The 106,298-nt window shown below is 73.6% G+C and carries 111 protein-coding genes, 1 tRNA gene, 1 other RNA gene, 2 pseudogenes and 1 riboswitch (1 of these 116 only partly in view); of the genes and pseudogenes, 57 read left to right on the top strand and 58 right to left on the bottom strand.

Annotated elements, in window-relative coordinates:
- From NUM_RS32065 to purB, 3 genes are all read left to right on the top strand, one after another.
- Positions 1-491 (top strand): hypothetical protein (locus tag NUM_RS32065; protein ID WP_207128657.1); only part of this gene is annotated, 491 nt, incomplete at its 5' end.
- A 197-nt stretch (positions 492-688) separates the two neighbouring features.
- A complete protein-coding gene (locus NUM_RS32060) occupies positions 689-1,561 on the top strand; it encodes a gamma-glutamyl-gamma-aminobutyrate hydrolase family protein (protein ID WP_225918989.1) in 873 nt (290 codons plus the stop codon).
- 44 nt (positions 1,562-1,605) lie between these two features.
- Positions 1,606-3,042, top strand: a complete 1,437-nt coding sequence (gene purB, locus NUM_RS32055; RefSeq protein WP_207128655.1) for an adenylosuccinate lyase — start codon at positions 1,606-1,608, stop codon at positions 3,040-3,042.
- Between the two features lie 43 nt (positions 3,043-3,085).
- Here the strand turns inward: purB and NUM_RS32050 are convergent, their stop codons facing one another.
- The 4 genes from NUM_RS32050 to NUM_RS32035 are packed head-to-tail and all read right to left on the bottom strand — an operon-like array spanning position 3,086 to position 5,259.
- A complete protein-coding gene (locus NUM_RS32050; RefSeq protein WP_207128654.1) occupies positions 3,086-3,571 on the bottom strand; it encodes an SRPBCC family protein in 486 nt (161 codons plus the stop codon).
- The gene (locus tag NUM_RS32045) at positions 3,568-3,912 is read right to left on the bottom strand and encodes an ArsR/SmtB family transcription factor (RefSeq protein ID WP_207128653.1); all 345 of its coding nucleotides are present in this window, start codon (positions 3,910-3,912) and stop codon (positions 3,568-3,570) included. The genes NUM_RS32050 and NUM_RS32045 overlap by 4 nt, the downstream gene beginning before the upstream one ends.
- Before the next feature lie 58 nt (positions 3,913-3,970).
- Positions 3,971-4,711, bottom strand: coding sequence for a helix-turn-helix domain-containing protein (locus NUM_RS32040; RefSeq protein WP_207128652.1), 741 nt, complete (start codon positions 4,709-4,711; stop codon positions 3,971-3,973).
- Positions 4,708-5,259 (bottom strand): hypothetical protein, encoded by a 552-nt coding sequence (locus tag NUM_RS32035; RefSeq protein WP_207128651.1) that lies wholly within the window; start codon positions 5,257-5,259, stop codon positions 4,708-4,710. The genes NUM_RS32040 and NUM_RS32035 overlap by 4 nt, the downstream gene beginning before the upstream one ends.
- Before the next feature lie 586 nt (positions 5,260-5,845).
- On the opposite strand from NUM_RS32035, the pseudogene purS reads away from it, so the two are divergent.
- The 4 genes and pseudogenes from purS to NUM_RS32015 form a co-directional block, all read left to right on the top strand.
- A pseudogene (purS, locus tag NUM_RS32030) lies at positions 5,846-6,079 on the top strand (phosphoribosylformylglycinamidine synthase subunit PurS); the annotation flags it as partial.
- Positions 6,080-6,306: 227 nt separating this feature from the next.
- Positions 6,307-7,008 carry a phosphoribosylformylglycinamidine synthase subunit PurQ gene (gene purQ, locus NUM_RS32025; protein ID WP_207128650.1) on the top strand — a complete coding sequence of 234 codons (702 nt, stop codon included), beginning with the start codon at positions 6,307-6,309 and terminating at the stop codon, positions 7,006-7,008.
- Positions 7,009-7,015: 7 nt separating this feature from the next.
- Positions 7,016-9,352, top strand: coding sequence for a phosphoribosylformylglycinamidine synthase subunit PurL (gene purL / locus NUM_RS32020; protein WP_207128649.1), 2,337 nt, complete (start codon positions 7,016-7,018; stop codon positions 9,350-9,352).
- Between the two features lie 727 nt (positions 9,353-10,079).
- Complete coding sequence (locus NUM_RS32015; RefSeq protein ID WP_207128648.1) at positions 10,080-10,847, top strand: 2-phosphosulfolactate phosphatase; 768 nt, start codon at positions 10,080-10,082, stop codon at positions 10,845-10,847.
- Between the two features lie 42 nt (positions 10,848-10,889).
- Here the strand turns inward: NUM_RS32015 and NUM_RS32010 are convergent, their stop codons facing one another.
- The 3 genes from NUM_RS32010 to NUM_RS32000 are packed head-to-tail and all read right to left on the bottom strand — an operon-like array spanning position 10,890 to position 13,367.
- Positions 10,890-11,687: an ABC transporter permease gene (locus NUM_RS32010; protein ID WP_207128647.1), complete on the bottom strand. Its 798-nt coding sequence runs from the start codon at positions 11,685-11,687 to the stop codon at positions 10,890-10,892.
- Positions 11,674-12,405, bottom strand: coding sequence for an ABC transporter ATP-binding protein (locus NUM_RS32005; RefSeq protein WP_207128646.1), 732 nt, complete (start codon positions 12,403-12,405; stop codon positions 11,674-11,676). The genes NUM_RS32010 and NUM_RS32005 overlap by 14 nt, the downstream gene beginning before the upstream one ends.
- Complete coding sequence (locus tag NUM_RS32000; protein WP_207128645.1) at positions 12,402-13,367, bottom strand: hypothetical protein; 966 nt, start codon at positions 13,365-13,367, stop codon at positions 12,402-12,404. The genes NUM_RS32005 and NUM_RS32000 overlap by 4 nt, the downstream gene beginning before the upstream one ends.
- Positions 13,368-13,448: 81 nt before the next feature.
- Between NUM_RS32000 and NUM_RS31995 the strand changes: the two genes are divergently transcribed.
- Complete coding sequence (locus tag NUM_RS31995) at positions 13,449-13,760, top strand: PadR family transcriptional regulator (RefSeq protein WP_207128644.1); 312 nt, start codon at positions 13,449-13,451, stop codon at positions 13,758-13,760.
- Complete coding sequence (locus NUM_RS31990) at positions 13,757-14,530, top strand: hypothetical protein (RefSeq protein WP_207128643.1); 774 nt, start codon at positions 13,757-13,759, stop codon at positions 14,528-14,530. The genes NUM_RS31995 and NUM_RS31990 overlap by 4 nt, the downstream gene beginning before the upstream one ends.
- A gap of 470 nt (positions 14,531-15,000) precedes the next feature.
- Here the strand turns inward: NUM_RS31990 and NUM_RS31985 are convergent, their stop codons facing one another.
- A complete protein-coding gene (locus tag NUM_RS31985; RefSeq protein ID WP_207128642.1) occupies positions 15,001-16,992 on the bottom strand; it encodes a carboxypeptidase-like regulatory domain-containing protein in 1,992 nt (663 codons plus the stop codon).
- A gap of 138 nt (positions 16,993-17,130) precedes the next feature.
- On the opposite strand from NUM_RS31985, the gene NUM_RS31980 reads away from it, so the two are divergent.
- From NUM_RS31980 to purM, 3 genes are all read left to right on the top strand, one after another.
- A complete protein-coding gene (locus NUM_RS31980; protein ID WP_207128641.1) occupies positions 17,131-17,502 on the top strand; it encodes a sterol carrier family protein in 372 nt (123 codons plus the stop codon).
- A 190-nt stretch (positions 17,503-17,692) separates the two neighbouring features.
- Positions 17,693-19,285 carry an amidophosphoribosyltransferase gene (purF, locus tag NUM_RS31975; RefSeq protein ID WP_207128640.1) on the top strand — a complete coding sequence of 531 codons (1,593 nt, stop codon included), beginning with the start codon at positions 17,693-17,695 and terminating at the stop codon, positions 19,283-19,285.
- A gap of 41 nt (positions 19,286-19,326) precedes the next feature.
- A complete protein-coding gene (gene purM / locus NUM_RS31970) occupies positions 19,327-20,487 on the top strand; it encodes a phosphoribosylformylglycinamidine cyclo-ligase (protein WP_370467098.1) in 1,161 nt (386 codons plus the stop codon).
- Positions 20,488-21,050: 563 nt separating this feature from the next.
- Here the strand turns inward: purM and NUM_RS31965 are convergent.
- Together NUM_RS31965 and NUM_RS31960 are read right to left on the bottom strand one after the other, a co-directional pair.
- Positions 21,051-22,073, bottom strand: a complete 1,023-nt coding sequence (locus tag NUM_RS31965; RefSeq protein ID WP_207128639.1) for an MvdC/MvdD family ATP grasp protein — start codon at positions 22,071-22,073, stop codon at positions 21,051-21,053.
- The gene (locus tag NUM_RS31960) at positions 22,070-22,333 is read right to left on the bottom strand and encodes a hypothetical protein (RefSeq protein ID WP_207128638.1); all 264 of its coding nucleotides are present in this window, start codon (positions 22,331-22,333) and stop codon (positions 22,070-22,072) included. Before NUM_RS31960 ends, NUM_RS31965 begins: the two co-directional genes overlap by 4 nt.
- Before the next feature lie 281 nt (positions 22,334-22,614).
- Here NUM_RS31960 and NUM_RS31955 point away from each other — a divergent pair, with 281 nt between their 5' ends.
- Entirely contained in the window at positions 22,615-23,562 is a 948-nt protein-coding gene (locus NUM_RS31955; RefSeq protein WP_207128637.1) for a ferritin-like domain-containing protein, read from the top strand.
- 251 nt (positions 23,563-23,813) lie between these two features.
- Here NUM_RS31955 and NUM_RS31950 read toward each other — a convergent pair whose 3' ends face one another.
- Together NUM_RS31950 and NUM_RS31945 are read right to left on the bottom strand one after the other, a co-directional pair.
- Positions 23,814-24,020: a DUF3073 domain-containing protein gene (locus NUM_RS31950; protein WP_030448414.1), complete on the bottom strand. Its 207-nt coding sequence runs from the start codon at positions 24,018-24,020 to the stop codon at positions 23,814-23,816.
- A 266-nt stretch (positions 24,021-24,286) separates the two neighbouring features.
- Positions 24,287-25,360 carry a Glu/Leu/Phe/Val family dehydrogenase gene (locus tag NUM_RS31945; RefSeq protein ID WP_207128636.1) on the bottom strand — a complete coding sequence of 358 codons (1,074 nt, stop codon included), beginning with the start codon at positions 25,358-25,360 and terminating at the stop codon, positions 24,287-24,289.
- Positions 25,361-25,545: 185 nt separating this feature from the next.
- Between NUM_RS31945 and NUM_RS31940 the strand changes: the two genes are divergently transcribed.
- Together NUM_RS31940 and NUM_RS31935 are read left to right on the top strand one after the other, a co-directional pair.
- The gene (locus NUM_RS31940; RefSeq protein ID WP_207128635.1) at positions 25,546-26,415 is read left to right on the top strand and encodes a hypothetical protein; all 870 of its coding nucleotides are present in this window, start codon (positions 25,546-25,548) and stop codon (positions 26,413-26,415) included.
- A 164-nt stretch (positions 26,416-26,579) separates the two neighbouring features.
- Positions 26,580-26,789: a BldC family transcriptional regulator gene (locus tag NUM_RS31935; protein ID WP_030448411.1), complete on the top strand. Its 210-nt coding sequence runs from the start codon at positions 26,580-26,582 to the stop codon at positions 26,787-26,789.
- 167 nt (positions 26,790-26,956) lie between these two features.
- On the opposite strand, the gene NUM_RS31930 is transcribed toward NUM_RS31935, so the two are convergent.
- Positions 26,957-27,565: a nitroreductase family protein gene (locus NUM_RS31930; protein WP_207128634.1), complete on the bottom strand. Its 609-nt coding sequence runs from the start codon at positions 27,563-27,565 to the stop codon at positions 26,957-26,959.
- Between the two features lie 276 nt (positions 27,566-27,841).
- Here NUM_RS31930 and NUM_RS31925 point away from each other — a divergent pair, with 276 nt between their 5' ends.
- The 7 genes from NUM_RS31925 to NUM_RS31895 all read left to right on the top strand — a co-directional run bounded on the left by NUM_RS31925 (position 27,842) and on the right by NUM_RS31895 (position 34,573).
- On the top strand, positions 27,842-28,378 hold the full coding sequence (locus tag NUM_RS31925) for a hypothetical protein (protein ID WP_207128633.1): 537 nt from the start codon (positions 27,842-27,844) through the stop codon (positions 28,376-28,378).
- Entirely contained in the window at positions 28,375-29,934 is a 1,560-nt protein-coding gene (locus tag NUM_RS31920; protein WP_207128632.1) for a PrsW family intramembrane metalloprotease, read from the top strand. The genes NUM_RS31925 and NUM_RS31920 overlap by 4 nt, the downstream gene beginning before the upstream one ends.
- A gap of 269 nt (positions 29,935-30,203) precedes the next feature.
- Positions 30,204-31,070, top strand: a complete 867-nt coding sequence (locus NUM_RS31915; RefSeq protein ID WP_207128631.1) for a 3-hydroxyacyl-CoA dehydrogenase family protein — start codon at positions 30,204-30,206, stop codon at positions 31,068-31,070.
- A gap of 104 nt (positions 31,071-31,174) precedes the next feature.
- Complete coding sequence (locus tag NUM_RS31910) at positions 31,175-31,915, top strand: enoyl-CoA hydratase/isomerase family protein (protein WP_207128630.1); 741 nt, start codon at positions 31,175-31,177, stop codon at positions 31,913-31,915.
- Positions 31,912-32,685 (top strand): class I SAM-dependent methyltransferase, encoded by a 774-nt coding sequence (locus tag NUM_RS31905; protein ID WP_207128629.1) that lies wholly within the window; start codon positions 31,912-31,914, stop codon positions 32,683-32,685. Before NUM_RS31910 ends, NUM_RS31905 begins: the two co-directional genes overlap by 4 nt.
- Before the next feature lie 286 nt (positions 32,686-32,971).
- Positions 32,972-33,478, top strand: a complete 507-nt coding sequence (locus NUM_RS31900) for a PaaI family thioesterase (RefSeq protein WP_225918988.1) — start codon at positions 32,972-32,974, stop codon at positions 33,476-33,478.
- Between the two features lie 417 nt (positions 33,479-33,895).
- Positions 33,896-34,573, top strand: coding sequence for a FadR/GntR family transcriptional regulator (locus NUM_RS31895; protein WP_207128628.1), 678 nt, complete (start codon positions 33,896-33,898; stop codon positions 34,571-34,573).
- Between the two features lie 180 nt (positions 34,574-34,753).
- On the opposite strand, the gene NUM_RS31890 is transcribed toward NUM_RS31895, so the two are convergent.
- Positions 34,754-35,221, bottom strand: coding sequence for a Dps family protein (locus tag NUM_RS31890; protein WP_207128627.1), 468 nt, complete (start codon positions 35,219-35,221; stop codon positions 34,754-34,756).
- 155 nt (positions 35,222-35,376) lie between these two features.
- Here NUM_RS31890 and NUM_RS31885 point away from each other — a divergent pair, with 155 nt between their 5' ends.
- Entirely contained in the window at positions 35,377-36,987 is a 1,611-nt protein-coding gene (locus NUM_RS31885) for a helix-turn-helix domain-containing protein (RefSeq protein ID WP_207128626.1), read from the top strand.
- A 222-nt stretch (positions 36,988-37,209) separates the two neighbouring features.
- A complete protein-coding gene (gene ald / locus NUM_RS31880) occupies positions 37,210-38,325 on the top strand; it encodes an alanine dehydrogenase (RefSeq protein ID WP_207128625.1) in 1,116 nt (371 codons plus the stop codon).
- Between the two features lie 129 nt (positions 38,326-38,454).
- Here ald and NUM_RS31875 read toward each other — a convergent pair whose 3' ends face one another.
- Positions 38,455-39,051 carry a TetR/AcrR family transcriptional regulator gene (locus NUM_RS31875; RefSeq protein ID WP_207128624.1) on the bottom strand — a complete coding sequence of 199 codons (597 nt, stop codon included), beginning with the start codon at positions 39,049-39,051 and terminating at the stop codon, positions 38,455-38,457.
- A gap of 137 nt (positions 39,052-39,188) precedes the next feature.
- Between NUM_RS31875 and NUM_RS31870 the strand changes: the two genes are divergently transcribed.
- Positions 39,189-39,920 (top strand): ZIP family metal transporter, encoded by a 732-nt coding sequence (locus tag NUM_RS31870; RefSeq protein ID WP_207128623.1) that lies wholly within the window; start codon positions 39,189-39,191, stop codon positions 39,918-39,920.
- Positions 39,921-39,938: 18 nt separating this feature from the next.
- Here NUM_RS31870 and NUM_RS31865 read toward each other — a convergent pair whose 3' ends face one another.
- Positions 39,939-40,712: a maleylpyruvate isomerase family mycothiol-dependent enzyme gene (locus NUM_RS31865; protein WP_207128622.1), complete on the bottom strand. Its 774-nt coding sequence runs from the start codon at positions 40,710-40,712 to the stop codon at positions 39,939-39,941.
- Positions 40,713-41,037: 325 nt separating this feature from the next.
- Here NUM_RS31865 and NUM_RS31860 point away from each other — a divergent pair, with 325 nt between their 5' ends.
- The 10 genes from NUM_RS31860 (at position 41,038) to NUM_RS31815 (ending at position 50,462) form a co-directional block, all read left to right on the top strand.
- Positions 41,038-41,208 carry a hypothetical protein gene (locus NUM_RS31860; RefSeq protein ID WP_207128621.1) on the top strand — a complete coding sequence of 57 codons (171 nt, stop codon included), beginning with the start codon at positions 41,038-41,040 and terminating at the stop codon, positions 41,206-41,208.
- Positions 41,209-41,345: 137 nt separating this feature from the next.
- Entirely contained in the window at positions 41,346-42,158 is an 813-nt protein-coding gene (locus tag NUM_RS31855) for a helix-turn-helix domain-containing protein (RefSeq protein WP_207128620.1), read from the top strand.
- A gap of 54 nt (positions 42,159-42,212) precedes the next feature.
- A complete protein-coding gene (locus NUM_RS31850; protein WP_207128619.1) occupies positions 42,213-42,575 on the top strand; it encodes a VOC family protein in 363 nt (120 codons plus the stop codon).
- 536 nt (positions 42,576-43,111) lie between these two features.
- Complete coding sequence (locus tag NUM_RS31845) at positions 43,112-44,113, top strand: PIG-L family deacetylase (RefSeq protein ID WP_207128618.1); 1,002 nt, start codon at positions 43,112-43,114, stop codon at positions 44,111-44,113.
- A 108-nt stretch (positions 44,114-44,221) separates the two neighbouring features.
- Positions 44,222-45,220, top strand: a complete 999-nt coding sequence (locus NUM_RS31840) for an LLM class flavin-dependent oxidoreductase (protein ID WP_225918987.1) — start codon at positions 44,222-44,224, stop codon at positions 45,218-45,220.
- Between the two features lie 52 nt (positions 45,221-45,272).
- Positions 45,273-46,040 carry a response regulator transcription factor gene (locus NUM_RS31835; protein WP_207128616.1) on the top strand — a complete coding sequence of 256 codons (768 nt, stop codon included), beginning with the start codon at positions 45,273-45,275 and terminating at the stop codon, positions 46,038-46,040.
- Complete coding sequence (locus tag NUM_RS31830; RefSeq protein ID WP_207128615.1) at positions 46,037-47,254, top strand: sensor histidine kinase; 1,218 nt, start codon at positions 46,037-46,039, stop codon at positions 47,252-47,254. The genes NUM_RS31835 and NUM_RS31830 overlap by 4 nt, the downstream gene beginning before the upstream one ends.
- Before the next feature lie 159 nt (positions 47,255-47,413).
- A complete protein-coding gene (locus tag NUM_RS31825) occupies positions 47,414-47,806 on the top strand; it encodes a hypothetical protein (protein ID WP_207128614.1) in 393 nt (130 codons plus the stop codon).
- A complete protein-coding gene (locus tag NUM_RS31820) occupies positions 47,806-48,693 on the top strand; it encodes an ABC transporter ATP-binding protein (RefSeq protein WP_207128613.1) in 888 nt (295 codons plus the stop codon). Before NUM_RS31825 ends, NUM_RS31820 begins: the two co-directional genes overlap by 1 nt.
- Positions 48,694-48,743: 50 nt before the next feature.
- Positions 48,744-50,462 carry an ABC transporter permease gene (locus tag NUM_RS31815; RefSeq protein WP_207128612.1) on the top strand — a complete coding sequence of 573 codons (1,719 nt, stop codon included), beginning with the start codon at positions 48,744-48,746 and terminating at the stop codon, positions 50,460-50,462.
- A 33-nt stretch (positions 50,463-50,495) separates the two neighbouring features.
- On the opposite strand, the gene NUM_RS31810 is transcribed toward NUM_RS31815, so the two are convergent.
- From NUM_RS31810 to NUM_RS31795, 4 genes are all read right to left on the bottom strand, one after another.
- Entirely contained in the window at positions 50,496-51,320 is an 825-nt protein-coding gene (locus NUM_RS31810) for a DUF1206 domain-containing protein (RefSeq protein WP_207128611.1), read from the bottom strand.
- Positions 51,317-52,267 (bottom strand): diacylglycerol/lipid kinase family protein, encoded by a 951-nt coding sequence (locus NUM_RS31805; RefSeq protein WP_207128610.1) that lies wholly within the window; start codon positions 52,265-52,267, stop codon positions 51,317-51,319. The genes NUM_RS31810 and NUM_RS31805 overlap by 4 nt, the downstream gene beginning before the upstream one ends.
- Positions 52,268-52,372: 105 nt before the next feature.
- The gene (locus NUM_RS31800; protein ID WP_157035057.1) at positions 52,373-52,537 is read right to left on the bottom strand and encodes a hypothetical protein; all 165 of its coding nucleotides are present in this window, start codon (positions 52,535-52,537) and stop codon (positions 52,373-52,375) included.
- 153 nt (positions 52,538-52,690) lie between these two features.
- On the bottom strand, positions 52,691-53,707 hold the full coding sequence (locus NUM_RS31795; protein WP_207128609.1) for a DNA polymerase IV: 1,017 nt from the start codon (positions 53,705-53,707) through the stop codon (positions 52,691-52,693).
- Positions 53,708-53,755: 48 nt separating this feature from the next.
- Here NUM_RS31795 and NUM_RS31790 point away from each other — a divergent pair, with 48 nt between their 5' ends.
- The gene (locus NUM_RS31790; protein ID WP_207128608.1) at positions 53,756-54,106 is read left to right on the top strand and encodes an MmcQ/YjbR family DNA-binding protein; all 351 of its coding nucleotides are present in this window, start codon (positions 53,756-53,758) and stop codon (positions 54,104-54,106) included.
- A gap of 29 nt (positions 54,107-54,135) precedes the next feature.
- Here NUM_RS31790 and NUM_RS31785 read toward each other — a convergent pair whose 3' ends face one another.
- Together NUM_RS31785 and NUM_RS31780 are read right to left on the bottom strand one after the other, a co-directional pair.
- Positions 54,136-54,807, bottom strand: a complete 672-nt coding sequence (locus NUM_RS31785) for a GNAT family N-acetyltransferase (protein ID WP_207128607.1) — start codon at positions 54,805-54,807, stop codon at positions 54,136-54,138.
- A 12-nt stretch (positions 54,808-54,819) separates the two neighbouring features.
- A riboswitch (SAM riboswitch) is annotated at positions 54,820-54,937 on the bottom strand.
- A 326-nt stretch (positions 54,938-55,263) separates the two neighbouring features.
- Positions 55,264-55,348, bottom strand: a tRNA-Ser gene (locus tag NUM_RS31780).
- Between the two features lie 100 nt (positions 55,349-55,448).
- On the opposite strand from NUM_RS31780, the gene ffs reads away from it, so the two are divergent.
- From ffs to NUM_RS31755, 5 genes are all read left to right on the top strand, one after another.
- Positions 55,449-55,543: signal recognition particle sRNA small type (gene ffs, locus NUM_RS31775), an RNA gene on the top strand.
- Between the two features lie 152 nt (positions 55,544-55,695).
- Entirely contained in the window at positions 55,696-58,260 is a 2,565-nt protein-coding gene (locus NUM_RS31770; RefSeq protein WP_225918986.1) for a DNA polymerase III subunit gamma and tau, read from the top strand.
- A 323-nt stretch (positions 58,261-58,583) separates the two neighbouring features.
- Positions 58,584-58,928 (top strand): YbaB/EbfC family nucleoid-associated protein, encoded by a 345-nt coding sequence (locus NUM_RS31765; RefSeq protein ID WP_207128671.1) that lies wholly within the window; start codon positions 58,584-58,586, stop codon positions 58,926-58,928.
- Positions 58,929-58,937: 9 nt separating this feature from the next.
- Positions 58,938-59,537 (top strand): recombination mediator RecR, encoded by a 600-nt coding sequence (gene recR, locus NUM_RS31760; protein WP_207128606.1) that lies wholly within the window; start codon positions 58,938-58,940, stop codon positions 59,535-59,537.
- A 33-nt stretch (positions 59,538-59,570) separates the two neighbouring features.
- The gene (locus tag NUM_RS31755; RefSeq protein WP_207128605.1) at positions 59,571-60,584 is read left to right on the top strand and encodes an NADP-dependent oxidoreductase; all 1,014 of its coding nucleotides are present in this window, start codon (positions 59,571-59,573) and stop codon (positions 60,582-60,584) included.
- 153 nt (positions 60,585-60,737) lie between these two features.
- Here NUM_RS31755 and NUM_RS31750 read toward each other — a convergent pair whose 3' ends face one another.
- From NUM_RS31750 to NUM_RS31740, 3 genes are read right to left on the bottom strand one after another with little or no spacing between them, the layout of a single operon-like run.
- Positions 60,738-61,097: a MerR family transcriptional regulator gene (locus tag NUM_RS31750; protein WP_207128604.1), complete on the bottom strand. Its 360-nt coding sequence runs from the start codon at positions 61,095-61,097 to the stop codon at positions 60,738-60,740.
- Between the two features lie 58 nt (positions 61,098-61,155).
- On the bottom strand, positions 61,156-62,007 hold the full coding sequence (locus NUM_RS31745; protein WP_207128603.1) for an SDR family NAD(P)-dependent oxidoreductase: 852 nt from the start codon (positions 62,005-62,007) through the stop codon (positions 61,156-61,158).
- Between the two features lie 34 nt (positions 62,008-62,041).
- Complete coding sequence (locus NUM_RS31740; RefSeq protein WP_207128602.1) at positions 62,042-62,719, bottom strand: flavin reductase family protein; 678 nt, start codon at positions 62,717-62,719, stop codon at positions 62,042-62,044.
- Between the two features lie 267 nt (positions 62,720-62,986).
- Between NUM_RS31740 and NUM_RS31735 the strand changes: the two genes are divergently transcribed.
- Positions 62,987-63,349: a nuclear transport factor 2 family protein gene (locus NUM_RS31735; protein WP_207128601.1), complete on the top strand. Its 363-nt coding sequence runs from the start codon at positions 62,987-62,989 to the stop codon at positions 63,347-63,349.
- A 75-nt stretch (positions 63,350-63,424) separates the two neighbouring features.
- Here NUM_RS31735 and NUM_RS31730 read toward each other — a convergent pair whose 3' ends face one another.
- Genes NUM_RS31730 through NUM_RS31720 form a run of 3 tightly spaced genes read right to left on the bottom strand, consistent with a single transcriptional unit; the run spans position 63,425 to position 66,623 of the window.
- Complete coding sequence (locus NUM_RS31730; RefSeq protein WP_207128600.1) at positions 63,425-64,336, bottom strand: sugar phosphate isomerase/epimerase family protein; 912 nt, start codon at positions 64,334-64,336, stop codon at positions 63,425-63,427.
- Positions 64,336-65,487: a dihydrodipicolinate synthase family protein gene (locus tag NUM_RS31725; protein WP_225918985.1), complete on the bottom strand. Its 1,152-nt coding sequence runs from the start codon at positions 65,485-65,487 to the stop codon at positions 64,336-64,338. Before NUM_RS31725 ends, NUM_RS31730 begins: the two co-directional genes overlap by 1 nt.
- Complete coding sequence (locus tag NUM_RS31720) at positions 65,484-66,623, bottom strand: Gfo/Idh/MocA family protein (protein WP_207128599.1); 1,140 nt, start codon at positions 66,621-66,623, stop codon at positions 65,484-65,486. The genes NUM_RS31725 and NUM_RS31720 overlap by 4 nt, the downstream gene beginning before the upstream one ends.
- A gap of 197 nt (positions 66,624-66,820) precedes the next feature.
- Between NUM_RS31720 and NUM_RS31715 the strand changes: the two genes are divergently transcribed.
- Together NUM_RS31715 and NUM_RS31710 are read left to right on the top strand one after the other, a co-directional pair.
- Positions 66,821-67,936: a LacI family DNA-binding transcriptional regulator gene (locus tag NUM_RS31715; RefSeq protein WP_225918984.1), complete on the top strand. Its 1,116-nt coding sequence runs from the start codon at positions 66,821-66,823 to the stop codon at positions 67,934-67,936.
- 106 nt (positions 67,937-68,042) lie between these two features.
- Positions 68,043-68,915: a sugar phosphate isomerase/epimerase family protein gene (locus NUM_RS31710; RefSeq protein WP_207128597.1), complete on the top strand. Its 873-nt coding sequence runs from the start codon at positions 68,043-68,045 to the stop codon at positions 68,913-68,915.
- On the opposite strand, the gene NUM_RS31705 is transcribed toward NUM_RS31710, so the two are convergent.
- Positions 68,856-69,245 carry a hypothetical protein gene (locus tag NUM_RS31705; protein WP_207128596.1) on the bottom strand — a complete coding sequence of 130 codons (390 nt, stop codon included), beginning with the start codon at positions 69,243-69,245 and terminating at the stop codon, positions 68,856-68,858. The genes NUM_RS31710 and NUM_RS31705 overlap by 60 nt on opposite strands.
- A gap of 89 nt (positions 69,246-69,334) precedes the next feature.
- Between NUM_RS31705 and NUM_RS31700 the strand changes: the two genes are divergently transcribed.
- Positions 69,335-69,922, top strand: a complete 588-nt coding sequence (locus tag NUM_RS31700) for an ArsR/SmtB family transcription factor (RefSeq protein ID WP_207128595.1) — start codon at positions 69,335-69,337, stop codon at positions 69,920-69,922.
- Here NUM_RS31700 and NUM_RS31695 read toward each other — a convergent pair.
- Entirely contained in the window at positions 69,883-70,920 is a 1,038-nt protein-coding gene (locus tag NUM_RS31695; RefSeq protein WP_207128594.1) for a GlxA family transcriptional regulator, read from the bottom strand. The genes NUM_RS31700 and NUM_RS31695 overlap by 40 nt on opposite strands.
- Before the next feature lie 73 nt (positions 70,921-70,993).
- On the opposite strand from NUM_RS31695, the gene NUM_RS31690 reads away from it, so the two are divergent.
- Positions 70,994-71,377, top strand: coding sequence for an avidin/streptavidin family protein (locus NUM_RS31690; protein WP_207128593.1), 384 nt, complete (start codon positions 70,994-70,996; stop codon positions 71,375-71,377).
- A gap of 18 nt (positions 71,378-71,395) precedes the next feature.
- Here NUM_RS31690 and NUM_RS31685 read toward each other — a convergent pair whose 3' ends face one another.
- The 3 genes from NUM_RS31685 to NUM_RS31675 all read right to left on the bottom strand — a co-directional run bounded on the left by NUM_RS31685 (position 71,396) and on the right by NUM_RS31675 (position 73,939).
- The gene (locus NUM_RS31685) at positions 71,396-72,256 is read right to left on the bottom strand and encodes an amino acid ABC transporter permease (RefSeq protein WP_207128592.1); all 861 of its coding nucleotides are present in this window, start codon (positions 72,254-72,256) and stop codon (positions 71,396-71,398) included.
- Between the two features lie 19 nt (positions 72,257-72,275).
- Positions 72,276-72,917, bottom strand: coding sequence for an amino acid ABC transporter permease (locus NUM_RS31680; protein WP_051802722.1), 642 nt, complete (start codon positions 72,915-72,917; stop codon positions 72,276-72,278).
- Between the two features lie 62 nt (positions 72,918-72,979).
- Positions 72,980-73,939, bottom strand: a complete 960-nt coding sequence (locus tag NUM_RS31675; RefSeq protein ID WP_207128591.1) for a glutamate ABC transporter substrate-binding protein — start codon at positions 73,937-73,939, stop codon at positions 72,980-72,982.
- A gap of 281 nt (positions 73,940-74,220) precedes the next feature.
- On the opposite strand from NUM_RS31675, the gene NUM_RS31670 reads away from it, so the two are divergent.
- Complete coding sequence (locus NUM_RS31670; RefSeq protein ID WP_207128590.1) at positions 74,221-75,741, top strand: MFS transporter; 1,521 nt, start codon at positions 74,221-74,223, stop codon at positions 75,739-75,741.
- 106 nt (positions 75,742-75,847) lie between these two features.
- Positions 75,848-76,488 (top strand): annotated as a pseudogene (locus tag NUM_RS31665) (class II aldolase/adducin family protein).
- On the opposite strand, the gene NUM_RS31655 reads toward NUM_RS31665, so the two are convergent.
- From NUM_RS31655 to NUM_RS31635, 5 genes are all read right to left on the bottom strand, one after another.
- Positions 76,489-76,758: a hypothetical protein gene (locus tag NUM_RS31655; protein WP_207128587.1), complete on the bottom strand. Its 270-nt coding sequence runs from the start codon at positions 76,756-76,758 to the stop codon at positions 76,489-76,491.
- An 87-nt stretch (positions 76,759-76,845) separates the two neighbouring features.
- Complete coding sequence (locus NUM_RS31650; RefSeq protein ID WP_207128586.1) at positions 76,846-77,478, bottom strand: HNH endonuclease family protein; 633 nt, start codon at positions 77,476-77,478, stop codon at positions 76,846-76,848.
- A gap of 147 nt (positions 77,479-77,625) precedes the next feature.
- Positions 77,626-78,246: a response regulator gene (locus NUM_RS31645; RefSeq protein WP_207128585.1), complete on the bottom strand. Its 621-nt coding sequence runs from the start codon at positions 78,244-78,246 to the stop codon at positions 77,626-77,628.
- A complete protein-coding gene (locus NUM_RS31640; protein WP_207128584.1) occupies positions 78,243-79,421 on the bottom strand; it encodes a sensor histidine kinase in 1,179 nt (392 codons plus the stop codon). The genes NUM_RS31645 and NUM_RS31640 overlap by 4 nt, the downstream gene beginning before the upstream one ends.
- A gap of 22 nt (positions 79,422-79,443) precedes the next feature.
- The gene (locus tag NUM_RS31635) at positions 79,444-79,893 is read right to left on the bottom strand and encodes a hypothetical protein (protein WP_207128583.1); all 450 of its coding nucleotides are present in this window, start codon (positions 79,891-79,893) and stop codon (positions 79,444-79,446) included.
- A gap of 100 nt (positions 79,894-79,993) precedes the next feature.
- Here NUM_RS31635 and NUM_RS31630 point away from each other — a divergent pair, with 100 nt between their 5' ends.
- Positions 79,994-80,734: a glucose 1-dehydrogenase gene (locus tag NUM_RS31630; protein ID WP_207128582.1), complete on the top strand. Its 741-nt coding sequence runs from the start codon at positions 79,994-79,996 to the stop codon at positions 80,732-80,734.
- A gap of 201 nt (positions 80,735-80,935) precedes the next feature.
- Here the strand turns inward: NUM_RS31630 and leuA are convergent, their stop codons facing one another.
- The 4 genes from leuA to NUM_RS31610 form a co-directional block, all read right to left on the bottom strand.
- Positions 80,936-82,675: a 2-isopropylmalate synthase gene (leuA, locus tag NUM_RS31625; protein WP_207128581.1), complete on the bottom strand. Its 1,740-nt coding sequence runs from the start codon at positions 82,673-82,675 to the stop codon at positions 80,936-80,938.
- A gap of 662 nt (positions 82,676-83,337) precedes the next feature.
- On the bottom strand, positions 83,338-83,910 hold the full coding sequence (locus tag NUM_RS31620) for a hypothetical protein (protein WP_207128580.1): 573 nt from the start codon (positions 83,908-83,910) through the stop codon (positions 83,338-83,340).
- 108 nt (positions 83,911-84,018) lie between these two features.
- Positions 84,019-85,113 (bottom strand): nucleotide disphospho-sugar-binding domain-containing protein, encoded by a 1,095-nt coding sequence (locus NUM_RS31615; protein ID WP_207128579.1) that lies wholly within the window; start codon positions 85,111-85,113, stop codon positions 84,019-84,021.
- A gap of 76 nt (positions 85,114-85,189) precedes the next feature.
- Positions 85,190-86,032, bottom strand: a complete 843-nt coding sequence (locus tag NUM_RS31610) for a helix-turn-helix transcriptional regulator (RefSeq protein WP_207128578.1) — start codon at positions 86,030-86,032, stop codon at positions 85,190-85,192.
- Between the two features lie 69 nt (positions 86,033-86,101).
- Here NUM_RS31610 and NUM_RS31605 point away from each other — a divergent pair, with 69 nt between their 5' ends.
- The 3 genes from NUM_RS31605 to NUM_RS31595 all read left to right on the top strand — a co-directional run bounded on the left by NUM_RS31605 (position 86,102) and on the right by NUM_RS31595 (position 88,972).
- Positions 86,102-87,064 (top strand): aldo/keto reductase, encoded by a 963-nt coding sequence (locus NUM_RS31605; RefSeq protein ID WP_207128577.1) that lies wholly within the window; start codon positions 86,102-86,104, stop codon positions 87,062-87,064.
- Between the two features lie 127 nt (positions 87,065-87,191).
- Positions 87,192-88,010, top strand: a complete 819-nt coding sequence (locus NUM_RS31600; protein ID WP_207128576.1) for an SDR family NAD(P)-dependent oxidoreductase — start codon at positions 87,192-87,194, stop codon at positions 88,008-88,010.
- Positions 88,011-88,069: 59 nt separating this feature from the next.
- Positions 88,070-88,972, top strand: coding sequence for a Gfo/Idh/MocA family protein (locus NUM_RS31595; RefSeq protein WP_207128575.1), 903 nt, complete (start codon positions 88,070-88,072; stop codon positions 88,970-88,972).
- A 31-nt stretch (positions 88,973-89,003) separates the two neighbouring features.
- Here NUM_RS31595 and NUM_RS31590 read toward each other — a convergent pair whose 3' ends face one another.
- From NUM_RS31590 to NUM_RS31555, 8 genes are all read right to left on the bottom strand, one after another.
- Complete coding sequence (locus NUM_RS31590) at positions 89,004-89,306, bottom strand: hypothetical protein (protein WP_207128574.1); 303 nt, start codon at positions 89,304-89,306, stop codon at positions 89,004-89,006.
- 47 nt (positions 89,307-89,353) lie between these two features.
- Complete coding sequence (locus NUM_RS31585) at positions 89,354-90,610, bottom strand: MFS transporter (protein WP_207128573.1); 1,257 nt, start codon at positions 90,608-90,610, stop codon at positions 89,354-89,356.
- Positions 90,601-91,101 (bottom strand): MarR family winged helix-turn-helix transcriptional regulator, encoded by a 501-nt coding sequence (locus NUM_RS31580; RefSeq protein WP_207128572.1) that lies wholly within the window; start codon positions 91,099-91,101, stop codon positions 90,601-90,603. Before NUM_RS31580 ends, NUM_RS31585 begins: the two co-directional genes overlap by 10 nt.
- Before the next feature lie 33 nt (positions 91,102-91,134).
- Positions 91,135-92,418, bottom strand: coding sequence for a chloride channel protein (locus NUM_RS31575; protein ID WP_207128571.1), 1,284 nt, complete (start codon positions 92,416-92,418; stop codon positions 91,135-91,137).
- Between the two features lie 239 nt (positions 92,419-92,657).
- Entirely contained in the window at positions 92,658-93,023 is a 366-nt protein-coding gene (locus NUM_RS31570) for a nuclear transport factor 2 family protein (RefSeq protein ID WP_207128570.1), read from the bottom strand.
- A 108-nt stretch (positions 93,024-93,131) separates the two neighbouring features.
- Positions 93,132-94,277, bottom strand: a complete 1,146-nt coding sequence (locus NUM_RS31565) for an RNA polymerase subunit sigma-70 (RefSeq protein WP_207128569.1) — start codon at positions 94,275-94,277, stop codon at positions 93,132-93,134.
- Between the two features lie 28 nt (positions 94,278-94,305).
- Positions 94,306-95,139, bottom strand: coding sequence for an ABC transporter permease (locus tag NUM_RS31560; RefSeq protein ID WP_207128568.1), 834 nt, complete (start codon positions 95,137-95,139; stop codon positions 94,306-94,308).
- On the bottom strand, positions 95,136-96,113 hold the full coding sequence (locus NUM_RS31555) for an ATP-binding cassette domain-containing protein (protein WP_207128567.1): 978 nt from the start codon (positions 96,111-96,113) through the stop codon (positions 95,136-95,138). The genes NUM_RS31560 and NUM_RS31555 overlap by 4 nt, the downstream gene beginning before the upstream one ends.
- 189 nt (positions 96,114-96,302) lie before the next feature.
- On the opposite strand from NUM_RS31555, the gene NUM_RS31550 reads away from it, so the two are divergent.
- A complete protein-coding gene (locus tag NUM_RS31550) occupies positions 96,303-97,052 on the top strand; it encodes a TetR/AcrR family transcriptional regulator (RefSeq protein WP_207128566.1) in 750 nt (249 codons plus the stop codon).
- Positions 97,053-97,063: 11 nt separating this feature from the next.
- Here NUM_RS31550 and NUM_RS31545 read toward each other — a convergent pair whose 3' ends face one another.
- Positions 97,064-98,659, bottom strand: coding sequence for a multicopper oxidase family protein (locus NUM_RS31545; RefSeq protein WP_207128565.1), 1,596 nt, complete (start codon positions 98,657-98,659; stop codon positions 97,064-97,066).
- Entirely contained in the window at positions 98,652-99,164 is a 513-nt protein-coding gene (locus tag NUM_RS31540) for a hypothetical protein (protein ID WP_207128564.1), read from the bottom strand. The genes NUM_RS31545 and NUM_RS31540 overlap by 8 nt, the downstream gene beginning before the upstream one ends.
- Before the next feature lie 115 nt (positions 99,165-99,279).
- Here NUM_RS31540 and NUM_RS31535 point away from each other — a divergent pair, with 115 nt between their 5' ends.
- On the top strand, positions 99,280-100,185 hold the full coding sequence (locus NUM_RS31535) for a LysR family transcriptional regulator (RefSeq protein WP_207128563.1): 906 nt from the start codon (positions 99,280-99,282) through the stop codon (positions 100,183-100,185).
- 96 nt (positions 100,186-100,281) lie between these two features.
- On the opposite strand, the gene sigJ is transcribed toward NUM_RS31535, so the two are convergent.
- Positions 100,282-101,220, bottom strand: a complete 939-nt coding sequence (gene sigJ, locus NUM_RS31530; RefSeq protein WP_225918983.1) for an RNA polymerase sigma factor SigJ — start codon at positions 101,218-101,220, stop codon at positions 100,282-100,284.
- Positions 101,221-101,452: 232 nt separating this feature from the next.
- Here sigJ and NUM_RS31525 point away from each other — a divergent pair, with 232 nt between their 5' ends.
- Positions 101,453-101,893 (top strand): YybH family protein, encoded by a 441-nt coding sequence (locus tag NUM_RS31525; RefSeq protein WP_207128562.1) that lies wholly within the window; start codon positions 101,453-101,455, stop codon positions 101,891-101,893.
- A 16-nt stretch (positions 101,894-101,909) separates the two neighbouring features.
- Here the strand turns inward: NUM_RS31525 and NUM_RS31520 are convergent, their stop codons facing one another.
- On the bottom strand, positions 101,910-102,425 hold the full coding sequence (locus NUM_RS31520) for a GNAT family N-acetyltransferase (protein WP_370467096.1): 516 nt from the start codon (positions 102,423-102,425) through the stop codon (positions 101,910-101,912).
- Positions 102,426-102,481: 56 nt separating this feature from the next.
- On the opposite strand from NUM_RS31520, the gene NUM_RS31515 reads away from it, so the two are divergent.
- A complete protein-coding gene (locus NUM_RS31515) occupies positions 102,482-102,931 on the top strand; it encodes a MarR family winged helix-turn-helix transcriptional regulator (RefSeq protein ID WP_225918982.1) in 450 nt (149 codons plus the stop codon).
- Between the two features lie 60 nt (positions 102,932-102,991).
- On the opposite strand, the gene NUM_RS31510 is transcribed toward NUM_RS31515, so the two are convergent.
- Positions 102,992-104,035, bottom strand: a complete 1,044-nt coding sequence (locus tag NUM_RS31510; RefSeq protein ID WP_308440604.1) for an NAD(P)-dependent alcohol dehydrogenase — start codon at positions 104,033-104,035, stop codon at positions 102,992-102,994.
- A 250-nt stretch (positions 104,036-104,285) separates the two neighbouring features.
- Between NUM_RS31510 and NUM_RS31505 the strand changes: the two genes are divergently transcribed.
- Complete coding sequence (locus tag NUM_RS31505; protein WP_225918981.1) at positions 104,286-104,927, top strand: DedA family protein; 642 nt, start codon at positions 104,286-104,288, stop codon at positions 104,925-104,927.
- Positions 104,928-104,956: 29 nt separating this feature from the next.
- On the opposite strand, the gene NUM_RS31500 is transcribed toward NUM_RS31505, so the two are convergent.
- The 3 genes from NUM_RS31500 to NUM_RS31490 all read right to left on the bottom strand — a co-directional run.
- Positions 104,957-105,559 (bottom strand): heme-binding beta-barrel domain-containing protein, encoded by a 603-nt coding sequence (locus tag NUM_RS31500; RefSeq protein ID WP_207128558.1) that lies wholly within the window; start codon positions 105,557-105,559, stop codon positions 104,957-104,959.
- Between the two features lie 167 nt (positions 105,560-105,726).
- Positions 105,727-105,870, bottom strand: coding sequence for a hypothetical protein (locus NUM_RS31495; RefSeq protein WP_207128557.1), 144 nt, complete (start codon positions 105,868-105,870; stop codon positions 105,727-105,729).
- Between the two features lie 56 nt (positions 105,871-105,926).
- Positions 105,927-106,298, bottom strand: the end of a protein-coding gene (locus NUM_RS31490) for an NADH-quinone oxidoreductase subunit N (protein ID WP_225918980.1). Its footprint extends 1,029 nt past the window's final position; 372 of the gene's 1,401 nt are visible here — the last part of the coding sequence; the start codon falls outside the window, past its right edge; its stop codon occupies positions 105,927-105,929.

Below are 106,298 nucleotides of genomic sequence, written 5' to 3'. Positions count from 1 at the left end.
GCGGCGGTACGGCGAGCGCCGAGCGGGCCGCGCTGGACACCGCGGTGCGGGCCGGCCTGCCCGGCGGTGCGGCGCTGCGCGCGTACCGGGACCCGGTGCCGCTGGCGGGGTCGGCGGCCGGGCCGCGCCGGCTGCCGGATTCCCGGGCCGGCGCCGCGGACGCCTGGTACGCCGACTGGACGGTGCCGGGTCAGCCCGGCGCGCCGCGGCTGACGCTGCTGGTCACGTTGCCCGGCGGTGATCGACTCGACCCGCGAGAGGTGTGTGCCGCCGCCGGCGCCACCTCGTACTGTCACGACAAGGACGCGGACGGTGGTCGGCTCGTCGCGTACGAGGTGCCGGTCGGGGACGCGGTCGAGCGGGGCGCGGTGCTGCTGCGCCCGGACGGGTCGCGGGTGCGGCTGACCGAGTCGGTCCTGGCGAGCGTCGACTTCCCGTTCGCCGCGGGCGACCTCGCCGGCGTCGTCGCCGATCCGGCCCTGCAGCTCTGACTCCGCCGCGTCCCTGATCGCGCCGCGTCTCTGATCGCCGCCCCCTGATCGCGCCGCACCCCTGCCTGCCGGTACGTCGAAGGGTCGACCGGATCATGTCTCGCGTGTCACGTCGAGTGACGAGTTGGTGTCCGGAGATTTCCGGTGGTGACCGGGAAGTACCTCGACCTTCCACGTTCTGGTGACGCGTTCCCAGAATGTGGGTGGCGGATCTGCCCAGGCGCGGTATCGTCGCTGGCGCTGCTTTGCTTACCTACAAATCGAACCAGGGTGTCGGAGGTAGTGCCGTGCGACGGCCGGTCGTTGGGGTCACCGGATACAGCGTCGGGGCGCAGAAGTCCCGCGAACTCGGCTTCGGCCCACGTCACCTCGACATCACTCCGGGTACATACCTTGGCTGGGTCCGCGACTGCGGCATGCTGCCGGTCCCGATTCCTGTGCACTCAGAGCAACTGCACGACGACTATCTGTCCATGCTGGACGGTCTGCTGCTGACCGGCGGCGCCGACATCGGCCCGGAACTCTACGGCGCGCCGGCGCACCCGCTGGCCAAGCTGGAACCGCACCGGGACGCGTTCGAGTTCGGGCTGGTCCGCGCCGCGTTCGAGCGCGGCCTGCCGATCCTCGGCATCTGCCGCGGCATGCAGGTACTCAACGTCGCGCTCGGCGGCTCGATGCACCAGCACCTGCCGGAACGGTCCGAGGAGCTGGTGCACTCCAGCGAGTTCCGGGACGGCCGCCGGCACCCCGACGACATGTGGCAGCCGGCGTACCACCAGGTCACGATCACCGACCCGACGCTCACCGCGCTCGCCGGCGCCGACCAGATCAGTACCAACAGCTACCACCACCAGGGTGTCGCCGCGCTCGGCGAGGGGCTGTCCATCGCCGCCCGCGCGTCCGACGGCCTGGTCGAGGCGATCGTCGGCGTCGACCGGCCGCTGCTCGGCGTGCAGTGGCACCCGGAGATGCACACCGCCACCGACCAGGCCGGCATCGCGCCGTTCCGCTGGCTGGCCAACCGCCTGACCACCGGCGTCGCCGCCGACGAGGTCCTCGCCCTCAACTGACGCCCCGCGTCGGCGCGGTGGCTCGGTCGGGGAAGAATGGGGCCGTGACTTCAGCGGCGAAACCCCAGGTCCCGAACGTGCTGGCGGCGCGGTACGCGTCGGCGGAGCTGGTCCGGCTCTGGTCCCCGGCGTACAAGGTGACGCTGGAGCGGCGGCTCTGGCTCGCCGTCCTGAAGGCGCAGCGCGACCTCGGAGTGAGCGTGCCGGACGGCGTCGTCGAGGCGTACGAGAAGGTGCTCGACGACGTCGACCTCGACTCGATCGCCGAGCGGGAGCGGGTCACCCGGCACGACGTCAAGGCGCGGATCGAGGAGTTCTCGGCCCTCGCCGGGTACGAGCAGGTGCACAAGGGGATGACCAGCCGCGACCTGACCGAGAACGTCGAGCAGCTGCAGGTACGCGACTCGCTCGCGCTGGTGCGCGACCGCATCGTCGCCGCGCTGGGGCGGCTCGCCCGCCGGGCCGCCGAGTACCGGACGCTGGTCATGGTCGGCCGCTCGCACAACGTGCCGGCGCAGGCCACCACGCTGGGCAAGCGGTTCGCCAGCGCCGCCGAGGAACTGCTCGGCGCGTACGCGCGGATCGCAGAGCTGCTCGACCGGTACCCGCTGCGCGGCATCAAGGGCCCCGTCGGTACCGGCGCCGATCAGCTCGACCTGCTCGACGGCGACGCGACCCGGCTCGCCGAGCTGGAACGACGGGTCGCCGAACACCTCGGCTTCGCGCACGTGTTCGACTCGGTCGGCCAGGTCTACCCGCGCTCGGTCGACTACGACGCGGTGTCCGCGCTGGTGCACGCCGCGGCGGCACCGTCCTCGCTGGCCACCACGATCCGGCTGATGGCCGGCCAGGAACTCGTCACCGAGGGCTTCAAGGAGGGCCAGGTCGGCTCCTCGGCGATGCCGCACAAGATGAACACCCGCTCCTGCGAGCGGATCAACGGCTTCGCGGTGATCCTCCGCGGGTACGCCTCGATGACCGCGGAACTGGCCGGCGGGCAGTGGAACGAGGGCGACGTGTCCTGCTCGGTGGTGCGCCGGATCGCGCTGCCGGACGCGTTCTTCGCCGCCGACGGCCTGTTCCAGACGCTGCTGACGGTGCTGGACGAGCTCGGCGCGTACCCGGCCGTCGTCGCCCGCGAGCTCGACCGGTACCTGCCGTTCCTGGCGACCACCAAGATCCTCGTCGCCGCGGTACGGCGGGGCGTCGGGCGGGAGCAGGCGCACGAGGTGATCAAGGAACACGCGGTCGCGGTGGCGCTCGCGCTGCGCGGTGAGGCGAGCGGCAACGACCTGTTCGACCGGCTCGCCGCGGACGATCGGATGCCGCTGACCAGGGCCGACATCGACGCGCTGGTCGCCGACCGGGGCGCGTTCACCGGGGCGGCGTCCACCCAGGTCGACGCGGTGTTGGCGCGCATCCGCCCGATCCTCGACGCCCACCCGGAGGCCGCCGCCTACACCCCGGCGCCGATCCTCTGATCGGGCTGGGCCCGCCCGGCCGGTGGTCGGGCGGGCCGGGTGGTCAGCCGGTGGTGCCGAACAGGTTGGCGTAGCGGGCGAGGTAGAGCGGCCAGCCGCGGTCGTCGGCGATGCCCGCGCGGACGCCCTCCCAACCGGGGCCGTGCCGGTCGAGGTGCCGGTGTTCCAGCTCGACCCGGGTCCGGTCCGGCGCCTCGGCGACGAACCGGACCTCGACCTCGCTGCTGTTGTGCTCCGGGTCGCTCTCCACCTGCCAGGTCGGCCCGATGTCCCAGCTGAACACCACCCGGTTCGGCGGGTCGTACGCGAGGATCCGGGCCCAGCGGCATTCGCTGCCGTCGACGCCGCGGTCGACGATGCCGCCGCCGACCCGCGGCTCCAGTGTCGTCTCCGCGATCGGTACCGACAGCAGGTTGTGCTCGGGCGGCTTGAAGTCGCCGAACCGCTGCGTGAACGTGGCGAACGCGCGCTCGGCGTCCACCGGTACGACCACGGAACGGACGACGGTGGTGGTCTCGGTGCTGGTCACGATGACTCCTCGGGTTCGGTTTCCGATGGTTGCCGGTCGGCCGGCAGCAGGTCCTGATAGCCGGCCAGGGCGCGGCGCCAGAACGTGTCGAGCTGGTCCCGGAGCGCGGCGACGCCGGCCGGGTTGAGGCGGTAGACCCGGCGGGTGCCGTGCACCTCGTCGTCGACCAGCCCGGCCGACTTGAGTACCCGCAGGTGCTGCGACACCGCCGGCCGGCTGATCGGCAGTTCGTCGGCGAGCTCGCCGACGGCCCACGGCCGCTCCGCCAGCCTGGTCACGATCGCCCGCCGGGACCGGTCCCCCAGTACGTCCCACGCCTCGCCGGCTTCGTTAGTCTCCACGAACCGTAAGCTACAACTTACCGATCTCGGCGTCAATGGTCCAGCCGGGGCGGGCCGGTCAGGCCCGCAGCCGGTCCGCGAGCGCGCCGGCCCGTTCGAGCTGGGCGGCGTCCAGCCGTCGTGCGTCCCAGATCAGGCCCGCGATGTCCGTCGGTGCCGACGGCGGCGGCCGCTCGACCGTCAGCCCGGTCAGGGCAGCCAGGTCATCGCTGTCGATGTCGATGACCATGGCGAAGTTCGTCGACCGCTGCGGTGCCGGGGTGAGAACGCCGTGACCGATCTTGAGGTACGTCGAGGCCGCAAGACACTGCCCGGTCGTCACCAGGAGCAGCTTCGCCGTCGTCACCGGGCCCGCGTTCCTGTTCTGCATCAGCCGCATCAGCAGTCCACCGGGGCCCGGCGGATAGCGGTGCCGGGACGAGGCCTCCAGGGGTGGGCCGATCCGGGCCGCGGCGGGCAACGCGGCCACCGCCGCGCGCAGCGATTCCCGCTGGCGACGCGACAGCCTCATCGCGCGCTGGACGAGCAGGGCGAGACGCCAGCCGGCGGACGGGTCGGCCGGGGCGACGTCTTCCGGTACGGGTAGGTCGGCGACGGCGAAGAGATCCGCCGGGTGCAGCCGGAGCGCCGTTGCCAGCCGACGCACCAGACCACCGTTCGGTGCCCCGCCGCCGAGTATGGCGGTCAGCTCCGGTGGTGGCACTCCGGCCAGGCCCGCCAGCGCGTCGACTCCGAGCTGTCGGCGCCCGGCCAGGCGCCGTACCGCTGCGCCGAAGTGGCCGGGGGCCGGATGCGTCACTGCTGGATGGACCAGAAGGAGGGGCGATTCGGCTGGGTACCGGTGCGGGCGACGGACAGCACGATCGTGTGGACGATCGCGAGCAGCCCGATGGCCACGACCAGCGCCAGGCCGGCCGACGCATACGGGGTGAGGCTCGGCGTCGGGTCCCCGGTGCCAGGCTTGGTGGCGAGCATGAGCGTGATCAGCGCGGAGAGGCAGGCGATCGTGACGCTCGCCGCCCGGCCCGGTCGCGCCCGCAGGGTGGCCGCGATCAGCAGCCCGACGAGCCCGAACATGAGCATGATGCCGAGCCAGGCCGGCCCCCCGCCCGGGGTGCTGGCCATGTCCCAGAGGGTGCCGTATGTGGCCCTCGTCGTCACAGCGCCCTCGTGCTCGACCACGTCGTCGAACATCGGGCAGAAGCTCAGCGCCACCAGTGCCAGCGCGGCGGGTGCGTAGAACCGGCCGAACCGCGCCGCGGCGCGCTCGCCCGCGCTGCCGGGCGGTGCGGTACCGACTGGGCCGGGCGCGCCGAACCCCGGCGCCAGGTGTGGCGGACCACCCACCCCGGGAGCACCGGGACCGGGCACACCGGGTCCGGCAGCGCCGGGTCCGGCAGCGCCGGGAGCTCCCGGGTCGATCGGGTGGCCTGGTCCGGCCACCGCGGCGTCCGGCGCGGCGGCGGGTCCGCGAGTACCGGTGGGGGCGGGAACCATGGAGCCGGCCGGGCCGGTACCGAGCGGGGCCGGGAGGTCGGGTTCGGGGATGTCCGTGCCGCCGGTCATCGATGCCTCCGAGCGCGTGGGTCGCCGCAGCGGTCTTCTGCGAAGTCTGACAACGCGCCGCAACCTGGCCAGGACCACCGGCGATGCCGGCGGACGCGGGCCGTGGGTCTGTGCTGGGACGGGGGACGGGACGGATCTGCCGGATGCGAGGGCGGTTGCGTCGCAGGCGGCGGGTGGGCGGTTTCGCGTGAAACGCGGTCACCAGGTTGGCGTGACGCCGCCGACGATCCGCCGGCCGGTGCCGGGGATTGCGGCATTGTCGCACCGTATCGGGGGGTTTCCCGGGTTGGCCGGCGGCGGGGCGAGGCGACCCGCGAGATACGCTGAGCGCGCTCGTGCCCGGCAACTATTTCGACAGGAGCGTCGCGTGGCTCGCGTGGTCGTCGACGTCATGCTCAAACCCGAGATTCTCGATCCCGCCGGTCAGGCGGTCGCGGGCGCGTTGCCCCGGCTGGGTGTCACCGACGTCGCCTCGGTGCGGATCGGCAAGCGGGTCGAGATCGAGTTCACCGGTGAGCCGGATCTGGCGAAGGCCCGGCAGCTTGCCGATGCGCTGCTCGCCAACCCGGTGATCGAGGACTTCACCGTACGGGTCGAGGAGGCGGGGCGGGCCGCGCCGGCCGGCGCCATCGACGCGATCTCCGGTGTGGACCCGGTGGAGCCGGACGTGCCGGCGGTGGTCGCGCCGCGCCGGCTCGACCCCGGTACCCCGCTGGTGGCGGCCCGGCCGGTCGAGGCCGCGGCGGTCGCCGAGCCGGCCGACGGCGCCGCGCCGGCGGATGCGGTACCACCGGCCGCCCCGGCCGAGGGCGAGGGCGGGGACGGGCAGTGAGCCGGATCGGGGTCGTCACGTTCCCCGGCTCGCTGGACGATCGGGACGCGCTGCGCGCGATCCGGCTGTCCGGGGCCGAGCCGGTCGCGCTCTGGCACGACGACGCGGACCTGCACGGGGTCGACGCGGTCGTGCTGCCCGGCGGCTTCTCCTACGGGGACTACCTGCGCTGCGGCGCGATCGCCCGGTTCTCCCCGGCGATGCTGTCCATCGTGGACGCCGCGAACGCCGGGCTGCCGGTGCTGGGCATCTGCAACGGTTTCCAGATCCTGTGCGAGGCGCACCTGCTGCCCGGTGCGCTGACCCGCAACGAGCACCTGCACTTCCGCAACCGGGACCAGTGGCTGCGGGTCGAGCAGACCGACACCGCGTGGACCAGCGCGTACCAGCCGGGCGAGGAGATCCTGATCCCGGTGAAGAACGGCGAGGGTTGCTACGTCGCCGATCCCGCCACCCTGGAGATGCTGGAGACCACCGGCCGGGTCGTCTTCCGGTACCTGCGGGGCAATCCGAACGGTTCGCAGCACGACATCGCCGGGGTGCGCAACGCGGCCGGCAACGTGGTCGGCCTGATGCCGCACCCGGAGCACGCCGTCGAGGCGTTGACCGGCCCGTCCACCGACGGTCTCGGCATCTTCACGGCCGTCCTGGCCCACCTTGGCACCGCGGTGCCCGCGGCGAGCCGGGATCGGCGGTAGGAGAACGATGACAGACAGCGAGAAGCCCGTGCTGGACACCGTGCCGCGCGCGGTCGACACGCCGGAGCAGCCCCAGCCGTACGCGGAGCTCGGCCTCGCGGACGACGAGTACCAGCGGATCCGGCAGATCCTCGGCCGCCGGCCGACCCAGTCCGAGCTGGCGATGTACTCGATCATGTGGTCCGAGCACTGCTCGTACAAGAGCAGCAAGGTCCACTTGCGACAGTTCGGTGAGAAGACCCCGCAGCGCACCCGGATGCTCGCCGGCATCGGCGAGAACGCCGGTGTGGTCAGGGTTTCCGACGAGCTGGCGGTCACCTTCAAGGTGGAGAGCCACAACCACCCGAGCTACGTCGAACCGCACCAGGGTGCGGCGACCGGCGTCGGTGGCATCGTCCGGGACATCCTCGCGATGGGCGCGCGCCCGATCGCGGTGATGGACCAGATCCGGTTCGGCGCGGCCGACCACCCGGACACCGCCCGGGTACTGCCGGGCGTCGTCGCCGGCATCTCCACGTACGGGAACTGCCTCGGGCTGCCGAACATCGGCGGCGAGCTGGTCTTCGACTCGTGCTACCAGGGCAACCCGCTCGTCAACGCCCTGTCGGTCGGCGTGCTGCCGGTGGATCGGTTGCAGCGCAAGGAAGCCGAGGGCGAGGGCAACGTCGTCGTCCTGGTCGGCGCGAAGACCGGCCGGGACGGCATCGGCGGCGTCTCGGTGCTCGCCTCCGCCACGTTCGACGAGACCAGCCAGCAGCGTCGCCCGTCGGTACAGGTCGGCGACCCGTTCATGGAGAAGCTGCTGATCGAGTCGTGCCTGGAGCTGTACGACGCGGGCCTGGTCGCCGGCATCCAGGACCTCGGCGGTGCCGGCCTGACCTGCGCGCTGTCCGAGACGGCGGCCGCGGCGAACACCGGCATGCTGATCGACCTCGACCGGGTACCGCTGCGCGAGGCGTCGATGGACCCGCACGAGGTGCTGGCGTCCGAGTCGCAGGAGCGGATGCTGCTCGTCGTCGAGCCGCCGAAGCTCGACGCGGTGCTCGCCGTCTGCGCCAAGTGGGGCGTGCTCGCCACCGCACTGGGCACCGTGACCGGGATCGGCGAGCCGCTGACGATCCGTTGGCACGGCGAGGAAGTCGTGTCCGCGCCGCCGAAGAGCCTCGCCGACGACGGCCCGGTGTACGCGCGACCGCTGCGCGAACCGGCCGACCGGGTGCTGCTGACCGCCGACGTGGCCGAGACGCTGCCCCGACCGTCCACACCGGACGAACTGCGGGACACGTTGCTGCGCATGGTGTCCGCGCCGAACCTGGCCGACAAGACCTGGGTGACCGAGCAGTACGACCGGTACGTGCTGGGCAACACCGTGCTGGCGCAGCCGGAGGACGCCGGCGTGCTGCGGCTGTCCGAGGACTCCCACCTCGGCATCGCGCTCGCCACCGACGGCAACGGCCGGTACGCCCGGCTCGACCCGTACCAGGGGGCACAGCTGGCGCTGGCCGAGGCGTACCGGAACGTCGCGGTGACCGGTGCCGAGCCGATCGCGGTGACCGACTGCCTCAACTTCGGCAGCCCGGAGGACCCGGAGGTGATGTGGCAGTTCGCCGAGGCGGTCCGCGGCATCGCCGACGGCTGCCTGCAGCTCGGCATCCCGGTCACCGGCGGCAACGTCAGCTTCTACAACCAGACCGGCCGCACGCCGATCGACCCGACCCCGGTGCTCGGCGTGCTCGGGCTGCTTCCCGATGTGCGGCAACGGATCCCGATGGGGTTCAAGCCCAGCGCGGACGGCCGCGGCGACCTGCTGATCCTGCTCGGCGAGACGAAGCCGGAGCTGTCCGGCTCGGAGTGGGCGGCCACCGTGCACGGCCACCTCGGCGGTACCCCGCCGACCGTCGACCTGGACCACGAGCGGCGACTGTCCGAACTGCTGCGCGCCGCCGGGTCGCACGGGCTCATCACCGCCGCGCACGACGTGTCCGACGGCGGCCTGGCGATGACGCTCGTCGAGGGCTGCCTGCGGCACGACGTCGGCGTCCAGGTGCTGCTGCCGGACGGGTTCACCGAGGGTACGAACCCGTTCGTGTTCCTGTTCTCCGAGTCGTCCGGCCGGGTGCTCGTCTCGGTACCGCGGGGCATGCAGGCCGCGTTCACCGCGCTCTGCGCCGAGCACCGGATGCCGTGGACCGGCATCGGCATGATCGACCCGGAGAGCCGGGAGCTGGCGGTGGCGCACCAGTTCACCGTGCCGCTGGACGAGCTGCGTACCGCCTGGTCCGGCACGCTCCCCGCCCTGTTCGGCGCTCCCGCCGAGGCAGCCGTACTCGCCACCGACGCCTGACCACCTCTTTGCGCCGAGGTGGCCCCGAGGCGCCGTGTTGCGGCGGCGTGCGCTCTTGCTGGTGGCGCAAAGGCCACCTCTTTGCGCTGCGGTGCGCCCCAAGCGGCGGGGTAAAGGCCACCTCTGCCGCTGAGGTTCGCTCCCGCTGGCGGTGCAAAGACCACCTCTGTTCACGCTTTGACCCCGCGTGGGGGAATGCGAGGAGAGGGCTTCGCCCCCTCCTCGCGCTCCTTCCCCGCCAAGGGGGCCGCCCCCTTGGCCATCCCCGCCCAGCCCCCGGTGACGATGCCCATCGACGCCCAGTGACCGTCGAAGAAGAACGGGGCACGGCCCGGCCTACCCATCACGGCAACGCCCGCTTCGCGTCGTGCACCGCACACGGCGGGGGGTTGTCGTGGCGGGCTGGGCGTTGATCGGCATGCCGCACCGGGCCCCGTAGTTCCGAAGCGAGCCAGGCGGCGTCCTGCCTGAACACCGATTCCCGGGCAGGGGATGTCAAGGGGGCGACTGCCCCCTTGATGGGGAGGGGTGTGGGGAGGGGCGAAGCCCGCTCCCCACGTTCCCCCACAAGGGGTCAAAGCGGCGAACAGAGGTGGCCTTTACCCCACCACCACGAGCACACAAGACGGGACACGAGCGCTTCGGGAGCACCTCAGCGCAAAGAGGTGCGACCCACGGCACTGGAAATCCACGGGCGACTCACCGTCACCCGCGGTAATTTCGCGGCATGACCGAGTCGGTGTTCACCCAGCCCGGTGCGGGCATCCGGTTCGAGTGGGGGCTGGCCGGCGCGGCCGAACTGAGCCGGGTGTGCGCCGCGCTCGTCGTGGTCGACGTGCTGTCGTTCACCACGTCGGTGACCGTCGCGGTCGAGCGTGGCTTCCGGGTGCACCCGTTCCCGTGGAACGACCAGGCCGAGCAGTACGCGCAGCGGATCGGTGCGGCGGTCGCGGTGGGCCGGTCCGCGACGACGCCGAAGCGTCCGTGGTCGCTGTCGCCGTCGGCGCTGCGCTCGGCGCCGGTGGTCCCGGATCTGGTGTTGCCGTCCCCGAACGGCGCGACCATCTGCGCCGCCGCCCAGTCCAGCGGGATCCCGGTGCTGGCCGGCTGCCTGCGCAACGCGAGCGCGGTCGCCGACCTGCTCCGTTCGGACGGGTACGGGACGCCGGACGCCCCGATCGGTGTGATCGCCGCGGGCGAGCGCTGGCCGGACGGCACGCTGCGGCCGAGTGTCGAGGACCTGCTCGGCGCGGCCGCGGTACTGGACGGGCTGACCGGCGGTGAGCTGTCGGTCGAGGCCGCCGCGGCGGTGGCGGTGCTGTACGGGGTGCCGGACGTGCCGGCCGCCATCCGCGGCAGCGCCTCCGGCCGGGAGCTGACCGGCTACGGGTTCGGCGCCGACGTCGAGATCGCGGTCGAGCGCGACGTCAGCGCCGAGGTGCCGGTGCTGCGCTCCGGCGTCTTCACCGGTGGCCGCGTCCCCCGCACCCGCTGAGATCCGACCGGCTCCGGCACGCGCGAACGGCCGGCGCCGAGGTCAGGCCGCCGGGTCGCGGCGGAGCAGGACGAGCAGCGCGATGCCCACCGCGACCACGACCGTGCCGAGCTGGACCAGCACACCAGTACCGAGCTGCGCGGCGCCGATCGGGTCGAACAGCGGCGTCCAGAGCTGCCAGTAGTGCACCGGCAGCACGTCCTGGACGGCGCGCAGCACCGGGGTTCCGTTGAGCATGGTGGCCGCGATCACGAACGCGACCGACGCACCGAGTGCCTCGACGCCGCGGGGCAGCAGGATGCCCAGCGCGAACGCGACCGCGGCGATGCTCAGCATGCAGAGCACGTTGTAACCGCACGCGATCGACACCCGTACCGCCGTCTCGCCGCCGGTGAGGTTGGCGGCGCCGACGACGTGGAACGGGTGCCAGCCGAACAGCACGAGCCCGGTCAGCAACCCGGCCAGCGGTACGCACAGCGTCGCCGCGGCGGTCGCGACGCCGAGCGCGGCGAGCTTGCCGGTGAGCAGCCGGCGCCGGCTGACCGGCGCCACGTACACGTAGCGCAGCGTCCCCCAGTCCCGGTCGGCGGCGCCGATCGCGGTACCCAGCAGCGACACCACGACGGGCAGCAGCAACGGTTCCAGGAACGCGAGGCTGGCGAGCGCGTGGTTGAGCGCGGAGTAGGTGGCCGCGCCGAACAGCCCGACGTTGCCGCCGTTGCGGTGCCCGGCGTTTCCCGCGGTGGACACCCCGGCCGCGACCGGCACGGCGGCGAGGCAGGCCAGCGCGACCAGGGTACGGATCCGCAGCAGTTGGGTGGTCAGTTCAACGCGCAGCACGCTCGTCCTCTTCTCCGGTCATGGTCAGGAACGCCTCTTCCAGCGACCCGGCGGCACCCACCAGGTCGGCCATCGGTCCGGCCGCGACGAGCCGGCCGTGGTGGAGCACCACCACGTGGGTGGCGAGTTGCTGCACCTCGGCGAGCTGGTGGCTGGAGACGAGGACGGCGGCGCCCTCCGTTGCCAGCGCGGCGAGTCGTTCGCGCAGCGCCCGTACCTCGGCCGGGTCCAGGCCGTTGGCCGGTTCGTCCAGGATCAGCACGTCCGGCTGCCGCATCAGCGCCTGCGCCAGCATCAGCCGCTGCCGCATCCCCATCGAGTAGCCGCGTACCTTCCGGTCCAGCGCGTCGCCCAGCCCGGCCAGGTCCAGCGCGGCGTCGAGTCCGGGCGGCGGCCAGGCCCGGCCCGCCGCCGACCACAGCAGCCGCAGGTTCGCCCGGCCGGACAGGTGCGGCACGAACGCCGGCCCGTCGATCAGCACACCGACCCGGCGCAGTACCGGGGCGCCGAGCCCGACCGGTTCGCCGAGCAGCCGGACCCGGCCACCGTCCGGGGTGGACAGCCCGAGCAGCATCCGCATCGTGGAGGTCTTGCCCGCGCCGTTCGGCCCGAGCAGCGCGCAGACCTGGCCGGCCTCGACGGTGAGGCTGAGGTCCCGCACGGCCGGGCGCCGCCCGTACCGCTTGGTCAGGTTCTCGGCGCTGATCATGATGGTCATCCGGTTGCCTTTCCGGTGGATTCCGGCGTACGGAGGAGCAGTGCCGCCGCGGTGAGCACCGCGACGCCGAGCCCGGTCCCGAGCGTGAGCCAGGCCATCGTCGGTACGGAGGTGACCGGTCCCAGCCCGACCGCCGCCCGGGCCGGGTCGCGGAAGGCCACCGCGAGCAGGCTCGTGCTGCCGCCGGTGACCAGCGCGGCCTCGACCGCGCGCCGGACCCGACCCGGTGCCGGCCGCACGACGAACCCGGCGACGGCGTTGCCGACCAGGCAGAACGCGGTCAGGCTCGCCGTCGCGACGACGAAGTACCAGCCGATGAGCAGCGGATCGGTGAGCTGCTCGCCGATGCTCTGGGCGCCGGCCAGCGCCGCGCCGGCCAGGCCGCTCGCCCCGACGAACAGGGCCAGGGCGTGCCGGCGTACCGCGTCGACGGCGGGCGGGCCGGTCCAGCTGCGCGGCAGCGGCGTCCAGCGGCAGGCGAGGGCGGCGTCGCCGAGCCAGTCCCGTCGCCACCGGCGGGCCGCACCGGCCGGTCGGCGGGACCGGACGAGCAACACCGTCGCGACGGCGACCAGCAGCGAGGTCACGCCGAGCCCGACGAGCGGTGCCGGGTGTCGGCCGGCGTCCGTGGCGCCGATCACGGCGGCCCACTCGAACGCCAGCGCAGCACCGACCAGCGCGGTCATCGTGCCGGCGGCGCGCACGGTCTGCTGGGCCCGGTCGGGGCCGCCGGGCGCGCGCCAGACGAACAGCCGGACCACGATCGCCAGCGCGAGCGCCGGGACGACGAGCTCGGCCAGCCCGATCGCCGTGTGGTACGGGTCCGCCCGCCACGGCAACGCCGCTCGGCCGGCCACGTCCTGGTCGGCCAGCACGGTCAGCGCCACGAACACGCCGCCGGCGACCAGGCTGGCGCCGATCGCCGCCCCGGCGGCGCGGCCTCTCCGGTACGAAGCTTCCATGGCGGCCATAGTACGCGTCTCGTAGTACGAGGCAAGTAGTGTCGAGGTTCGTACTATGCTGAGCTGGAGACAGGGAGGGCCATGCACAGCAACGACGCCCAGATGCTCGTGCTCACCGTGTTGGCCGACCGGCCGCTGCACGGGTACGCGATCAACGCCGCGATCGAGCAGCTCACCGGCAGCCGGCTCGGCCCGGGCAGCCTCTACGGCGCGCTGTCCCGGCTGGAGACGCGCGAACTCATCGAGCCGGTCGAGGGCGCCGGCGAGGCCGCCGAGCGGCACCGCACGATGCAGATCACCGCCGCCGGCCGCGACGTGCTGCGGGCCGAACTGCAGCAGATGGCCCGCGTCTCCGCGGCCGGGCTGCGGGCGCTCGGAGCGACGCCGACATGAGCGCCGCGACGCTGCTCGCCCGGCTCTACCCACCGGCCGTCCGGGAGCGCTGGGGCGTCGACATCAGCCGCGAGGTGACCGCAGCGGGCATCCGGTCCTGGCCGGACACGCTGGCCGGCGCGGTCCGGCTCTGGCTGCAGCCGAGCGCCTGGGGCGACAATCGCAGCGGCCAGACCCGGCAGGTACTGACCGTCATGCTCTTCGCGGTCGTCGCGGCGACCGTGCTCGCGCTGCGTACCGTCACGCCGTCCACCGCGCTGACCGCCGACATCGGTCACCCGGCCACCAGCCTGTGGCTCGTGCCGCTGCTCGCCGGTGTCGCGCTCGGCGCACCGCTGCCCCGGCCGCGGCCGGCGTCACTGCGGCGGCTGGCCGTCGTGGCGGCCCGCACCCTGGCCGCCCCCACCGTAGCGGTCGGCCTGCTGCTGGCGGCCGCCTGGAGCGGCATCGCCGAGCACGTCACCGGCCCCGCCGACCTCGCCCTGGTCGGGTACTACTGGGCCACGCTGGCGTTCCTCGCCGTCCGCTGCTGCACCCTCGTCGCCCGGGTCTCCGCCGCCACCGTCCTGCCGAGCACCCGCCGGCTGTCCGTTGCCCTGCCGCTCTTCGGGCTCGGCCTGGCCATGGCGGCCGGCCAGAGCCTGCTCGCCGGCGGCCGTACCGGCCTGCACCCGGGCGGGCTCGCGGTCACCGCGGTGCTCGCGGTGCTCGCCGCCACCACCGTGATCGCCGGCCACGATCTCCGCCGCGGCCAACGCACCGCCGACTGACCAGCGCGCCCACCGACACCCCACGGCCGACCGCGCGTCGACCAAGGGCGCCCCATGCCCGCTTCGCCAGAGCCGCCGCCGTTCACGATCGGTTCGCCGAGCCGCCGCCGTTCTATGCCCGGTTCGCCGAGCCGCCGCCGTTCACGATCGGTTCGCCGAGCCGCCGCCGTTCTATGCCCGGTTCGCCGAGCCGCCGCCGTTCACGATCGGTTCGCCGAGCCGCCGCCGTTCCATGCTCGGTTCGCCGGGCCGTCACCGTTCCATGCGCAGTTCGCTGGAGCCGCCGCCGTTCCATGCTCGGTTCGCCGGGCCGCCGCCGTTTCACGATCGGTTCGCTGGAGCCGCCGCCGTTCCATGCTCGGATCGCCGAGCCGTCACTGTTCCATGCTCGGCGAGCGGGCGCCGCAACGCCGAGGTGGGCGCCGGCACGCCGAGATCGGCTGCGGCGCCGTGGTCGGGGTCGCGGACGCTCAGTCGAGCCAGTCGACGCCGTCGTTGCGGTCCAGCCGGGTCTCGTCGCCGGACGGCGGCGCCGGGCGCTGCTGGCGAGGCTGTTGCTGCTGCTGGCCGGGCTGCCAGACGCCGGTCGGTTCGTTCAGCTCCGGGCGCTGCTGCCCGTACTGCTGGCCACCGGGCTGCCCGTACTGCTGCCCCTGACCCGCGGGCGGCCCGTACTGCTGGCCCTGGCCGTACTGCTGACCGGCGGGCTGGCCGTACTGACCGGCCGGCTGGCCGTAGCCGCCGCCCTGCCCGTACCCGCCGGCCGGCGCGCCACCCGACTGCGGGTACCCCCCGCCGCTCGCCGGGCCCGCGCCGCTGGTCGGCTGCCCGCCCGGGTAGCCGCTGGTCGGCTGCCCACCGGGATACCCGCTGGTCGGTGCCGCGCCGGAACCCGGGTAGCCGCTGGTCGGAGCGCCGCCCGAGCCGGGGTAGCCGCTGGTCGGAGCGCCGGACGCGGGGGCCGCACCGGAGGTCGGCGCGGCGCCGGAACCGCGGCCGTACATGGTGCCCTCGGATCTGCCGCCGACGCCCCGGTCGGACTGCTGCCACGGTTGGGCCGGCCCCTGCGACGCGCCGTACGTGCTGGTCGCGTCGCCGGTGGGCGGGCCGGCCGGTGGCTGCGCCCCGTACATCTGGGTCTCCCCGCCGTACACCTGGGTGGCGCCGCCGGGCGCGTCCGCCCCGTGCGCCTGGGACGGTCCGCCGTACATCTGGGTGGCGGGCGCGTCCGCGCCGTACGCCTGGGTCTGCCCGCCGTACATCTGGGTCTGGCCGTTGTCGGCGCCGTAGGCCTGCGTCTGGCCGGCATTCCCGTACGGCGGGTAGCCGTCGTCGCGGACCAGCGGCCCGTTGTGCACCATCGTCGGTGCGTCGTCGCCGCCCGGTACCGCGTTGATCACCGCGGTCTCGCCGGCGCCGCGCCGCGGGTACCCGGTCGGCTCCGGGCCGTCGTTGAACGGCAGGATCCCGTCGCCGGAACCCGGACCGTCGCCGTCGTCGTCGTCCTTCTTGCGCATCAGCAGCACGATCGCGACGATGCCGCCGACCACCAGCAACCCGCCGAGGATGATCAGCACCCAGACGATGGTGCCGAGGCCGCCGCCGTCGTCCTTCGGCTCCTCGCTCGGCGTCGGCGACGCCGCCTTGGCGTGCGTCTTCGTCGGCTTCGCCTTGGCGATCTTGGTGAGCTTGAACGGGGAGAACGCCAGCGGTTGACCGTTGGTGCCGTTCTGCGTCTGCTTGGCCTGCTTGTACCCGTCGACGTCGACGGTGGCGGTGATCTGCCCCGCCGCGAGCGTCTGGTCGTCGCTCGGCGTCCAGCTGAACTCGCCGTTCGCGTTGGTGGTCGCCTGCCGGTTGGTACCGGCACTGTCGGTCAACGTGACCTTGGCGTCGGAGATCGCCGAGCCGTCCTTGGCCGACAGCACCGAGCCGGAGATCTGACCGACCGACTGGGGCGCGTCGTTGGACAGCGTCATGTTGAACGACGCCGAGCCGGGCTGTGGTGCGCCGGTCGCGCTGACCTGCACCTGGCCGGTACCGCTGCGGCTGTCGCCGGCCGCGATCTGGCTCTGCTGCGGTGCGGCGACCGTGACGTAGATCGCCTTCGCCTTGCCCGGGTCCATGTGCCCGACCGGGCAGTTGAGCTGGTTCTGCCCGGTGGCGACGCAGCTGGCGCCCTGCGAGCCCTTGATCGTCACGCCGGAGTCGGCCAGCGGCACGCTGACCACTGCCGAGACGTTCTCCGCGGGCTCGGAAGTCTGTATGTTGATGCTGATCGTGCGGTTGTCGCCGCCGACCTTGAGGTCCACGGTGTCCGGGCTGGCGCTGACCGACAGGGTGGGTGCGGCGACCGCCGGGGTGGCCGCCACCCCGGCCAGCACGAGGCCGACGGCCAGGCCGACCGCCGTGGCCAGGCTCGCCCGGCGTCGACGCCCGCGGGTGTGCGCTGGCGTTGCCATCTCCACCGCCTCCGGTGTACGTCCGTCCCAACGCCGGAACTATGCCTTGTCCGCCTGTGAGTTGGCGACCCGACCTGTCAACCTAGTTGCGGATGTCTCCCGGTGTTCACGTCGTACCGTGACGGTATCGTCCCGGCCGTGACCGCCCGTACTCGTTCCCGCGGACCGGACCCGGCCGCGGTCGCCGCGGCCACCGCCGAGCTGGATGCCGGGCGCACCCCGCCCGCGGCGGTGCTGCGGGACGCGACCAGGGTGCTGCTGGGCTGGCTGGCCGAGCGGGCGCCGGGCCATTCGGTCGAGGTCCGCGTCCCGCCGTACGGGGCGGTCCAGTGCGTCGCCGGCCCCCGACACACCCGCGGCACCCCGCCGAACGTGATCGAGACCGACCCGCTGACCTGGGTCCGGCTGGCCACCGGGCGCACCGGCTGGGCCGACGCGGTCGCCTCCGGTGCCGTCCGGGCCAGCGGCGTCCGCGCCGACCTCAGCCACGAGCTGCCGGTGTCCCGCTGACGGTGCGGGTGGGCATCGTTCGGGCGATCCGGACCTTCGCCGCACCGGGGCGGCCGGTGGCGCAGGCGACGCGTACGGCCGTCCGACCGGCGATGATGACCAGAAGTGATCAAACGACGCCTCTATGTCATCGCCGTCGGCTCGCGTACACTTGCCGGCGACGGCTTTCCCCGGCTAGCGAGGAGCGGCAGTGCCCCGAGGCGACGGGCTGCTGACCCACGATCTCGACCCGGACGGCCCCGGCCCGCAGGACGCGTGTGGCGTCTTCGGTGTCTGGGCACCGGGCGAAGAGGTCGCCAAACTCACCTATTTCGGTCTCTACGCACTCCAGCACCGCGGCCAGGAAGCGGCCGGCATCGCGGTCAGCGACGGCTCCGGCGTCGTGGTGTACAAGGACCTCGGCCTGGTCTCCCAGGTGTTCGACGAGGCCTCCCTGGCCAGCCTGTACGGGCACATCGCGGTCGGCCACTGCCGCTATTCCACCACCGGCGGCCCCGGCTGGGAGAACGCGCAGCCCACCCTGCGGTCCACCACGGCCGGCACCACGATCGCGCTGGCGCACAACGGCAACCTGGTCAACGCGGTCGAGCTGGCCCACCGGGCCGCCAAGCTCGGCCTGGACGCCGGCGCCACCAACGACACCGCGCTGGTCACCACGCTGCTGGCCAGCCGCCCCGACCTGTCGGTCGAGGCCGCCGCGCTGGAGCTGCTGCCGACCCTGCGCGGCGCGTTCAGCTTCGTGTTCTGCGACGAGGACACGCTCTACGCGGCGCGTGACCCGCAGGGCATCCACCCGCTGGTGCTGGGCCGGCTGGAGCGCGGCTGGGTGGTCGCGTCCGAGACCGCCGCGCTGGACATCGTCGGCGCCTCGGTGGTCCGCGAGGTCGAGCCGGGCGAGCTGCTCGCCATCGACGAGCACGGGCTGCGCAGCGAGCGGTTCGCGAACCCGGAACCCAAGGGCTGCCTGTTCGAGTACGTCTACCTGGCCCGGCCGGACACCACCATCGCCGGCCGCAACGTGTACGCGGCGCGGGTCGAGATCGGCCGCCGGCTCGCCCAGGAGTACCCGGTCGAGGCCGACCTGGTGATCCCGAGCCCGGAGTCGGGCACCCCGGCGGCGATCGGCTACGCCGACGAGTCGGGCACGCCGTACGGCATGGGGCTGGTGAAGAACGCCTACGTCGGTCGCACGTTCATCCAGCCGTCCCAGACGATCCGGCAGCTCGGCATCCGGCTGAAGCTCAACCCGCTGCGCGAGCAGATCCGGGGCAAGCGGGTCGTGGTCGTGGACGACTCGATCGTGCGCGGCAACACCCAGCGCGCCATCGTCCGGATGCTGCGCGAGGCCGGCGCGCTCGAGGTGCACGTCCGGATCGCGTCGCCGCCGGTCAAGTGGCCGTGCTTCTACGGCATCGACTTCGCCACCCGGGCCGAGCTGCTGGCGAACGGGCTGGACACCGAGGGCATCCGCCGGTCGGTCGGTGCCGACTCCCTCGGATACGTGTCGCTGGACAACCTGATCGCGGCGACCGAGCAGCCCCGCAACCGGCTCTGCCGGGCCTGCTTCGACGGGGTCTACCCGGTCGAGCTGCCGGCCGACACGCTGGTCGGCAAGCACGTCCTGGAAGGCATCGGCCGTCGCGCCGACAGTTCGACCGCCACGTCCGGCCCACCGGCCGCCGACGATGGCTCCGGCCGCCCGAGCGAGGCGCGGTCACAGGCAGCGGACGCCAACCCGGTGTCCGCCGGCCCGGGTGGGGCGGACGCCCTCCGGCGTCCGTGAACGACGTGGGTCGCTCGGCGGCCCACCTGAGGGGAGATTCGGTGACCCAGGTGACCGAGCGAGCTGGTACGACCGACGGCACCAACGGCGAGACGGGTCAGCGAGCGGGGACAGTCCCGTGGTCCGGCACCGCCGGCCGTGGCCGCAAGCGCGGCTCCAGCTACGCCGAGGCCGGCGTCAACATCGAGGCCGGTGAGCAGGCCGTCGAGTTGATGAAGAGCAAGGTGCACAAGACCTTCCGGCCCGAGGTGGTCGGCGGCATCGGCGGCTTCGCCGGCCTGTTCGCGCTGGACACCACGAAGTACAGCAAGCCGCTGCTCGCCTCCTCCACCGACGGCGTCGGCACCAAGCTGCTGATCGCGCAGCAGATGGGCATCCACGACACGGTGGGCGTCGACCTGGTCGCGATGGTCGTCGACGACCTGGTCGTGTGCGGCGCCGAGCCGCTGTTCCTGCAGGACTACGTGGCCTGCGGCGAGGTCGTCCCGGAGCGCATCGTCGAGATCGTCGCCGGCATCGCCGACGGCTGCCGGTACGCGGGATGCTCGCTGGTCGGCGGCGAGGTCGCCGAGCACCCCGGCATGCTGCGCCCCGACGAGTACGACATCTCCGGGACCGGCATCGGCGTCGTCGACGCCGACAAGGTGCTCGGCGGCGACCGGGTGCAGCTGGGCGACACGCTGATCGCGCTCGGCTCGTCCGGCCTGCACTCGAACGGGTTCTCGCTGGTCCGGCACGTGCTGCTCGGCGCCGGCCGGATGAAGCTCGACACCGTGGTGGACGACCTCGGCGTGCAGCGCTCGCTGGGCGAGGAGCTGCTCGTACCGACCCGGATCTACGCGCAGGACTGCCTGTCGCTGATCCAGGAGTGCGACGTGCACGCGTTCGCGCACATCACCGGCGGCGGCATCCCCGGCAACCTGGTCCGCTCGCTGCCGGAGGACCTGGACGCGATCGTGGACCGTTCGTCCTGGCGGCCGCAGCCGATCTTCGACCTGATCGCCACCAAGGGGCGCATCGACTCCGACGAGATGGAGCGGACCTTCAACCAGGGCGTCGGCATGGTCGCCATCGTCGGCCCCGCCGACGTCGACCGGGCGATCTCGCTGCTCGCCGCGCACGACGTGAACGCCTGGGTGCTCGGCGAGGTGGTCGAGGGCGAGGGCCGCGTCCAGATGCTCGGCGAACACACCCGCGGCTGACCCCAGCCCCACCCGCCACCCACCCGCGCGGCGCGGCGCACCCCCGCCCGCGCGTGTTGCGGTTACGTTCCGCGCTGCGTTCGCTCGGTGTTGCGGTTACCCCTCGGCACAGCGTGGGTCGTCGGGTCGCGATCCGCTTGCTCCTTCACGGTCCCCGGCTGCCCAGCGCTGGGTGCGAGCGAGAGAAGAGCTCCGCTCCTCTCTCGCGCTCTCTCCACGCTCAAGGGGACACCCCTTGAGAATCCCGCGCCCCGGGGACCGGCCGGGGCCTCTGCCACGCCGCACCGCTCGCCACGGCAGCTCTGCCGTAGCGGCCAGGCGGGGTCCTGTTCGGGCACCGGTCCCCGACGTTCCGAGACGGCCAGGCGGCGTCCGGATCTCGTCTCCGCGTCCCTGGCGGGGGATGGTCAAGGGGGCGAAGGCCCCCTTGACGGGGAGGGGTGTGGGGAGGGGCGAAGCCCCGCCCCACGTTCCCCCACGCGGGGTCGAAGCGTGAACAGAGGTGGCCTTTACACCACCAGCCCCAGCGCACCCGGGCCAGCCCCGAGCGCTTCGGGGTCACCTCAGCGCAGAGAGGTGGTGAGCGCGTCGGCGATGGCAGCGCAGATGGGCAGGCCGGTGTGGTGCTCGATCCAGCCCCACTGCCCGTTGGGGTTGAGATCCAGGAAGTACCAGCGTCCGTCCGGCCGCACCACGAAGTCCATCGCCGCGAACCGCAACCCGAGGTCGGCGAGCATCGCGCGCACCGCCGCGCGAACCGAGCCGGGTACCTCCGCGACGGCGTAGTCGACCGCGTCGTAGTCGGCGCGCCAGTCGACGCGGGCGTCGGCGGAGCGGCCGGTCAGCCGGGCGGCGAAGTACCGGTCACCGACGACCGTCAGCCGCACCTCGTGGTCCTTGTCGATCCACTCCTGGAACTGGTGTGCGGTGTGGGCGACCGAGTCGTCGATCTCGGCGGCGGTGACCGGGCTGGTGTAGATGAACCGGGTGCCGTCGGCGGCGCGCATCGACCCGCGGAACGGCTTGTACACGGCGCGCGCCAGCCCGGCGACGAACTCCCGGGCGGCGTCCGGGTCCGTGGTGATCAGCGTGCGCGGTGTCGCCAGCCCGGCGCGGGCCGCCGCGGCGAGCTGCACCGGCTTGTACTCGGCGTGTTCCATCCGGCCCGGATCGTTGAGCCAGCGCGGCACCGCGGCGAGCAGCCCGCCGAGTCCACCGCGCGCCTCCGCGCTCGCCCACTCGTCGACCCCGCCGGCCCCGGCGCCGCCCGACCTGCCGATCCCGGCCCCACCGGCCCCGGCGGCGTCCGGCCCTCCGTCCCCGACGCCGGTACGGACGGCGAACCGGCCCGGTCGGCGGTAGTAGCCGCCGACGATGCGGTCCAGCTCGACCGATCGGTACGGCGTGCGCAGTGTCCCGGCCCAGCCCGCGCCGTCGAACCGGGCGGACAGCGCGAGCCGGCCGGGGAAGTCCGCCGGGTCGCACCGGAACACCGGTACGCCCCGGCGGTCGAGCTCGGTGATCACCAGGTCGGCGGTGGCGTCCAGCCGGCCGGTGAGCACCAGCACGGTGTCCGGCTGGGTCATGTGAACGACTTGTCGAAGATCTCGTCCTCGCGGGGACTCTCGCCGCTGGTCTGCAGGGTCTGGGCGAGCCGGTGGTCGATCAGCGGCAGCCAGCGGTCGCCGTCGGCGGCGAGGGAGCGCTGGCTGCGTTCGTCGTAGCGGACGTGGTCGAGGTCGAGCTCGACGCCAGCGCGCGGCGTCCGGGCGAAGCGGAGGCCGAACGGCGTGCCGGCCGCGCCCCGGGTGGTCCGATCGTCTTCGGTGACTGCCCTGCTGTCCATACCAGACCCCTTGCTCACTGTGTGCCACCGTCGCGGATGCGGTGGTGCCCTGCGGTCTTCCGGCGTGGTCACAGACGGTTCCGCGGTGCCGGACGAACAATCCGCCCGCCAGTGTCTCTCGCCGGCAAGCCGGGCGTAAACCGCCTCGGTCGTACCGCTCACGCTGCGCAGCGGTGCCGTTCGTGACTTGGCCAATCTCACGGTCGGTTTGCCGGCCATCGGGGAGATTCGGCACGCTCCGCCGCTAGCGATCCGCGCCGGTACAGGATACGAATACCTACGTGGCCTTCGACATCAGCAATTACAAGAACAACTCGGTGCGGGTCAAGTTCGAGGACATCGACTATGACTCGTTCCGGGAGCGGCCGCTCACCCCGGCGGCACTGCGCACTCTGCGTTACATGTCCGACGTAGAGAGCCATACGATCTGTTACCTGCGTGACCTGCTCGTCACCCCCTCGCACAAGGACCCGGAGGTGACCGCGTTCCTCACCCACTGGGCGTACGAGGAGTTCTGGCACGGCGAGGCGCTCGACGAGGTGCTGCGGGTGCACGGCATGCTGGCCGACTACGCGCACATCCGTGAGGTGCGGCTCGCGCAGGGCATCAAGGACCGGCTGGCACCGATCAACCAGGCGCTCGCGGCGAACATCATCGGGGAGGATTTTGTCGCCGTGCACATGTCCTGGGGCGCGATCAACGAGTGGTCGGCGCACTCCGCGTACGCGCGGATGATGCAGCGGGAGGACCACCCGGAGCTGACCAAGCTGCTCAAGCGGGTGCAGAAGCAGGAAACCCGGCACCTGGCCTTCTACGCCTCGCAGGCGAAGGACCGGCTGGAGCGGTCCGCCAAGGCGCGCAAGCTGACCCGGTTCGCGATGAAGGCGTTCTGGGGCCCGGTCGGTTCGACCATCGAACCGAAGCGGGAGACCGCGTTCGTGCTGAACTACCTGATGGGCGGGCCGGAGGGGGCGAAGCACATCGAGCGGATCGACCGCAAGATGGACGAGCTGCCCGGCCTCGGCGGGATGAACCTGGTCCGCAAGGCGATCGCGAAGTTCGGCGTCGGGCCGGGTGTCGCGGAGCGGCAGCAGTCGCTGCTGCACCGGCTGAGCGGGTTGCGTGCGGTCGCCGCGCCGCGGGCCCGGACGGTGGCCGGCGCGCTGACCCGGCCGATCGAGGTCCCGCCGGCGGCGTCGGGTTCGGGCGAGCACACCGCGACCGCCTGACTGGCGGTGCGGGCGCGCCGCGGCGTGTCCGGCGGCAAGCAAACGGGCCACCCGGTCCTCGTCGACCGGGTGGCCCGTTCCGTGCTGTCGATCTCACATCCCCGACGGATGGTGCCAGGGCACGGTGGAGCGCGGTGGCTGCCGCGTCGGAACCGTGCTGCTGGCACGCGGTCGGTCCGCACGGAATGCGTGCGGACCGGCGAGGTGGCCGGAGGACCGGCCCGTGTCGGTGCGGACGAAAGGCGAGGCGATCAGCGGCCGTTGGCGGCGCGCTGCCCCGACTCCTCCTCGTACGAGTCGTACGAGTCGCCGTATTCGTCCACGCTGTTGAGATCGTCCCCGTTGGAAGGACCGCTCCCCAGTTCGCGCTCAAGCGCCCCGAGGTCGGTATCAGGGGTGTGGTACTTCAGCTGCCGGGCCACCTTTGTCTGCTTGGCCTTAGCTCGGCCGCGCCCCATGGCTCGACCCCCTCACGCGGTAATGACGGGGTGCCGGAGGCGACCCCGGTGACTTAGGCATCTCTCGTGGCTAATACGGTACAGCGCCGGTCCGGGATTCGGCACCTCGCCCCACCCTTGAGTGAGCCATCGGTGGCAGACCACACAGCGGCCCCGGCACGATGGTGCGCCGGGGCCGTCGGAGTAATGGGTACGAACGGTCACCGGCCGCTACCGACCGGCGTCGCGGACCGGCCCCCGCTGGGAGCCGGCCGTACGGTTGCTGGTCAGTGGCCGGGCAACAGAATGCCACGCAGCCGGCCGCACTCGGCCATCCGGCGCTCGGCGAGCCGATCCGCGGCGACCGCCGGCGGCACCCCGTCGGTGTCCGACAGCGCCAGGATCTCCTTGGTGGTGTCGAAGATCCTGCTGGCCCGCGACTTGGCCCGGTCGAAGTTGAAGCCGTCGATCTCGTCCGCGACCTGGATCACACCGCCGGCGTTCACCACGTAGTCGGGCGCGTAGAGCACGCCGCGGTCGGCGAGCACCTTCTCCACCCCCGGGTGGGCGAGCTGGTTGTTGGCCGCGCCGCAGACGATCTTGGCGCCGAGCGCACCGACCGTCTCGTCGTTCAGCGCGCCGCCCATGGCGCAGGGCGCGTACACGTCGATGTCGGCGGCGAGCAGCGCTTTCACGTCCGCGACGACGTCGACCTGCGGGTACGTGCTGCGTACCCAGGCGATCGCGGCCTCGTTCGGGTCGGTGACGACGACGTTCGCGCCGTCCTCGGTGAGGTGCTGGAGCAGGTACCGGCCGACCTTGCCGACGCCGGCCACGCCGACCTTGCGGCCACCCAGCGTCGGCTGGCCCCAGGCGTGCTCGGCCGCCGCGCGCATGCCCTGGAACACCCCGTACGCGGTGAGGATGGACGAGTCGCCGGCGCCGCCGTGCTCGACCGACCGCCCGGTCACGTACCGGGTCTCCTTGGCCACGATGTCCATGTCGGCGACGTAGGTGCCGACGTCGCAGGCGGTGATGTAGCGACCCGCCAGCGACTCGACGAACCGGCCGTACGCGCGCAGCAGCGCCTCGGACTTGATCGCGTTCGGGTCGCCCCAGATCACCGCCTTGCCGCCGCCGAGGTCCAGCCCGGCCAGCGCGTTCTTGTACGCCATGCCACGGGACAGTTCGAGCGCGTCGTGGATCGCGTCGTCCTCGTTCTGGTACGGGAAGAAGCGGGTGCCGCCGAGGGACGGGCCGAGGGCGGTGGAGTAGATCGCGATGATCGCCTTCAGCCCGGACGGTTTGTCCTGGCAGAAGACGACCTGTTCATGACCGGTGTCGGCGGTGAATACGCCCATCTTTCGTCACTCCTACTTGTCCTCGGCCGCGTCCTTGTGGGGTGGCGGCACGCCGCCGGCGGGTCTGCCGGTACAACTGAGCGTAGTGCGCGCGCTCGCCCGGTACGGGGCGACAGGTGCGGTGCATCCCAACTCGCGGACACCGCGTCGGCGGCGGCGCGCCCGGACGTGGCACGATCGGCGCCGTGCCGCCCTTCGCGTCGTACCTTCGCGTCTACGAACCGCTGATCGCGTTCGAGCGTGCCCGCCAGCAGCACTGGCGGCGCTACCTGGCGGCCAATCGTGCCGTACCGCAGGCGCTCGGCCCGGCGCGGCAGCGTCGCACGGTGCTGGAGGCGCTGGGCGCCGGCTGGACCAAGCTGCCCGAGCTGCCCGACGAGGCGTACTCGGTGACCGACGGCGAGGTGACCCTGGTCTGCCCGTGGGACCTGCGGGTCCAGGTGGCGCAGGGGGTGCTGTCGGCCCGGCGCGGGGTGCCCGCGGCGCTCGCGGACGCGTTCGTACCGCCGGCGTTGACCGCGGTGGCGGAGCGGGTGGTGGCCGACTGGCGCACCGCCGCCGACCCGCTGGGCGACCTGCGTACCGGCGGCGGCGCCCTGACCGAGCACGACCAGCTGCTGCACGAGCTGGTGTCCGGCTGGGTGGTCCCGGCCCGCTGGTTCGCCTTCGTGGAGTACGACGAGCGCCGTGCCGGGCTGGCCCCGACCGAGCGGCACGTCCGGTACCGGACGTCGATGGCGCGGGCCCGGCGGCGGGCGCACCGGGCGCTCGCGGTGATGCGGCGGACCGTCGGCGAGCACGCGCCGATGACGCTGGCGGTGGAGAACGACGCGCGCTGGTTGGAGAAGTTCCATCCACGCTCGGTAGTCGAGCTGGACTACGGCGGCCTCGTCTACCTGATGGGTGATCGTGAGTTGCTGGACGACGACTCGCCCCGGGTGGTGGCGGACACTCTGGCCGCGCTGGCCCGCGGCGACACGGACGCGGCCGGCGAGCTCTACTCCGACCTGCTGGAACGGTGGCGGAAGGTGCAGCTACGGGAACGCCGCAACTGACCGCACGCCAGTTAATGGGGATAGATCGGACTTAGTTCCTCCTGTTGTCCAGCCCAGTTCATCCGTTCGGCCCATGTCGGACATCGCGGACAGGACGGACCATGGAAGAGCGTCGGCCGGCGGGACCCCGGTCGATGGCTGAGAGTAATCAGGAGGAATAACCGATGGCATCGCGTACGCACGAATCCGAGCCGCTGCTCACCCCGGCCGAAGTGGCCTCGATGTTCCGGGTCGACCCGAAGACCGTGACCCGGTGGGCGAAGGCCGGCAAGCTGAGCGCCATCCGGACGCTCGGTGGCCACCGGCGCTACCGCGAGTCCGAGGTGCGGGCTCTGCTCCAGGGGCAGATCCCCACGCAGCGACAGGGCGAGTAGGGACGACCGTTCCGTCGCCTCGGCGGCGGATGGTGGTGAGGCCTGTACCGCGCACCCCCGAGCGGCGGCGAGGAGGATCCGGCACAGGCGTCACGGCGCAATCAGGACGCACCCCCCACCGGGCGGGTGCGTCCTTTCGCGTCCCCGCGGGAACGCGGCCGATGGGGTCACCAGCGGCCGAAGTGGACCACGTCGTCGAACGGGCGGTGGCCGCGGCGCAGCGACGGCGAGCGCGGGTCGGGCGCCCGGTAGCCGATGGTGAGCGCACCGATCGGCAGGTACGGGGCGGGCACCCCGAACGCGCCGCGGAACGCGTCGATGCGCTCCGGCGGGATGCCGAAGAAGCACGCGCCGAGTTCCTCGTCGACCGCGGTGAGCAGCATCAGCAGGGCGGCGAACCCGGTGTCGATGTGCCAGTACGGCACCGGCCAGCGGGCCTCGTCCCGGTCGGTCCAGCCCTTGTCCGGCTCCGCGTACCGGTCGAGGTAGGCGTCCCGGTGCGACAGCGGCACCACCAGCAGCGGCGCGGTGGACATCCGGGCCAGCCACCGCGAGGGCGCGTCCGGCGTCGAGTCGTCCGGCGCGGTCGCCGCCCAGAAGCGGGCCCGGTCGTCGGCCGACTCCAGTACCAGGAACGCCCAGCCCTGGGAGAACCCGGCGGACGGCGCACGCAGCGCGTGCCGCAGGATCCGGTCGCGTACCTCGGCGGGCACCGGGCGGTCGGGGTCGTAGTTGCGGATCATCCGGCGACGCCGGACCACTTCGGCGAACTCCATGACATCGCAGGCTACGACTCCCGAGTCACGATTACCGTGCGTGCGTTCTGTGACACACACCGCCGAACACGATGGGGGAGTTGCCCGCCGGTACGCCTTGATCAACAGGGCGGCGGGACGGACGATGAGAGGTGCCGCCGGGCGCGGCCGGCGGTGGTGGAGGTGGGGCGATGGGGAGCCAGACCGTCACCGAGCGCGGTTCGAGACCGCACCATTTGGCGTTATACGCTACGTTTCTGCTGGTCACCACCGACTCAGAGTGAGGTGGGGATTGCCGTGCTCCGTCCGAACCTGTACGGCAGCCTCGCCGTACTCGCTGTCGTCGCCGCCATCGCGATCGGCCTGCCCACGATCGACGACGCGCTGCCCGCCGGGCGCTCGCTGCGTGCCGGCGAGCGGCTCGACGTCGGCCTCGGCGTGTCCGTCGCCGCGCCGGCCGACGCCGTCCTGGACGTCACCAAGACCCAACCCTCGCTGTACCGGCTGGTGTTCTCGGTGCGCAGCGTCCGGGTCGTCGTCGAGGCCAGCAGGTACGCCGGGGACCTGCCCGGGCTGAGCGAGAAGCTGCGGCGCAAGATCCAGAGCAATCCCGGGTACCAGGCCTCGCAGCAGGAACACCCCACGTCGACCGTGACCGGCGTGTCCGGGCTCGCCGGCAGCTACTCCACGCCCGGGCGGAACGGGACGTACGCGGTGTTCGGGCATCACGGCGTCGGTGTCGAGATCAGCATGGCCGGGGACGGGTCGGACCTGCGCAAGGAGGGTACGGACCTGACCGCCATGATCCGTAGCGTGCGGTTCGGTGCGTCGTGACGTCCGGCGCGGTACCCGAGGACGGTGCCGAGCCGACTCGCAAGATCACCAAACGGGTCGGTGCGCGTCGCCCGCTGTCCCATGACGGCCGGCACCGGGCCGGCATCGCCGAACGGCCGCCGGTGGCGCCGCCGCCGGCCGCGTCCGGCCCCGCGGTACAGCTGCGGATGCCCGCGGTGTGGATGGTCGCGGTGCTCGTCGCGATCGGCGCCTGGCGGATCGGGCTGATCTTCGCCGACGCGGTCCGGCTCTACCCGCGTGCCTCCGCGATCGCGTTCGTGCTGTTCGCCGCGTACGCGGTGCCGTTCATCTGGGTCGTGCGGGAGGTCGACTGGCTGGAACGGGAACCGTTCGTGCTGCTCGCCACGGCGTTCTGCTGGGGCGGCCTGGTGGCGACCGCGATGGCCAACATCGGCAACACCGCGGCGCAGGAGATCCTCGCCAAGGTGTTCTCGCCGAGCTTCGCCGACCGGTGGGCGCCGGCCATCGTCGGCCCGACCAACGAGGAGACGCTGAAGGCGCTCGGCGTGGTCGCGATCGTGCTGCTGGCCAAGCGGCACGTCAACAGCGTCGTGGACGGTTTCGTCTACGGGGCGCTGGTCGGCCTCGGCTTCCAGGTCGTGGAGGACTTCGTCTACTCGATCAACTCGGTGGTACTCGCCGGGGACGGCGACACGGTCATGCCGGTCGTGGCGACGTTCCTGGTTCGGGGGTTCCTGGGCGGGTTGTGGAGCCACACGCTGTTCACCGCGCTGGTCGGGGCCGGCGTCGGCTATGCGGTCGTCCGTACCGACCGGCCGCTGCGGATCCGCGTCGGCGTCGCGGTCCTCGCGTACCTGGGCGCCTGGACGCTGCACTTCGTCTGGAACTCGCCGCTGCTGCGGGACGGGTTCGGCATCGGCGTCGGTGGCCTGATCGCCGGCCTGCTGATCAAGGGCATCCCGGGCTTCGTCGCGGTACTGCTGATGCTGCGGGTCGCCCGCCGGCACGAGGCCGGGTACTACCTGGGCCGGCTGAACGGCATCGAACCGGTACTGGTCGACCCGGACGAGATGGACGCACTGGTCACCGCGCGCGGCCGGAGCGCCGCCCGCAAGCGCGCCGCGGCCAAGGCGGGCCTGCGCGCCGACCGGACCGTACGCAGGCTGCAGCGGGCCCAGGCGAGGCTCGCGGTGGAGATCAGCCGCAGCGGCTACCCGTCGTACTGGGAGGCGGCGCGCAACCCCAACCCGCGGACACCGGCGCTGGAACGGTGCGTCCGGGAGATCCTGCTCGCCCGGCAGCGGCTGGTCGCGCTCGGCATCCCGGTGGCCAGCCGGTACGGCCGGGAGCAGCGCACCCCGCTCGGCGGCTGGTCCTGCGCGCTCGCCATCACCGGCCTGCTGGTACCGGGCGCCTCGGTGATCGCGCTGATCCTGGTCGGCATCGGTACCGTGGCCGCCCGCCGGCAGCGGATCAGCCCGGACAACCGGCTCGGCATGGCCAGTTCCATCGGCATCCTCGCCACCGCGCTGTGGACGGTCGTCTACCTCCTGCACGGCTTCAGCGGCGGCTGACCGACCGCGCGACGGTGCGACGGCGACGGGCCGCGTCACCGGGGATTGTCGACGGTGACGTGCAGGAAGACCCTGCCCTTCGGCCGCGCGTCCCGGTAGTCGTCGAGCTCGGGGCTGAACGCCGTGCACCTGACGTCGGCCGCGCGACGGTCGCAACACCCCGACGCTCCCGATGCGGTGCCACCGGTCGGCCCGGTGATGCCAGCGGTGGGGTCGAAGGGCGCCGGTAGGGTCTGCTCGACAGCGTTGTCGAGCGGTGGGAGGTACGGGTGACCGAGCGGCTGGTGGTGATCGGCGGCGGCACGATGGGCATCGGCATCGGCTACGTCGCCGCGAACGCCGGGTACGACGTCGAGCTGGTCGAGGTCGACGGCGACCGGGCGGCGGCCGCGCTGGCGGCGCTGGCGGCCCGGTGGGACAAGGCGGTGGCGACCGGCCGGCAGGACGCCGCCGACGCGGCTGCCGCCCGGGCCCGGCTGACCACCGCGACCGCGCTCACCGACCTCGCGCCGGAGCCGGCCGTGGTGATCGAGGCGGTACCGGAGCGGGTGGAGCTGAAGCGCCAGCTGCTGCGCGAGGCGGAGCGGCTCCGGCCGGGCCTGCTGGCCAGCAACACCTCCAGCATCGCGATCGGCGCGCTGGCCGCCGTGCTGTCCAGCCCGGACCGGTTCTGCGGGCTGCACTTCTTCAACCCGGTCTGGTCGATGCGGCTGCTGGAGGTCGTGGTCGGCCCGGACACCGCGGCGGCGACCACGGACGCGGCGCTGGCGCTCGCGGTACGGCTGGGCAAGGAGCCGATCGTGGTGGCCGACGCGCCCGGCTTCGCGTCCTCCCGGCTCGGCGTGGCGCTCGGTCTGGAGGCGATCCGGATGGTGGAGGCCAAGGTCGCCAGCCCGGCCGACATCGACACCGCGATGACCCTCGGGTACCGGCATCCGATGGGGCCGCTGGAGCTGACCGACGTGGTCGGGCTGGACGTGCGGCTGGCGATCGCCGAGACGCTGCGGGAGGCGTACGGGGACCGGTTCGCGCCGCCGGACCTGTTGCAGCGGATGGTCGCCGAGGGCAGGCTCGGGCGCAAGTCCGGCCAGGGCTTCTACCGCTGGGTCGACGGAAGGAAGGTGCTGGATGACTGAGCCGCAGGCGCCGCTCGCCGCCGACCCGCCGGGGGCGACGGTCAGGGTGGCGCGCGCCCGGCCGGCCGGCCTCGTCGCGCCCGACGAGGGAACGGAGGACGCCGGTGGCTGAGTACCGGACGCTGCTGGTGGCGGAGCGGGACGACCGGGTCGTCGTCACGCTGCACCGGCCGGACAAGCGCAACGCGATCGACGCGGAGATGGTCGACGAGCTGCATGCGGTGTGCGACAAGCTGACCCGCGAGCCGAAGCTGCTGCTGCTCACCGGCGGTACCGATGGGATCTTCGCGGCCGGTGCGGACATCGCGCAGCTGCGTGACCGCGGCCGGTACGACGCGCTCGCCGGCATCAACCACGGCATCATGCGGCACATCCGGTCGCTGCCGATGCCGAGCGTCGCGGCCGTCGACGGGCCGGCGCTGGGCGGCGGCGCCGAACTCTGCTACGCCTGCGACGTGCGGATCTGCACCGACCGCAGCTTCTTCGGCCAGCCCGAGGTACGGCTCGGCATCGTCGCCGGCGCCGGCGCGCTCTACCGGCTGCCACAGCTCGTCGGCGAATCGCTCGCCAAGGAGCTGCTGTACACCGGGCGCCGGCTCACCGCCGCCGACGCGCTGGCGGTACGGCTGGTGTCGCAGGTGGTGTCGCCGGACGAGCTGCTGGCGACCGCGCACGCGCTGCTGGACCGGATGGCGAAGGTCTCGCCGCTCGCGTTGCGGCTCACCAAGCTCGCCGTGGACGCGCCGGCCGACGCGCACCCGCAGCTCGAGCAGCTGGCCCAGGCGGTGCTGTTCGAGGACGACGAGAAGCGCCGCCGGATGACCGCCTTCCTGGACCGGTCGTGACCGGGTTCGCGCCGGGCGAGCGGGAGTGGCGGGCACGCCTCGGGACGCTGCGCCAGGAGGTCCGGCAGGAGCTCGTGGCCCGTCAACTGGCCGAGCAGGTACCGGATTCGCCGCCGCGGCGGGTGCTCGACGTCGGCTGCGGCCAGGGCACCCAGGCGCTGCGGCTGGCCCGGCGGGGGCACCGGGTGACCGGGCTCGACGCGTCCGACCGGCTGCTGGCCGACTTCGAGACGGCGCTGGGCGCCGAGCCGGCCGCGGTACGCGATCGGGTCACGCTGGTGCCCGCCGACGTGGGCCGGCTCGGTGAGCTGTTCGCGCCGGCGAGCTTCGACCTGGTGCTGTGTCACGGCGTACTGATGTACTTCGCCGATCCGGCCCCGCTGCTCGCCGACCTGGTCCGGTTGCTCGCGCCCGGCGGCGTGCTGTCCCTGTTGGTACGCAACGGGGACGCGCTCGCGATGCGGCCCGGGCTGATCGGTGACTGGGCCGCCGTGCACCGCGCGTTCACCCAGGCCGGCTACCTGAACCGGATCGGCGTGCAGGCCCGGGCCGACCGCCGCGCCGACCTGACCGCGGCGCTGACCGGTCACGGCCTGTCCGTACCCGCCTGGTACGGCGTGCGGGTGTTCACCGACACCGTCGCCGCGGACGCCCCGGTGCCGGACGACGAGACGTTCGCCGCCCTGCTGGATGCGGAGGACCGCGCCGGCCGCACCGACCCGTACCGGGCGGTGGCACCGCTCCTGCACCTGATCGCCACCCGGAGCTGACCCGAGTCACGACCCGAGATATGTCCACTGTGGATGAGCCTGAACCGCTTTCCCTGCGGTAAGGGCGGAACCCGTTTTCGAGACTTGCATCCACTGTGGACTGTCACTGAGCGGCGGTGGTGAGCCGACGAGCGGTCGCGGGACGGTTCTGCTGGGGCACAACGGTCCCAGCCGAGCCGGAAGCGGTCTGGTTGCGGGGCAACGGAAGTCGGTTCGGTGGCGGTGTGGCGGGCGGCACGGCGGTGTCGTGTGTCGGGTCCGGCGGTGGGCGGGTAGCGTCGCGGTCATGGCGGAGGACGAGACGGGCACCGGCGGTGCGGCGACGGCCGCGGGCGACGCGGCGAGCGTGGGCGAGGTGGCGGGCGTGGACGAGCGGGCGGCGACGGCGGCCGCGCTGAGCGAGGTCTTCGAGAGCATGGGTGCGCTCGCCGACCGGATGGGTGTCGAGGTGCTCTCGGCGACGCCGGAGCGGGTCGTCGGCCGGATGCCGGTCGTCGGCAACACCCAGCCGTACGGGCTGCTGCACGGCGGCGCGTCCTGCGTGCTGGCCGAGACCGTCGGGTCGGTCGGGGCGGCGCTGCACGCCGGGCCGGCCGGCCGCGCGGTCGGCATCGAACTCAACGCGAGCCATCACCGCGGCGTGCAGGACGGATCGGTCACCGCCACCGCGACGGCGCTGCGGCTCGGACGCAGCCTCGCCACGTACGAGATCGAGGTCGTCGACGACGCCGGGCGGCGGGTCTGCACGGCCCGGCTGTCCTGCATGATCCAGCGGTCGACCATTCCCGGGTAGCGACTCTTGACCCCAAACCCACCCATCTTCACCTGGCAAAATTACGCCGAGTAATTCGCCGGCAACTCTTGACAACCATGCGCGGTGCTACCAACCTTGTAGGTGGTCGTACCGATCGACGGGAATGAATCGCGACGACCAGGGTGTCTTGCGGCCGGCGCAACTGGGGGGTGGCACCGGCCAGGGGGGCGAGACACCGGCAGCCGGGCGGGCTGCACGACGGGGGGAAGAACGAAGCTTTCCGCGGTCGTGGGTCCGCCCGGGCTTGCGTACCGAGGCCGCATCGCTCGCCGATGCGGCCTCGTCGCGTCCGGCCCCGGTCGCCGTCCAAGATCGAAAGCGCCGGCGGGGCAAGATTCGGTCAAACCTGCCGTGCGGGGGCCGCACATCCGCTCAGTACACGGAACAATGCGGGCCATGAGCTACGGGTACACGGGTGACGGGCCGCTCGCCGATCCACCGGACGCGCTGGCCGATCCGCTCGCGATGCGGCTCGCCGCGATCATCCGGGAGATCCGGCCGGGCGAGCGGCTGCCGGCCGAGCGCGAGCTTGCCACCCGCCTGGGCGTCAGCCGTACCGCGCTGCGGGACCGGTTGCGGTTCCTGGAGTCGGCCGGCATCCTGCGCCGCCGGTCCGGCTCCGGCACGTACGTGGAGGCGCTGAACCCGCAGGCGCTCACCCGCACCCTCGGCGTCGCGGTGACGTTCTCCGGGCTGCCGGCCGAGTCGATGTTCACCGCGCTGGACGCGCTGGACCGGCAGGCCGCCCGGGAGGCGGCCACGCAGGCCGACCGGGCCCAGCTCGCGGTGCTGCGGCAGGCGCTGGAGGGGATGCGCGACGACCGGCCGAACGCGGTGCTGACCGCGCACGAGGAGTTCCACGAGGCGATGATCGCGGCGGCGGCGAGCCCGGCGCTGACGTTGCTGCGCTCCGGCGTGGTGGGCGCGCTGCGCAAGGCGCAGCTGGTCTGGCCGGACCGGCCCGACTCGGCCGACGCGGTGCCGCCGCCCGGGCTGTACGAGCGGCATCGGGAGATCTACCAGGCGATCGCGGCGGGCGACCCGACCGCCGCCGGCGCCGCGTTCGACGCCTGAACCGAGCCGCACGAGCGACGGGGCTGGGCAGCCCCGCGACCGCGCCCGCGATGCCGTGCCGGGCCGCGGTCACATCCGCGATGCCGTGCCGGGCCGCGGTCATCGGGCCGGCACGGCGGCCGCGGCCCGCGCTGGTGCGTCGGGCCGCGGTCGCGGTGGTACCGGCTACTTCTGGGCCTGCTACTTCTGGGCCTGGATCATCCAGTGCTGCTGTTCGAGGTCCTGGGTCGCCGCGATCAGCAGGTCCTGGGTGACCGGGTCCGGCTCGTCGGTGTCGCGCACCCGGGTGCGGAACCGCTGCACGATGTCGGCCAGCAGGCTGGTGAAGAACTCGATCACGTCATGGTCCTGCACGTACCCGTCGGGCAGCTGCTTGGTGTGCGCCGACTTCGCGATCGTCTCGGCGCGGCCGTCCGGGTTGACGCCGATCGCGACGGCCCGCTCCGCGACGATGTCCATGTGCTTGCGGGCGATGTCGACGACGTCGTCGAGCTGCAGGTGCAGCGACCGGAAGTGCGGCCCGATCAGGTTCCAGTGCGCCTGCTTGGCCGACAGCGACAGGTCGACCAGGTCGACCAGCGCCGACTGCAGGGCATCGCCGGTGACCTTGCGGGCCTCGTCGGACAGTGGGCCGGTGACGGCTGCCATGATCTCTCCCCCTTGTGATCCGTCTTCGTACCCGGGCGGGCCGGGTCATAATCTGGAACTATTCCAGATTACCCGATCGGCGCGTGCGCAAACCGTCGCCCGCACCACACCGGGTACCCGGCTCGCCGGCCGGTACACGGTGGTACCGGGACAGAATGGGGGCGACGACGACGGCGGGAGGCGCGGTGATCGGGCTGCGGTGGGTGCTCGACGCGCTCGGCCCCGGACTGCTCGACCCCGTCGAGGTCGGTGCCGACCCGGGCGTGCGCGACGTCGTCGTCGCCGACCCCGACCCGTCCGACGTCGACCGCATCCATCCCGGCGACCTGGTCCTCGGCGTCGCGGTACACGACGTGCCGGCGGCGCTCGCGGTGCTGGCACGCTGCGCCGACCGGGGCGCGGCGGCACTGCTGCTGCGGCCGCCCGTCGCCCGCGAACCCGCGGTACGCGCCCGGGCCCGCGAGCTGCGGCTGCCGCTGGTGACCGCCCGCCGGCAGGTGTCCTGGGCGCAGGTGGTGTGGCTGCTGCGCAGCCTGGTCGACACCGGTACCGTCGCGGCGCCCGCCGGCTCGGTCGACTCGCCGGCGTTCCAGGACCTGTTCACGCTGGCCGACGCGGCCGCCGCGGTGATCGACGCGCCGGTGACCATCGAGGACGAGTTCTCCCGGGTGCTCGCCTACTCGAAGCGGCAGGAGCAGGCGGACGCCGCGCGGCTGTCCACCATCGTCGGCCGCCGGGTGCCCGCCGACGTGCTGCGCCAGTTCCGCTCCCGCGGGGTGTTCCGCCGGCTCGGCAGCGGTTCCGAGCCCATCTTCGTACCGGAGCAGCCGGACGGGACGATGCCGCGGCTGATCGTGCCGGTACGGCTGTCCGGGCAGCTGCTCGGCTCGATCTGGGCGCTGGTGCCGGAACGGCCGCCGGAGGAGCGGGTCCAGGCGTTCGCCGACACCGCGAGCGTGGTCGCACTGCACCTGCTGCGGGTACGGGCCGCCGCCGACGTGGCCCGCCGGGTCGCCGCCGACCGGCTGCGCGCCGCCCTGTCCGGTACCGGCGCCGACGACCCGGCCGACCTGGCCCTGCCGCCCGGCCCGTACCGGGCGGTGGCGCTGGATCTGGCCGCGCCGGACGACCCGCACCCCGGTACGCCCCGGCACGCGGACCGGCTGCAGGCGCTGTGGGAGTCGATCGGCCGCAGCCGGGGCTGGCGGCGACCGGCGATCACCGAGTACGAGGGCCGGCTGTACGCGGTGGTGACCGAGCACGGTGACACCGGCTCCTGGCCGTGGCTGGCGAAGCTCGGCACCGAGCTGGCCCGCACCGAGCCGGACGTACGGGTCGCGGCCGGCGGTCCGGTCGACCGGCTCGGCGAGCTGCACCGCTCGGCCGGCCAGGCGGCGGCGCTGCTGCGGCTGATCGACCGCGGCTTCGTCACCGGGCCGGTCGCGGCGCACGAGGACTCCTGGGCGGCGGCGGTGCTCGACCTGGTCACCGGCGCGGTGCCGCTGGCCGACCTGCTCGCGATCGGGCCGCTCGGCGAGCTGCTCGGCGCGGACGACTCGCGCGGCGGCTGGTACGGCGAGACGCTCCGGGCGTACCTCGCGCACCCGGCCGATCCGGCGGCGGCGAGCCGGCAGCTGCACGTCCATCCGAACACCTTCCGCTACCGGATGCGCCGGCTGCGCGCCGCGCTCCCGGTGGACCTGGATGCACCGGACGTGCGCTTGGCACTACAGATCCAGCTTTATGCGGGCAGGTTGCACGGCTGAGTTGTGCTCTGCGCACAATGATCGGCTCCCGGCTCGTTTCGCGGGAACGATGACCGACGGTCACCCCAGGCCGGACCATTACCGCAGAGGCGTCGGTATCCCGACGACCCTCGAACGACTCGTGTCGTTGAACCGGTGATCAGCTCAAGCAGAGGTCGGTCGAGCCCGATCCGCACGACCTCTCCAAGGCAACGGTGCCTGCAGTCGGAAGGACAGTGCGTCATGAAGGTCGGCGTTCCACGCGAGGTCAAGAACAACGAGTTCCGGGTCGCGATCACCCCGGCCGGGGTGCACGAACTGGTGACGCACGGGCACGAGGTGGTCATCGAGCGCGGCGCGGGTGTCGGCTCGTCCATCCCGGACGACGAGTTCCTGCACGCCGGCGCCAAGATCGGCGACACCGCCGACGCGGTGTGGGCCGAGGCGGACCTGGTGCTCAAGGTCAAGGAGCCGGTCGCCGAGGAGTACCACCGGATGCGCGAGGGCCAGGTGCTCTTCACCTACCTGCACCTCGCCGCGTCCCGGGAGTGCACCGACGCGCTGCTCGACCGCAAGGTCACCTCGGTCGCGTACGAGACGGTGCAGCTCGCCGACCGCTCGCTGCCGCTGCTCGCCCCGATGAGCGAGGTCGCCGGCCGGATCGCCCCGCAGGTCGGCGCGTACCACCTGATGCGGTTCGCCGGTGGCCGCGGCGTGCTGCCCGGCGGCGTACCGGGGGTCACGCCGGCGAAGGTCGTCGTGCTCGGCGCCGGCGTCGCCGGCAGCAACGCGGTGGAGATCGCGGTGGGCATGCGCGCGGACGTGACGGTGCTCGACCTCAACGTGGAGAAGCTGCGCGAGCTGGACCACCGGTACGAGGGGCGGATCCACACCGTCGCCTCGAACGCGTTCCAGCTGGAGAAGGAGGTCACCGACGCCGACCTGGTGATCGGCGCGGTGCTGGTGCCGGGTGCGAAGGCGCCGAAGCTGGTCAGCAACGAGCTGGTGTCCCGGATGCGGCCGGGCAGCGTGCTGGTGGACATCTCGATCGACCAGGGCGGCTGCTTCGAGGACTCGCGCGCCACCACGCACGCGGACCCGACGTACCGGGTGCACGACAGCATCTTCTACTGCGTCGCGAACATGCCCGGCGCGGTGCCGAACACCTCCACGTTCGCGCTCACCAACGTGACCATGCCGTACGCGGTGGCGTTGGCGGACAAGGGTTGGCGCGCCGCGCTCGCCGACGACCCGGCGCTCGCGCAGGGGCTCAACACCCACGCCGGCCAGCTCACCAACGAGCCGGTCGCCGCCGCGCACGGCCTGCCGTTCCGCGCCGTCGCCGACGTGCTCGCCTGACCGTCGCCGTACGCCCGCTCGGCCCGTCACCCTCGCGGTGGCGGGCCGAGCTCGTTTTCCGGTCGGTGGTGGCTGCGCCCCGGCTGCCGCGAGGCTTCCCTTCCGGGCACGGTGGTCGCGGCCCCGTCGTCACTGTGTGAGTTCGGCGAGGGCGCGGATGCCGGCGAGCACCGAGGCGCCGGTCGGCGGGTGCTCCGGGTCGGCGAGCGCCTGGATGACGACGCCGGACATCAGCGCCATCTGCACCATCCCGACCGTGCCCGCCGCCTCGTCGGAGATCTCGCCCTCGGGGACGCTGAGGATCGTCGCGGCGGAGCCGGTGCGCCCCTGCCGCATCCCGTCGGCCAGCTGTGGCAGCAGCTCCGGGTTGCGGCGTGCCTGCATGAACAGGTCGACCGACGTCAGCCACAGGTCGGGGTGCGCGAGCGCCTGCGCGATCAGCTCGTCCCAGCTGCGCACGTAGCGCTGCGCCACGTCCGCATCCGGGTCGTCGGCCGAGACGAGCGCCCGTCCGGACCTGTCGCCCCACTCGTCGATGAGCGCGAACAGCGCCTGGAACAGCAGTTTCTCCCGCGATCCGAAGTGGTAGCCGATCGCCGCGGTGGACACCCCGGCAGCCGCCGCGATGTCGCGCACCGAGCTGCGGTCGAAGCCCTTCTCCAGCAGGCACCGTTTCGCGCCGTCGAGCAGCGCCTCCCGGTTGCCCTTGTTGTTGCCTCCAGCCATCGCCGCAGCCTAGCAACGCCTTGCTCGATCGTGTCAGTCGAGCGAGTCGCGCAGCTGGGCAAGTTCGGCGCGGCAGTGATCGAGATCGCGGGGCGGCGCGGTGAAAGAGAAAATCGTTGTCGAATATGCTGTGCGACATGGCGGTACTCGTCACGCTGTTGTCCCTGGTGGCCACCCTCGCGGGTGGCCTCGTCGCGCTCCGGGCGCGAGACAAGCTGCACCTGATCCTCGGCCTCGCCGCCGGCGTGCTGCTCGGCGTCGTGGCGTTCGACCTGCTGCCCGAGATGTTCGAGCAGAACGCCTACCACGTGCTCGGCGTGCCCGCCGTGATGATCACCTTCGCCGCCGGCTTCCTCACCCTGCACATCGTCGAGCGCGGCACCGCGGTGCACCGCGGTCACGAACACGAGTACGAGTCGCACGGCCACCACTACCCGACCGTCGGGATCCTCGCCGCCTCCGCGCTCGTCGCGCACAGCTTCATGGACGGGCTCGGGATCGGTCTCGGCTTCCAGGCCAGCACCGCGATCGGCGCCACCGTCGCGCTCGCCGTCATCGCGCACGACTTCGCCGACGGCTTCAACACCTTCACCATCACCTCGCTGTACGGCAACGCCCGCCGCCGCGCGCTCACCCTGCTGTGCCTGGACGCGGTGGCGCCGGTGGCCGGTGCGGCGGTGACGCTGTTCGTGCGCGTACCGCAGTCGGTGTTGGGGCTCTATCTCGGCTTCTTCGCCGGTTTCCTGCTCTACATCGCGACCAGCGACATCCTGCCCGAGGCGCACGCCCGGCACCCCAGCCGCCTCACCCTCGGGATGACCGTACTGGGGATGGCGTTCATGTTCGTGGTGGTCGGCGTCGCCGGCTGACCGGCTGCGCGCCCGGCGTCAGGACCAGCGGACGGCGACGCAGTCACGCCAGCGGTCGAGCACGTCGGAACGCCCGGTGACGGCCAGGTCGGCGTGGTCGCGCCGGTTCCACATCAGGTGGTACAGGTCGGACGCGGTCGCCGTGACCGCGCAGTCGGCGGCCGCGCAGGCCGCCGTGTCGGGCCGGGCGTCGCCCTGCACCCCGGACTCGGAGACCTCGACCAGCCAGCGGCGGTCGAGGTCGGTCGCGGTCAGGGCCAGCCGGGCCGGCGCGCCCCACTCCGGCCGGGACCGCGGGCGAGCCAGGAAGCGCAGCAGCAGCTCGTCCAGCCCGTCGGCGCCGAACTCCGGTGCGACGCCGGTCACCGGACCCACCGCGGCCTGGGCGTCGACCCGGTGGATCGCCGTCTCGTGCGCCTGCCGCCGGGCCCAGAACGCCAGCGGGGACGGCGCCGGCAGGAACGTCCAGCAGGCCAACGAATCGGGCGCATCGGTCAGCGCGCCGACCAGCTCGGCGTGCCCGGAGCGAAACCACTCGACCAGGTCGGCGTCGTCGCCCCAGGTCTCCATCAACTCCCGGTCGAGTTGCTCGCTGGACTCCTCGGCCCGGCCGGTGACGACGAAGTGGCGGGCCCACCGGTGCACCCCGCCGATGTGCCGGAGCAGGTCGCGCAGCGCCCAGCCGGGGCAGGTCGGCACGGGTGTGTCGAGGTCGGCACCGTCGGCGGCCGCCGCGAGCAGCTGTCCCTCGGTGCGCAGCACGGCAAGGTGATCGGCAACGGGCATCGGCATGGTGGCATCGTAGGAGCGAGGTCCGACACCTCGGCCCGCTGGCCCGCTGGGTGGCTTGCCCGCTTTGCCCGACCGGTGCGGCGGCGTGCCGGGCGCCCGGCGCCGTTCTGCCAGGTTTCCTCACCGGGACTGGCCCGTTCGGACGGTCGGTGGATGGGCCGAACGGTGGGGTTGGTTGTCCGTACCGGCAGAAGTGTGGCCGGGGCAACGCCCAGGCCGTTTCCTCCGTTACATCGGAGCCGTTTTTCCAGGCCACGCCAAGGAATCCGGCTTACCGTCGAAGGTGATGTACCGCAGCCGGGACGGTCGCTGGACCGTCGAGCACATGATCGGGACCGCAGCCGAGGACGGCCGGCCCCGCGATCTGCTGCGCGTGTCACACAACGGCTACCAGGTGGCCGTGTGCCGGTCGGTGGACGAGGTGGCCGAGCTGGTCAACCTGGCCGACCTGGAGCTCGTCGAGGAGCACCGCCGGCCGCTCGCCCCGGCCAGCTGACCGCGCGCCGCCCGCGCGGGTCGACCGGCTGATCGCGCGTCGTCCCGGCGGGTCGACCGGCTGATCGCGCATCGCCCCGGCGGCCGCCGCGCCGCGGTTCGGGACGCACCGTCCGCGGCGTCGTAACCTGGCAGGCGATGCTGCTGACGATGCCACCGCCGGCGCCGCTCGCCCCGTTCGTCACGAGCCTGTACTGGTACGACGAGCCGCTCGACGCTGCGCTCGAACTCGCCCTGCCGACCGGCCGGCAGCAACTGATCGTCAACCTCGCCGAAGACGAGCAGCGCTGGTACGACGGGCCGGGCTTCGCCCGGGTGCACCGGCTGCCCGCGGCGACGGTGTCCGGGGCGTCGGCCGCGCCGTTGTGCATCGACACCGCCGAGCAGCGCCAGGTCGTCGGCGCCTGCTTCCGGCCGGGCGGCGGCTTCCCGTTCTTCGGTACCCCGGACGGCACCGGCGATCTGCCGCTGGACCAGCTGTGGGGGCGGGACGGGGCGACGCTCGCCGAGCGGCTGCGCGGCCTGCCGAACCCGCGCCGGCGGCTGGCGGCGCTGGCCGAGCTGCTGCTGGACCGGCTGCGGGACCGGCCCGCGGGGCCGGATCCGCTCGTCGGCGCCGCGGCCGTGGGGCTGGAGCGGGGCCTGCCGGTGGCGGCCGTCGCGGACCGGTTGGGCCGCACCGACCGGGGGTTGGCCCGCCGGTTCGCCGTGCACACCGGCTTCACCCCGAAGCTGTACGCGCGGATCCGCCGGTTCCAGCGGGTCGCCGCCGACTGCGCGGCGGGAACCGCCGGCGCGGACCGGGTCGACTGGGCCGGCCTGGCCGCCGAACACGGGTACGTCGACCAGTCGCACCTGATCCACGACTTCCGGTCGTTCGCCTCGGTCACGCCCACCCGGTACCGGCCGCGCGCGGCGGGGATGCCCAACCACCTGCCGGTACGGGCCTGACCGCGGTCAGGTTTTTCCAATACCGGCGCCGGCCGCGGCGTCACCATGGCAGGCATGGACAACACGCTGGCACCGACCCTGGCGGTCCGCGACGCGGCCGCCGCCATCGACTACTACCGGCAGGCGTTCGGCGCGACGGAGCTGAGCCGCTACCGCGAAGGCGGCCGCATCGTGCACGCCGACCTGTCCGTCGGCGGCAGCGAGTTCGCCGTCAAGGACGCCGACGACGTCGATCCCGCACCGGACGGGGCGGTACCGGTGATCCTGGTACTGCGACTGCCCGACGTGGACGCCGTCTGGCGCCGGGCACTCGACGCCGGCGGCACCGAGGTCTTTCCGCTGAACGACCACGAGTACGGCCGGATGGGGCGCATCGCCGACCCCTTCGGCCACCGTTGGATCCTCGCCGCCGCCTGACCGCCGCGTGCCCGACCGGCCGAACCTGCCGCCTGATGCCCCGCGCGCTCGACCGGCCGAACCTGCCGCCTGATGCCCCGCGCGCTCGACCGGCCGAACCTGCCGCCTGATGCCCCGCGCGCTCGACCGGCCGAACCTGCCGCCTGATGCCCCGCGCGCTCGACCGGCCGAACCTGCCGCCTGATGCCCCGCGCGCTCGACCGGCCGAACCTGCCGCCTGAGCCGCCGGCTGGTCGGCCGCCGACGTCCCGGTGCCGGCCGCGTCGGGGCGCTGCGGCGGCGAGCCGGCACGGTCCCGCCCAGTGGGCGGATCGTCGGGGTGTCGTGGCGGTTCGGGCGATGGGCGTGGCAGAATCCCCGGTCATGACGGACCTGCGCTGCACCGCGACCGGCTTCGCGCCGATTGTCGCCGCCGCGTGTCCGTGTTGTTGCCGCTGATCTCCCGCGCCCCGCCCGGTCGTCACCGGGCTCCCGTCGAGTCAGCGAGCGTACCCATGTCTTCGGCCCTGCGTGCCTCCCGCCCTGCCCGTACCCGCGTGCCCGCCTCCGCCGGCGCGCCCGACCTGTCCGGCTTCGCCGGCGGGCCCGGCCCGTCCGGCTCCGCTGCCGGGCCCGAGCTGTCCGGCTCCGCCGGCGCCCCGGACCTGCCCTGCTTCGCCGGCGGGCGCGGCCTGTCCGGCTTCACTGGTGCGGCCGGGCCGCCCGGCTCTGCCGGTGGGCCCCAGCCGGCCGGACGGGCCGTCGGGCCTGAGCTGCCCGGCTCTGCCGGTGGGCCCGAGCTGGCCGGACGGGCCGTCGTCGTGCTGCACGCGCACCCCGACGACGAGGCGATCTTCACCGCGGCCACCATGCGCCGGCTCGCCGACCGTGGCGCCCGGGTGATACTGGTCATGGCCACCGGCGGTGAGCTCGGTGAACGGCTCGCCCCGCTGCGCCCCGGCGAGACCGTGCACCGCCGCCGGCTGGCCGAGCTGGAGGACGCCGCCGAGGTGCTCGGCGTGTCCCGGCTGGTGCTGCTCGGCCGGCGCGACTCGGGCATGGTCGGTTGGCCGTCGGCCCGGCATCCGCGGGCGCTGGCCCGTGGCCGTACCGACCGGCTGGCCCGGCGGCTCGCCGAGGTGATCGACGCGGAACGGGCCGACACGGTGCTGCACTACGACGACCGCGGCATCTACGGTCACCCGGATCACGTTGCGGTGCACCGGATCGGCGCGCTGGCGGCGGCGATGACCGGCGCCGTGTCGTACGAGGCGACGGTGGACCGGGACCACCTGCACCGACGCGGCGGTACGCACCTGATCGACGCGGCGAGCGGGCACACCGGCGACTACGGCCGGGCCGGGCACGAGATTCCGGTGCGGTTGACCGCGACCGACGCGGAACTCGCCGCGAAGCGGGCCGCGATGGCCGCGCACGCCAGCCAGATCGCGCCGGCGGCGGTCGGCGGCGACGGCTTCGCCGACACGTACCGGCACGAGTGGTACCTGACGAGCCACGCCCGCGGCCTCCTCACCGACCTGGCCGCCACACCGAACTGACCGGCCGCGGATCGTGTTCGCCGGCCCCGGACCGGCTGTGATCCGGCCTACCGACCACCCGGGTGCGGGAACGCGCCGGGGGTGCGGCGCGTTGCACGTCACGTGGCTGTGTCTGACGAGGTGAAGCTGTCGGTGCTGGACCTGGCGCCGGTACCGGACGGATCGACGCCGGCCGACGCGTTGCGCAACAGCGTCGAGCTGGTCCGGCTGGCGGAACGGCTCGGTTACCACCGGTACTGGGTGGCCGAGCACCACAACATGCCGGGTATTGCGAGTTCGTCCCCGCCGGTGCTGATCGGGCACCTGGCGAGCGCGACGGAACGCATCCGGGTCGGGTCCGGCGGCGTGATGCTGCCCAACCACGCGCCGCTGGTGGTGGCCGAGCAGTTCGGCATGCTGTCCGCGCTGCACGACGGGCGGATCGACCTCGGCCTCGGCCGGGCGCCCGGTACCGACCAGGTCACCGCGCACGCGCTGCGGCGCGACGCGTCGCCCGCCGCCGACGAGTTCCCGCGGCAGCTCGGTGAGCTGATCGGCTTCCTGGACGGCGAGTTCCCGGACGACCACCCGTACGCTGCGATCACCGCGGTGCCCGGCAAGGGGTACCGGCCGCCGATCTGGCTGCTCGGCTCGTCCGGCTACTCGGCGCAGCTGGCCGGCGCGCTCGGCATGCCGTTCTCGTTCGCGCACCACTTCGCCGGCGACAACACGGTGCCGGCGGTCGAGCTGTACCGGTCGTCGTTCCGGCCGTCGCCGGACCTGGCCGAGCCGTACGTGATGCTCGGGGTGTCGGTGTTCTGCGCCGACACCGAGGACGAGGCGCGGCGGATGGCGAGTTCGCAGGAGCTGTCGTTCCTGCAGCTGCGCACCGGTCGGCCCGGCCCGCTGCCCAGCCCGGAGCAGGCGGCGAACCACCCGTACACGTCGCTGGACCGGCAGCTGATGGCACAGCGTGGCCAGCACACCGTCGTCGGCGACCCGAAGCAGGTGGCGGAGCAGCTGACCGAGCTGGTCGCCCGAACCGGCGCGCAGGAGCTGATGGTCACCACCCAGGCGTGGGACCACGCCGCCCGGCTGCACTCGTACGAGCTGGTCATCGCGCGCTGACCGGCGCATTCCGCGACGGGTCCCGGTACCGGACGTGGCAGCATGGCTTCGCGTGGGGATTCGGGTACTGATCGCGGACGACCAGGCCGCCGTGCGGCGCGGGCTGCGGCGCGTGCTGGACGGCGAGCCGGACATCGAGGTGGTCGGCGAGGCGCCGGACGGGCTCGCCGCGGTCGACGCGGCGGCGCGGCTGGCGCCGGACGTGGCCCTGGTCGACGTCCGGATGCCCGGGTTGGACGGCATCGAGGTCACCCGGCGGCTGGTCGCCGCGCCGCGCCCGGTGCGGGTGGTCGTGGTCACCACGTTCGACCTGGACGAGTACGTGTACCCGGCGCTGCGGCTCGGTGCGTCCGGATTCCTGCTGAAGCGGTCCGGGCCGGCGCTGCTGATCGAGGCGGTCCGGGCCGCGATGGCCGGGGACAGCCTGATCAGCCCGTCCGTGACGGTACGGCTGTTGCGACACGTCACCGGTGCCGACGGCCCCGCCGCGGGCGAGCGGCAGCTTCTCGGCGGCCCGGCCGGTGCGGGCACCCTCCGCGGTGGTCGGTCGGGAGGCGGCCCGGTGGGCGGCGGTGCGGGGCGGCGGGTGGCGCGCGGCGGTCCGCCGGGTGAGGCGTTGACCGAGCGGGAGATCGAGATCGCCGGGCAGGTCGCCGCCGGGAGGACCAACGCCGACATCGGGCGCGAGCTGTACATCTCGCCCGGCACGGTGAAGACGCACGTGGCGAGCATCCAGCGCAAGCTCGGGGTACGCAACCGGGTCGGGATCGCGCTGCACGCCTGGGAGATGGGCTACCCGTCGCCGCGGGACGTCCGGTGACCGACCCCGGTCGGCCGGTGCCGGCCGCCGGCGCCGCAGGGCGGTCGAGGAGCGAGGCCGCCGCCTGGCGTGGCCGGGTACGGCTCGCCGCGGGCGTCGCGCTCGCGGTCGTGCTGCTGCTCCCGGTACCGCTGGCGAAGACCGAGGCGGGTGCCGCGCTGCTCGTCGCGCTGCCCGCGGCGGCGGCCGGGTTCGTGGCGTTCGTCCGCTGGCGGGGCCGCTTCCTGGTCGGCGCGGTCGCGGTCGCCTGCGCCCTGTCGTACGCCGTCGACGCTGCGTACCGCGGCCCGCAGGACTACGCGGTGCTGTGGGCGCTGCCCGAGTACGCGGCGCTGCTGGTACTGGTCACCCGAACGATCCGGAGCGCGCCCGGCCGGGTGGCGGCACTGCTCGGGCCGGCGACCGCGCTGGCGGTGGTGTTGCTGCCGATCCGGGCGCTGCTGGCGCATCCGGCCAGCGCCGCGCTGGCCGTCGCGCTGCTGTGCGCGCTGTCGATGTTCCCGGCCGCCTGCGCCGCGGGGCTCGGCCTCCACCTGCGCCTGCTGGCCGTACGGCGGGCCCGCGCGGTCGACGATCTGCTCGCGGCGCAACGGTTGTCGGTTGCCGCCGATCTGCACGACTTCGTCGCCCACGAGCTGACCGGGATCGTGGTCGAGGTGCAGGCCGCGCAGTGGGAGCAGGCGTACCGGCCGGACCAGATGCGGGAGCTGCTCGGCCGGGTCGAGGCCGCCGGGGTGCGCGCGCTGGACTCGATGGACCGCACCGTCGCGTCGCTGCGCACCGGCACGCCACCGCGCCGGCTGTACCGGCTCGCCGACCTGACCGAGGTCACCGATCGGTTCGGTGCCACCCTGCGGCTGGACGAGGCGCTGGGTCCGGTCGCGGACAGCACCCAGCAGACCGGGTACCGGATCGTCGTCGAGGCGCTGACCAACGTGCGCCGGCACGCCGCCGCCGGCGCCCGGGCCACGGTGACCGTCGCCCCGTCCGGTACCGGCGCGATCGCGGTCACCGTCACCGACGCCGGCGGCCACCGGCGCCGCCGGCCGGGTGGCGTAGCCGGGCCGCGGACCGCGCCGGACGAAGCGGGGCGGTACGGGCGCGGCGGCACCGGGCTCGCCGGCCTGGCGGCCCGGGTGGACGCGCTCGGCGGCACGCTGCGCTGGGGGCCGCAGGGCGACGGCTGGCAGGTACACGCCGTGCTACCCCGCTGAGCCCCCCGCGATGTCGCGTGCCTTCCGCGACGGCATTGCCGTGCTGCCGTGGGCTGGTACGGGGTGCCGCGGGCGGGCGGATATCTGCCGAACGGCAGATGTGCCGCGCGCGGCGACGGCGGAGGCTGGCAGGAACCTGTCGCGTTCCTGGAGGTTCCGTTGCCGACAACCGTTGTCCCGCTTCGTTTCGCCGCGCTGCCGCTGATCGTCGCCGGCGTCCTGCTGACCGCCGGATGCACGATCGACGCCAAGGACGCGCGGCCGCAGCACCGGACGTTCCCGTTCTCCGGCAGCACGCTGAACGTGGTGGCGCACGGTACCCCGACCGACCTGGTGCCGGCCGACCGGCGGGACGTGCGGGTCACCCGGTGGTTCGTGCACAAGCCGGGCAGCAGCCCGCACGCGCACTGGCGGCTGACCGGGCACACGCTCGACATCGACGCCGGCTGCACCGGCCTCGCGCTGTGCGACGTACGGTTCCAGGTCGACGTCCCCCGTGGCGTCCGGGTGCTGCGGGACGGCCGTGCCACCAAGCTGACCGGCGGCCACTGATGCTCGAACTGCTCGGCGTGACCAAGGTGTACCGGGGTGGCCGGCGCGCGGTCGACGACGTGACGTTGCGGCTGGACACCGGCCTGATCGGGCTGCTCGGCCCGAACGGCGCCGGCAAGTCGAGCCTGATGCGCATCGCGGCGACCGTGACCAGGCCGAGCGCGGGTCGGATCCTGTTCCGCGGTCAGGACGTCGTGGCCCGGCCGGACGGGTTGCGCACCTCGCTCGGCTACCTGCCGCAGGACTTCACCGGCTACCCGAAGCTGTCGGCACGCGAGTTCCTGCGCTATGTGGCCGCCGCCAAAGGGCTGCGGGCCCGGCCGGCGCGGGCCCGGATCGACGAGCTGCTCGCCACCGTCAACCTCACCGAGGCGGCGCGGCGGCCGCTCGGCACGTACTCTGGTGGGATGCTGCGGCGGGTCGGCATCGCGCAGGCGCTGCTCGGCGACCCGGCGGTGCTGATCGTGGACGAGCCGACCGCCGGCCTGGACCCGCAGGAACGGGTCAGGTTCCGCAACCTGCTCAGCGAGCTCGCCACCGACCGGGTGGTGATCCTGTCCACCCACATCGTGTCCGACGTGGAGTCGGTGGCCCGGGACATCGCGATCCTGGCCGGCGGCCGGCTGCGCGCCCGCGGTACGCCGGAGGCGCTGATCGGCGCGGTCACCGGCCACGTGTGGACCGCCGTGGTGCCGGCCGAGGCGCTGCCCGAGGTCCAGGCCCGGTTCCGGGTCACGCGCACGACGCACCGCGCCGACGGGGTGCTCGTCCGGCTGCTGTGCCCGGTACGGCCGTTCGACGCGGCGACCGCGGTCGACCCGGACCTGGAGGATGCGTACCTGGAGGCGGTCGCCCGCGCCGAACCGGCCGCGGCGGTGACCCGGTGACGCCGCCCGGCTCGGTACCCGGTGGCGCGCCGGTCGGCGGTGCCACCGCCGTGCGAACGGGTGGTACGCGAGGCGCCGGTGCCACCGCCGCGCGACCGGGCCTGGGCGGGCTGCTCGCGGTGGCGGCCGCGGACTTCCGGGACCGGGTGCGTCGACCGGCCTTCCTGGTGACGCTCGCGGCGACCGTCGCGCTGGGCTGGCTGATCCTGCCCGGCGCCGACGCGCACTGGGCGGTGCTGCAGATCGGCGACTACCGTGGCCGCTACACCAGCGACTACGTCGGTCTCGCGACCGCGATGGGCGGCGCGCTGTGGCTGTCGTTCGCCGGTTTCTTCGTGGTGCGTGGCGGGATCGCGCGCGACGAGCGCACCGGGGTCGGCCGGCTGCTCGCCGCGACCCCGTTGCGTACCACCGGGTACCTGCTCGGCAAGTTGCTCAGCAACGTCATGGTGCTCGCCAGCATGCTCGGCGTGCTGGTCGTCACCGCTGTTGCACTGCAACAGATCCGGGGCGAGTCGCGCGCGATGGACCCGGTCGGCCTGCTGCTGCCGTACCTGGTGTTCGCGCTGCCGGTGCTGGTTCTCGTCGCCGCGCTCGCGCTGCTGACCGAGACGGTGCCGGTGCTGCGCGGCGGGATCGGCAACGTCGCCTGGTTCTTCGCCTGGATGGTGCTGCTGGTGGGCGGTCTGAGCGCGCACGCGCCGCTCGGCGGCCTGGGCTGGCAGCAACCGCTCGACTCGATCCGGGCCGATCTCGTCGCGCAGCACGCCCGGGTGCACGGCGACTTCAGCCTCGGTCTGACCTATGTGGACAGTCCGCTGCGGACCTTCGAGTGGCACGGCTTCGTACCGTCGGCCGGTTTCCTCGGTACCCGGGTGCTCCTCGTGATGATCGCGATCGTCCTGGTGCTGCTCCCGGCGTTCTGGTTCGCGCGCTTCGACCCGGCCCGGGTCCGTCCCCGCCGCGCCGCCGCGCCCGCAGGCGTCTCGCCCGCCGCGCCGTCCGGCGGCTTCCGGGGTGGCCCGGCGGTCCCCGCGGGCGTCGTGGCTGCCCTGGCGGTCCCCGCACCCGCCGGTGCCCGGCCCGCCACGGCCGCGGGGGGCCGGGCCGTCCCGGACGCCGCGGGTTCCGCCGCCGGGTTGCCGACGACGGCGGCCGCGGCGGGCGGCGTCGTGCTGCCCCGGCTGGTACTGGGTGAGCTGCGAATCCTGCTGGCCGGGGTGCGCTGGTGGTGGTGGCTGGTCGCCGCGGCGATCGTCGTGGCCGGCATCGCCGCCGGTACCGGCGGGATCCGGCTGACGCTGCCGATCGCCTGGCTGTGGCCGATCCTGCTCTGGTCCCGGCTCGGCAGCCGGGACGCCGAGCACGGCACCGACGGGCTGCTCGCCGCGCTGCCCCGGCCGTACCGGCGGCGGCTGGCGCAGTGGTGCGCCGGGCTCGCGGTGGCGGTGGCGACCGGTGCCGGGCCGCTGGCCGTACTGGTCGGGCACGGTGACGGGGTCGGCGTCGCGGCGTGGGCCGGCGGCGCGGTGTTCCTTCCCTCGCTGGCGCTCGCGCTCGGCTCGATCGGCCGCACCGCGCGGTTGTTCCCGGCGGTGTACCTGCCGCTGTGGTACACGATCGCGAACGGCCTGCCGCTGCTCGACGTCATGGGCGCGACCCGCGCGCCCGGCACCGCGGCACCGCTGCCGCCGGCGCTCGTCGCCGCGACCGGCCTGGTACTGCTGCTCGCGGCGCTCGCGGCCGCCCGGTGGCGACGCGCCCCCTGACGCCGCCGGTGACGTGCCGTCGTGCGGGATCGCTCAGCGTCGCTGGTAGCGGGCGCGGACGAAGCACAGCACGCCGAAGCAGCCGATCCCGAACGCCACCAGGCACAGCAGCACCCGGCCGTGCGGCTGGCCGGCCAGTACCCGCAGCGCCTGGTCCAGCCCGCGGCTGTGGTGCGGCTGGTAGGTGACCGCCGAGATGGTCAGCAGCACGCCGACGATGCCGTACGCGACGCCCTTGGCGACGTGCCCGACCGCGCCGATGGCGAGCACCGCGCGGCGGGCCCGGTGGCCCAGCCGGTCCAGTTGCATGGCGCGCTCGAACCGGCGGAGCAGGCCGTAGCAGAGCATGCCGATGCCGAGCGCGACCACCCCGACGCCGATCGCGCCGACCAGGAACCGGCCGCCCGGCAGGCTCAGCGCGGTCGACGTCGCCCGCTGCTCGCTGTGCCCGCTGGACGGCGCGCGGTCGGACAGCACCGTTCGCGCCGTGGTCGCGGTCAGCGCGGCGAAGCAGATCGCCTGCGCGATCGACGTCAGCCGCCGCTTCGTGCCGGGATGGTCACCGTGGCCGGGTTCGCCCCAGACAGCCTCGGCGAGCCGCCACAGGGTCAGCAGCAGCAGCCCCACGGTGAGGATCGCGAGCAGTACCCGGCCGAACGCGGCGCCGGCCAGGGTGGCGAGCGCGCCGCCGGCGTCGGCCGACCGGCCCGAGCCGCCGAACGCGATCTGCACCGCGAGCCAGGCGACCAGCAGGTGGATCGCCCCGTACGCGGCGTAGCCCGCCCGGCCGACGCGGCGCATCAGCACCTGACGGTGGTGGGTGGGCGCGTGCCGCCACGGCCACCGGATCGCGGTCACCGTCGCACCTCCGCCTCCGTACCCGGGCCAGCTTCGCCGGCGGCTTCGGCCGCCGGCTGCCGGCCCGTCGCGCGGTCGGCCGGCACGAACAGGCGCCAGGCGCCCGGGAGTACCCGCCAGGACCGGCTGACGGTCGGCGCGGAGAGCTCGCCGTCCGCGTTGACCCGGAAGGACTCGCCGGCCACCAGCACCCGGTCCGCCGGGCCGTGGATGACGTCGAGCGAGTCGACGTGCCGGCCGCGCAGCAGCCGCAGGGCGTAACCGATCCGCGCGATCGGCCCGGTCGCCTGCGAGATCGTCACGTGCATCCGGCCGTCGTGCACGGACGCGTCCGGGCTGAGCAGTGCGCTGCCGCCGGCGATCGTCGGCGCGTTGGAGACCGCCACCATCAGGTTGCGGTGCCGCGGATGCGTGACCGTACGACCGTCGATGACCACGGTCAGCCGCTTGCCGGGCCGGACCAGACCGGCGATCATCGCACCGATCGGGAAGGCGGCCGGGCCCACGTGCGGCTTGAGCGGGCGGGCGCTGTCCGCGGCGTCGGCGCCGACCCCGACGTGCGCCGCGTTCACCACGACGTCGCCGGTGTCGTCCACGATCAGGTCGGTGGTACGGGTGGCGCCGTCCCGGACGACGCCGGCCGCCGCCGTGACGTCCAGCGGGATCCCGCTGCCGCGGGCGAAGTCGTTGCCGGTACCGAGCGGGAGCAGCCCGACACGCCGCCGGCCGAGCTCGTCCCGCCGGTACAGCGCGCGGAGCAGGGCGTGCAGCGATCCGTCGCCCCCGGCGACGATCACGTCCTCGTCGGTGTGTTCGGCCAGGATCGGGTCGAGCCCGGTACCGGCCGAGACCGCGACCCGGGTGACCGGCGTACCGATGATCTTCTCGCCGGTCGCGATCGACTCGGCGTCGCTGGTACCGGCGTCCTCGTTGTGGAGCAACAGCATGGGTGCCTCCGGGGGTGGTGCGGCCGCCGGGTGACGCCGGCGGGCCCGGCACCGGCGCCTGGGTACGCCGTCGATGCCGGCTGGGGAGGGGCGGTGCGCGGCGGATCAGAACAGCGCAGCGAGCTTGCTCACCAACATCGTCGCCACCAGGCAGGCGATGCCGAGCCACTCCCAGCGGACCTTGCGGGTTCGCCGATGGCTGTAGCTGATCCCGCCCAGCACCAGGAACAGGACCGATGCGATCAACAGCACGACATTGAGTGTCTGCATGCCAGAGCCATACCCATTCGGGCCGCTTCGCATGCCACGACCACCGACCGTAGCTCCACAATGGACAGTGGGCCGACGCGTGCCGGCACCGCTTTCCCCGTCGTACCAACGGAAGCGCCGGCGCCGTCCCCCTGACGCGTCGACCGCGGCGGATCAGCGCGGGAACTCCGCGCGTACGCCGAGGAGCCGGACCGGGCGGTCGGCGGCGAAGTCGTCGAGGGCGGCGAGCGCCGCCGTTTCGATCCGGTCGGCGTCGGTCGTCGGCTCGGCCAGGGAGTGCCCGTGGGCGTGCGTGTGGAACGGGGCGTACCGCACCTTCACCACCACCCGCGCCACCCGCAACTCGGCGGCGTCGGCGGCGACCAGCCGGGCCAGCCGGGCCACCTCCCGCCGCACCTGCGCCCAGTCGGCCAGATCCTCCTGGTACGTGGTTTCCCGGCTGCGGGACCGCGGCACGTGCGGCGCGTCGGTCACCGTGCCGTCGTCCGCCCCGCGGGCCAGCCGTACCAGCCACGGCCCGGTCGCCGGGCCGAACGCGTCCGCGAGCGTGCCCGGGTCGGTACCGGCCAGCCCCGCCACCGTCGTGATCCCGAGCGCCGCCAACCGTTTCGCCGTCTTCGCACCGATGCCCCACAGCGCGTCCGGCGGCCGGTCGCCGAGCAGGCCGTACCAGGTGTCGGGGGTGATGGTGAAGATCCCGGCGGGCTTGCCGAAGCCGGTGGCGAGCTTGGCCTGGATCCGGTTGGTACCGATGCCGACGGTGCAGTCCAGCGCGGTCGCCGCGCGCACCCGGCGCTGGATCTCGGTGGCGACCGCGGCCGGGTCGTCGGTGTCCACGGCGAGGAACGCCTCGTCCCAGCCGAGCACCTGGACGATCGCGTCGAAGCCGCGCAGCGTGGCCATCACCGTCGCCGAGGCCGCCTCGTACGCCTCCCGGTCGACCGGCAGGAACACCGCGTCCGGGCACAGCCGTGCCGCGGTGCGCAACGGCTGCCCGGAGTGCACGCCGTACCGCCGGGCCTGGTACGACGCGGTGCTCACCACGCCGCGCCGGCTCGGGTCGCCGTCGCCGCCGACCACCACCGGCAGTCCGCGCAGCTCCGGTCGACGCAGGATCTCCACCGCCGCGACGAACTGGTCCAGGTCGACGTGCAGTACCCAGCGGGCCACGCACCATTCTCCCGCGAAACTGTCGGTCCCCGGGCGTAGACCGGACGCATGGTCACCGTCGACGACGTGCGCAGCTGGGCCACCCGGCTGCCTCGCACCACCGAGGCCCTGGTGTACGACCGGGTCAAGTTCCGGGTCGGCCGCATCGTCTACGCGGCGCTGTCCCGGGACGAGACGATCATGGGCTTCGGCTACCCGAAGGACGAACGGGACGCGCTGGTCGCCGGCGAGCCGGAGAAGTTCCTGCCGCCGCTGCCGTCCGACGAGCGGTTCAACTGGGTGCGGGTGCGGCTGGCCGCCGTCGACGTGCCCGAGATGCGCGAACTGGTCCTCGACGCCTGGCTGATGTGCGTCCCCAAGAAGATCGCCGCGATCCACCCACCCCTGCACGCCCCGTAGCTCGGTCGCCACCTCGGGCTCGGGTGGCGTCAGCGCGCGGGGCGGGCGGCCAGGCGGGCGGTGAGGCGGGCGCGGCAGTCGGGCCACTCGGCCGCGATGATGGAGAAGATGGCCGAGTCGCGCAGCCGACCGTCCTCGCCCGGCGCCCACGACCGCGACCAGCTCCGCAGCACGCCCTCGAACCGGCCGCCGACGCTCTCGATGGCGCGCCGCGACCGGGTGTTGCGGGCATCGGTCTTCAGGTCGAGCCGGGCCACCTGCCACCGCGTGAACGCGTGCTCGAACAGCAGCAGCTTCGCCTCGGTGTTGATGCCCGTGCCCTGCGCCGAGCCGGCCAGCCAGGTGAAGCCGACCTCGATCGCGCACAACCCGGTGCCGTCCGGCCACGGCCGCGGATCCCAGTACGCGGTGGCCCCGACGATCCGCCCGGTCGCCACGTCGATCTGCACGTACGGGGCGAGCCGGCCGGCCGCGGCCCGCGCCAGCTGCGCCGCCACGTACCCCTCGACCTCGTCGGCCCGTGGCACCCAGGTGTAGGAGTACCGGCTGCGGTCCTGCTCGGCGGCCTCGGCCAGCCCCTCGACGTGGCGGTGGCTCATCGGTTCCAGCCGGACCCGTTCACCGACGAGCTCCGGGCCGACGAGCCGGAACTCCGGCACGGCCGAGGTCGGGCGGGACGAGGTCTCGTTCGGGTACGGCACGGTTGCCTCCGGTCGCGCGGCTTGCCCGGCACACCGCGTGCTGGACCCGGTCATCACCCGGGGCACCCCACCCGCGTCCTGCGAGGGTTGCCGGCCAGCAAGCCGGGGCTTCGCACTGGCACTCACGACCGCGGCAGACAACCTAGCACCGGCCCGCCGTGCCGATCCGCCGGATTTCCGGCCCGCGGACGCGGTCAGCCGCCCGCGGCGTGCAACTCGCGCGCGTGCGCTCGGACGGGTGGAGGAGCCGGTCGGGGAGCACCTGGAGTCCGTCGTCGGGAATCGGCGACAGGTTGTGGACGTAGCCGCACCGGCAGGCGAGTTTCGGCATTCGACCAGTTCCGGCGCGCAACTCCCGGTGCGCCCGCCTTTTCCGGTGCCCCGCCATCGCCGGCCGGACGACGCCGGGCCGGCGCCCCGAGGGGTGCCGGCCCGGCGTTTTGCCTGTTCAGGCGGCGGAGGATACGAGATTCGAACTCGTGAGGGTGTGAACCCAACACGCTTTCCAAGCGTGCGCCCTAGGCCACTAGGCGAATCCTCCGCGGGACACGATACCGGCCCGCGCGGGGAGGTATCCAGCCGGTACCGCCGGGCGCCGCATGCGGGTGGGTTCGGCCGCCGCGTGCCCTGTACAGTAGTCGCCAGCCCCTCGTGCGGCGTGCATCTCGTCAACTCCCCCAGGGCCGGAAGGCAGCAAGGGTACGCGAGCTCTCACGGGTGCACGGGGGGCCCTTTCGTGCCCGCATCCGGCCGCTCCGAGCCGCCGTGTCGGGTGTCGCACCGCCCACCGTCACCCACCCGGCCGCGCCGGGCGGATGGTGTCGGTCGGCTGACCTAGACTTCGGCTCCGGGGCCACCAGTGGGTCTCGGAGAGGGGGCGAGACGCCGGTGCCGAACATCGCGTTGTACCGGAAGTATCGGCCGCGCACCTTCGCCGAGGTGTTCGGCCAGGAGCAGGTCACCGAGCCGCTGATGGCGGCGTTGCGCAACGACAAGCTCAACCACGCCTACCTGTTCAGCGGGCCGCGCGGCTGCGGCAAGACGTCCAGCGCCCGGATCCTGGCCCGCTCGGTGAACTGCGCGAAGGGGCCGACGCCGGAGCCGTGCGGCGAGTGCGACTCGTGCCGGGCACTCGCGCCGGACGGGCCGGGTTCGATCGACGTGATCGAGATCGACGCGGCCAGTCACGGCGGCGTCGACGACGCCCGCGAGCTGCGCGAGAAGGCGTTCTTCGCCCCGGTCAACAGCCGCTACAAGGTGTACGTGATCGACGAGGCGCACATGGTCTCGTCGGCCGGGTTCAACGCGCTGCTCAAGCTGGTCGAGGAACCACCCGAATACGTGATGTTCGTGTTCGCGACCACCGAACCGGACAAGGTTCTCGGCACGATCAAGTCGCGTACCCACCATTACCCGTTCCGGCTGGTGCCGCCCGGGGTGATGCGCGAGCACCTGGAGCTGATCTGCGCCAAGGAGGGCGTCAAGGTCGATCCGGCGGTGTTTCCGCTGGTCGTGCGCGCGGGCGGCGGCTCGGTCCGGGACGCCCAGTCGATCATGGATCAGCTGCTCGCCGGCGCCGACGAGTCCGGGGTGAGCTATCCGCGGGCGGTCGCGCTGCTCGGCGTGACCGACGTGGAGCTGATCGACGCCGCCGTCGACGCGCTGGCCACCTCGGACGGTGCCGGGCTGTTCGGCGCGGTCGACCGGGTCGTCGAGGCCGGCCACGATCCCCGCCGGTTCGCTTCCGACCTGCTGGAACGGCTGCGCGATCTGATCGTGCTCAACCAGGTGCCGGACGCCGCCGGCAAGGGCCTGCTCGCGGTTCCACCGGACGAGGTGGACCGGCTCACCGCGCAGGCGCAGCGGCTCGGCCCGGCCACGCTGTCCCGGATGGCCGACATCCTGCACGAGGGCCTGGCCTCGATGCGCGGTGCCACCTCGCCCCGGCTGGTGCTGGAGGTGCTCTGCGCCCGGATGCTGCTGCCCGCCGGCGACAGCACCGCCGACCTGCTGCAACGGCTGGAGACGCTGGAGCACCGGATCGCCGCCGGCGGCGCGGTGCCGATCGTCGCCGCACCGCCCGCACCGCTTGCACCGGCCGCGCCGGCTGCACCCGCCGCACCGGCCGCGCCGAGCCCGGCCTCCCCGGCCGGTTCGAACTCGGCCTCCTCGGCAACCGGTTCGAGTGCGGCCGCCCCGGCTGGGTCGAGCGCCGCCCCGGCCGCGACGGCGTCGGTGCCGGCGCAGGCCGCAGGACCTGCGTCCAGCGTGGCCGCGCCGTCCGCGCCGGTGCCTGCGCCCGCCCCGGCGGCCGAGCCCGTGCCGGTCGCGGCGGAGCCGGTCTCGGCGCCACCTGCGCCGGCGCCACCTGCGCCGGCGGCGCCGGCGGCCGGCGGTGCCGCTGCCGCCCCGGCCGCGTCCGGTGACGTGGACCTGGCCACCGTCGAGACGCACTGGAGCGCGGTGCTGGCGGAGGTGAAGCGGCGGCGCCAGATGGTGTGGGCGATCCTCGGGCAGAACGCCGGGCCGTACGCGCTGGACGGCGACACCCTGGTCCTCAAGGCGCGCAACGCCGGCACCGCGGCGCGGCTCAACGACGACAACCTGGCGTCGGTGATCCAGGACGCGGTGCACGCCGTACTGCATCGCCGGTTGCGGATTCGCTGCGAGGCGAACCCGGCGGCGTCGAGCCGGCCGGCGCCGCCCAGCAGCGCCCCGCCGGCCGCCACGCCGCCGGCCGCAGCCCCGCCGACCGCCGCCCCGCCGGCTCCGGCCGCGCCGCCGCCGGCCCCGTCCGGTTCGTCGGCGCCGGCCGCGAACGACGCCGGTGGCTGGCCGGAGATCGCTCGCCCGGGTGGCTCCGCCGCTGCGCCGCCCGAGAGCGGTGCCGGTGGTGGTGCCGGTCCCGCGGGTGGCGGCGGTGCCGCGGCGGAACCGTCCGGGAACGGTACGGGACCGACCGGTGCCGCATCGACCGGTGCCGCGCCGGGCGGTTCGGCCCCGACCGGATCGGTAGCGGCCCCGGCCGGGCTCGGTGCGGTCGCCGGAAGCGCGCCGGTCGCGAGTGCCGGCTCGCCGACGGGCGGGTTCGCTCCCGGCGCGCCCGGAAGCGGCAGCACGCGGCCGGACGGCGCGGTGGCGACCATGCCGCGGCCGGCCAGCGCGCCGGACTGGCTGCCGGACGGGCCGACCGACTTCTCGCCGGACGATCCGGTACCGGCCAGCATGGGTGGCGCGGGTCCGACCGCTGGCGGTGCGGCGACCGCGGTGGCCCCGGCGCCGGCCCGGCCGGCCGGCCCGAGCACGGCGGCGCCGGCGCTCGATGGGTTCGCGCCCGGCGACGAGCCGACCGACGAGCCGTTCGACCCGGCCAGCGCGCCCAAGCCGGTCAGCGTCGAGGACCGGGCGGTGTCGCTGCTGGTACAGAAGCTCGGCGCGGAACAGATCGACTAGGGCGAGAACCTCCGGCCCAGCGGGCCGAGCTCCAGGCGACAGCGTGCGGAGGGCAGCTCGAGTGCTGGGCTACAGGCGACGCCGCGACGCCGCGACGCCGCGACGTCGAGATGGCCGGCCGGCAGCGAGCGGGCAGTGGTCCTTGCGACCCGAGAGCGGGCGACCGGAGCCGGCGCGCGGGCTCTGGCACGGGGCTGCCGGTGCGTGCCGGGTGGCGGGCGGTGCGTGCTGGCGGGAGCGGGCGGCGCGGGTGGTGCTGCGTTGCGCCGGCTACGCTCGGCAGGGACAGACCGCAGAGCCGACAACTTCGAGGAGTCGCCGTGATGCCGGGTGGCGGGCAGCCGAACCTTCAGGAACTGCTCAAGCAAGCACAAAAGATGCAGGAGCAGCTGGCTTCGGCGCAGGAGGAGTTGGCGGACACCGAGGTCAAGGGCAGCGCCGGTGGCGGCCTGGTGACCGCGACGGTGACCGGAAGCGCCGAGTTGCGCAGCATCGAGATCGACCCGAAGGTGGTCGATCCGGAGGACATCGAGACCCTGCAGGACCTGATCGTCGCGGCGGTGCGCAGCGCCACCGAGGAGGCGCGCAAGGTGCAGCAGGAGAAGATGGGTCCGATCGCGGGCGGCCTCGGCGGGATGGCCGGTGGCATGCCCGGTCTGGGCTTCTAGGACCGCCCGGTGTACGAGGGCGCCATCCAGGATCTGATCGACGAGCTCGGGCGGTTGCCCGGGGTCGGTCCGAAGAGCGCGCAGCGCATCGCGTTCCACGTGCTCGCCGCCGACCGGGAGGACGTCACCCGGCTGTCGGCGGCGCTGACCCGGGTCAAGGACCAGGTGCGGTTCTGCCGCACCTGCTTCAACGTGGCCGAGGCCGACGAGTGCCGGATCTGCCGGGACGCGCGGCGCACCGACGAGGTGCTGTGCGTGGTGGAGGAGCCCAAGGACGTCGTCGCGATCGAGCGCACCGGTGAGTTCCGCGGCCGGTACCACGTGCTCGGCGGGGCGATCAACCCGCTGGAGGGCGTCGGCCCGGACAACCTGCGGATCCGGGAGCTGATGACCCGGTTGCAGTCGGGGGCGGTGACCGAGCTGATCCTCGCCACCGACCCGAACACCGAGGGCGAGGCGACCGCGACGTACCTCGCGCTGCTGGTGAAGCCGATGGGGATCGCGGTGACGCGCATCGCGTCCGGGCTGCCGGTCGGCGGCGATCTGGAGTACGCGGACGAGATCACGCTGGGGCGGGCGTTCGAGGGGCGCCGCTCCGTCGACGTCTGAGCCACGGCGCCGGGAGCGCAATAGCCTGGTGGCATGACAGCTGGGCGGGAGATCAGGTTGGCGGCGCGGCCGGACGGCTGGCCCACCGCGGAGACGTTCGAACTGGCCACGGTCGAGGTGCCGGCGCCGGCCGACGGGCAGGTGTTGGTGCGCAACACGCTGATGTCGGTCGACCCGTACATGCGGGGCCGGATGAACGACGTCGAGTCGTACGTGGCGCCGTTCGAGGTGGGGAAGGCGCTGGAGGGCGGCGCGATCGGCGAGGTCGTCGAGTCGCGCTCGCCGCGGTGGTCGGTGGGCGACACGGTGCTGCACGGCCTCGGCTGGCGTGACTACGCGCTGCTCGACGCCGATCATGCGGTGCGGGTCGACCCGGCCGCGGCGCCGGTCTCCACCTACCTGGGCATCCTCGGCATGACCGGGCTGACCGCGTACGCGGGGCTGGTCGGGGTGGCGCGGCTCCGGCCGGGCGAGACGGTGTTCGTGTCCGGCGCGGCCGGTGCGGTCGGCAGCGCGGTGGGCCAGTTCGCCCGGCTGCTCGGGGCCGGCCGGGTCGTCGGTTCGGCCGGGTCGGCGGAGAAGGTCCGCTACCTGACCGACGAGCTGGGCTTCGACGCCGCGTTCGACTACCACGACGGGCCGGTGGCGCGGCAGCTGCGGGCGGCCGCGCCGGACGGCATCGACGTGTACTTCGACAACGTGGGCGGCGAGCACCTGGAGGCCGCGATCGGGTCGATGAACCGGTTCGGGCGGGCCGCGATCTGCGGAATGATCTCCGGGTACAACGACACCGAGCCGGCCGCCGCGCCGCGCAACCTGGCCCGGTTGATCGGCTGGCGGCTGACCCTGCGCGGGTTCCTCGTCCGCGACCACGGCGACCTGCGCGGCGAGTTCGTCGAGCGGGCCGGTGGCTGGTTGGCCGGCGGCGAGCTGTCCTACCGGGAGACCTTCGCCGACGGCCTGACCAACGCGCCGGCGGCGTTTCTGGACATGATGCGCGGCGGCAACATCGGCAAGATGCTGGTGCGCCTGTCCACAACGGACTGACGCCGACCGGCTTTCCGGCTCGGCCGGGCCCGGCCGGCTGCAACGGCGCCGGCACGGTGACCCGGTTCCGACAGGCGGGCGGGCAGCTCCGGCGCCGCAGCTGCGTCCCGGCTCCGACAGCCGGCAGCAACGGCGCCGTGCTGTTCGGCCCCGTCAGGCGGACCGGGCCGGTTCGGCGGCGTGGTCGAGCAGGCCGGCCAGCCGGTCCCGGAGCACCGTGAGCGCATCCAGCTCCCGCTGTACGGCGGCGAGCTTGCGGGCGATCGTCGGCGCGCTGGCCGGGCACACCGCGGTCAGGTCACCGTCCAGGCAGGGCAGGAAGTCGGCGATCTCGGCCAGGGTGAAGCCCGCCGCCTGCAGCCGCCGGATGTTCGCCACCTTCCGGGTGGCCGCCGCGCCGTAGTGCCGGTAGCCGTTCGACCCGCGGTCGGCGGTCAGCAGGCCGTGCGACTCGTACAGCCGCAGGGCACGCCGGGTCGCGCCGGTCTGCCGGGCCAGTTCTCCGATGCGCACCGCACTCCCCCTCGACAGCCCCGTCCGGGGCCCGTGACCGTGGCGGCGGTCACCGCCGTCAGAACGTACCCGCATGGTTGAGGCCGCCGTCGACCCGCAGCACCTGGCCGGTCAGGTAGCTCGCCTCCGGTCGCGCCATCGCGACGATCCACCACGCTATCTCGGCCGGCTCGGCGATCCGGCCGAGCGGGATCCGCTCGATCGCGCGCGGCGCCTCGGCGGCGATGCGGTCGGCGCTGAACCCGGCGTGTGCCAGTACCGGGGTGGCGGTGATGCCCGGCGCGACCGACACCACCCGGATGCCGCGCCCGGCGAGTTCGGCGGCCCAGGTGTAGGTGAGGAAGTCGAGCGCCACCTTCGTCGAGCCGTACACCGAGTTGCCCGGCCAGCCGTGATGCGGGCCGTTCGACGTGACGTTGACGATCACCGCGCCGGACGCCAGGTGCGGAAGTGCGTGCTGGGTCAGGAAGACCGGGCCGAGCAGGTTCGTGTCGAGTTCGGCCTCGGCGGCGCGCCGGTCGATCTCGCCGAGCCGCGCCGGCCGGACGATCGCGGCGTTGTTGACCAGCACGTCGATGCGCCCCAGCCGGTCGACCGCGGCGTCGACGATCGCCGCCGGCCCGTCCGGTGCGGCCACGTCCGCGACCACGGTACGCATCCCGGGCATGCCGTCCGCGGTCTCGGCCAGGGTGCGTTCGGTGCGCCCGGTGATGAGCACCTCGGCGCCCTCGGCGGCGAACAGCCGGGCGGTGGCCCGGCCGATGCCGGTACCGCCGCCGGTGACGACGACCGCCTTGCCGGCCAGGGGTTTCCCGGCTGGCGCGGCGCCTTCGAGTGGTGCCCCGCCGGGTGCGGTGCCCCCGTCGGAAGGCTCGTCGGGTAGCTGCCGGAGTGCCGCGCGTTCGCTCATGCGGCGACCGTAGACCCTGACCCGCACGTCAAGGTCAAGTCGCGACGGGGACGTACTCGCTGTCCCGGTAGAGCTGCTCGGGGATGGTGGCGAGGCGGGACGAGCGGGCCCGCGGCCCCCGCCGGTACAGCTGCTGGAAGCTCATGATCAGCGGCCGCCAGGCGTCGGGGTCGACGTGGTCGGGCCGGTCGGTGGCGCGGATCTCGTCGTGTACCCAGACCCGGCGGACCACCACCTCGAACGCCACGATCGCGCCGCGCTCCTGCTCGTTGTCGTCCGCGATCGGGTGCGCCGTGGCGAGCGTCGCCTCCATGGCGACGGGGCACTCGGCGACGCGTGGTGGCGCAACGGTTTCCGACGGTACCGGCGTGAGCCCCGCGGCGCCGAACTTGTCCGGCTGGTACCGGTAGCCGCGCGTGGCCTTGCCCGCCGACAGGCACGGGTTGCCGGTGGTGAGGGCGAGCCGGTCGACCGCGTCGGCCTGCTCGTCGGACGGCAGGTTCAGCACGCACTCCCCGGTACGGCGCAGGTTTCGAGCGGTCTGCGAGCCGGCGCCGAGGCCGAGCACGCCGCGCCAGCCGAGCCAGAACGCCGACGACATCGGGGCGAGATTGGCCGTACCGTCCGGGTTCTCGGTGGACAGCAGGACGACCGGGGTGCCCCAGTACAGGATGCTCGGGGCGATCGGCGTGTGGTGGTTCTCGTACTCCATGTCGCCAGTCTGCGGCCGGCGGCCGCGGCTTGGCTGGCGGAAATCGGCCGCGGCGTTGCCGGTCGACGGAGCGAGCGAATCGGCCGTACGGCGAGCAGTCCGCCGATGCGCACGGGCCGTCGATCGGGCCGGCGGTCCGGGGTCGGGATCGCCGCGGCGCGCCGGATCGGGCGGTCGTGGCCGGTGAATTACCGATGCGTGACTGATTCGGCGGTACCGGTGGCGTCCGTAGCGTCGGGTACACCGATCCGACAACAGGAGGAAGTCATGGCAGACACCACCGCGCTGGCGACCCGCTACCTCGACGCCTGGAACGAGAACGACCCGGTCGCGCGGCGTGCCCTGGTCGACGAGGTCTTCGCCGCCGACGCGCGCTACACCGACCCGCTCGCCGACGTCCGCGGCCGGGACGCCATCGACGCGCTGCTCGGCGAGGCGCAGCAGCAGTTCCCGGGGCTGCGGTTCAGCCTCGGCGGGCCGGTCGACGACCATCACCAGCTGGCCCGGTTCAGCTGGCACCTCGGGCCGGACGGCGCCGAACCGATCGTGATCGGCTTCGACGTGGTGGCCATCGACGACGAGGGCCGGATCGCGCAGGTCGCCGGTTTCCTGGACAAGGTCCCGGCCTGACCGGGCCGGGTCCGGCCCCACCGCGCCGCCCCCCCCGCGCCCGGTCCGCCAGCGCGAGGGGGCGGCCGAGGTGTCCTACAGCACCTCGCTGACGTACCGGCGTTTCACGGTCGCCGCGGTCGCGTCCGGGTCGGCCGCCCACACGTCGGCGTTGAAGATCTCCACCTCGATGTCGCCGGTGTAGCCGGCGCTGTCGACCATGTCGCGCAGCGCCCGGAAGTCGATGTGCCCGTCGCCCATCATCCCGCGGCCGAGCAGCGCGTCGGCCGGCAGCGGTACCACCCAGTCGCACACCTGGAACGACGCGATCCGGGCCCCGGCCGACGCGATCGCCGTGGCCACGGTCGGATCCCACCACACGTGGTACGTGTCGATCACCACGCCGACCGCCGAGACCGGGTGCGGCGCCGCCATCGTCACCGCTTCCTCCACAGTGGACAGAACGCCGCGGTCGGCGCAGAACATCGGGTGCATCGGTTCCAGGGCCAGCCGCACACCGTGCTCGGCGGCGAACGGCGCGAGTTCCGCGACGGCGTCGGCGACCCGTTCCCGCGCGCCCACCAGGTCGCGCGAGCCGTCCGGCAGGCCGCCGACGACCATCACCAGCGTGTCGGTGCCGAGCTCGGCGGCTTCCCGGATCGCGCGTTGGTTGGCGTGGATCGCCGCGCGGAACAGCGTACGGTCCTCGGCAGTGAGGAACCCGCCCCGGCACAGCGACGAGACGCGCAGGCCGGCGTCTCGAACGAGCTTGGCCGCGGCGGCCACGCCGTACTCGGTGACCGGCTCGCGCCACAGCCCGATCGACGGGATGCCGTGCCGGGCGCACAGGTCGACGGCGGCGGGCAGGTCGAGCCGGTCCACGGTCTTCTGGTTCAGCGACAGCCGGGACAGCCGAGGGTCGCCCGCGGCGGGGGTCTCGATGGTCGCCCGCGCCCCGGTCGGTACGTCGACGTCGATCCCATGGCCTGCCGCCGTGTTGCTCGCCATCAGGCCTCGATCCCGTGCACCGCAAGCAGTGCGCGCATCCGTCGGACCGCGAGCTCGCCGTCGCGCAGCAGCCCGGCGGCGTCGGCCAACCGGAACGTCTCGGCGAGATGTACCACGCTGCGTGCGTTCTGCCGCCCGTCGATCATCGTGAACGCGTCTTGGTGCCCGTTGAGCCAGGCGAGGAACACGATCCCGGTCTTGTAGTGGTACGTCGGGGCGCCGAACACGTGCCGCGACAACGGCACGGTCGGCGCCAGGATCTCGTCGTACCGGCCGCGGTCGCCGGCGTCCAGCGCGTGCAGCGCGGCCGCGGCGGCGGGGGCGATCGGGTCGAAGATGCCCAGCAGCGCGTCGGAGCCGGACCCGATCAGCGACGGGTAGTTGAAGTCGTCGCCGGTGTAGAGCCGTACCCCGGCCGGGAGCGCGGATCGCAGCGCGACCTCGTGCCCGGCGTCGAGCAGCGAGACCTTGACACCGTCCACCCTGGACGAATGCGCCGTCACGATGTCCAGGAAGCTCTTCGTCGCGACCGCGAGGTCGGTCGATCCCCAGTAGCCGGCGAGGGCCGGGTCGAACATCGCGCCCAACCAGTGCAGGATCACCGGCCGGCGCACCTGGTCGAGCAGCCGGCCGTACACCCGCGCGTAGTCCTCCGGTCCGCGGGCGATCCGGGCCAGCTGCCGGCTGCACATCAGGATGACCGTGGCACCGGCGTCCTCGACGACCGCCAGCTGCTCCTCGTACCCGGCGATCACCTCGTCCAGGGTGGCCACGTCGCCGAGCTGGTCGGTACCGGCGCCGCAGCCGAGCAGGGCCGGCCCGGTGAAGTCCCGGGCCGCGGCGGCCGACCGGCGGATCAGCTCCCGGGTGGCGACCCAGTCCAGTCCCATGCCGCGCTGCGCGGTGTCCATCACGTCCGCGACGCCGAGGCCGAGCGACCACAGGTGCCGGCGGTACCCGATGGTCGCGTCCCAGTCGACCACCGCCGGCGCGCCAGGGGTGTTGTCCGCCAACGGATCGGCGACGACATGCGCCGCGGCGTAGGCGACCCGGGAGGTTGCCGGCCGCTCGATCCCGGGCCAGGACACCGGCTCGCGCAGCCGGTGGGTGGCCAGCCCACCGTCCACTGTGGGCAGCAGGATGCCGGTCACGGGATCTCCACCCGCCGGCCCTCGCGGGAGCTGACGTAGCCCAGCTCGGCGAGTTGCACGCCGCGCACCGCGGCGGCGAAGTCGTAGCGGAACGGCTCGCCCGCGACGACGGCCCGCAGGTACTGCTCCCACTGCACCTTGAAGCCGTTGTCGAACTCCTCGTTGTCCGGTGCCTCCTGCCACTGCTCGCGGAACGGCTCCGGGGTGGCGAGGTCGGGGTTCCACACCGGTTTGGGGGTACCGGCGCGGTGCTGGAACCGGCAGCGGCGCAGCCCGGCGACCGCCGACCCGTCGGTGCCGTCGACCTGGAACTCGACCAGCTCGTCCCGGTTGACCCGGACGCACCAGGACGAGTTGATCTGCGCGACGATCCCGCCGTCCAGCTCGAAGATCCCGTACGCGGCGTCGTCGGCGTCGGCCGTGTAGGTCTGCCCGGACTCGTCCACGCGTTCCGGGATGTGCGTGGCGACCCGCGCGGTCACCGCCCGTACCGGCGCGAACAGGTCCTCCAGCACGTAGTTCCAGTGCGCGAACATGTCCAGCGCGATGCCGCCGCCGTCCGCGGTGCGGTAGTTCCAGGACGGTCGCTGGGCCGGCTGCCAGTCGCCCTCGAAGACCCAGTAGCCGAACTCGCCGCGGATCGACAGGATGCGGCCGAAGAAGCCGCCGTCGATCAGCCGGCGCAGCTTGCGCAGGCCGGGCAGGAACAGCTTGTCCATCACGACGCCGTCGACGATGCCGGCGTCGCGGGCGGCGCGGGCCAGCGTGCGGGCGCCCTCGACCGACTCGGCGAGCGGCTTCTCGGTGTACACGTGCTTGCCGGCGGCGATCGCGGCGAGGATGCCCTTCTCCCGGGCGGAGGTCACCTGGGCGTCGAAGTACACCTCGACGTCGGGCTCGGCGAGCACCGCGGCGAGGTCGGTGGCGTACCGGTCGAGGCCGTGCCGGGCGGCGATGTCGCGCAGCTTGGTCTCGTTGCGGCCGACCAGGATCGGCTCCGGTACCACGCGGGTCCCGTCCGGGAGTTCCACGCCGCCCTGGTCCCGGATGGCGAGGATCGAGCGGACGAGGTGCTGTCGGTAGCCCATGCGACCGGTGACGCCGTTCATGGCGATACCGACGGTACGTACTGGCATGCGGTCGATCCTCCTGCGTACTCCGGTAAACGCTTGCCTGGAAAGCGCTTGCCGTACCGTAGACTGACTGTCCAGGCCGGGTCAAGCACGGTCGGTGGGCGCGTTGCGCGGCCCCGGGCCACGGCGGAGCCGGCCGGATGGTAGTGATACCGGGTGGCATGCCGCGCGCGCATGCACGCGGGGAAAGGGGTACCGCAGTGGCGACACTCGCCGAGGTGGCGCGGCAGGCCGGGGTGTCGGTCGCCACCGCGTCCCGGGTGCTCAACGGCGGCAACCGGGTGGTCCGGCCACAGCTGCGGGACAAGGTGCTCGCCGCCGCGAGCGCGCTGCACTACACCCCGAACGCGCACGCCCAGGCGCTCGCCGGCAGCCACACCGCGAGCGTCGGCCTGGTGCTGCACGACGTGTCCGACCCGTACTTCGCCGCCATCGCCGGCGGGGCCATGCGCCGCGCCACCGAGCACGACATGCTCGTCATGATGTCCTGCACGTTCCGCGACCCGGACCGGGAACTCGCGTACGTGCGGATGCTGCACCAGCAGCGCGCGCAGGCGATCATCCTGGCCGGTTCCGGCTACCACGACCGGGAACGCTCCGAGAAGCTGCGCGCCGCGCTCGCCGCGTACGCCGCGGGTGGCGGCCGGGTCGCCGTGGTCAGCCAGCACCGGTTCGACGTCGACACCGTGCTACCGGACAACCAGGGCGGTGCCCGTGCCCTCGCCCGTGCCCTGCTGGAACTCGGCCACCGCGAGTTCGCCCTGGTCACCGGGCCGGAGCACCTGCTGACCGTGCGGGACCGGTACCTCGGGTTCCGGCAGGAGCTCGGCCGGGCCGCGGCGAAGCTGCCCAACCACCGGGTCGCCGACGGCGGCTTCACCCGGGACGGCGGGTACGCCGCGGTGCGGAAGCTGCACGAGTCCGGCGCGCTGCGCGAGGTCAGCTGCGTGGTGGCGCTGTCCGACGTGATGGCCATCGGCGCCCTCGCCGCGCTGCGCGACCTCGGCATCCGGGTGCCCGACGACGTCTCGCTCGCCGGCTTCGACGACATCCCGACGGTACGAGACCTCACCCCGCCGCTGTCCACGGTGCGGCTGCCGCTCGCCGAGATGGGCGCCCGCGCACTGGATCTGGCCCTCGCCGGCCGGGAGGGCCAGGCGGCGCAGGTGGTCCGGGTCGACGCCGAGGTGGTGCTGCGGGGCAGCACCGCCGCGCTGCACCGGCCGGCCGCGCCGATCCCGGCCACCCGGCAGGTACGCGACGGGGCCGCCGCGTTCGAGCCGACCCGCGGCGCCACGACCGGCCCGGAACGCTGACCCGCCGGCGCCGTCGCCACCGACCGCGCGTCGCCGGGCCGGCGAACGCCGGCACGGACCTCGCCTCGCGGCACCGGATCCGCCACCACCGGACAGGAGAACCGACGTGATCGCCTTCGCCACCCTCGGCTGCCCGGGACTGCCGCTGCCCGAGGTGATCGAGCTCGCCACCGCGAGCGGCTGCACCGGCATCGAGTTCCGCTACGCCGACGGCGAGCCGGTGCATCCCGGGCTGTCCGCCGCGGAACTGGCCGCGGTCCGGGACCGGCTCGCCGCCGCCGGGCTCACCGCGCTCGCGCTCGACTCGTACATCCGGGTGGCCGGCGAGGGGGACGACGCGCAGGTGGTGGCGGAGCTGCGCCGGCACCTGGCGGCGGCGGTGGCGGTGGGCGCGCCGTACGTGCGGGTGTTCCCCGGTGGCGGTGAACCGTCGCCGGCTGCCGACGAGCGGGCGGTACGGCGGCTCGCCGCGGTGGCCGACGCCGCCGCCGACGCGGGCGTCGGCGTGCTGCTGGAGACGCACGACTCGCATCGCCGGGCGGAGGACGCGGTACGCGTGGTCGCCGCGGCCACCGAGCGGGCCGGTCTGTCCACATCGGACGGTGTACCGCTCGGGGTGATCTGGGACGTGCTGCACACCTGGCTCGGCGGCGAGACCCCGGCCACCTCCGCCGCCCTGGTCGCGCCGTGGCTGGGGTACGTGCAGGTCAAGGACGTGCCGTCGGCCGAGGACAGTACGCCGGTACCGATCGGCGAGGGTGTGCTGCCGCTCGACGAGGTGCTGGCGCAGCTGCGCCGGCGCGAGTACACCGGGCCGGTGTCGCTGGAGTGGGAGCGCGCCTGGCACCCGGAGGTCGCGCCGCTCGCCGACGTGCTCCCCGGTTACGTCGACCTGCTCCGCATCGCCGACACCGCGCGGTCAGCGCAGGCGGCGGGCGGCGGCGACGCCGAGGGCGAGGCAGCCGGCCGCGAGCGGTAGCTCGCAGCACGCGGCGAGCAGCAGCGCCTGGTCGAGGTCGCCGCCGGGAGCCGAGGTCAGTACGTCGAACCAGGCGTCGACGACGAGCATCGTCGCGGTGGCGGTCGCGGTGACCACCACGCCGCGGTGCCGGCGCCAGGCCAGCGCGCCGGTGGCGGCCAGGCCGAGCGCGAGCAGCACGTCGAAGCCGATCCAGGCGAGCGACCAGTTGTGCGCCCGGGTACTGGTCGGCAGGGTGCGGGCGAGCACCGCCAGCCACGGCAGCATGGCCGCCGCCGCGATCGCGAAGGCGGCGCCGACCAGCCGAAACGTTCTGGTACTCGGCGCCATCGGACCCTCCTCGGTTCGTCCCGGGTCCACCCTAGCAATCCGCAGAACTTCCTCTGCAAACAAAAGTCTGTAGATGTAACCTAGGGGACATGCCCGAGCCGATGCGCCACCGTGTCGCGGATCCGGAAACGCTGAAGGCGCTCACCCACCCGCTCCGCCGGCGCATCCTCCGCGAGATCGACCGGGACGGCACGGTCACCTCCACCACGCTCGCGGAGCGGCTCGGGCAGAACACCGGCACCCTCAGCTACCACCTGCGCCAGCTCGAGCGGTACGGGTACATCGAGGACCTGCCCGACCGGGGCAACGGGCGGGAGCGCTGGTGGCGGCGCACCAACACCAACTGGCAGACCGCCGACCCGGACACCCTGGACGAGGCCGGCCGCGCGCTGGTGGAGCAGATCACCCGGCGCCGGCTCGCCGAAGACGCGCACGACATCGGCACCATGGTCGACACGCTGCTCGCGCACTGGGAGCGGGACAAGCCGATGACCACCTGGTCGCGCGCCGGCACCCACCTGTCACCGGCGCAGTTCCGCGCCTTCGAGGCCGAATACCTGGAGCTGGTGCACCGGTACGCGCAGCGCGTCGACGAGGCGCCCCCGGGCTCCCGCTCGGTCCGGATCCGCTGGTACGCCTACCCGGAGCCGGCCGACGAGGAGGACGACGAACGCTGACCGGCCCCGGCAACCGGCGTCCGGCCCGCCGGGATGGCCGGTCCGCTCGGTGTCCGGCGTGGCTCGGCGAACGTCCGGCGGTAGTCGCTCGGGTTGGTGCCCGTCCCGGCCCGGAACCGGGCCCGGAAGTTGGTCGGGTCGCGCATCCCCACCGCCGCCCCGACGGACGCGACCGGCAGGTCGGTGGTCTGCAGCAGCGTGGCCGCCCGGGCGATCCGTTGCTGCTGAACCCAGGCCGCCGGCGACGTACCCAGATGTGCCTGGAACCGCCTGTGCAGCGTGCGTGGCGCGACCCCGGCCCGCCTGGCCATGGCGGTCAGGCCCAGATCGTCGGCCAGGTGGTCGACACACCAGTCGAGCAGCCCGCCGAACGGGTCCGGTTGCCGGCGTGGCCGCGAATCGATCGCGTACTGGCGTTGCCCGCCCTGCCGGTGCGGCGGCAGCACCATGGTGCGGGCGATGGTGGCGGCCAGTTCGGGCCCGCAACGGCGGCGGACGATGTGCAGCGCGAGGTCCGCCGCGGCGCCGGCACCACCGCTCGTCGCCACGTCCCCGTGGTCCACGAACAGCACGTCGGGCGTCACCCGGACCAGCGGGTACCGCCGGGCCAGGTCGTCGGTCTGGGACCAGTGCGTGGTCGCCGTCCGGCCGTCCAGCAGGCCGGCCGCAGCCAGCGCGTACGTCCCGGAGCACAGCCCGGCGATGGTGCTGCCGCGCGCGTGCGCGGACACCAGCGCGTCGGTCAGCGCGCGGGACGGTTCGGCGGGCGTCGGCCATCCGGTGACGAACACGACGTCGGCCCGGTCGACGGCCGCCAACCCGTGCTCGACCACGATCCGGTAGCCGGCCTTGGCGCCGACCGGACCGGGACGTTCCGCGGCGATCAGGAACTCCGCCCAGTCCGGGATCCCGTCCCGCCGGATGCCGAAGATGTCGGCGACGCAGCCGAGCTCGAACGACGCCTGCGGTTCCACCACCACGGCGACCACGCGCAGCATCTGGCCAGAAAACCATGCAGGGTGGCTGTCCCGCCACTCGGCAACGCCCGGGTTCCGTCCGCAGGCTGGACGCATGGATGACACGCCGAACACCTGGACCGGAAACTGGATCAACGAGTACGGCTCGCTGCTGCGGATCACCGACGCGCGGGACGGCCACGTCGAGGGCACCTTCACCACCGCACTGGACGACAGCTCGTTCGCCCGGACGACGGTGCCGGTGACCGGGCTGAGCAAGGGCAGGGCGCTGCACGTGGCGTTCGTGACCGCGGGCGAACCCGCGGCGATCGCCTCGTTCACCGGGCTGCTGCGCGCCGACCTGCTGCACCTGGCCTGGCACGTCGTGTCCGACCGGGCGGTCAAGAGCCCTCGGCCGGGCGCCGCGCCCGTCGAGATCGAGCTGCCCTGGGCACACGCCGTACTGGCGAACACCGACACCTTCCGGCGCCAGGACTGAGATGACCGGCCCGGTGCCTCACTCGGCGGCGGCGGTGACCGCGGTGGCGTCGTCGACCCGGCGGGTACGGAAGCGGGGCAGCCGACCCTGCCGCCGCTCGATCAGGTGGGCGAGCCGGGTGATCAGCCAGTTCACGATCATGTACAGCGCGGCCACGACCAGGTAGGTCTGGATCGGCGCGTGCACGTACTCGCCGAGGATCTTGCCGGAGTAGAGCAGCTCGGAGTAGGTCACCACGTAGCCGAGCGTGGAGTCCTTCAGCAGGTTGATCAGCTGCACCAGCAGCAGTGGCAGCAGCGGCCGGATCACCTGCGGCAGGATCACCAGCCGCATCGCCTGGCCGTACCGCATGCCGATCGCGTACGCGGCCTCGGTCTGGCCGCGCTCCAGGGCGAGGATGCCGGCCCGGAACACCTCGGCGATGGTGGCCGAGCCGGTCAGGCAGATCGGCACCGCGAGCTTCCAGATCGTCGGCAGGTTGAGCCCGACCGGCGGCAGCGCCAGCAGGAACACCAGGATCAGCAGCATCGTCGGCAGCGACCGGAAGATCTCGGTGAACGCCACCGCCGGCCAGGACACCCAGCGCCGCCTGGACAGCCGGCCGAGGGCGATGACCGCGCCGGCCGGCATCGAGATCACCGTGCACAGCAGCGTCACCAGGATCGTGTACTTCAACCCGTTGAGCAGGAAGCTCATGATCGGCCACTGGGTGAACGGCCGCCACTTGTCCGCCGCGAGCTGCCCGTGCACGTCGAACTGGCGGAGCGCGAGCAGCAGCAGTGCGGCGAGCGCCAGCACCGCGAGCACGGTGGCCACGACGATCCGGCGCCGCCCGCGCGGCCCGGGCCGGTCGAACAGAACCGGCTCGACGCCCCTCATCGCTCGCTCCTCACGCCGCTCACCGCTGGAACCTGACCCGCCGCTCGATCATGCCGAAGATGTACGCGCTGCCCAGCGTCACCACGATGTACAGCACGGCGGCGCAGCCGTACCAGACCAGCGGCGAGCCGACCGACAGGCTCAGCACCTTCGTCGCGTACGTGAGTTCCTGCGCGCCGACCGCCGCGCACAGCGAGGTGCCGAGCACCACGCCGATGAACACGTTGCCGAACGGCTGCACCATCGCCCGGAACGCCTGCGGCAGCACCACGTGCCGCAGCGACTGGCCGAACGTGAAGCCGATCGCTCGGGCCGCCTCGACCTGGCCGAACGGCACCCCGCGGATGCCGGAGCGCAGCGTCTCGCAGACCACCGCCCCGGCGTACAGCGCGATGCCCAGGCACACCGACCAGAACGGCGAGAGCACGATGCCGATCCAGGGCAGCCCGAACACGCACAGCACCAGCAGCACCAGCAGCGGCACCGCGCGGAACGCCTCGACGTAGAACCAGCCGAACGCGCGCAGCGGCAGCACCGGGCTGATCCGGCAGATCGCGATCAGGGTGCCGATCACCAGCGCGCCGACGAACCCGACGAGCACGATCTCCAGGGTGGCCACGAAGCCGTGGCCGAGGTCGCCGGCGTGCGAGAAGATGTCCACCGCTGCCTCCGGGGCGTTGCCCGGTCGGTCACCGTTGCCGGCGACCGACCGTTACGACGGACTCAGGAACCCTCGACCGAGCCGAGCTTCGGCGGCTCCGGCGCGCTGCCGGACACCACCGTGCCGATGGTTGCCTTCCACAGCTTCGCCCAGGTACCGTCCTGCTCGATCTTGGTCAGCCAGTCGTTGACGAACTTCTTGTACGCCGGGTCGTCCTTCGGCAGGCCGATCCCGTACGGCTCCGCGGTGAACGGCTGGCCGACCACCTTGACGTCGGAGTTCGTGGACGCGTCGCCGACCAGAATGCCCTGGTCCAGCACGTACGCGTCGACCCGGCCCTGCTGCACCGCCTGCAGGCAGTCGTTGTTCTCCTCGAACAGCTGCACCTTGGCCTTCGGCGCGAACTTCTTCAGGTCGTTCGCCGCGGTCGAGCTGGACTCGGTGGCGACCTTCTTGCCGTTGAGGTCCTTGACCGTCTTGATCGAGGTGTTGTCCTTCTTCACCAGGATCGCGTCGCCGGAGGAGTAGTACGGCCCGGCGAACGCCACCTTCTGCGCCCGCTCCGGGGTGATCGTGTACGTCGCGAACACCGCGTTGACCGAGTGGTTCTGCAGCAGCGCCTCGCGCGTCTCGACCTGCACCTGCTTCATGTCGGTCTGCGGTTTGCCCGTGATGTACTTCGCGAGCATCTTCGCCAGGTCGGCGTCGAAACCGGTGAGCGTGCCCGAGGTCGGGTCCTTCAGGGAGAACAGCGGTGCCGAGGCGGTCCCGCCGTACACGAGTTTGCCGTCTGCCTTGATCTTCTTCAGCGTCGGGCTGTCCGGCAGGCTGGACGCCACCGGCGCGGAGCTGATGATCTTGTCGACGGTACTGGCCGAGCCGGAGCCGCCGGCCTTCGTGCTGCCGGCGTTCGGCGTCGCGGAGTTGCCGCTGCAACCCGCCGCGGCGAGCAACGCACCCAGCAGCGGCACCGCGACCAGCGCGGCGCGCCGGCGCACGCCGGCCGTCCTGCTGATGCTCATTCCCTTACCTCCCAAGCGATGCCACGTCGGACGAACCGCCGGCGGCACTGGTCGAGTCGGACGAATCCTGCCGCCGAGGTCCGGCAGCCCGCCGTCCGGCACCGGTATCGGACGAACGGTCAGTCATGTACGGCCCACCATTCTTACACTGCGTGGCCCGCGTGGCGCGGCCGTTACCAGCCGGCAACCAGCATCCGGTCAGCCGGTACCGAGAGTTCCGGTACGGATGCCGTCGGCCATCCCGCTGCCACGCCGGCCGCCGGGATGGCATGGTGAGCGGCATGGGCGATGCTGTCCGCGCCGACCGTGCCGCGCCCCGGGGTGTCGCCGGTTCGGTCGCGTTCTCCTCCGGTACCGGCCGTGGCGTGCTGCTCGCGACCGTGCTCGCGTCCGGGATGGCGATGCTGGACGGCACGGTCGTCAACGTCGCGCTGCCGCACATCGGCGCCGACCTGCACGCCGAACTGTCCGGTCTACAGTGGACGATCACCGGCTACACGCTCACCCTGGCGGCGCTGATCCTGCTCGGCGGCTCGCTCGGCGACCGGTACGGGCGGCGCCGGATCTTCGTGATCGGCACCGTCTGGTTCGCCGCCGCCTCGGCGCTGTGCGGCCTGGCACCGTCGATCGAGGTGCTGATCGGGGCCCGGCTGCTGCAGGGCGTCGGCGGCGCGCTGCTCACCCCGGGCTCGCTGGCGCTGATCCAGGCCACGTTCCGCAAGGACGACCGGGCCCGGGCGATCGGCGCCTGGTCCGGCCTGGGCGGCGTGGCCACCGCGATCGGGCCGCTCGTCGGCGGCTGGCTGGTCGACGCGGCCAGCTGGCGGTTCGTGTTCTACCTGAACCTGCCGCTCGCCGCGGTGGCCGTCGCGGTCACCCTGCGGTACGTGCCGGAGAGCCGGGACCCGGGGGACACCGGGCGGTTCGACGTGCTCGGCGCGGTGCTGTGCGCGCTCGGTCTGGCCGGCCTGACCTACGCGCTGGTGCAGCCGACCGACGCGGCGGGCCGGCCGGTCGGGCTGATCGCCGGCGTACTCGGCGTCGCCGCGCTGGTGGTGTTCCTGCTGCGGCAGCGGCGGGTGGCCAACCCGATGATGCCGCTGGACCTGTTCCGCTCCCGCACCTTCAGCACGATCAACGCGGTCACCTTCGCGGTGTACGCCGGCCTCAGCGGGCTGATGTTCTTCGTCGTCCTGCAACTGCAGACGGTCTCCGGCTACTCGGCCTTCGCGGCCGGCGTGTCGCTGCTGCCGTTCACGCTGATCATGCTGGCCCTGTCGGCCACCTCCGGGCGGGTCGCGCAGCGGATCGGTCCGCGTACCCAGCTGATCGTCGGGCCGGCGCTGACCGCGGTCGGCATGCTGCTGACGCTGCGGATCGGCCCGCACGCGCACTACCTGACCGACGTGCTGCCGGCGATCGTGGTGGTCGGCCTGGGCATGACCGTGGTGGTCGCGCCGCTGACCGCGACCGTACTGGCCGCCGCGGACGAGCGGCACGCCGGCATCGCCAGCGGCGTCAACAACGCCGTCGCCCGTGCCGCCGGCCTGCTCGCGGTCGCCGCGCTGCCGCTGGCGGCCGGCCTGTCCGGCGCCGCGTACCGGGAACCGGCCGCGTTCGACCACGGGTTCCGCATCGCGATGCTGATCTGCGCCGCACTGCTCGTGGCCGGTACCGTGCTGTCGGTGGCGCTGCTGCGCCCCACCCGCCGGCTGCCTGCCGAGCGAGCCTCGGCGTCCCGGGTGACCTGCCCGGTCACCGGGCCGCCGGTCGAACCCGACCGCTCGCACGGCGGCGCCTGACCGCGCCGGCCGGACGGCGCCGGTTCGCTCCGAGCGGCCGGGCGGTGCCGGGACCGCGGGCGACCTGGCTCGGGGTCGGACGACCTCGGCTGGAGAGGACGATGCGATGCTGCTGGCGGACGAGCGGGCCGAGGTGGTGGCGGTGTGCCGCCGGCTGGTGGCCGAGCGGCTGGTCGTCGGTACCGCCGGGAACGTCAGCGTGCGGGCCGGTGACCTGGTCGCGGTGACCCCGTCCGGCGTCGACTACGGCACCCTGACCGCCGACCAGGTCGGCGTGCACCGGCTGGACGGTACGCCGGTGCAGGCGCCGCTCGCCCCGACCAGCGAGGCGCCGATGCACCTGGCCTGCTACGCGGCCCACCCGGCCGGCGCGGTCGTGCACACCCACTCGGTCGCCGCCACCGCGCTGTCCTGCCTGGTCGACGAGGTCCCGCCGGTGCACTACTACCTGGGATGTTCGGCGGGCGGGTGCGGGTCGCGCGGTACGCCAGCTACGGCACCCCGCAGCTGGCCGAGAACGTGCTGGCCGCGCTCGGCGACGGCACCGGCGTGCTGCTCGCCAACCACGGCGCCGTGACCCTCGGTGACACCCTCGCCGCCGCGTACGAGCGGGCGGTCTACCTGGAGTACGTCTGCGACGTGGCGCTGCGGGTGCTCGGCACCGGCCGCAGCCCGAAGCTGCTCGACGACGCGGAACTCACCGCCGTCACCGGTCGCCTCGCCCGCTACGGTCAACCGCGCCGCTGATCAGTGCGGGCGGTCGCCCTCGCCGCCGCGGGCCAGGACGGCGAGGACCAGCTGGTGCACCGGCTCGGCGTCGGCCCCGTCGTGCAGCGTGCAGCTGCCGCCCTTCACCGTGTACCACTCGTCGGCGCCCTGGTACTGCACCTGCACGACCAGCCGCCGCTCGTCGTCCACCGTGGTACGCAGCGTCACCGGGCCGGTGATCACCCCGACCTCGTCGGTGAACACGCCGCCCTGGCCGGTGCTGAAGTCTCCCGAGTACGTGTGGCTCATGGCGCCGATCGTGCCGGGCGCCACGGCGACTCGCCAGGTTTTGTCGGATGTCCGGCGCGCGGGCCCGCCGGACATCCGCCGGCCGGGTCAGCAGTGGTTGGTGAGCATGTCGCTCAGCGCGGACTTCTCGGCGCTGGTGATCGTCAGCTTCCAGACGTACTTGACCTGGATCCAGTTGCGCGCGTAGTAGCACCACTCGCCGGTGTTCGGCGGCTTCCACTGCGACGGGTCCTGGTCGCCCTTGGACTCGTTGCTCGACGCCGACACCGCGATCAGCTGGGGGTCGGTCAGGTCGTTCGCGAAGTCCTGCCGCTTCGCCGTGGTCCAGCTCGCCGCGCCGGAGCGCCACGCGTCCGCGAGTGGTACGACGTGGTCGATCTGCACCTTGCTCGGGTCGGTGGTGGTGGTCTTGTCGTACACGCTGTACCAGGAACCGGCGGTCGGGTAGCAGTCGGTGCCGACGGTGACGCCGTTGCCGTCGCGCTTGAGCACGACCTCGCGGGTGTTGCAGTTGTCGCCCTGGCTGATCCAGTGCGGGAACTTGTCCCGGCTGTACCCGTCCATCGAGCCCGGCGCCGCGACGGTCAGGGTGGCCAGGTGCGCCGCGGATTCGGTCGCCGACGGCGGGGCCGGCGGGTACGCCTGGGCGGGACCGGCCACCCCGATCGCCGCGAGGGTGCCGGCGGCCGCGACGGCGCCGAGCACGGTTCGGATTCGCATCTGTCCTCCTCCGTCATGAAACTTCATACCTTGAGGGCATCATGCACGTTTTCGACCGCGTACGGGAGGGGACAATTACCTAATAACCGGTTACCGAACGGCGTCGTCCGGCTACCGGGCACGGTCCCGGCCGCCGGTCGCGACCGGTCAGTACGGCGGGAGGATGCCGCGTTCCAGCGCGGCGGTGACGGCGGCGGTGCGGTCCGAGACGCCGAGCTTGCCGAACGTGCGCAGCAGGTGCGTCTTGACCGTCGCCTCGCTGATCAGCAGCGCCCGGCCGATCTCCGCGTTCGTCCGGCCGGCGCCGACCAGCCGCAACACCTCGATCTCGCGCGAGGTCAGGCCGACCGGCGAGCGCAGCCGGGACACCAGCTTCGCGGCGACCGACGGTGCGAGCACCGTCTCGCCGCGCGCCGCCGCCCGGATCGCCTGCGCCAGCTCGGCCCGGCCGGCGTCCTTGAGCAGGTACCCGGTCGCGCCGGCCTCCACCGCGCGCAGGATGTCGGCGTCGTTCTCGTACGTGGTGAGCACGACGACGCGGCACCGGGGCTGCTGCGCGAGCACCGCCAGGGTGGCGGCGACGCCGTCGCCGTTCGGCATTCGCAGGTCCATCAGCACCACGTCCGGGTCGCACGCGCGGGCGGCGACGACCGCCTCGGCCGCCGACCCGGCCTCGCCGACCACCTCGATGTCGGCCTCGGCGCCGAGCATGCCGCGCAGCCCCTCCCGTACCACCGGATGGTCGTCGACCAGCAGCACCCGGATCATGCCGGCACGTCCACGGTCAGCGTGCTGCCGTGCCCCGCGGTACTGCTGATCGAGAGCCGGCCGCCGACCTGCGCGACGCGTTCCCGCATGCCGTGCAGGCCGAAGCCGGCCGCGGCGGCCGGATCGAACCCGACGCCGTCGTCGGACACGGTCAGCCGCACCGCGTCCGGCAGGTACCGCAGGCGCAGGCTCGCGGTCGCCGCGCGGGCGTGCCGGCGCACGTTGGTCAGCGACTCCTGGGCGCACCGCAACACGACCACCTCCGTACCGGCGGGCAGCGGCCGCGGCTCGCCGACGAGCTCCCAGCCGGCGTCGATGCCGGTCTCCTCGCCGAGCCGGCCGGCCAGCCGGCGCAGCGCGTCCGGCAGCGAGGCACCGGTCAGGTTCGTCGGCGGCTCGGCGGCGACCAGGGCGCGGGCCTCCGCGAGGTTCTCCCGCGCCGCCCGCGCGGCCCGGTCCAGGTGTACCTTCGCCTGCTCCGGCGGCGCCGCCTCGGCCGCCTGCAGCAGCATCAGGATGCTGGTGAAGCCCTGCGCCAGGGTGTCGTGGATCTCCGTCGACAGCCGCTGCCGCTCGGCCAGCGCGCCGGCCGAGCGCTCCGCGGCGGCGAGCTCCGCCCGCGCGTCGGCGAGCTGGGCGAGCAGGTCGGCCCGTTCCCGACTCTGCTGGATGATCCGCTGGATCCACCACCCGAAGTAGGCCGCGAACACCAGCACCACCACCGTCACCCCGGCCACCGCGAGCCCCGGGTACGCGTCCTCCCCGGTCAGCGTGGCCACCGGGACCACGTTGCCGGCGAGGGCGGCGAGCACCGCCCAGCGCAGCGGCAGCAGCATGAACACCTGCGGGATCAGCGCGAACAGCAGGAACGAGCTGGACAGCGTCGCCGTCTGCGCGACGATCACCAGCGCCAGCGCGACGAGCTGGTAGCAGGCGGTCCGGGCCGACACCGGCCGGGAGCGCACCGCCCGCCGGCCGACCAGGCAGTACCAGCCGGTCAGCGCGACCAGCGAGGCCAGCGCGACGAGGCGACCGTCGCCTGCCCCCGAGTGCCAGACGCCGGCGAGCGCGCCGACCATCACGAGGCCGTAGTACGCGTCGCGGAAGATCGCTCCCCTCGTCCACGCGTGCACCGCCGGCTCGGACGCTGGCGCGAGGGCTGGTGGGGGCGGCACCGGACAAGCATGCGGTACCGGATCAACTCGCCCGGAGCCGGGCGTACTCCGAGCCCAGCAGGTGCACCGCGCCGCGACCCTCGACCTCGATCTTCTCGCCGTCGGTCAGCACGATCCGGATCGGATGCCAGCTGCGGCCCGGGGCGACGGTCAGCTCGGTGATCCGGTCCAGGGACACCTCGCCGACGTGCTCACCCACCCGGTTGAGCATCGGGTCGGCCCGCCAGACGTGCAGCGCCGCGGCGGTGAGGCCGAGGATCATCGCGGCGTCCAGCGGTACCTCGGTGCGTTCGGTGATCTTGTGCGCGGCGGCCCGGGCCGCCGGCCGGGCGATCAGGTAGTTGCCCAGCGGGGACAGCAGCCGGGTCAGCCCCAGCACCGTGTCGACCCGCGCGTACGACGCCGCCAGCAGCGGTTCGCCGAGTTGCCGGGACAGCTCCGGTACCAGTTCGTCGTCCTTGAGATGCGTCATGCGGCCAGCATCGCCGCACTCGCGGCGCCGCACCGTCGACCGATCCTCGACGCCGGTGTCCACCGGACGGTGGACACCGGCCCGGGCGTAACGTGACCGAATGGCCGTACTGTCGGGCAAGGGCGCCGTCGTCACCGGCGGCTCACGCGGAATCGGGCGGGCGATCGTGCGGCGGCTTGCCGCCGACGGTGCGACCGTCGTCTTCAACTACGCCACCAGCACCGAGGCGGCGAACGAGGTCGCCGCCGAGGTACGCGAGGCCGGCGGCCGGGCGCATCCGGTCCGCGCCGACCTCGCCGAGCCGGGCGCCGTCGACCGCCTGCTGGCCACCGCCGCCGAGCACCTCGACGGGCTGGACATCCTGGTCAACAACGCCGCCGCGGAGACCCCGCCCACGCCGCTCGCCGACACCGACGAAGCGCTGTGGGACAGCATCATGACGGTCAACGCGCGCACCGTGTTCCTGACCCTGCGGCACGCGGCACGGACCATGCGCGACGGCGGCCGGATCGTCAACCTGTCCACGCTCAACACGGTGCGCACGGCGCCGGGCATCGCCAGCTACGCCGCCAGCAAGGGCGCGGTCGAACAGCTCACCAAGGTCGCCGCGGCCGAACTCGGCCCGCGCGGCATCACCGTCAACGCGGTCTGCCCGGGCGCCACCGACACCGATCTGCTGCGGCGCAGCAACACCGCCGAGGCGCTCGCCGGCGTCCCGGCGATCACCCCGCTGCGACGGCTGGGCGAGCCCGCCGACATCGCCGACGTGGTCGGGATGCTGGTCGGACCGGACGCCCGCTGGATCACCGGACAGATCGTGCTGGCCACCGGCGGACTCTGACCGCCGTTGCCGCCCGCCGCCCCGGCCCCGAGCCGGTACGCACGCGGCGCCGGCTCGGCCCGCAGCCGGGTGCCACGCGGCGCCGGCTCGGGCCGTAGCCGGGTGCAGAAGCGGCGCCGGCTCGGCGTGCGGCCGGGTGCCGGCGCGCTGTGTCGGTGCGCCGGCGGGTGCGGCGGCCGCGGACGGCCGCCGCACCGGCGATCAGCGCGCCCGGTTGACGGCGCTGGTGACGGCGCGCAGCGACGCGGTGGTGATGTTGGCGTCGATGCCGACACCCCAGTACGTCCGGTCGCCGATCTCGCACTCGACGTACGCGGCGGCGACCGCGTCACCGCCGCTGGTGAGCGCGTGCTCGGCGTAGTCCCGGACCCGGACCGTGACGTCCACATCGGACAGTGCGCGGACGAACGCGTCGATCGGGCCGTTGCCGGTGACGGTCGCGCTGTGCCGCGCGCCGTCGGCGGAGAACTCCACGCCGAGCTCCAGCTTGTCGTCGGTGGCCGACCGGGTCACGTAGTCGTGCACCACGACCCGCCGGTCGCTCTGGTGGTCGACCGAGTACTCCTGCTGGAAGATCTCCCAGATCCGGGCCGCGGCGACCTCGCCGCCCTCGTCGTCGGTGTGCCGCTGCACCACGCCGGAGAACTCGATCTGCAGCCGCCGCGGCAGGTCCAGCCCGTACTCGGACTTCAGCAGGTAGGCGACGCCACCCTTGCCGGACTGCGAGTTGACCCGGATGACCGCCTCGTAGCTGCGGCCCACGTCGTGCGGGTCGATCGGCAGGTACGGGATCTCCCAGGCGACCTCGTCGACCGGCACACCGCGCGCGACGGCCGCGGCCTCGCGCGCCTCGAACCCCTTCTTGATCGCGTCCTGGTGCGACCCGGAGAACGCGGTGAACACCAGGTCCCCGGCGTACGGGTGGCGCTCGTGCACGCCGATCTGGTTGCAGTACTCGACGGTGCGGCGGATCTCGTCGATGTCGGAGAAGTCGACCTGCGGGTCGATGCCCTGCGAGTACAGGTTCATGCCCAGGGTCACCAGGTCGACGTTGCCGGTGCGCTCGCCGTTGCCGAACAGGCAGCCCTCGATCCGGTTCGCCCCGGCCAGTACGGCCAGCTCGGCGTCGGCCACCGCGCAGCCCCGGTCGTTGTGCGTGTGGACGGAGAGGCAGACGTGCTCGCGCCGGGACAGGTTGCGACTCATGTACTCGATCTGGTCGGCGTACACGTTGGGGGTGGACCGCTCGACGGTGCACGGGTAGTTCAGCACGATCTCCCGTCCCGGCCCGGGCTGCCAGACGTCCATCACGGCCTCGGAGATCTCGATGGCGAAGTCGAGCTCGGTGTCCATGAAGATCTCCGGCGAGTACTCGTAGCCGAAGTCGGTGCCGGTCAGGTACTGCTCGGCGAACTTGACGACCGCCTGGCTGCCCTCGACCGCGATCGCCTTCGTCTGCGCCCGGCCGTCGCCGTCGAAGCCGAAGACCGTCTTGCGGAACACCGGCGCCGCCGCGTTGTACATGTGCACGGTGGCGCGCCGCGCGCCGACCAGGCTCTGCACGGTGCGCTCGATCAGGTGCTCGCGCGCCTGGGTCAGCACCGAGATCGTCACGTCGTCGGGGATCCGGCCGCCCTCGATCAGCTCCCGGACGAAGTCGAAATCGGTCTGGCTGGCCGACGGGAAACCGACCTCGATCTCCTTGTACCCCATGCGTACCAGCAGGTCGAACATGCGGCGCTTGCGTTCCGGGCTCATCGGGTCGACCAGCGCCTGGTTGCCGTCACGCAGGTCGGTGGTCAGCCAGCGCGGGGCGCGCTTGATCCGGTTGCCCGGCCAGGTACGGTCCGGCAGCTCGACCTTGTTGTAGCTGTGGAACGGCTGGTACCGGTGGTACGGCATCGGGGACGGTTGCTGGCGGTTGAACGTGGCGCCGGTCATCGCGGCGTACTCCTTCTTCGCGTGCTGCGGGGAGAGCGCCCGTACGCGACCGCGTGGTGGCGGTGTTCCGGCGCGCCGGGCGGGGTCTGCCGCGGCGGGCCGAGCTGCTGGTACGGGCGGATATCGGTGACGATCCTCGGGCGGCGACATCGGGGTCGACAAGACGTCGCCAGAGGCCCAAACGGGCGGATGGCCCAGGTCTGTGGTGGAATCCCCAGCCTCGCTCGGCCGGGGATTCCACCACACGACCTACCAGGAACGACCGGCACGCGGCACCTCCGCGACGAGGTGCCAGCCTCTAACGGGCCTCGTCGCGGCAGCGAAGGAGAAGCAGGCCGCGGAACATATCGGCCGCCACGTTACGTCATCACCCGGCCGAACCCGAAGCCGCCATCCACAGGCTGAGACATCTTTCACGCCAGCCGTGCCCACCGCCGGCGTACCACCGCTACCGCCAGCCCGAGCGTCACCGCCCACAACAGCACGGTCGGCACCGACGAGACGGTCATCCGGGTCGAGTGGGTCGCGAGCTGCGCGGTGTCCCCAGCGCGTGCGCCTCGTCGTCGTAGCCGACGGTGGGCACGCGCGGCACGACTCATCGCCACAAGGTGCGAACCCCCCGCAGGTTCTCGATCACCCCGATCGGCGCCGAGGTCCGGGACTCAGTACCGCCGGCGGGGTGACCCCGGGAGCGGCGGGCCGGGACGGGGCGGGGCCTGCCGCGGGTACCACCGGCGCGGCACGGAGCCGGGCGGCGTTCCCGGCGGCTGGGGCAGGGAGCCGGGCGGCGGCCCTGGCGGGTAGGGCGGCCGGCCGCGCCCGACGTACCGGTTACGGCCGTAGCGGCGGTTGACCACGACGACGGCCAGCACGATCGTCGGGACCAGCAGGACGAACTCGACGATCGGGTACGGCAGCAGCGGCAGCGCGCTGTCCAGCTGCGCGTTGTCGCCCAGCGCGCGGATCGGCACGTTCCGGCCGGCGCTCGACGCACCCGCGCCGGCGATCACGTCGCGGTGCTCGGTGCCGTTCGCGTCCCGCCAGGTGCCGTAGCAGACCGTGGTGCTGCCCCCGCGGCTGTTGCGCTCCTCGCACCGATCGACGTGTGCGGTGGTCCGGTCGCCACCGAAGTGGAGGACCGACTTGTACACCGTGATCACGCCCCACAGCGCCGTCGCGAGGACGCCGACCAGCAGCAGGCTGGGCAGCATCGGCAGGCTCCGACGTTCGCGCACCACCCCACCCTACGAACCGAGAACACACCGTCTCATCGCACGGGACCGCCGGCCCGACCCGCTAGCGTGCCGCCCCCACGACGCCGTTCGTGCACGGGATCCGGGGCGTCAGGTGGTGAGGGTGGTCAGGCGGTCGACGAGGGTGGCGGGGGCGGGCGTGGCGGCGATCTCGGCGCGGACCTCGGCGGCGGCGGTGCGCAGGGCGGCATCGGTAAGCAGGCGGTCCAGGGTGTCGGGGGTGAGCTGGTCGGGGGTGTCGACGGCGAGGCCGGCGCCGCGGTCGGTGAGCAGCATGGCGTGGTGGCGGCGGTCACCGGGCCCGGCGGGTACCAGCTGCGGTACGCCGAGGGCGAGGGCGGTGAGCATCGTGCCGGCGCCGCCGTGGTGCACCAGCGCGGCGGCGGTGCGCAGCGCGGACGGCAGCGGTACCCACTCGACCCAGCGGGCGTTGTCCGGCAGCGGCCGGGTCATCAGCCGGCGGTCCGGCCGGACCAGGACGACCTCGGCGTCCAGCCGTGCCGCCGCGGCGAGGGCGGCGGCCATCAGCCGGTCCGGGCGGCGGCCGGTGACGGTGGGGCGGGTGACGAGGATGCGCGGCCGGTCCGGCGGCGGTTCGCGTAGCCAGCCGGGCAGCTCGCCGGCCGCCGCGTACGGCACGTAGCGCATCGGCCAGCCGGGCCGCTCGCCGACCAGGCTCGCCGGCGCGACCGTGAACGTACCGATCGGGTCGGTGCCGGCCATCGTGCCGAGCCGGGCGAGGATGGCGGCGGCGATCGGCCGCCCCTCGCGCAGCGAGATCTCGTGCAGTACCGCGGGCAGCGCGTGCTCGGCGGCAACGGTGGCGGCGATGGGCGCGCTCGGCTCGTACACCACGACCTGCGGGGCGAACGACGACACCAGGTCGGCGAGCGGGGCGCGCAGCCGCCGGTTGATCTCCGCGAGGCGGATCACGGCGCCGCGGTTCCCGGCGGTACCGGCGTGCTCGGCGCGGGCCAGCAGCGGGTGGCGCAGCGCGGCCCGGCGCGCGACCGGCTGGTACCGGAAGCCGGGGAGCAGGTCGTCGACGGCGACGCCGGCGTCGGTGGCGGCCGCTCCGGCGCTCGCCAGCCGTACCTGATGGCCCGCGGTGCGCAGCGCGTCGGCCAGCGGCACCAGCGGGAACAGGTGCCCCAGCAGCGGTGCGGCGACCAGCAGCGCCCTCATCGGCGCGGCTGGTCCGAACCGGTGTTCATCGCTCGATCGTGGCACGCCGGCGGGCCCGGCAGATCCGCCGGTCGGGTCACGTTCCCGGCCGGTGCGCCGACGAGGGGTCGGGGAGGCTGGCCAGCCGGGCCAGGATCTCGGCCGGTGCGTCGAACGCGACGAGTTTCTGGTCGGCGACGTCGGCGACGGTGAGCACCAGGTGGTCGAGCCGGAACTCGCCGAGGGTGGGGTGGCGGAGCAGCTTGTGGCCGCCGCCGACGCGGGTGATCTGGTGTCGTGGCCACCAGGCGCGCACCTCGGCGCTGGCGGCGTGCAGCCGCTCGGTCAGTGCCGGGAACGACGGATCGTCCGGGTAGCGCGCGGCGGCGGCCCGGTAGCGGCCGAGCAGTGCGGCGGCCTCGTGCTCCCACTCGACGAGCACGTCGCGGGCGCCCGGGTCGGTGAACATCCACCAGACGATGTTGCGGTCGGCGACCGGCACCGCCGGCCAGTCCGTCCACAGTAGACGGACCGAGCGGTTCGCGGCGAGCACGTCGAACCGCCGCCCGGTCACGTACGCCGGGGCCGGGTCGAGCCGGTCGACCAGCGCACCGAGCCCCGGTGCGAGCGTCTCCGCGGCCGGCGGTTCGGCGGCCGGCGCCGCGCCGTGCACCAGCTCGTGCAGGTGCGCGCGCTCGCCCTCGTCCAGCCGCAGCGCGCTCGCCAGCGCGTCGAGTACCTGCCGGGACGGCGTCACCGCCCGCCCCTGCTCCAGGAACGTGTAGTAGGTCGGGGAGATCGCGGCGAGCGCGGCGACCTCCTCGCGGCGCAGCCCGGCGGTGCGGCGCCGGGTGCCGGCCGGCAACCCGACGTCGGCCGGGCTCAGCCGCGCCCGCCGGGACCGCAGCAGCTCGCCGAGCTCGCGCGGGTTCGGCGCCATCCTGGTACTCCTGGTACTGGTAACAACGGCAGCGGGACACCACTGTACGGCCGTCCTAGCGTCGGGGTCATGCAGAAACGCACACTCGGCGACTCGCTGACCGTCTCCGCCCTCGGGCTCGGCTGCATGGGCATGTCCCAGGGGTACGGCCCGGCCGACGACGACGCCTCGCTCGCCACCCTGCACCGCGCCCTCGACCTCGGCGTCACGCTGCTCGACACCGCGCAGAGCTACGGCGCCGGGCACAACGAACGGCTGCTGTCCCGGCTGCTCGCCACCCGCCGGGACGAGGTCACTCTGGCCACCAAGTTCGGCATCGTCCGGGACGCCGACGGCACCCGGCTGGACGCGCACCCGGACCGGGTCGCCGGCTACTGCGACGCGTCGCTGCGCCGGCTCGGCGTCGACACCATCGACCTCTACTACCTGCACCGGCCGGACCCGGCGGTACCGGTGGCGGACACGATCGGCGCGATGGCGGCGCTGGTGAGAGCCGGCAAGGTGCGCCATCTCGGGATCTCCGAGCCGAGTCCGGCGGACCTGGCGTCCGCTGCGGCCGTGCACCCGATCGCCGCGGTACAGAGCGAGTGGTCGTTGTGGTGGCGGGAGGTGGAGGACGAGGTGGTGCCGACCGCGCGCCGGCTGGGTATCGGTGTCGTGCCGTACTCGCCGCTCGGTTCCGGCATCCTCGCCGGCGCCACGTCCGCCGCACCGTTCCGGGACCGTGACCCGCGGTACGCCGGGGCCGACCGGGACCGCAACCTGGCTCTGCTGGGCGAGGTCCAGGCGATCGCGGCGGAGCACGGGGTCAGTTCCGGCCAGCTCGCGCTCGCCTGGCTGCTGGCGCAGGGCGACGACGTGGTACCGATCCCGGGCACCCGCAACGCCGACCGGCTCGCCGAGAACGCCGCCGCGGCGGACCTCGTCCTCACCGCCGCGGAACTCGACCGGCTGGAGACCGCGGTACCGCGGGGCGCCTGGGCCGGTGACCGCAACTCGTTCGCCGCGCACGGGGCCACCCGTACCGGGTGACCGGTTATTCCTAGACGTGGTGTCTCGTTAATGGGTAGGCTGGTCGGGTCGACCGGTGGTCGCCGGAACCCGCGCTCCGCGGCCCGGCCCCCGGTCGCGCCCCGACAACCGCGGCAGGGAGCGACGGATGCCCGATCGGATCATCGTGATCACCGGCTCGACCGACGGGCTCGGCCGGGCGCTCGCCGGCGCCCTCGCCCGCGAACCCGACACCACGCTGCTCCTGCACGGCCGGGACCAGCGCCGGCTCGACGAGCTGGCCGCCGACCTCGCCGGCGAGCGGGCCGCCATCCAGACCGCTCGCGCCGACCTGTCCGAGCTGGCGCAGGTGCACCGGCTCGCGGACGAGATCGCGAGCCGCACCAGGTACGTCTCGGTGCTCGTCAACAACGCCGGTGTCGGCGGCGGCGAGCCGGACGGCGTCGACCGCCGGCTCACCGTCGACGGGTACGAGCTGCGGTTCGCGGTCAACCACCTCGCCGCGTTCGCGCTGACCCGGCGGCTGCTGCCGCTGCTCGACCGGGGTGCCCCGGCGCGGGTCGTCGACGTCGCCTCGCTCGGGCAGGCGCCGATCGACTTCGACGACCCGTTCCTGGCACACGGCTACACCGGCACCCGCGCGTACGGCCAGTCCAAGCTCGCGATGATCACCACCGCGCTGGTGTTCGCCCGCCAGCTCGACCCGCGCCGGGTGACGGTCAACAGCCTGCACCCGGCCACGTACATGCCGACCAAGATGGTGCTGCAGACGGTGGGGCACAGCGTCGACTCGCTGGAGACCGGGCTGCGGGCGACCCGCCGGCTCGTGCTCGACCCGCGGCTCGACGGCGTCACCGGGCAGTTCTTCGACCGCACCGAGACGGCGCGGGCGCACCCGGACGCGTACGACCCGCGCGTCCAGCAGCAGCTCTGGGACCTCAGCGTCCGGCTCACCGAGCGCCGCTAGCGAACGCCGGTGCCCGGCGTCACGCCGCCCGCCGGTACGCCGGACCGTAGGGTCGGGGCATGACTGAGGCACAGCCGGTACGGGTGGGGTTGGTCGGGGCGGGGCCGTGGGCGCGGGGGATGCACGCGCCGATGCTGACCGGCGGACCGGAGACGGAGCTGGTCGGCGTCTGGGCCCGCCGGCCGGAGGCGGCGCGGGAACTCGCCGCCGCGCACGGCACCGAGGCGTACCAGGACTACGCCGCGCTGCTCGCGCAGTGCGAGGCGGTCGCGTTCGCCGTACCGCCGGACGTGCAGGCGGCGATGGCGGTCGAGGCGGCGCGCGCCGGCAAGGCGCTGCTGCTGGACAAGCCGATCGGGCTGACCCTGGCCGAGGCGGTCGCGCTGACCGAGGCGGTCGACGCGGCCGGGGTGGTCAGCCAGCTGGCGCTGAGCAACCGGTACCGGCCGCGGGTGCGCGAGTTCCTGGCCCGCGCGGCGGCGTTCGACACCTACGGCGCGCAGGCGCGCCAGCTGACCGGGGCGTTCATCGCCGGCGACTACGCGCACGGCTGGCGGCTGGAACACGGTGCGCTGCACGACATCGGCCCGCACGCGCTGGACCTGCTGGACGCCGCCGTCGGCACCATCGAGCAGGTGACCGCCGCCGGCGACTCCCGCCGGTACCTGACGCTGACCTGCCGGCACGCCGGCGGCGCGGTGAGCCAGCTGGCGCTGTCCGGCGTGGTGCCGCGCACCGGCGACGGCCGGTACGAGACGTTCGAGCTGTTCGGCCCGACCGGCGCGCTGTCGCTGGACTTCGCCGCGCTGTCCGCGGACACCGCCGACGACGCCGAACGCTGGGCGACGCTGCGCCGCGAGTTCGCCGCCGCGGTCCGCACCGGCCGGACCGCCGACCTCGACGTGCACCGCGGCCTGCACCTGCAACGCCTCATCGACCAAGCCCAGCGCAGCCTCGCCTGACCGCGACGACGGGCCGGGGTTCGGTGGTGGCTCAGGTGAAGGCGGTCAGCTCCACGACCACCAGGGCGGTGAGGAACAGCCCGGCGATCAGGTAGATCACGGCCCACGTCTGCATCTGGATCCCGTACAGGGTGTGGTCGGGCGCGTCCCGGTTGAGCCGGCGGCCGAGGATCCAGGTCGGCACGCACCCGGAGAACAGGCACACGGTGCCGGCGGCGTCGGCGAGCGTCGGGTCGAAGGCGCCGATGATCACGAACCCGAGCACCAGCCCGGCGGCCAGGAACGGCAGGGTCAGCCAACCCCAGCCGCTCCAACCGATGACGAGGCGCAACATACCCGACATGATAGGCCAGGAACCCCAGGCCGGTAGCGCACCGGACGTCAGGTACGGGCCGGCTCGGCGACCGGTTCCGGCTCGGTACGGGCGCGGCGCAGCGCCGGCGTGGTCAGGGCGATGGCGACGACCCCGGCCAGGCAGGTGAGCCCGCCGGACAGCAGCGCCGAGGTACCGGAGGTCCAGCCGGCGACCAGGCCGCCGCGCAGGTTGCCCAGGTCCGGCCCGGCCTGCCCGACCGCCTGCTCGGCCGCGGCGACCCGGCCGCGCAGCGCGTCCGGAGTCGCGAGCTGGACGATGGTGCTGCGGGAGACGACCGAGACGGTGTCGGCGGCGCCGGCGATCGCCAGGAATCCCAGCCCGAGCCAGGCGTTCGGCGCGACCGCGAACCCGGCGAGGGCGGCACCCCAGGTGGCGGCGCCGACGAGCATCGCGCGGCCGGGCCGGGCCCGGCGGGTGAACGTACCGGACAGCGCCGAGGCGACCACGCCACCGACCGCGATCGAGGTCAGGAACAGCCCGTACGTGCGGGGGTCGTCGCCGAACCGCTCCGCGTTGACGATCGGGAACAGGCTCATCGGCATGGCGAACACGGTCGCGGCCAGATCGGTGAGCAGCGCGCCGCGGACCACCGGGGTGCGGACCAGGAACGCCAGACCGTCCGTGACGCCGCGCAGTCCGGGCCGGGACGACTCGCCGTCCGGCCGCATCGCGGGCAGCCGGGCCGCGCCGTAGAAGGCGAGCAGGAAGCTGACCGCGTCGATCAGGTAGCAGCCGCCGACGCCGAAGGCGCCGATGATCAGCCCGGCCACCGCCGGCCCGACGAGCATGGTGCCCTGGAACGAGATCCGGCTCAGCGCAAGGCCCGCGGCGACTTGCTGCGGCGGCAGCAGCCGGGGGATGAACGTGCGGGCCGCGGGGCCGCCGGTGGACACGAAGCAGTACTGCACGGCGACGATCGCGAGCACCCCGATCGCCGGTACGACGCCGGCGAAGCCCTGCACCGCGAGCAGCACCGAGCACAGCGCCTGGCCGGTCAGCGCGAGCAGGTAGAGCCGGCGCCGGTCGACCCGGTCCACCAGGCTGCCGGCGGCGAAGCCGACCGCGATCAGCGGTACCGCCTGGGCGATCCCGACCGCGCCGGTCCACACGGTGCTGTGCGTCAGCTGCCACATCTGGTACGGCACCGCGACCATGGTCGCCTGGCTGCCGAAGCCGGAGAACACCCCGCCGAGCCAGAGCCGCCGGTACGCGGGGGAGGTGCGCAGCGGCGTGACGTCCAGCAGCGCGCCGCTCACCCCCATCGCGGGTCCCGGTCGAGTCGGTCCCGGATCCGGTCGTGGAAGCTCTTGCGCGCCAACGCTTCCCGGAGGTCGGTGACGACCTGGCTGAGCGGGTACGGCACCTCGTCCTCGAGCTCCTCGATCGCGGCCTCGGTCGCCTCCCACTCGGCGGTGAGCCGGTCGACCAGCCGGGTCGCCTTCGCGGTGAGCGTCACCCGCTTGCTGCGCGCGTCGGGGCCGGGCACGGTGCGGACCAGCCCGGCGGCGCGCATCGCGGCCACCTTCTGGCTCTCCCCGGAGTGCGTCACCTGCACCGACCGGGCCAGCTCGGCGATGGTCATCGGGCCGCGCCGGTGCAGCCGGATCAGCTCCATCACCCAGGTCGGCCGCAGCCCCTCGATCGCCGCCTCGGCGTAGACGGTCGCGATCTCGTCGTCCACCGCGGTCAGCAGCAGCCGGACCGGTCGCCACCGGCTGCGTTCGGTCGGGTCGTCCCCGTGTTCGTCTGCCACGCCGCCAATATAACAGTGCTTATATAAGCACTGTCAATTCTGTTCCCGGCCGGCGAGCGCCCGGCTCACCAGCCAGGCCGCCGCCGAGGCGAGCACCGCCGCCGGCACCGCGTCCGTACCGGCGCGGCCGACCAGCAGCGTGGCGAAGATCAGCGGCGAGAACAGCAGCCGGGCCTGCGCCGCCATCCCGGCCGCGGTACCCACCGCGATCGCGAGCGTCGGCGACACCCCGAAGCCGACCGTGGCCACCGCCGCCAGCGCGACGCCGAGGAACACCGCCGGGAAGATCGGCCCGCCGCGGAACCCGCAACCCAGGCTCACCACGTATGCCAGCGCCTTGCCGACGAGCAGCACCAGCACCGCGCCGACGCTGCCCGCGCCGACCAGCGTCGGCAGCGACGCCTGGCCGGAGAACAGCACGTCGGCCGAGTTCGCGCCGAACCAGGTGACGGCCAGCGCGAGCAGACCCACCAGCAGGCCGCCACCGAGCAGTACCGGCGCCATCCCCAGCCGCTGCTGCAGCCGCTCCACCCGGGTCGCGGCCCGGTGCACCACGGCGACCAGCAGTGCCGCCAGCACCCCGACGGCGACCGCCACGAGCAGGTCGTACAGGTGCAGGCCCTGGTAGGCGGGCAGGTGCGGGACGGTCAGACCGGGGGTGTTCAGGCCACCCCAGCTGCCGAACCCGATGAAGATCACGTACCCGATCGCGGCGGCCACCACGCCGGGCAGCAGCATCGGCAGCAGCGCCGTGCCGGCGGCCAGGCCGCCCTCCAGCAGCAGCATCCCGGCCACCACCGGGCCGCCGAACAGCGCCGAGATCGCCGCGAACGACCCCGCCTGCGCCAGCACCTCGGTGCGCCGTGGATCGAGCCGTACCAGCCGGGACGCCGCGACGCCCAGCACCGAACCGAGCGCGATCACCGGCGCCTCCGGCCCGAGTACCGCACCGAACGGCAGCGTGCCCAGCGCGGCGAGCACCACGCCGGGGCCGGCGGCGACCGGCGTCGCCCCACCCCCGAGCCCCTGCAGCGGCCGGTGCCCGCCGTCGCCCGGCAGCAGCCGCCGCACCGCGACCACGATCAGCGCGCCGACCAGCGGCAACCCGACCACCAGGTACCAGGGTGGGGCGCGGTGGTGCAACGCCGACGGCAGGTCGGTCCACAGCCAGTGCTCGCCGAAGTGCACGAGGGCGAGGAAACCGGCCGCGGCGAACGCGGCCGGGATGCCGATCGCGGCGCCGAGCAGTACCAGCCGCAGCAGCCCCGCGCCGGACAGCGTGCCGCGGCCCGTCGCCGACCCCGTCGCCCCGTCCACCGCCGCTCCCCGGCTCGCCGGCCCCGTACCGTCACGCTACGGCGGTGCTCGGTCCCGGACCCCCGAGTCACCGGAACCGACGACCCCGCGCGGCCCGGTCGAGCCGCGCGCCGCTCAGCCGAGCGCCGGGTGGGTCGGGCTCAGGTCGGGTCTGGGGGCGCCGGCCGCCCGGCCGAGGCCGAGTCGCGTGGACGCCGGGCGGCGGGCGAGTCGGGCGAACGGCGGGGGCTGGTAGCGGGTCAGCGGCCGCCGGCGGCGCGGTACCGGTCCGCGTCGTACAGCAGCCGGAGGCCGGTGATCCGGCCCTCGGTGAGCCGAAAGAACTCGGCGAACCGGACGGTGCCACCGGGCAGCTCCGCGTCGTACAGCGTGGCCGCCTCGCCGTCGCCGGCCAGCCGGTGCAGCATCGTCATGCCCCGCATCGTCTCGACGAACCCGGTGACCCCGTGCACGAACCGGTCCGCGCCGACCACCCGGCCGGCGATCGGGCCCTCGAAGACCAGGTCGTCGGCCAGCAGCGGCCGCAATCGGACCGGGTCGAACGACGCCGTGCCGCCCGCGAGCAGCTCGTAGTAGGCCGTGACCGCCGTGCTGTTTCGATCCATGACTACCTCCCGTGTCGTGCCGGCAAGAGGCCCGGACAGGCCGTCTCCTCGTCACGACGCCGCCCGGACACACTGGTACAGACACCGGCGCGGGCGGGATCGGAACGGTCAGCCGCGGTGCGGCGGCAGGCCGAAGGCGGCGGCCAGGCTCGGATCCAGGAACCGGGTGATCCGCTCGATCCGGCCAGCCGCCGGCGTGAGCACCACGATCCCGTCGAACGTCCCGGGCCCGGCGCCGTCCGGCGTCACCGACTCGGCGCCGTCCGGCGTCACCGACCACGCGCCGTCCGGCGGCACCGACCACGCGCCGTCCGGCGTCACCGACCACGCGCCGTCCGGCGTTGCCGAACGCGTGGCGGCGGAATCCTCCGGTGTCGCGCGGGCGGGGGCCGGCCGGTCGTCCAGGTAACAGGCGAAGGCGGGCTGCCGGTTCGCCCCGACCGTTACCAGCCGGAGCCGCCGGCCGCCCCGGCCCCGAGCGCTGGCCGCCAGGAACGCGCGGATCGCCGCCGCACCGTGGTACTCGTGCGGCGCCGGCGGCATCGCCAGCCACGCCTCGTCGGTCAGCAGCGCCAGCACGCCGTCGACGTCGTCCGCGGTGAACGCCGCCGCGAACCGGCGCGCCACCGCCCGCTCGCCCGCATCGGGCCCGGCCGGCCGGTGCTCGTTCGCGGTGAGACCGGCGCGGGCGCGCTGCAGCGCGCCCTTCACCGCGGTCGGGGTGGTGTCCAGCATCTCCGCGACGTCGGTACGGCCGAAGTCGAGGACGTCGCACAGCAGCAGCACCGCGGCCTGCCGGGGCGGCAGTTGCTGGACCGCGGCGACGAACGCCAGCTCCACCGTCTCCCGGCTCAGGTACCGGGCGGCCGGGTCCGGTGCGCGCTCGGCGATCCGGTCCAGCGCCGCGTCCGGGTACGGCTGCAGCCAGGTCACCGTGGCCCGCCGGGACGGCGCCGGCGGAACGAACGGCGGTACCGGTTCGGCCGGCACGCGCCGGCTCGCGTCGCGCAGCGCGTTGCGGCAGCGGTTGGTGGCGATCCGGTACAGCCAGGTGCGAACCGAGGAGCGGCCGGCGAAGCCGCCCAGCCCGCGCCACGCCGCGAGCAGCGTCTCCTGGACCAGGTCCTCGGCGTCGGCGAGCGAGCCGAGCATCCGGTAGCAGTGCAGGTGCAGTTCGCCCCGGTACGGCTCGACCAGCTCCCGGAACGCGCTGGCGTCGCCGCCGCGCGCCCGGTCGAGTACCGAACCGTCCATCCGCCGATTCTCCCGCCGTCGCCGCCGGTCAGCGCCCGCTGGCCCGGTACCGGGCCGTCGCCAGCGGTACGAAGACCGCCAGCAGGACGCCGGCCCACAGCAGCGTGACCGCCACCGGGTGCTGTTCCGGCAGCGCCGGGTGCGGCCCGCCGCCGGGGTTGCCGAACAGGTCCCGGCAGGCCGCGACGAGCGAGCTGACCGGGTTCCAGTCGCACACGGTGCGCAGCCACGCCGGCATCCCGTCGGTGGGGACGAAGCTGTTGGACAGCATGGTGACCGGGAAGACGACCGGGACCATCGCCTCGGCCGTGGCCGGCGGGACCGACAGGCCGATGGTGATGCCGACCCAGGTGGTCGCGAACCGCAGCAGCAGGACCAGCGCGAACCCGGCGGCGGTGGCGGCCACCGAGCCGTGCGGCCGCCAGCCGACCGCGAGGCCCAGCCCGGCCATCACCGCGATCCCGGCGGCGCCGGTGAGCAGGTCGGCGACCGCCCGGCCCAGCGGTACCGCGGAGCGGGCCATCGGCAGTGAGCGGAATCGGTCCATCACCCCCGCGCCGATGTCGGTGGCGATCATGGTCGCGCTGCTGGCGACGCCGAGCAGGGCGACCATCGCGAACATGCCGGGCATCAGGTACGACCGGTAGTCGCCGTCGCCCGGCACCTGGATGGAGCCGCCGAACACGTACCCGAACAGCAGCACCAGCATGGCCGGGACGGCGAGCATGGTGACCAGTTCGCTGGGCTGCCGGCGCAGCTGGGCGAACTCGCGCCGGGCCAGCGTCCAGCCGTCCGCCAGCGTCCAGCCGAGCCGGGCGAGCGCGCCGGCGGATGCCGCCGGCAGCGCGAAGGGGGTCGTCATGCCGCTCCCTGCCGTTCCGCCGCGTCCCCGGTGAACCGCAGGAACACGTCGTCCAGGGTGGGCCGGCGGACCCCGACGTCGGCGGTGGCGATCCGGGCCGCGTCGAGCGCCCGGACCGCGGCGAACAGCGCGGCCGACCCGTCCGGTACGGCCACGCCGAGCCGCCCGCCGCCCGGCTGCGGTACCGGCTCGGCGTCCGTGGCCGCGGCGACGGCGGCGACTGCCCGGTCCAGGTCGGCCGGATCGCGCAGCACCACCTCCAGCCGCTCGCCGCCGGCCTGCGCCTTGAGCTCGGCCGGCGTACCGGAGCGCAGCACCCGACCGTCGTCGACCAGCACGATGCGGTCGGCGAGCCGATCCGCCTCGTCCAGGTACTGGGTGGTCAGCAGGACCGTCGTGCCGTCGGTGACGAGCCGCCGGACCGCAGTCCACACCTCGCTGCGGCCGCGCGGGTCGAGTCCAGTGGTCGGCTCGTCCAGGAACAGCACCGCGGGCGCGAGGATCAGGCTGGCCGCCAGGTCGAGCCGGCGCCGCATTCCGCCGGAGAACGTCCGTACCGGCCGGTCGGCCGCCGCCGTCAGGTCGAACCGGGCAAGCAGCCGGTCGGCGCGGTCCCGGGCCCGCCGTGCACCCAGGTGGTACAGCCGGCCGAACATCCGCAGGTTGTCCCGGGCGGTGAGGATGCCGTCCACCGCGGCGTGCTGCCCTGCCAGCCCGATCCGGTAGCGCACCTGGTCGGGCCGGCCGACCACGTCGCACCCGGCGACCGTGGCGGAGCCGGCGTCCGGCCGGGTCAGTGTGGCGAGGATCCGCACGACGGTGGTCTTGCCGGCGCCGTTGGGCCCGAGCAGGCCGCAGACGGTACCGGCGGGCACGGCCAGGTCGACGCCGCGCAGCGCGCAGGTGGCGCCGTACCGCTTGGTGAGGCCGCGGGCCTCGATGGCCAGCGGAGGTGGTGCCGCTGTCGGTGGCATGACGATCCTTCCCGGTCCGGGTACGCCGGTCGCACCGGCGGTTCGTGCGTGCGCCGCACGCGGAGGCGTGCACCGTACGCGGAGGCGTGCATCGTACGCGGAGGCGTGCATCGTACGCATTGATGCGTGCAGCGTACGCGTGGCGTACTCTGCACGCAAGATGGCGGCGAGACGAGACGAGGCGGGGCGATGGCGGATCGGCGGGCGAAGCAGGAACGCGAGGAGCAGGCGGCTGCCTGGGTGTGGGCCCGGCTGCCCGACGGGGCCGACCGGGCCAAGCCGGCGCTGAGCCCGACCCGGATCGTCCTGGCCGCGCTGGAGCTGGCCGACGCCGAGGGCGTCGACGCGCTGTCCATGCGCGGGGTGGCGAAGCGGCTCGGCGCCGGCACCATGTCGCTCTACCGGCACGTCGCCACCCGCGACGACCTGATCGACCTGATGGTGGACGAGGTCGTCGGCGCGGCACCGCTGCCGGATCGACCGTCCGGCGACTGGCGCGCAGACCTCACCACGCTGGCCCGGTCCACCCGGCGGACCGTGCGGGAGCACCCGTGGGTAGCCGGCTACCTGTCCCGGCCCGGCCTCGGACCGCACTCGCTGGCCCGTACCGAGTTCGCCCTCGCCGCGGTCGCCGGGCTGGGGCTGTCCACGGACCGGATGCTCGACCTGATCGGTACTGTCGACGCGTTCACGCTCGGGTTCGTTCAGGACGAGTGGGGCCGGCAGGAGGCACGCCGGCGCGCCGGCCTCAGCGAGGCGGGCTGGCGCGAGCAGCAGGCCGCGTACCTCGACCGGGTCGTGGCCGCCGGCGACCACCCGCAGCTGGGCCGGGTCGGTGCCGGCCCGGCCGACGAGCCGGACGAGCGGTTCGCCCGCCGCCTCGGGTACGTGCTGGACGGGCTGGCCGCCGCGCTCGGCCACGCCGGGTCGCGCGGCTGATCGGCGCCGCGTCAGACGATGTCGAGGTTGGCCATCATGCCCATGTCCTCGTGCTCGGCGTTGTGGCAGTGGAACAGGTACCGGCCGCGGTAGCCGTCGAAGCGGGTGATGATCTCCGCCGACTCGCCCGGGCGCAGCGCGATGGTGTCCTTGAGGCCTACGTCGGTGGGCAGCGGCCGCCGACCGCCGCGGGACAGGACCCGGAAGCCGACGAGGTGCAGGTGGACCGGGTGGTGCACGTCCGCGATCAGCCGCCACACCTCGACGTCGCCGAGCCGGGCGGTGACGTCCGACCGGGCCGGATCGAACGGCAGCCCGCCGATCAGCCATCCGTGCCCGCTGTCCATCCGGCCGGCCCGGAACGCGAAGTCGCGGACCCGGACGGCGTCGCCGCGGTGCCACGTCGGCAGGTCGCGGGACAGTACCCGCGGGATCCGGCTGCGGTCGGCGGCCTTGCGGGCGACCCGGAACGCCAGCACCTCGCGGGTCCGGCCGGTACCGAGCCGGTTGCGCAGCCGGACCCGGGAACCGACCGGTACGGCGGCGAAGTCGACGACCACGTCGTAGCGTTCGGCCGGCGCGATCGGCAGCCGCCGCTGGGCGACCGGCGCGGCGAGCAGCCCCTGGTCGGCGCCGACCTGGACCAGGTCGAGCCGCCGCCCGTCGTCGGTGACCGCCTCCAGCTCGTAGTGCCGGGCGTTGGAGGCGTTCAGGATCCGCAGCCGGTAGCGGGCCGCGTCGACCTCGTGCACCGGCCACGGCGCGCCGTTGACCAGGATCACGTCGCCGAGCACCCCGGCCAGGTAGCGCTCCGGTACCCCGGGCCGCTCGCGCAGGGTGGGGTCCAGCGCCGGGTAGGCGAGGCCGCCGTCGGCGGCGAACGCGCGGTCCGTGATCATCAGCGGCAGCTCGCGCGGCCCGGCCGGCAGGCCCAGCGCGTCCTCGGCGTCGTCCCGGACGACGTGCATCCCGGCCAGCCCGCGCCAGATCGCCGGCGCGGTGAAGTCCATCCGGTGGTCGTGGTACCACAGCAGCGTCGGCCGCTGGTCCAGCGGGAACGTGTGCGTGCGGGTCGACCTGGTCACCACCGCCCGCGGATCGGCCATCCCCGCCATGCCGGCCGGGTGCCGCATCCCGTCCATCGGGTCCCGCCAGCCCCGCGGCAGCACCAGATCGGTCGGGTACCCGTCGGACTCGGCCGGCGTCCGCCCGCCGTGCAGGTGCACCACCGTCGGCACCGGCAGCTCGTTGCGGTAGGTGACGGTCACCGGCCGGCCGCGCCGGGACTCGATCGTCGGCCCCGGGAACGCCCCCTCGTACGTCCACATCGGCGTGTCGACGCCCGGCAGGATCGGCACCCGCGCCGCGCGCTGGGTCACCCGGTACCGGTCCACCCCGCCCGCGGTGTCGACCGGCCGCAGCACCGTCGGCACCGGCAGCGGCGTCCGGTACGGCACGGGCAGCGGCACCGCGCTGCGCAGCTCGGCGCCGGTGACCGCCGGCCGGCGTGCCAGGACCGTCGAGGCGGTCAGGCCGCCCGCGGCCAGCATCCCCAGCGCGCCACCGATGCCGAACACCCGCCGTCGCTCCACGCCGTACTCACTCATCGCCGGCCTCCCCGGTGAGTCGGGCTTCTCGTCCGCCGGTTCCGGTGCGTGGCTCGTCGGTGGCCTCCGGCAGGTCGTCGGCGGCTCGGGCGACGCGGGGCAGCGGGCGCAGCCAGACGGCGACGAACTGCCCGATCAGCCCGGCGATGGTCAGCACGCCGAGCGGCAGGTGCAGCCAGAGCGCGCCGTCCATGCCGGCGACGTACTGCACCGTCTCGGCGGCGACCAGCGCGACCGTGCCGAGGAACAGCCCGGGCTGGCGCAGCCGTACCCAGGCCACGACGGCGACCACCAGCTGGACGTAGCCGAGCGTGGTGACGATGTCGGCGCCGGTCGCGTGCCAGCCGAGCGCGTCGAAGTCGCCGCTGAGGTACACGCCGGCGAACACCGGCTGGGCGAGGATCGCGGCGACGTGTGCGCTGACGACGGACCGCAGCACCCAGCCGGCCGGTCCGGTCCGCGGCACCGCCCGGGCGGGTGGGAGCGTCTTCGCTGCGGTGGTCACCGCGCCTCCTCGATCGTCGGTACGAACGGTTCGACGCTATGGCCCGAGCGTTATCTTGACCAAGACCAATATTGCGATGGTGTTATGACACTGCTGTTATGGCAGGGAGGGCATCTTGGAGCTCAACTCGCTCCGCCAGTTCCTGGTCGTGGCCCGGCTGCAGCACCTCAGCCGGGCGGCCGACGAGCTGCGCGTCGCCCAGCCGTCGCTGAGCCGTACCGTCGCGCGGCTGGAGGCGGAGCTCGGCACCCCGCTGTTCGACCGGGGCGGCCGGCTGACGCTCAACGACGCCGGCCGGCTGTTCCGCGAGCATGTCGAACGCGCGCTCGGCGAGCTCGACGCCGGGCGCCGCGCGGTCGCCGAGACCACCGCCGAGGGTGCCGGCACCGTACGGCTGGCGTCCGAGACGTTCCTGACCCTGACCGGCCCGCTGGCCGCGTTCAAGCGGGCCCACCCCGCCGTCGAGGTCGAGCTCAACTGGTCGCCGGCGGCGGACATGGCGCGCCGGCTCCGCGCCCAGGAGGTCGACCTGTGCGTCGCCTCGCAGCCGATCCCGGCGAACGGGCTGGCGTCCACGCCGCTGTTCGACGAGCCGGTCGGCCTCGGCGTGGCGACCAGTCATCCGCTGGCCCGCCGCGAGACGGTACGCCTCGACGACCTCGCCGACGAGCCGTTCGTCAGCGCCCGGCCGGGACACTGGCAGCGCCAGCTGCTCGACCGGCTGTTCGCGGCGCGCAACCGCACTCCGCGGATCGTCTGCGAGGTCGACGAGCCCAGCGCCATCGCCGACCTGATCGCCGCCGGCCTCGGCATCGGGCTCGTACCCGGCTTCGCCCGGCGGATCGAGGTGCAGCTCCCGGCCGTCTGGATCGCCGTCGACAGCCCGGACTGCCGCCGTACCGTCACGCTCTACTGGGGCGCCGACAGCCACCTGCCCGGCGCGGCCCGGCTGCTGCGCCGCACCATCACCGACTGGGACTGGCCCGCCGCCGAACCGAGCGCCACCCCGCCGCGCGCCTGACCGCACCCCCGCTCGTACCGGCCGTCGGGCCGGACGAGGCTTCGCGCGCCGGGGCCGCTGCGGGCACGCCAGCGGCCGACCCTACCGGTGCTGCGGTCAGCCGACCGTCCACCGGCGGAGCTTGTCCGGGTTGCGTACCGCCCAGATGCGCGTGATGCGGTCGTCGGCGACGTCGAACGCGTACACCGACACGACGGCGTCGTGTTGCCGGATCATCAGGCCGGGCTGGCCGTTGACACTGGTCTCGGTCATCGTGATGCCGTCGGCCAGCCGGCCGGACAGCGCGACGACGTACTGCGCGATCCGCTCGCCGCCGGTCACCGGTTCGAGCGCCGCGCGGACCAGCCCACCGCCGTCCGCGGTGAACACCGCGTCCGGGTCGAGCAGCCGGACCAGCCCGTCGATGTCCTGCGCCTGCCACGCCTGCTTGAACTCCCGGACCAGGTCCGCCTGCGCTGCCACCGGCGTCACCGGGTGGCGCCCGGTACGGATCCGGCGCCGCGCCACCGATGCCAGCTCGCGGCAGGCCGCCGGCGTGCGGCCGGTGATCTCGCCGATCTCCGCGAACGAGTAGCCGAACACGTCGTGCAGGATCAGCGCGACCCGCTGCGCCGGCGTCATCGCCTCCAGCGCGACCAGGAACGCCATGCTGATCGACTCGTCCAGGGTGACCCGGTCGGCCGGGTCCACGTCCTCGACGGCGGTGCGCCCGCTGACCCAGCCGGTACGGTCCGGCACCGGCTCCGGGATCCACTCCCCCACGTACCGCTCCCGGCGGGCCCGGGCCGAGCCGAGCAGGTCCAGGCAGATCCGGCTGGCCACCCGGCTCAGCCAGGCGCCCGGTGACTCGATCGCCGCCTGCTGCTCCCGCGACATCGCGTACCACCGGGCGTAGGTCTCCTGCACCGCGTCCTCCGCCTCGGCCAGCGACCCGAGCAGCCGGTACGCGAGGCTGATGAGCTGCCGGCGCTCGCCGATGAGCACGCTCAGGTCCGGGTCGGCCCCGTCCTGCCCCGGCACCGGGTCGGTCGTCATGGCTTCGGCTGCCCCCTCGGTCGGCTCCGCGGCCCGCGCCGGGACGCCTCGGCGCCGACCGTACGGACCTCTCATCAGGTACGACGAGGCAGCCGGCCCGGATGTCAGGCCTGACGTTCGGCGACCGCGCGTCGTCGTACCGGTATCGAACCAGGAGGTGCCGACGGTCAGCGCGCCGAAGGCCCGTTTCCGCCGGTACCTCCGGATCCACTCGCACGGAAGGGCGACGGGAATGTCGACACGACACGAGGCGGACGAGGCGGCGATCCGGCAGCGGATCGACGCGGTCATCGAGGGGATCGAGGGCAAGGATCTCGACACGCTGCGGCGCAGCTACGCACCCGACGTGGTGTCCTTCGACGTCGAACCGCCACTGCAGCACGTGGGGGTGGACGCGAAGCTGAAGAACTGGGAGCGCGCGTTCGCGATGCTCGACGACCTGCACTACGACACCCGGGAACTGGCTGTCGAGGTCGGTGACGTGGTGGCGTTCGCGCACTGCTTCGGCCGGCTGCGCGGCACGCTCGCGGACGGTACCGTCACCGGCGGGATGTGGGTGCGCGGCACGTTCTGCTTCCGCAAGGTCGGCGACGACTGGCTGATCGCGCACGACCAGGCCTCGGTGCCGCTCGACTTCCCGACCGGCCGGGCCCTCACCGACCTCGAACCCTGAACCGTCCCCGTCCCGGTCAGCCCGCGATTCCGGTCGCCGGCTGGCCCTCGGCGGCCGTCGGGCGGGTGGTGGCCGGCCTGGTCAGCAGCACCGCGCCCGGGCCGGCGGCGCCGACGAGCCGGTAGCCGCAGCTGCGGTAGAGCCGGATGTTGGCGGTGCTGTGCCGGCCGGTTTCGAGCGCGAACGTGCTGATCCCGGCGGGTGCCTGGGCCTCCGCGTACCGCAGCAGTGCCCGGCCGAGGCCGGCGCCCCGCTGGTCCGGCGCGACCATCAGCCGGCCGAGATGCCAGCTGTCGCCGGCGCGCCGGGCCCGGACCGCGCCGACCAGCCGCCCGTCGTACCGGAGGCACCAGGTGTGCCAGCGGTCGAGGCCCGCGGTGACCTCGGCCAGCGTCTCGTGCAGCGCGGCGATGTCGAGCGTGTCGTTCGCGATGGCCTCGTCGACCCAGCAGCAGCGTTGCAGCACCAGCAGCTCGGCCGCGTCGCGGGCGGTCGCCGGCCGGACCGGTAGCGTACGGATATTCTTTGACATGTCAACGAACATAGCGCAGGTCTCTGTGACATGTCAAAAGAACGTAGACTGGTCGGGTGACCGAGACGAGGTGGCTGGACGCCGACGAGGAACGGTCCTGGCGGGCGCTGCGGCGGCTGCTCACCGCGCTGCCGGCCCGGCTGGGCCGCGACCTGACCGCGCTGGGACTGTCGTCGACCGACTACGAGGTGCTCAGCACGCTGTCCGAGCGGGACGGCTGGCGCTGGGGCCTGAAGGACCTGGCCAGGAAGATGGAGTGGAGCCGCAGCCGGCTGTCGCACCACGCCGCCCGGATGGAGGCACGCGGCCTGATCGAACGGGAACCCGACCCCGACGACGGCCGCGGCTCGATCTACCACCTGACCGACGCCGGGTTCCGGACCCTCGAAGCCGCCGCGCCCGGTCACCTCGATTCGGTCCGGCGCCGCCTGCTGGACCACCTCAGCCGGGACGAACTCGCCGTACTGGAGCGGATCTCCACCCGGATCGCCGACCTCCCGGACTGACCCGAACCCGAGCCGCGCCGGCGGCGCCACCGCCGACCGGGGCCGGCGGTGGCGACCGGATCAGGCCAGCGTCGCGATGTCGATCACGAAGCGGTAGCGCACGTCGGAGCCGAGCACCCGCTCGTACGCCTCATTGATGTAGTCGGCGGAGATCAGCTCGGTCTCCGGCGCGATGCCGTGCTCGGCGCAGAAGTCGAGCATCTCCTGGGTCTCGGGGATGCCGCCGATGCCAGACCCGGCGAACGAACGCCGCTGGCCGGACAGCGCGAACGCGTGCACCGGCAGCTCCTCCGGCGGTGCGCCGACGATGACCAGCGTGCCGTTCAGTCGGAGCAGCCGCAGGTAGTCGTCCATGTCGAGCGGCGCGCTGACCGTGTTGACGATCAGGTCGAACCGGTTCTTCAGCGCCGCGAAGGTGTCCGGGTCGCTGGTCGCGTAGTACTCGTCGGCGCCGAGCGCGAGCCCGTCGTCCCGCTTCTTCAGCGACTGCGACAGCACGGTCACGGTCGCGCCCATCGCGTGCGCGATCTTGACCGCCATGTGGCCCAGCCCACCCATGCCGACGACGGCGACCCGGGTGCCGGGGCCGGCCTTCCAGTGCGCCAGCGGCGAGTAGGTGGTGATGCCGGCGCACAGCAGCGGCGCCGCCTTCTCGAACGGGATCGACTCCGGTACCCGGAGCACGAAGTCCTGGTCGACCACCACGTGCGTCGAGTAGCCGCCCTGGGTGATCGTGCCGTCCCGGTCGACCGAGGCGTAGGTGCCGACGTTGCCGTTCAGGCAGTACTGCTCCATGCCGGCGCGGCAGTTCTCGCACTCCCGGCACGAGTTGACCAGGCAGCCGACGCCGACCCGGTCGCCGACCTGGTGCTTGGTCACCTCGCTGCCGACCTCGGCGACGACGCCGACGATCTCGTGCCCCACCACCTGCGGGTACGTGATCGGGCCCCACTCGCCGCGGACGGTGTGGATGTCCGAGTGGCAGATCCCGGCGTACCGGATCTCGATCAGGACGTCCGTGGCGCCCACGTCGCGCCGCTCGATGGTGGTCGGGACCAGCGGTTCGGTCGCCGACGGTGCCGCATACGCGTTCACGCGCACGATGTACTTCCTTCGTACGGGGATGTTCCACCCAGCAAACACCCGCCCCCGCGCCCCCGCCAACCCTGAGCACGAGCCTGTGGTCCACGGCTCCGATCGGCCGGGTCCGGCGCTGGGCTACGACATTGGGTGTAGTAATAATGGGGACGACGGTGGTGGTCTCGGGGGGCGGGATGGGCCTGCGCGATCGGCTGGCCACGTACCGTGTGGTGCGGCCGGCGGTGCCCGGCCTGTTGCGGCCAGGTCGAGCCCGGTGACCTCGGCGTTCGCCGACCTCGGCGCGCTGCTCGGCCAGTACGGCTACCTCGCGGTGGCGGTGCTGGTGCTGGTGGAGGACTTCGGGGTGCCCGCGCCGGGCGAGACCGTGCTGATCCTCGCGTCGATCGCGGCGCACGACGGCCGGTTGAACATCCTGGCCGTGGCCGGCATCGCGTTCGCCGCCGCGGTGGTCGGCGACAACATCGGCTTCGCCATCGGCCGCTTCGGTGGCCGACCGCTGCTGCACCGGTACGGCCGGTACGTGCTGCTCACCCCGCACCGGCTGGCGCGGGCGGAACGGTTCATGATCCGGCACGGCGGCAAGGTCGTCGTGATCGCCCGGTTCGTGGAGGGGCTGCGGCAGGCGAACGGCCTGCTCGCCGGCGCCACCGGGATGCCGTGGCGCCGCTTCCTGCCGTACAACGCGGTCGGCGCGGCGGCGTGGGTGGGCGCCTGGTCGACCCTCGGGTACCTGGCGGGCGGGCACCTGCCCGAGATCGAACACCTCGTCACCCGGTACGAGCTGTACCTGCTCGGCGCCGCCGTGCTCGCCGTCGCGGGGTTCGTCGGCTGGCGGACGCTGCGGGCCCGGCGGCGCCGGCGGGCGCTGCCGGTGCCCGACTCCGAGTCGCGGTGATCGCCCGCGTGGTCAGCGCACCGGAACGGTCAGCCGAACTCGACGCTCGGGTGGTACCGCTTCACCAGGTGCAGCGTGTTGCGGTCGGTGTGGTGCATCGTCTCGCCGGTGGCGGCGAGCGCCAGGACGAGGTCGGACGTGTAGCCGAAGGTGCCGTCGTCGTTGATGGTGAAGACGCTCTCGTACTCGGTCGCCCGGGCCCGCTCCATCAGGTACTTGTTCTGGGACAGCCCGTACGTGTCCGAGCCGGGCGTCGCGGTGAACGTCAGCGTCCGGTCCCGCGCACCGGCGTCGCCACCGGCCAGGATGGACAGGCCGCGGGGCACCGCGAAGCACCGGATCACCTGGCCGTTCTTCTTGTCCCACAGCAGGTAGCCGACCTCGTCGTGGAACGGGTCCATGGCCTCCTCGCCGTGCCGCCAAGCGGTCATCGAGTAGTTGAGGCCCTCCATGACCTGATGGCCGTTCTCGACGACCGGAATGGGCTTGAACGAGGCCCGCTCGAAGTAGCCGGTCTCGGTCGCCTCGTCGTCCTTGTTGTGATACGACAGGTCGACACCGACGTTTCCCTCCCACTCGCCCACCAGCGGGGTCAGTGGTCCCAGTTTCTGCGGGCCCAGCACCGTTGCCATAGCCAACCGGCTTTCTCGTCGAGAATCACCATCGCTCCGCCACCAAGACTGGAGCGACTCCAGTTAACACCGGGCGGCGAAGGGCTCCTCACCGACCCGTGCGCGGTGTGGCGTGCTCGCCATCCGGCTGGCCCGCGGGAACCCAGACGGTGGGGCCGGGGGCGGCGTTACGGCGTCGATGCCGGGTGCACCGGCGGTCGCAGCACCCGCTCGTGGTCGAACATCGTTCCGGTGTCGGTGAAGCCGTAGCGCAGGTAGAACCCGAGCGGCGACCCCTCTCCCGGTACGACGCCGGTCACCAGGTGTCGCACGCCCGGTGGAGAGGCCACGCGATGTCCGGGCTCCCGGTCGTACGACGGTGGCCGGGTCAGCGCAACAGCTCGGCGGTGAGGGCGCGGACGACCGGTTGCGCGGCGAGTCCGAGCACGAGGGAACCCCCGGCGGCGGTCACCGCCACCGCGGCGGGCCACCGGCCGGCCACCGGATGCGGCGCGTCGCCGCGCCGGAACAGCGGCACGATCCAGCGCAGGTAGTAGTAGAGGCTGGCGAGGGTGTTGAGCGCCGCGACCACGACCAGCCAGAGCAGGCCGGCGTCGAACGCGGCGGTGAACACCGACAGCTTGCCGACGAAGATCGCCGTCGGCGGGGTACCGACCAGCCCGAGCAGGCAGACCACCAGCGCCAGCGCGAGCACCGGCCGCCGACCGAACAGCCCGCGATGACCGTCCAGAGTGGACGA

It is taken from the genome of Actinocatenispora comari (assembly GCF_017312725.1).
Classification (GTDB): Bacteria; Actinomycetota; Actinomycetes; order Mycobacteriales; family Micromonosporaceae; genus Actinocatenispora; species Actinocatenispora comari.
Note: the sequence above shows the minus strand (reverse complement) of the source record. Positions and strands in the feature narration are given on the sequence as shown.

Bases quoted from the DNA above. Each gene is read 5' to 3' on its own strand.
- NUM_RS31895 (WP_207128628.1), top strand. From the start codon at position 33,896: ATGAGCTACGGGTACACGGGTGACGGGCCGCTCGCCGATCCACCGGAC.
- NUM_RS31965 (WP_207128639.1), bottom strand. From the start codon at position 22,073: ATGACCCAGCCGGACACCGTGCTGGTGCTCACCGGCCGGCTGGACGCC.
- NUM_RS31730 (WP_207128600.1), bottom strand. From the start codon at position 64,336: ATGGCGAGCAACACGGCGGCAGGCCATGGGATCGACGTCGACGTACCG.
- NUM_RS31945 (WP_207128636.1), bottom strand. From the start codon at position 25,360: ATGGGCGTATTCACCGCCGACACCGGTCATGAACAGGTCGTCTTCTGC.
- NUM_RS31875 (WP_207128624.1), bottom strand. From the start codon at position 39,051: ATGGCTGGAGGCAACAACAAGGGCAACCGGGAGGCGCTGCTCGACGGC.
- purL (WP_207128649.1), top strand. From the start codon at position 7,016: ATGACAGACAGCGAGAAGCCCGTGCTGGACACCGTGCCGCGCGCGGTC.
- NUM_RS31650 (WP_207128586.1), bottom strand. From the start codon at position 77,478: ATGCGAATCCGAACCGTGCTCGGCGCCGTCGCGGCCGCCGGCACCCTC.
- NUM_RS31805 (WP_207128610.1), bottom strand. From the start codon at position 52,267: ATGCTGTTGCTCCACAACGAGGACGCCGGTACCAGCGACGCCGAGTCG.
- NUM_RS31500 (WP_207128558.1), bottom strand. From the start codon at position 105,559: ATGGCAACGGTGCTGGGCCCGCAGAAACTGGGACCACTGACCCCGCTG.
- ald (WP_207128625.1), top strand. From the start codon at position 37,210: ATGAAGGTCGGCGTTCCACGCGAGGTCAAGAACAACGAGTTCCGGGTC.
- NUM_RS31950 (WP_030448414.1), bottom strand. From the start codon at position 24,020: ATGGGGCGCGGCCGAGCTAAGGCCAAGCAGACAAAGGTGGCCCGGCAG.
- NUM_RS31700 (WP_207128595.1), top strand. From the start codon at position 69,335: ATGCCCGAGCCGATGCGCCACCGTGTCGCGGATCCGGAAACGCTGAAG.
- NUM_RS31790 (WP_207128608.1), top strand. From the start codon at position 53,756: ATGGTCACCGTCGACGACGTGCGCAGCTGGGCCACCCGGCTGCCTCGC.
- NUM_RS31935 (WP_030448411.1), top strand. From the start codon at position 26,580: ATGGCATCGCGTACGCACGAATCCGAGCCGCTGCTCACCCCGGCCGAA.
- NUM_RS31745 (WP_207128603.1), bottom strand. From the start codon at position 62,007: ATGAGCGAACGCGCGGCACTCCGGCAGCTACCCGACGAGCCTTCCGAC.
- NUM_RS31570 (WP_207128570.1), bottom strand. From the start codon at position 93,023: ATGGATCGAAACAGCACGGCGGTCACGGCCTACTACGAGCTGCTCGCG.
- NUM_RS31765 (WP_207128671.1), top strand. From the start codon at position 58,584: ATGCCGGGTGGCGGGCAGCCGAACCTTCAGGAACTGCTCAAGCAAGCA.
- NUM_RS31865 (WP_207128622.1), bottom strand. From the start codon at position 40,712: ATGCCGATGCCCGTTGCCGATCACCTTGCCGTGCTGCGCACCGAGGGA.
- NUM_RS31555 (WP_207128567.1), bottom strand. From the start codon at position 96,113: ATGCCACCGACAGCGGCACCACCTCCGCTGGCCATCGAGGCCCGCGGC.
- NUM_RS31885 (WP_207128626.1), top strand. From the start codon at position 35,377: ATGGGGGCGACGACGACGGCGGGAGGCGCGGTGATCGGGCTGCGGTGG.
- NUM_RS31525 (WP_207128562.1), top strand. From the start codon at position 101,453: ATGTCGACACGACACGAGGCGGACGAGGCGGCGATCCGGCAGCGGATC.
- NUM_RS31565 (WP_207128569.1), bottom strand. From the start codon at position 94,277: ATGGACGGTTCGGTACTCGACCGGGCGCGCGGCGGCGACGCCAGCGCG.
- NUM_RS32000 (WP_207128645.1), bottom strand. From the start codon at position 13,367: ATGGAAGCTTCGTACCGGAGAGGCCGCGCCGCCGGGGCGGCGATCGGC.
- NUM_RS31755 (WP_207128605.1), top strand. From the start codon at position 59,571: ATGACAGCTGGGCGGGAGATCAGGTTGGCGGCGCGGCCGGACGGCTGG.
- NUM_RS31520 (WP_370467096.1), bottom strand. From the start codon at position 102,425: ATGTCAAAGAATATCCGTACGCTACCGGTCCGGCCGGCGACCGCCCGC.
- NUM_RS31545 (WP_207128565.1), bottom strand. From the start codon at position 98,659: ATGAGTGAGTACGGCGTGGAGCGACGGCGGGTGTTCGGCATCGGTGGC.
- leuA (WP_207128581.1), bottom strand. From the start codon at position 82,675: ATGACCGGCGCCACGTTCAACCGCCAGCAACCGTCCCCGATGCCGTAC.
- NUM_RS31600 (WP_207128576.1), top strand. From the start codon at position 87,192: ATGCCCGATCGGATCATCGTGATCACCGGCTCGACCGACGGGCTCGGC.
- NUM_RS31900 (WP_225918988.1), top strand. From the start codon at position 32,972: ATGGCGGAGGACGAGACGGGCACCGGCGGTGCGGCGACGGCCGCGGGC.
- NUM_RS31735 (WP_207128601.1), top strand. From the start codon at position 62,987: ATGGCAGACACCACCGCGCTGGCGACCCGCTACCTCGACGCCTGGAAC.
- NUM_RS32015 (WP_207128648.1), top strand. From the start codon at position 10,080: ATGACCGAGTCGGTGTTCACCCAGCCCGGTGCGGGCATCCGGTTCGAG.
- NUM_RS31960 (WP_207128638.1), bottom strand. From the start codon at position 22,333: ATGGACAGCAGGGCAGTCACCGAAGACGATCGGACCACCCGGGGCGCG.
- NUM_RS31585 (WP_207128573.1), bottom strand. From the start codon at position 90,610: ATGGGGGTGAGCGGCGCGCTGCTGGACGTCACGCCGCTGCGCACCTCC.
- NUM_RS31985 (WP_207128642.1), bottom strand. From the start codon at position 16,992: ATGGCAACGCCAGCGCACACCCGCGGGCGTCGACGCCGGGCGAGCCTG.
- NUM_RS31720 (WP_207128599.1), bottom strand. From the start codon at position 66,623: ATGCCAGTACGTACCGTCGGTATCGCCATGAACGGCGTCACCGGTCGC.
- NUM_RS31595 (WP_207128575.1), top strand. From the start codon at position 88,070: ATGACTGAGGCACAGCCGGTACGGGTGGGGTTGGTCGGGGCGGGGCCG.
- NUM_RS31855 (WP_207128620.1), top strand. From the start codon at position 41,346: ATGCTGCTGACGATGCCACCGCCGGCGCCGCTCGCCCCGTTCGTCACG.
- NUM_RS31995 (WP_207128644.1), top strand. From the start codon at position 13,449: ATGCACAGCAACGACGCCCAGATGCTCGTGCTCACCGTGTTGGCCGAC.
- NUM_RS32060 (WP_225918989.1), top strand. From the start codon at position 689: ATGTGGGTGGCGGATCTGCCCAGGCGCGGTATCGTCGCTGGCGCTGCT.
- NUM_RS31800 (WP_157035057.1), bottom strand. From the start codon at position 52,537: ATGCAGACACTCAATGTCGTGCTGTTGATCGCATCGGTCCTGTTCCTG.
- NUM_RS31635 (WP_207128583.1), bottom strand. From the start codon at position 79,893: ATGACGCATCTCAAGGACGACGAACTGGTACCGGAGCTGTCCCGGCAA.
- NUM_RS31740 (WP_207128602.1), bottom strand. From the start codon at position 62,719: ATGGAGTACGAGAACCACCACACGCCGATCGCCCCGAGCATCCTGTAC.
- NUM_RS31695 (WP_207128594.1), bottom strand. From the start codon at position 70,920: ATGCTGCGCGTGGTCGCCGTGGTGGTGGAACCGCAGGCGTCGTTCGAG.
- NUM_RS31670 (WP_207128590.1), top strand. From the start codon at position 74,221: ATGGGCGATGCTGTCCGCGCCGACCGTGCCGCGCCCCGGGGTGTCGCC.
- NUM_RS31615 (WP_207128579.1), bottom strand. From the start codon at position 85,113: ATGAGGGCGCTGCTGGTCGCCGCACCGCTGCTGGGGCACCTGTTCCCG.
- NUM_RS31560 (WP_207128568.1), bottom strand. From the start codon at position 95,139: ATGACGACCCCCTTCGCGCTGCCGGCGGCATCCGCCGGCGCGCTCGCC.
- NUM_RS31550 (WP_207128566.1), top strand. From the start codon at position 96,303: ATGGCGGATCGGCGGGCGAAGCAGGAACGCGAGGAGCAGGCGGCTGCC.
- NUM_RS31610 (WP_207128578.1), bottom strand. From the start codon at position 86,032: ATGGCGCCGAACCCGCGCGAGCTCGGCGAGCTGCTGCGGTCCCGGCGG.
- NUM_RS31675 (WP_207128591.1), bottom strand. From the start codon at position 73,939: ATGAGCATCAGCAGGACGGCCGGCGTGCGCCGGCGCGCCGCGCTGGTC.
- NUM_RS31630 (WP_207128582.1), top strand. From the start codon at position 79,994: ATGGCCGTACTGTCGGGCAAGGGCGCCGTCGTCACCGGCGGCTCACGC.
- NUM_RS31990 (WP_207128643.1), top strand. From the start codon at position 13,757: ATGAGCGCCGCGACGCTGCTCGCCCGGCTCTACCCACCGGCCGTCCGG.
- NUM_RS31590 (WP_207128574.1), bottom strand. From the start codon at position 89,306: ATGTTGCGCCTCGTCATCGGTTGGAGCGGCTGGGGTTGGCTGACCCTG.
- sigJ (WP_225918983.1), bottom strand. From the start codon at position 101,220: ATGACGACCGACCCGGTGCCGGGGCAGGACGGGGCCGACCCGGACCTG.
- NUM_RS31820 (WP_207128613.1), top strand. From the start codon at position 47,806: ATGCTCGAACTGCTCGGCGTGACCAAGGTGTACCGGGGTGGCCGGCGC.
- NUM_RS32005 (WP_207128646.1), bottom strand. From the start codon at position 12,405: ATGACCATCATGATCAGCGCCGAGAACCTGACCAAGCGGTACGGGCGG.
- NUM_RS31655 (WP_207128587.1), bottom strand. From the start codon at position 76,758: ATGAGCCACACGTACTCGGGAGACTTCAGCACCGGCCAGGGCGGCGTG.
- NUM_RS31870 (WP_207128623.1), top strand. From the start codon at position 39,189: ATGGCGGTACTCGTCACGCTGTTGTCCCTGGTGGCCACCCTCGCGGGT.
- NUM_RS31685 (WP_207128592.1), bottom strand. From the start codon at position 72,256: ATGAGGGGCGTCGAGCCGGTTCTGTTCGACCGGCCCGGGCCGCGCGGG.
- NUM_RS31850 (WP_207128619.1), top strand. From the start codon at position 42,213: ATGGACAACACGCTGGCACCGACCCTGGCGGTCCGCGACGCGGCCGCC.
- NUM_RS31930 (WP_207128634.1), bottom strand. From the start codon at position 27,565: ATGGAGTTCGCCGAAGTGGTCCGGCGTCGCCGGATGATCCGCAACTAC.
- NUM_RS31890 (WP_207128627.1), bottom strand. From the start codon at position 35,221: ATGGCAGCCGTCACCGGCCCACTGTCCGACGAGGCCCGCAAGGTCACC.
- NUM_RS31705 (WP_207128596.1), bottom strand. From the start codon at position 69,245: ATGGCGCCGAGTACCAGAACGTTTCGGCTGGTCGGCGCCGCCTTCGCG.
- NUM_RS31860 (WP_207128621.1), top strand. From the start codon at position 41,038: ATGATCGGGACCGCAGCCGAGGACGGCCGGCCCCGCGATCTGCTGCGC.
- NUM_RS31690 (WP_207128593.1), top strand. From the start codon at position 70,994: ATGGATGACACGCCGAACACCTGGACCGGAAACTGGATCAACGAGTAC.
- NUM_RS31645 (WP_207128585.1), bottom strand. From the start codon at position 78,246: ATGATCCGGGTGCTGCTGGTCGACGACCATCCGGTGGTACGGGAGGGG.
- NUM_RS31605 (WP_207128577.1), top strand. From the start codon at position 86,102: ATGCAGAAACGCACACTCGGCGACTCGCTGACCGTCTCCGCCCTCGGG.